Origin of the sequence: Bradyrhizobium sp. AZCC 1610, assembly GCF_036924515.1 — a bacterium.
Taxonomy (GTDB): Bacteria; Pseudomonadota; Alphaproteobacteria; order Rhizobiales; family Xanthobacteraceae; genus Bradyrhizobium.
The window spans coordinates 6084120-6197501 of record NZ_JAZHRR010000001.1 but is presented as its reverse complement, the minus strand read 5'-3'; the positions used below and the strand labels follow the sequence as shown (position 1 = coordinate 6197501).

General features: G+C 62.6%; 107 protein-coding genes and 2 pseudogenes (2 of these 109 running past the window's edge). 61 read left to right on the top strand and 48 right to left on the bottom strand.

Translation table 11 applies throughout. The annotated features are described in order from the left end of the window. Both V1279_RS30460 and V1279_RS30455 read left to right on the top strand, forming a co-directional pair. Positions 1-229: the end of a Bug family tripartite tricarboxylate transporter substrate binding protein gene (locus tag V1279_RS30460; protein WP_334443662.1), read on the top strand. Its footprint begins 752 nt before the window's first position; the window shows 229 of its 981 coding nt (coding positions 753-981); its start codon lies beyond the left edge, outside the window; it ends in the stop codon at positions 227-229. Between the two features lie 121 nt (positions 230-350). After that, complete coding sequence (locus tag V1279_RS30455) at positions 351-1526, top strand: hypothetical protein (protein WP_334443659.1); 1176 nt, start codon at positions 351-353, stop codon at positions 1524-1526. 178 nt (positions 1527-1704) lie between these two features. On the opposite strand, the gene V1279_RS30450 is transcribed toward V1279_RS30455, so the two are convergent. Continuing rightward, a complete protein-coding gene (locus tag V1279_RS30450; protein WP_334443657.1) occupies positions 1705-2010 on the bottom strand; it encodes a hypothetical protein in 306 nt (101 codons plus the stop codon). 196 nt (positions 2011-2206) lie between these two features. Here V1279_RS30450 and V1279_RS30445 point away from each other — a divergent pair, with 196 nt between their 5' ends. Then, positions 2207-2686 (top strand): hypothetical protein, encoded by a 480-nt coding sequence (locus V1279_RS30445; protein ID WP_334443654.1) that lies wholly within the window; start codon positions 2207-2209, stop codon positions 2684-2686. 7 nt (positions 2687-2693) lie between these two features. Here the strand turns inward: V1279_RS30445 and V1279_RS30440 are convergent, their stop codons facing one another. The 3 genes from V1279_RS30440 to V1279_RS30430 form a co-directional block, all read right to left on the bottom strand. Then, positions 2694-3911 (bottom strand): EAL domain-containing response regulator, encoded by a 1218-nt coding sequence (locus V1279_RS30440; RefSeq protein ID WP_334443651.1) that lies wholly within the window; start codon positions 3909-3911, stop codon positions 2694-2696. 457 nt (positions 3912-4368) lie between these two features. Then, positions 4369-5328 (bottom strand): TAXI family TRAP transporter solute-binding subunit, encoded by a 960-nt coding sequence (locus V1279_RS30435; protein ID WP_334443649.1) that lies wholly within the window; start codon positions 5326-5328, stop codon positions 4369-4371. Positions 5329-5353: 25 nt separating this feature from the next. Further along, positions 5354-7381, bottom strand: coding sequence for a TRAP transporter permease (locus V1279_RS30430; protein ID WP_334443647.1), 2028 nt, complete (start codon positions 7379-7381; stop codon positions 5354-5356). A 257-nt stretch (positions 7382-7638) separates the two neighbouring features. On the opposite strand from V1279_RS30430, the gene V1279_RS30425 reads away from it, so the two are divergent. Further along, positions 7639-8442 (top strand): SDR family NAD(P)-dependent oxidoreductase, encoded by an 804-nt coding sequence (locus V1279_RS30425; RefSeq protein ID WP_334443644.1) that lies wholly within the window; start codon positions 7639-7641, stop codon positions 8440-8442. A gap of 1 nt (position 8443) precedes the next feature. Here the strand turns inward: V1279_RS30425 and V1279_RS30420 are convergent, their stop codons facing one another. Further along, the gene (locus tag V1279_RS30420; RefSeq protein ID WP_334443641.1) at positions 8444-9214 is read right to left on the bottom strand and encodes a hypothetical protein; all 771 of its coding nucleotides are present in this window, start codon (positions 9212-9214) and stop codon (positions 8444-8446) included. 229 nt (positions 9215-9443) lie between these two features. Here V1279_RS30420 and V1279_RS30415 point away from each other — a divergent pair, with 229 nt between their 5' ends. From V1279_RS30415 to V1279_RS30405, 3 genes are all read left to right on the top strand, one after another. After that, a complete protein-coding gene (locus V1279_RS30415; protein WP_334443639.1) occupies positions 9444-10208 on the top strand; it encodes a tetratricopeptide repeat protein in 765 nt (254 codons plus the stop codon). A gap of 4 nt (positions 10209-10212) precedes the next feature. Continuing rightward, positions 10213-10467: a hypothetical protein gene (locus tag V1279_RS30410; RefSeq protein ID WP_334443636.1), complete on the top strand. Its 255-nt coding sequence runs from the start codon at positions 10213-10215 to the stop codon at positions 10465-10467. A gap of 198 nt (positions 10468-10665) precedes the next feature. After that, a complete protein-coding gene (locus V1279_RS30405; protein WP_334443634.1) occupies positions 10666-12576 on the top strand; it encodes a propionyl-CoA synthetase in 1911 nt (636 codons plus the stop codon). A 56-nt stretch (positions 12577-12632) separates the two neighbouring features. Here V1279_RS30405 and V1279_RS30400 read toward each other — a convergent pair whose 3' ends face one another. From V1279_RS30400 to V1279_RS30390, 3 genes are all read right to left on the bottom strand, one after another. Beyond that, on the bottom strand, positions 12633-14264 hold the full coding sequence (locus tag V1279_RS30400) for an ankyrin repeat domain-containing protein (protein ID WP_334443632.1): 1632 nt from the start codon (positions 14262-14264) through the stop codon (positions 12633-12635). A 244-nt stretch (positions 14265-14508) separates the two neighbouring features. Next, positions 14509-14760, bottom strand: coding sequence for a hypothetical protein (locus V1279_RS30395; protein ID WP_334443630.1), 252 nt, complete (start codon positions 14758-14760; stop codon positions 14509-14511). A 104-nt stretch (positions 14761-14864) separates the two neighbouring features. Continuing rightward, the gene (locus tag V1279_RS30390) at positions 14865-15893 is read right to left on the bottom strand and encodes a helix-turn-helix transcriptional regulator (protein WP_334443628.1); all 1029 of its coding nucleotides are present in this window, start codon (positions 15891-15893) and stop codon (positions 14865-14867) included. A gap of 87 nt (positions 15894-15980) precedes the next feature. Between V1279_RS30390 and V1279_RS30385 the strand changes: the two genes are divergently transcribed. Both V1279_RS30385 and V1279_RS30380 read left to right on the top strand, forming a co-directional pair. Then, positions 15981-16625, top strand: a complete 645-nt coding sequence (locus V1279_RS30385) for a glutathione S-transferase family protein (protein WP_334443626.1) — start codon at positions 15981-15983, stop codon at positions 16623-16625. A gap of 21 nt (positions 16626-16646) precedes the next feature. Then, positions 16647-17081 (top strand): DUF6157 family protein, encoded by a 435-nt coding sequence (locus V1279_RS30380; protein ID WP_334443624.1) that lies wholly within the window; start codon positions 16647-16649, stop codon positions 17079-17081. 31 nt (positions 17082-17112) lie between these two features. Here V1279_RS30380 and V1279_RS30375 read toward each other — a convergent pair whose 3' ends face one another. Both V1279_RS30375 and V1279_RS30370 read right to left on the bottom strand, forming a co-directional pair. Continuing rightward, a complete protein-coding gene (locus V1279_RS30375; RefSeq protein WP_334443621.1) occupies positions 17113-17898 on the bottom strand; it encodes an enoyl-CoA hydratase/isomerase family protein in 786 nt (261 codons plus the stop codon). Between the two features lie 30 nt (positions 17899-17928). Next, positions 17929-18051: pseudogene (locus V1279_RS30370) on the bottom strand (hypothetical protein); the annotation flags it as partial. 304 nt (positions 18052-18355) lie between these two features. On the opposite strand from V1279_RS30370, the gene V1279_RS30365 reads away from it, so the two are divergent. Both V1279_RS30365 and V1279_RS30360 read left to right on the top strand, forming a co-directional pair. Continuing rightward, a complete protein-coding gene (locus V1279_RS30365; RefSeq protein WP_334443619.1) occupies positions 18356-19021 on the top strand; it encodes a Crp/Fnr family transcriptional regulator in 666 nt (221 codons plus the stop codon). A 19-nt stretch (positions 19022-19040) separates the two neighbouring features. After that, on the top strand, positions 19041-19925 hold the full coding sequence (locus V1279_RS30360; protein WP_334443617.1) for a DUF6537 domain-containing protein: 885 nt from the start codon (positions 19041-19043) through the stop codon (positions 19923-19925). A 2-nt stretch (positions 19926-19927) separates the two neighbouring features. Here the strand turns inward: V1279_RS30360 and V1279_RS30355 are convergent, their stop codons facing one another. Further along, the gene (locus V1279_RS30355; protein ID WP_334443615.1) at positions 19928-21328 is read right to left on the bottom strand and encodes a TAXI family TRAP transporter solute-binding subunit; all 1401 of its coding nucleotides are present in this window, start codon (positions 21326-21328) and stop codon (positions 19928-19930) included. A 419-nt stretch (positions 21329-21747) separates the two neighbouring features. Between V1279_RS30355 and V1279_RS30350 the strand changes: the two genes are divergently transcribed. Continuing rightward, the gene (locus tag V1279_RS30350; protein WP_334443614.1) at positions 21748-22101 is read left to right on the top strand and encodes a DUF3307 domain-containing protein; all 354 of its coding nucleotides are present in this window, start codon (positions 21748-21750) and stop codon (positions 22099-22101) included. A gap of 195 nt (positions 22102-22296) precedes the next feature. Then, positions 22297-22701: a hypothetical protein gene (locus V1279_RS30345; protein ID WP_334443611.1), complete on the top strand. Its 405-nt coding sequence runs from the start codon at positions 22297-22299 to the stop codon at positions 22699-22701. 101 nt (positions 22702-22802) lie between these two features. Here V1279_RS30345 and V1279_RS30340 read toward each other — a convergent pair whose 3' ends face one another. Then, a complete protein-coding gene (locus tag V1279_RS30340; RefSeq protein ID WP_334443608.1) occupies positions 22803-23117 on the bottom strand; it encodes a YkgJ family cysteine cluster protein in 315 nt (104 codons plus the stop codon). 72 nt (positions 23118-23189) lie between these two features. Then, positions 23190-23888, bottom strand: coding sequence for a helix-turn-helix transcriptional regulator (locus V1279_RS30335; protein ID WP_334443605.1), 699 nt, complete (start codon positions 23886-23888; stop codon positions 23190-23192). Between the two features lie 101 nt (positions 23889-23989). Here V1279_RS30335 and V1279_RS30330 point away from each other — a divergent pair, with 101 nt between their 5' ends. Together V1279_RS30330 and V1279_RS30325 are read left to right on the top strand one after the other, a co-directional pair. Continuing rightward, positions 23990-24238 carry a hypothetical protein gene (locus V1279_RS30330; protein WP_334443602.1) on the top strand — a complete coding sequence of 83 codons (249 nt, stop codon included), beginning with the start codon at positions 23990-23992 and terminating at the stop codon, positions 24236-24238. Between the two features lie 63 nt (positions 24239-24301). After that, positions 24302-25030 (top strand): glutathione S-transferase family protein, encoded by a 729-nt coding sequence (locus V1279_RS30325; RefSeq protein ID WP_334443599.1) that lies wholly within the window; start codon positions 24302-24304, stop codon positions 25028-25030. On the opposite strand, the gene V1279_RS30320 is transcribed toward V1279_RS30325, so the two are convergent. Continuing rightward, positions 25031-25663, bottom strand: a complete 633-nt coding sequence (locus tag V1279_RS30320; protein WP_334443596.1) for a pyridoxamine 5'-phosphate oxidase family protein — start codon at positions 25661-25663, stop codon at positions 25031-25033. A 131-nt stretch (positions 25664-25794) separates the two neighbouring features. Between V1279_RS30320 and V1279_RS30315 the strand changes: the two genes are divergently transcribed. Beyond that, entirely contained in the window at positions 25795-26688 is an 894-nt protein-coding gene (locus tag V1279_RS30315) for a LysR family transcriptional regulator (protein WP_334443593.1), read from the top strand. A gap of 165 nt (positions 26689-26853) precedes the next feature. On the opposite strand, the gene V1279_RS30310 is transcribed toward V1279_RS30315, so the two are convergent. Both V1279_RS30310 and pobA read right to left on the bottom strand, forming a co-directional pair. Beyond that, complete coding sequence (locus V1279_RS30310) at positions 26854-27279, bottom strand: PaaI family thioesterase (RefSeq protein ID WP_334443591.1); 426 nt, start codon at positions 27277-27279, stop codon at positions 26854-26856. 242 nt (positions 27280-27521) lie between these two features. Continuing rightward, positions 27522-28691 carry a 4-hydroxybenzoate 3-monooxygenase gene (gene pobA, locus V1279_RS30305; RefSeq protein WP_334443589.1) on the bottom strand — a complete coding sequence of 390 codons (1170 nt, stop codon included), beginning with the start codon at positions 28689-28691 and terminating at the stop codon, positions 27522-27524. Positions 28692-28928: 237 nt separating this feature from the next. On the opposite strand from pobA, the gene V1279_RS30300 reads away from it, so the two are divergent. The 9 genes from V1279_RS30300 (at position 28929) to V1279_RS30260 (ending at position 37715) form a co-directional block, all read left to right on the top strand. After that, complete coding sequence (locus V1279_RS30300) at positions 28929-29945, top strand: TRAP transporter substrate-binding protein (RefSeq protein ID WP_334443586.1); 1017 nt, start codon at positions 28929-28931, stop codon at positions 29943-29945. A gap of 80 nt (positions 29946-30025) precedes the next feature. Continuing rightward, the gene (locus V1279_RS30295) at positions 30026-30535 is read left to right on the top strand and encodes a TRAP transporter small permease (protein WP_334443584.1); all 510 of its coding nucleotides are present in this window, start codon (positions 30026-30028) and stop codon (positions 30533-30535) included. Positions 30536-30540: 5 nt separating this feature from the next. Then, positions 30541-31857: a TRAP transporter large permease gene (locus V1279_RS30290; protein ID WP_334443582.1), complete on the top strand. Its 1317-nt coding sequence runs from the start codon at positions 30541-30543 to the stop codon at positions 31855-31857. Between the two features lie 8 nt (positions 31858-31865). Then, positions 31866-32327 carry a DUF3237 domain-containing protein gene (locus V1279_RS30285; protein ID WP_334443579.1) on the top strand — a complete coding sequence of 154 codons (462 nt, stop codon included), beginning with the start codon at positions 31866-31868 and terminating at the stop codon, positions 32325-32327. Between the two features lie 232 nt (positions 32328-32559). Continuing rightward, the gene (locus V1279_RS30280) at positions 32560-33360 is read left to right on the top strand and encodes a crotonase/enoyl-CoA hydratase family protein (protein ID WP_334443577.1); all 801 of its coding nucleotides are present in this window, start codon (positions 32560-32562) and stop codon (positions 33358-33360) included. A 1-nt stretch (position 33361) separates the two neighbouring features. Continuing rightward, the gene (locus V1279_RS30275) at positions 33362-35248 is read left to right on the top strand and encodes a feruloyl-CoA synthase (protein WP_334443575.1); all 1887 of its coding nucleotides are present in this window, start codon (positions 33362-33364) and stop codon (positions 35246-35248) included. A 35-nt stretch (positions 35249-35283) separates the two neighbouring features. After that, positions 35284-36045, top strand: a complete 762-nt coding sequence (locus V1279_RS30270) for an SDR family NAD(P)-dependent oxidoreductase (RefSeq protein WP_334443573.1) — start codon at positions 35284-35286, stop codon at positions 36043-36045. Between the two features lie 9 nt (positions 36046-36054). Next, positions 36055-36474 carry an acyl-CoA thioesterase gene (locus V1279_RS30265; protein WP_334443571.1) on the top strand — a complete coding sequence of 140 codons (420 nt, stop codon included), beginning with the start codon at positions 36055-36057 and terminating at the stop codon, positions 36472-36474. An 89-nt stretch (positions 36475-36563) separates the two neighbouring features. Further along, positions 36564-37715, top strand: coding sequence for an ABC transporter substrate-binding protein (locus V1279_RS30260; protein ID WP_334443568.1), 1152 nt, complete (start codon positions 36564-36566; stop codon positions 37713-37715). Positions 37716-37765: 50 nt separating this feature from the next. On the opposite strand, the gene V1279_RS30255 is transcribed toward V1279_RS30260, so the two are convergent. From V1279_RS30255 to V1279_RS30245, 3 genes are read right to left on the bottom strand one after another with little or no spacing between them, the layout of a single operon-like run. Next, on the bottom strand, positions 37766-38497 hold the full coding sequence (locus tag V1279_RS30255; protein WP_334443565.1) for an ABC transporter ATP-binding protein: 732 nt from the start codon (positions 38495-38497) through the stop codon (positions 37766-37768). After that, positions 38494-40263, bottom strand: a complete 1770-nt coding sequence (locus V1279_RS30250) for a branched-chain amino acid ABC transporter ATP-binding protein/permease (RefSeq protein ID WP_334443563.1) — start codon at positions 40261-40263, stop codon at positions 38494-38496. Before V1279_RS30250 ends, V1279_RS30255 begins: the two co-directional genes overlap by 4 nt. Before the next feature lie 5 nt (positions 40264-40268). Further along, entirely contained in the window at positions 40269-41309 is a 1041-nt protein-coding gene (locus tag V1279_RS30245) for a branched-chain amino acid ABC transporter permease (protein WP_334443561.1), read from the bottom strand. A 173-nt stretch (positions 41310-41482) separates the two neighbouring features. Here V1279_RS30245 and V1279_RS30240 point away from each other — a divergent pair, with 173 nt between their 5' ends. Further along, entirely contained in the window at positions 41483-42013 is a 531-nt protein-coding gene (locus tag V1279_RS30240; protein ID WP_334443558.1) for a MarR family winged helix-turn-helix transcriptional regulator, read from the top strand. A 9-nt stretch (positions 42014-42022) separates the two neighbouring features. Here V1279_RS30240 and V1279_RS30235 read toward each other — a convergent pair whose 3' ends face one another. The 9 genes from V1279_RS30235 to V1279_RS30195 form a co-directional block, all read right to left on the bottom strand. Further along, positions 42023-44170, bottom strand: a complete 2148-nt coding sequence (locus V1279_RS30235) for an EAL domain-containing protein (protein ID WP_334443555.1) — start codon at positions 44168-44170, stop codon at positions 42023-42025. A gap of 183 nt (positions 44171-44353) precedes the next feature. Further along, positions 44354-45643, bottom strand: a complete 1290-nt coding sequence (locus V1279_RS30230) for a glycerate kinase type-2 family protein (protein ID WP_334443552.1) — start codon at positions 45641-45643, stop codon at positions 44354-44356. A 123-nt stretch (positions 45644-45766) separates the two neighbouring features. Further along, complete coding sequence (locus V1279_RS30225) at positions 45767-46993, bottom strand: ABC transporter substrate-binding protein (protein ID WP_334443550.1); 1227 nt, start codon at positions 46991-46993, stop codon at positions 45767-45769. Positions 46994-47155: 162 nt separating this feature from the next. Beyond that, positions 47156-48385: an ABC transporter substrate-binding protein gene (locus tag V1279_RS30220; protein WP_334443548.1), complete on the bottom strand. Its 1230-nt coding sequence runs from the start codon at positions 48383-48385 to the stop codon at positions 47156-47158. 293 nt (positions 48386-48678) lie between these two features. Further along, complete coding sequence (locus V1279_RS30215; protein ID WP_334443546.1) at positions 48679-49692, bottom strand: branched-chain amino acid ABC transporter permease; 1014 nt, start codon at positions 49690-49692, stop codon at positions 48679-48681. 2 nt (positions 49693-49694) lie between these two features. Next, complete coding sequence (locus V1279_RS30210) at positions 49695-50573, bottom strand: branched-chain amino acid ABC transporter permease (protein WP_334443544.1); 879 nt, start codon at positions 50571-50573, stop codon at positions 49695-49697. 11 nt (positions 50574-50584) lie between these two features. Further along, on the bottom strand, positions 50585-51298 hold the full coding sequence (locus V1279_RS30205) for an ABC transporter ATP-binding protein (RefSeq protein WP_334443542.1): 714 nt from the start codon (positions 51296-51298) through the stop codon (positions 50585-50587). Further along, on the bottom strand, positions 51295-52092 hold the full coding sequence (locus V1279_RS30200; protein ID WP_334443540.1) for an ABC transporter ATP-binding protein: 798 nt from the start codon (positions 52090-52092) through the stop codon (positions 51295-51297). The genes V1279_RS30205 and V1279_RS30200 overlap by 4 nt, the downstream gene beginning before the upstream one ends. Positions 52093-52161: 69 nt before the next feature. Beyond that, positions 52162-53025 (bottom strand): IclR family transcriptional regulator, encoded by an 864-nt coding sequence (locus V1279_RS30195; protein ID WP_334443538.1) that lies wholly within the window; start codon positions 53023-53025, stop codon positions 52162-52164. Between the two features lie 181 nt (positions 53026-53206). Here V1279_RS30195 and V1279_RS30190 point away from each other — a divergent pair, with 181 nt between their 5' ends. From V1279_RS30190 to drt5, 8 genes are all read left to right on the top strand, one after another. Further along, complete coding sequence (locus V1279_RS30190) at positions 53207-55303, top strand: 3-hydroxyacyl-CoA dehydrogenase NAD-binding domain-containing protein (protein ID WP_334443536.1); 2097 nt, start codon at positions 53207-53209, stop codon at positions 55301-55303. Continuing rightward, positions 55303-56976, top strand: coding sequence for a dicarboxylate--CoA ligase PimA (gene pimA, locus V1279_RS30185; RefSeq protein ID WP_334443533.1), 1674 nt, complete (start codon positions 55303-55305; stop codon positions 56974-56976). Before V1279_RS30190 ends, pimA begins: the two co-directional genes overlap by 1 nt. 35 nt (positions 56977-57011) lie before the next feature. Further along, positions 57012-58202 carry a pimeloyl-CoA dehydrogenase large subunit gene (gene pimC, locus V1279_RS30180; RefSeq protein ID WP_334443531.1) on the top strand — a complete coding sequence of 397 codons (1191 nt, stop codon included), beginning with the start codon at positions 57012-57014 and terminating at the stop codon, positions 58200-58202. Between the two features lie 261 nt (positions 58203-58463). After that, complete coding sequence (gene pimD, locus V1279_RS30175) at positions 58464-59606, top strand: pimeloyl-CoA dehydrogenase small subunit (protein WP_334443528.1); 1143 nt, start codon at positions 58464-58466, stop codon at positions 59604-59606. A gap of 286 nt (positions 59607-59892) precedes the next feature. Beyond that, entirely contained in the window at positions 59893-60666 is a 774-nt protein-coding gene (locus tag V1279_RS30170; RefSeq protein WP_334443525.1) for an SDR family NAD(P)-dependent oxidoreductase, read from the top strand. A gap of 219 nt (positions 60667-60885) precedes the next feature. Then, positions 60886-62391, top strand: a complete 1506-nt coding sequence (glpK, locus tag V1279_RS30165; RefSeq protein WP_334443523.1) for a glycerol kinase GlpK — start codon at positions 60886-60888, stop codon at positions 62389-62391. A gap of 113 nt (positions 62392-62504) precedes the next feature. Then, positions 62505-63269, top strand: coding sequence for a DUF6602 domain-containing protein (locus tag V1279_RS30160; protein ID WP_334443520.1), 765 nt, complete (start codon positions 62505-62507; stop codon positions 63267-63269). Between the two features lie 33 nt (positions 63270-63302). After that, a complete protein-coding gene (gene drt5, locus V1279_RS30155) occupies positions 63303-64820 on the top strand; it encodes an antiviral reverse transcriptase Drt5 (protein ID WP_334443518.1) in 1518 nt (505 codons plus the stop codon). A gap of 3 nt (positions 64821-64823) precedes the next feature. On the opposite strand, the gene V1279_RS30150 is transcribed toward drt5, so the two are convergent. Then, positions 64824-65237 carry a DUF6636 domain-containing protein gene (locus tag V1279_RS30150; protein WP_334443516.1) on the bottom strand — a complete coding sequence of 138 codons (414 nt, stop codon included), beginning with the start codon at positions 65235-65237 and terminating at the stop codon, positions 64824-64826. 135 nt (positions 65238-65372) lie between these two features. On the opposite strand from V1279_RS30150, the gene V1279_RS30145 reads away from it, so the two are divergent. After that, positions 65373-66005, top strand: a complete 633-nt coding sequence (locus V1279_RS30145) for a glutathione S-transferase family protein (protein WP_334443513.1) — start codon at positions 65373-65375, stop codon at positions 66003-66005. Between the two features lie 124 nt (positions 66006-66129). On the opposite strand, the gene V1279_RS30140 is transcribed toward V1279_RS30145, so the two are convergent. From V1279_RS30140 to metF, 3 genes are all read right to left on the bottom strand, one after another. Then, on the bottom strand, positions 66130-66600 hold the full coding sequence (locus tag V1279_RS30140; RefSeq protein ID WP_334443510.1) for a glutathione S-transferase N-terminal domain-containing protein: 471 nt from the start codon (positions 66598-66600) through the stop codon (positions 66130-66132). A 93-nt stretch (positions 66601-66693) separates the two neighbouring features. Next, positions 66694-70605 (bottom strand): methionine synthase, encoded by a 3912-nt coding sequence (gene metH / locus V1279_RS30135; protein WP_442894838.1) that lies wholly within the window; start codon positions 70603-70605, stop codon positions 66694-66696. Next, positions 70583-71497 (bottom strand): methylenetetrahydrofolate reductase [NAD(P)H], encoded by a 915-nt coding sequence (gene metF / locus V1279_RS30130; protein ID WP_334443508.1) that lies wholly within the window; start codon positions 71495-71497, stop codon positions 70583-70585. Before metF ends, metH begins: the two co-directional genes overlap by 23 nt. 383 nt (positions 71498-71880) lie before the next feature. Here metF and V1279_RS30125 point away from each other — a divergent pair, with 383 nt between their 5' ends. Continuing rightward, positions 71881-72900, top strand: coding sequence for an LLM class flavin-dependent oxidoreductase (locus tag V1279_RS30125; RefSeq protein WP_334443505.1), 1020 nt, complete (start codon positions 71881-71883; stop codon positions 72898-72900). 172 nt (positions 72901-73072) lie between these two features. Next, positions 73073-73438, top strand: coding sequence for a hypothetical protein (locus V1279_RS30120; RefSeq protein ID WP_334443503.1), 366 nt, complete (start codon positions 73073-73075; stop codon positions 73436-73438). A gap of 208 nt (positions 73439-73646) precedes the next feature. On the opposite strand, the gene V1279_RS30115 is transcribed toward V1279_RS30120, so the two are convergent. Both V1279_RS30115 and V1279_RS30110 read right to left on the bottom strand, forming a co-directional pair. After that, complete coding sequence (locus V1279_RS30115; protein ID WP_334443501.1) at positions 73647-74507, bottom strand: prephenate dehydratase; 861 nt, start codon at positions 74505-74507, stop codon at positions 73647-73649. Positions 74508-74616: 109 nt separating this feature from the next. After that, the gene (locus V1279_RS30110) at positions 74617-75363 is read right to left on the bottom strand and encodes a 3-deoxy-manno-octulosonate cytidylyltransferase (protein ID WP_334443499.1); all 747 of its coding nucleotides are present in this window, start codon (positions 75361-75363) and stop codon (positions 74617-74619) included. Between the two features lie 210 nt (positions 75364-75573). On the opposite strand from V1279_RS30110, the gene V1279_RS30105 reads away from it, so the two are divergent. The 6 genes from V1279_RS30105 to V1279_RS30080 all read left to right on the top strand — a co-directional run bounded on the left by V1279_RS30105 (position 75574) and on the right by V1279_RS30080 (position 84141). Continuing rightward, positions 75574-76125: a c-type cytochrome gene (locus V1279_RS30105; protein WP_334443496.1), complete on the top strand. Its 552-nt coding sequence runs from the start codon at positions 75574-75576 to the stop codon at positions 76123-76125. Between the two features lie 299 nt (positions 76126-76424). After that, positions 76425-78326 (top strand): extracellular solute-binding protein, encoded by a 1902-nt coding sequence (locus tag V1279_RS30100; RefSeq protein WP_334443493.1) that lies wholly within the window; start codon positions 76425-76427, stop codon positions 78324-78326. A gap of 14 nt (positions 78327-78340) precedes the next feature. Beyond that, complete coding sequence (locus V1279_RS30095; RefSeq protein ID WP_334446626.1) at positions 78341-80212, top strand: extracellular solute-binding protein; 1872 nt, start codon at positions 78341-78343, stop codon at positions 80210-80212. A gap of 3 nt (positions 80213-80215) precedes the next feature. After that, positions 80216-81325 carry a microcin C ABC transporter permease YejB gene (locus V1279_RS30090; protein WP_334443490.1) on the top strand — a complete coding sequence of 370 codons (1110 nt, stop codon included), beginning with the start codon at positions 80216-80218 and terminating at the stop codon, positions 81323-81325. Next, a complete protein-coding gene (locus tag V1279_RS30085; RefSeq protein ID WP_334443488.1) occupies positions 81325-82503 on the top strand; it encodes an ABC transporter permease in 1179 nt (392 codons plus the stop codon). Before V1279_RS30090 ends, V1279_RS30085 begins: the two co-directional genes overlap by 1 nt. Before the next feature lie 9 nt (positions 82504-82512). Further along, a complete protein-coding gene (locus V1279_RS30080; RefSeq protein WP_334443485.1) occupies positions 82513-84141 on the top strand; it encodes an ABC transporter ATP-binding protein in 1629 nt (542 codons plus the stop codon). Between the two features lie 167 nt (positions 84142-84308). Here V1279_RS30080 and V1279_RS30075 read toward each other — a convergent pair whose 3' ends face one another. Together V1279_RS30075 and V1279_RS30070 are read right to left on the bottom strand one after the other, a co-directional pair. Continuing rightward, the gene (locus tag V1279_RS30075; protein WP_334443482.1) at positions 84309-85151 is read right to left on the bottom strand and encodes a C40 family peptidase; all 843 of its coding nucleotides are present in this window, start codon (positions 85149-85151) and stop codon (positions 84309-84311) included. Beyond that, the gene (locus V1279_RS30070) at positions 85144-86526 is read right to left on the bottom strand and encodes a leucyl aminopeptidase family protein (protein ID WP_334443480.1); all 1383 of its coding nucleotides are present in this window, start codon (positions 86524-86526) and stop codon (positions 85144-85146) included. The genes V1279_RS30075 and V1279_RS30070 overlap by 8 nt, the downstream gene beginning before the upstream one ends. Positions 86527-86663: 137 nt before the next feature. On the opposite strand from V1279_RS30070, the gene V1279_RS30065 reads away from it, so the two are divergent. Next, positions 86664-87488, top strand: coding sequence for a tetratricopeptide repeat protein (locus V1279_RS30065; protein WP_334443478.1), 825 nt, complete (start codon positions 86664-86666; stop codon positions 87486-87488). A gap of 76 nt (positions 87489-87564) precedes the next feature. On the opposite strand, the gene V1279_RS30060 is transcribed toward V1279_RS30065, so the two are convergent. From V1279_RS30060 to V1279_RS30020, 9 genes are all read right to left on the bottom strand, one after another. Beyond that, a complete protein-coding gene (locus V1279_RS30060; RefSeq protein WP_334443475.1) occupies positions 87565-88539 on the bottom strand; it encodes a type II secretion system F family protein in 975 nt (324 codons plus the stop codon). Between the two features lie 9 nt (positions 88540-88548). Continuing rightward, positions 88549-89520 (bottom strand): type II secretion system F family protein, encoded by a 972-nt coding sequence (locus V1279_RS30055; protein WP_334443473.1) that lies wholly within the window; start codon positions 89518-89520, stop codon positions 88549-88551. Positions 89521-89527: 7 nt separating this feature from the next. After that, positions 89528-90994, bottom strand: a complete 1467-nt coding sequence (locus V1279_RS30050) for a CpaF family protein (protein ID WP_334443471.1) — start codon at positions 90992-90994, stop codon at positions 89528-89530. A 22-nt stretch (positions 90995-91016) separates the two neighbouring features. Then, the gene (locus V1279_RS30045; RefSeq protein ID WP_334443469.1) at positions 91017-92288 is read right to left on the bottom strand and encodes an AAA family ATPase; all 1272 of its coding nucleotides are present in this window, start codon (positions 92286-92288) and stop codon (positions 91017-91019) included. Next, the gene (locus V1279_RS30040) at positions 92285-93025 is read right to left on the bottom strand and encodes a CpaD family pilus assembly protein (protein WP_334443466.1); all 741 of its coding nucleotides are present in this window, start codon (positions 93023-93025) and stop codon (positions 92285-92287) included. The genes V1279_RS30045 and V1279_RS30040 overlap by 4 nt, the downstream gene beginning before the upstream one ends. A 21-nt stretch (positions 93026-93046) precedes the next feature. Further along, positions 93047-94522 (bottom strand): type II and III secretion system protein family protein, encoded by a 1476-nt coding sequence (locus V1279_RS30035; protein WP_334443464.1) that lies wholly within the window; start codon positions 94520-94522, stop codon positions 93047-93049. A 17-nt stretch (positions 94523-94539) separates the two neighbouring features. After that, a complete protein-coding gene (cpaB, locus tag V1279_RS30030) occupies positions 94540-95328 on the bottom strand; it encodes a Flp pilus assembly protein CpaB (RefSeq protein ID WP_334443462.1) in 789 nt (262 codons plus the stop codon). Between the two features lie 127 nt (positions 95329-95455). After that, a complete protein-coding gene (locus V1279_RS30025) occupies positions 95456-95980 on the bottom strand; it encodes an A24 family peptidase (protein ID WP_334443459.1) in 525 nt (174 codons plus the stop codon). 167 nt (positions 95981-96147) lie between these two features. Next, complete coding sequence (locus V1279_RS30020; RefSeq protein WP_334443457.1) at positions 96148-96321, bottom strand: Flp family type IVb pilin; 174 nt, start codon at positions 96319-96321, stop codon at positions 96148-96150. Between the two features lie 540 nt (positions 96322-96861). Between V1279_RS30020 and V1279_RS30015 the strand changes: the two genes are divergently transcribed. The 4 genes from V1279_RS30015 (at position 96862) to V1279_RS30000 (ending at position 99674) form a co-directional block, all read left to right on the top strand. Then, complete coding sequence (locus tag V1279_RS30015) at positions 96862-97689, top strand: sterol desaturase family protein (protein ID WP_334443455.1); 828 nt, start codon at positions 96862-96864, stop codon at positions 97687-97689. 135 nt (positions 97690-97824) lie between these two features. After that, a complete protein-coding gene (locus tag V1279_RS30010) occupies positions 97825-98334 on the top strand; it encodes a pilus assembly protein N-terminal domain-containing protein (RefSeq protein ID WP_334443453.1) in 510 nt (169 codons plus the stop codon). A 191-nt stretch (positions 98335-98525) separates the two neighbouring features. Beyond that, positions 98526-99068: a TadE/TadG family type IV pilus assembly protein gene (locus V1279_RS30005; protein ID WP_334443451.1), complete on the top strand. Its 543-nt coding sequence runs from the start codon at positions 98526-98528 to the stop codon at positions 99066-99068. Positions 99069-99077: 9 nt separating this feature from the next. Continuing rightward, positions 99078-99674: a TadE/TadG family type IV pilus assembly protein gene (locus tag V1279_RS30000; protein WP_442894837.1), complete on the top strand. Its 597-nt coding sequence runs from the start codon at positions 99078-99080 to the stop codon at positions 99672-99674. Positions 99675-99792: 118 nt separating this feature from the next. Here V1279_RS30000 and V1279_RS29995 read toward each other — a convergent pair whose 3' ends face one another. The 3 genes from V1279_RS29995 to V1279_RS29985 form a co-directional block, all read right to left on the bottom strand. Beyond that, entirely contained in the window at positions 99793-100005 is a 213-nt protein-coding gene (locus V1279_RS29995) for a cold-shock protein (RefSeq protein ID WP_002714433.1), read from the bottom strand. A 269-nt stretch (positions 100006-100274) separates the two neighbouring features. After that, complete coding sequence (gene infA, locus V1279_RS29990) at positions 100275-100559, bottom strand: translation initiation factor IF-1 (RefSeq protein ID WP_074819689.1); 285 nt, start codon at positions 100557-100559, stop codon at positions 100275-100277. 24 nt (positions 100560-100583) lie between these two features. Next, complete coding sequence (locus tag V1279_RS29985; protein ID WP_334443437.1) at positions 100584-102104, bottom strand: DEAD/DEAH box helicase; 1521 nt, start codon at positions 102102-102104, stop codon at positions 100584-100586. Positions 102105-102167: 63 nt separating this feature from the next. On the opposite strand from V1279_RS29985, the gene V1279_RS29980 reads away from it, so the two are divergent. From V1279_RS29980 to V1279_RS29920, 13 genes and pseudogenes are all read left to right on the top strand, one after another. After that, the gene (locus V1279_RS29980) at positions 102168-102440 is read left to right on the top strand and encodes a hypothetical protein (RefSeq protein ID WP_334443435.1); all 273 of its coding nucleotides are present in this window, start codon (positions 102168-102170) and stop codon (positions 102438-102440) included. 208 nt (positions 102441-102648) lie between these two features. Then, positions 102649-103965 (top strand): urea ABC transporter substrate-binding protein, encoded by a 1317-nt coding sequence (gene urtA, locus V1279_RS29975; protein WP_334443432.1) that lies wholly within the window; start codon positions 102649-102651, stop codon positions 103963-103965. A 147-nt stretch (positions 103966-104112) separates the two neighbouring features. Continuing rightward, positions 104113-105681: an urea ABC transporter permease subunit UrtB gene (urtB, locus tag V1279_RS29970; RefSeq protein ID WP_442894923.1), complete on the top strand. Its 1569-nt coding sequence runs from the start codon at positions 104113-104115 to the stop codon at positions 105679-105681. Next, entirely contained in the window at positions 105678-106844 is a 1167-nt protein-coding gene (gene urtC / locus V1279_RS29965) for an urea ABC transporter permease subunit UrtC (protein WP_334443426.1), read from the top strand. Before urtB ends, urtC begins: the two co-directional genes overlap by 4 nt. Positions 106845-106848: 4 nt before the next feature. Beyond that, positions 106849-107610: an urea ABC transporter ATP-binding protein UrtD gene (urtD, locus tag V1279_RS29960; protein ID WP_334443424.1), complete on the top strand. Its 762-nt coding sequence runs from the start codon at positions 106849-106851 to the stop codon at positions 107608-107610. Positions 107611-107613: 3 nt separating this feature from the next. Continuing rightward, positions 107614-108309: an urea ABC transporter ATP-binding subunit UrtE gene (gene urtE, locus V1279_RS29955; RefSeq protein ID WP_334443421.1), complete on the top strand. Its 696-nt coding sequence runs from the start codon at positions 107614-107616 to the stop codon at positions 108307-108309. A 31-nt stretch (positions 108310-108340) separates the two neighbouring features. Next, entirely contained in the window at positions 108341-109177 is an 837-nt protein-coding gene (locus V1279_RS29950; protein ID WP_334443418.1) for an urease accessory protein UreD, read from the top strand. 60 nt (positions 109178-109237) lie between these two features. Continuing rightward, complete coding sequence (locus tag V1279_RS29945) at positions 109238-109540, top strand: urease subunit gamma (protein ID WP_025588283.1); 303 nt, start codon at positions 109238-109240, stop codon at positions 109538-109540. A 9-nt stretch (positions 109541-109549) separates the two neighbouring features. Next, positions 109550-109855, top strand: a complete 306-nt coding sequence (locus V1279_RS29940) for an urease subunit beta (RefSeq protein ID WP_334443415.1) — start codon at positions 109550-109552, stop codon at positions 109853-109855. 11 nt (positions 109856-109866) lie between these two features. Next, positions 109867-110994: a patatin-like phospholipase family protein gene (locus tag V1279_RS29935; protein ID WP_334443412.1), complete on the top strand. Its 1128-nt coding sequence runs from the start codon at positions 109867-109869 to the stop codon at positions 110992-110994. Between the two features lie 14 nt (positions 110995-111008). Then, positions 111009-112725: pseudogene (gene ureC, locus V1279_RS29930) on the top strand (urease subunit alpha). Between the two features lie 48 nt (positions 112726-112773). Then, positions 112774-113073 (top strand): putative quinol monooxygenase, encoded by a 300-nt coding sequence (locus tag V1279_RS29925; RefSeq protein ID WP_334443409.1) that lies wholly within the window; start codon positions 112774-112776, stop codon positions 113071-113073. A 24-nt stretch (positions 113074-113097) separates the two neighbouring features. Next, on the top strand, positions 113098-113382 hold the 5' portion of the coding sequence (locus tag V1279_RS29920; protein ID WP_212419428.1) for a putative quinol monooxygenase. The gene runs 15 nt beyond the window's last position; 285 of the gene's 300 nt are visible here — the first part of the coding sequence; its start codon is at positions 113098-113100; the stop codon falls past the right edge of the window.

The window sequence follows — 113382 nt, the reverse complement described above, 5'->3', positions numbered from 1 at the left end:
CTCGCTCTATTACGGCCTTGTCGCGCCCGCCGGCACGCCGCGGCCGATCATCGACAAGCTCAACAAGGCGCTGCGAGACGCGCTCGCCTCCGACGAGGTGAAGAAGCAATTGAGCAATGACGGCACCGAAATCACGCCCGGCACGCCGGAAGACTATGCCGACTTCATCGACAAGGATGAGAAGAAGTGGTCGCAGCTCGTGAAGACCAGCGGCGTCGAGCAGGAGTAGGGGCCTTTCCCTCCCCTTGTGGGAGAAGGTGCCTTCAGCGGCACCGAACTGCGACCTCTTTCGGGGCTGACTTCGTGGGCACGCTTGCTACAACAAGGCGATGTGCCTGCAATTGATTCGCATGGGTTCCGGATTTGTCACGCTCGCGCTGTTCGCGGGCGCGCCTGCAATGGCGATGGACGCGCGCACGCTTGCTCCCTCTGCCGCCGATGCGATGGCGCAAGGAGCCTCGCCGCAGGCGATCGCCGAATATCGCCGCAAGCTGAAGGAATATCAGGAAGCGCGCTCCGCGTTCGAGGAGGAGGCGGGGGCCTATTGGGCCTCGATCTCGGAGAAGCGAAAGGGCCGCAACGCCAAGCGCCGGGAACGCCAGGCCATTGCGCTGAACGATTACGTGCTGACGCAGCCGCCGGTCTATACCGGTCCGAAGCGCCCGGTTAGTCCGGAGCCGGAGGAAGAGAAGCCGCCGCGCGAGCGCAAGCCGCTGCCGGTGGTCGCCGATTTCCTCAAAGCGGCCGCCGAGCATTTCCAGTTCGTGCCGCAGCGGCCGGCCGCCGAAGTCGAATTCAAGCGCGCCTATGCCCGCTATGCACTCGCGGCGGGACTGACGCGCGAGCAAGCGATACGGGTCTATTCGTTCGAGACCGGCGGCAATGGCAATTACGACATGCAGTCAGGCTTGAGTGCCTCGCGGCCGGGCTCCCGCGCGATCTCGACCGCGATCGGCTACAACCAGTTGCTCACCACCAACAGCGTCGAATTGCTGGCCGAACAGGGCCACGAATTCATCAGGGAATTGACGGCAAGGGCGGCTGCGCTGTCGGGCGCGCCGCGCAAGGCGATGGACCACAAGCTTGCGGTGCTGAAAAAGATGGTGGCATTTGCGCGCACCGTGCCGGACACCTGGTCCGAGCATGAGAAGCTCGCCAATACCCCGCAGGGCTGGGCGGTGCATGCCATGGTGCTCGATATCGACGTCGGGCCGATGCTGCAGACCCACAAGCTGCTGACGTCGGTCCATTTCGTGCGCGCCAAGGGCTACAACCGCCCGCTCTCGGCCGCCGAACTCGAAATGATGAACCTGACCGGCGACGGCACCGGCCTCGACATGGTGACCATGCCGCAGGCGATGCGCGAGCAGGTGCCGACCTCGAATTTCTTCCAGCGCGGCGGCTATGAGCGCAACCCCGTCGCGATCCGCCACAACACGGTGGCGAAGCTACTCGCAGTCACCGACGAACGCATGGATTTCAACTCTGGCAAGCCCGGCGCGAAGGAATTGGCGGCGGCGTTTTAGGTCTATTGTCGTCCTGGCCAAGCGAAGCGCGAGCCGGGACCCATAACCACCGGCCGGAATCGATAGACCGAGACGTCTGCCAGATTGCCCCCAAGAGAGGCCGCGGCGTATGGGTCCCGGCTCAGCGTTCGCTACGCTCACTTGGCCGGGACGACACTGCAGTTAGTTTCTGCACCCCTCAATCCGACCCGAACATGAACTTGCCGTCGCCTTCCAGATAGGGCCCGGAGCGCATATAGAGCTGTCCGTTCTGGCCGATGAAGAACAACGTCCCCTTCGGCACCTTCTTGGCGCCTTTCAGCAGCGTGCCGGCATTGTTGGTGCCCATCTTGTAGGAAAGCGTCTTGCCGTCCTTGCCGTAGGCATAGGCCATATCCTGCTTCAACTCCCAGGGTGTCGGCGCCGCGCCTTGCGCAAATGCGCAAGTCGAAAACCCCGCCAGGACGGCCACCGCCAAAGTCGCCTTCGTTGAAATGCACGTCATCATTCATCCTCCCCACAGCCATTCGGCTTCTTGCCCCATGCTTTGAACAAATCACGAACGGCATCGTGCCGTCAATTGGCACCTTCGACGCATCACACCGCACTTGAGACTTTGTGATTTCCCGCGTTCGACTTCGCGACTATGTTCGCCTTCGGCTACAAGCACGCATTGCGAAAAACGTCATAGGATGGTCAGGATGAACCACGTCATGAAGATCGGTTTGGGTGTTGCGCTGTCGTTCATGACGCTGGCTTCCGCGGCACAGGCCGACAATTTCAAGCTCTCGAACAACCAGCGGATTGCATGCAGCCGCGGCCTGGCTCCGGGCAAGCTCAACACGGCGACGTGCAAATCCTACGCGTACGTGTTCAACGTCAAGACATCAGAATATTTCCGCTGCCAGGTCTCGCTGGCGCTGACGCGGGACAACAAGGAAGTCATCAACGTCCAGTCCGACGGTGGCTGCACCAAGAAACCGCGTATCTTCGATACCGACGGAAACTATTCGTTCGATGCCACCGAAACCGAGCCGCCGAACACCAATTCGTTCTTCGGTCCCGGCGGCTATGCGGTGTGGGCCAGCGACAACAATAATCCGAAGGTACGCGGTTGCATCATCATCTCGTCCGGCCTCGGCTCCGATATCTCGAAATGCATCGACATGAAGCTCGAATGAGCCTGGCTCAGGACGGCTTGTCGGAGTCGGATGCGAGCTGCGGGCGGGAGCGAGCAAATTTCCGCACCGCCACCGGCTTGCCGAACAGGTAGCCCTGAACCAGATCGAACCCCATCTCGTGAGCGGCGAGAAAATCGGCGCGGGTCTCGATACCTTGCGCGACGGCGCGGGCGCCGTTGTCCCGGGCCAGCTCGATAATGCGCCGGCATACCGTCTGCTTCAGCCGGTCGTCCGCGCAGCCGTTGATGTATTGCTGGTCGACCTTCAGTTCGGCGAACGGGAAACTCCGAAGCTCCAGAAGGGACGGCCATTCCGCGCCGACATTGTCGATTGCGATCGCGATATTGTGCAGCCGCAGACGTTTTGCAGCGTCCACTACCAGATCGGGGTTGTCGATCACCTCGCTGCTGTTGATTTCGATTAAAAGTCCTGCGAATGCCGGGTGGGTGGGCATGGCGCGGCACAGATCGCGCACCGCCGCGGCATTGCCGAAGAACGATACCGGCAGGTTGATCGAAAGGTCGACCGGGCCCTGGCTCTCCAGCAGATAGCGCCAGTCCTCGATGGCGCGGCCGACTACGAATTCGGACAGGCTGCGAAAATGCGGATCCTTATCGTCGGGAATGAAATAGGCCGGCGGGACTACGCCCCAGGCAGGATGGCGCATCCGGACCAGCGCCTCCGCGCCGCTCGGTGCCAGCGTGCGGGTGTTGATCTTCTGCTGATACCACAGTTCGAGCCAGCCGGCCTTCAAGGCCTCGGCGACATCGACGGCGGGGCTTGGCGCTGGCTCGGCCGGCAGCAGTGCCGCGACGCTGTCGCGCAGGCTCGCTGCGCCGAAAGGCGTCTGCAGCGAGGGCAGCATGGCAATGCCATATTCGCCGCCAATCTGCCTGACCGCCTTTACCATAATCGAGTCGGGTTGACCGATGACGAGGACTTTGCCAGCGAAATTCTTGCGGACAATGACCTCGAGAATTTCGCCGACATTGATCCCGTCGACACACACGCTGAGCACGATCAGGTCCGGCTGCTCCGCCTGCAGGACGCCTGCCAAATCGCCGGCCTGCCCGCATTCGCAGGTCACGAAGCCGAGATCCTCGAGAGCGTCGGAAAGGAACAATCGGAGGTGCTTTTTGCTGTCAACGACGCAGGCTCTGGGCGTTAGCTTCCGGTGCCCGAAGTGCGCTGCGCGTGTATGCTCGTTAAAGTCGATCTGCTCCATGGCCGCCCTCCAGACAGATACCCCAACGCCAGTGGTACATCCGCGTTGCGGTCGCAAAAATGGAATTTTGCGGGAGGTCACATGATTACTTCAGTAGGGTTAAAGCCGCCGACACGAATAAAATTTTAGGAAATCGCCGGGCTCGGCGGCTCGAGGCCGGAATCGGATGAGCTCATCCGTTGTTTCGTGCGCTTCGACGAGTTGATGCGTCGGCCTGAGCAATATTTGTCAGCCCCGCCTGTTAACGCCTGTGGTCGCTTGTCGGCGCGGCGATGTTCGTGGGTTTGAGAACACCTCTACTGCGGCTACTGTGGCGCGCCGCGCTCCTTCGCGGGAGCAGCAATGACGCGATGCACGCAATTTTGCTTTCGGCAAAAAAAAACCGCGGCCTTCGGCAGGCCGCGGTCACTGTAACCTGCTTCCGGACAGCGCTTCCGCGTCGTCCGGATGGCGAAGCCTAGCCGCCGATGCCCTTTTCCTTGAAGTATTTCAGCGCGCCGGGATGGAACGGGATCGGCGAACGTTCCTGCACCTGGTTGTCGAGCGTAAAACTCTCGGCTTCCTTGTGCACGGCGACGATGTCGGCCTTCTTCTCCACCAGCGTCTTGACGATGGTGTAGGCGTCCTCGTTGCTCATCTTGTCGCCGGTGACGATCAGGTTCCAGACGTCGGTGATGGAATTGTCCTTGTCGTAGCCCGGATACGAACCTGCCTTGATCTTGCTGGAAGAATAGAGCTTGCCGTATTTCGCGTTCATCTTCTCGGCCAGATCGCCATGGTCGATCAGCTTTATCTTCAGGCCGGGCGTCGCCGCGAGATCGGTTACCGCGGCAGTCGGGATGCCGCCGACCCAGAAGAACGCATCGATCTTTCGGTCCTTGACGGCGTTCACGGATTCGGCAACGCCGAGCCGCTCGCGCTTCATGTCCTTGTCCTTGTCGAGGCCGGCGGCCTCGATGACGCGGAACGCCATCACTTCGGTGGCGCTGCCGGGCGACCCGGTCGAAACGCGCTTGCCCTTCAGGTCGGCCATGGTCTGGATGCCCGTGCCTTCCACCGTCACCACATGCATGCGGTTCGGGTAGACCACGAGCAGCGCCTGCAACGGCACCTTGCCGCTCTTGAACTTGTCCTCGCCCTTCAGCGCATCGAGCGCAGCGTCGGCCATCGTGAAGGCCAGCTCGCTCTTGCCGGCGCCGATCAGCTTGAGATTGTCGACCGAGCCGCCGGTGACCTCGGCGGTGGCCTGCACGTTGGGAAGGTTCTTCGACAGCACGTTGGCAACCGCGCCGCCGAGCGGATAGTAGACGCCGCCGGTGCCGCCGGTGCCGATCGACATGGTTTTCTGCTGGGCGTGGGCTGCGCCCGCGAAGGCGAGCCCCAGAGTTATCGCTAGTATCGCTGTGGTCTTCTTCATTTCTGTCTCCTCAATCGTTTCTTCTCTATGTTGTTAGCGCAGGCCGCTCTGGCGACCGCGTTCTGGCCTGCCACAGCAATACGCCGAGACCGATGATCAGGCCGGGCACATAGGTGTAGCTGATATCGCGGCCGATGATCCATTCGACGATGGCCTCGATCAGGCTTGGAAACACCAGCAGCAACCCCGATAGCAGAAGCAGGCCGCGTTCCACCGGCGTATTTTGTCGCAGTGCCCAGTTCTGGGCAAATGCGGCCAGAGCCAGCAGCCCGAAACTGGTCTTGATCGCGATTTCGAGGATATCGACCCACGATCCGCCCTTCGGGATCGACATCAGCAGGCCGACGCCTTGCGGGTCGAGCACGAACACGAACGGCACCAGGAACGCCGGCAGCGTGTATTTCCACGACTGCAGCGTAGTCTTGTAGGGATCGCCGCCGGTGATGGCGGCCGCGGCGAATGGCGAAAGTGCCGTCGGCGGCGAGACCTCCGACAGCACGGCATAATAGAAGATGAACATGTGCGCGGCGTAATCGGGCACGCCGAGTTTGACGAGCGCCGGTGCAGCAATCACCGCGCAGATGATGTAGGAAGCCGTCACCGGTACCGCGAGGCCAATGATCCAGACGATCAGCGAGGTGTAGATCGCGGTCAGCAAGAGGCTGCCGCCGGCATAGGCGATGACGATCGACGAGAATTTGAGGCCGAGGCCCGTTAACGTCACGATGCCGACGACGATGCCGGCGCAGGCGCAGGTGGTCGCGGCATTCAGTGCGCCGATCGAGCCGTCGGCCAGCGCCTTCACCAGTTTGGTCGGCACCAGCGCGGTATCCCTGCGCAGGAAGCTCAGCGCGAAGGTCACCACAATGGCGTAGAACACCGACAGCGATGGCGAGTAGCCGATGACCATGAACACGACGACGGCGAGCAGCGAGATGAAGTGGAAGCCGTATCGCTTCGTCATCTGGCCGAGCGACATCTCCGTCGTGATGCTCACGTTCTTGGCGTGGAACTTCTTGGCGTCCAGTTCGACCATGAACAAGAGCGACATGTAATAAAGAAAGGTCGGAATGGTCGCCATCCAGATCACGTCGAGATAGCTGATCTTGAGAAACTCGGCGATCAGGAACGCGGCGGCGCCCAAGACCGGCGGCGACAGGATTGCGCCCAGCCCGCCCGCTGCCAGCAATCCACCCGCGGCGTTTTTCTCGAAGCCGGCCTTGGCCATCATCGGATAGGCCACGGTGCCGATCATCACGGTGGTGGCGACGCCCGATCCGGAGGGGCCGCCGAGCAGGAACGACGACAGCACGACCGTGCGGCCGGCGCTGTTGGGCTTTCCGCCCATCAAGGCCAGCGAGAAATCGATGAAGAACTTGCCGGCGCCGGAATGCTGCAGAAATGCGCCATAGATGGTGAACAGGATGATCAGTGTCGCCGACACGTCGACGGCAACGCCGAAGATGCCCTCCAGCGTAATGAAGAGGTGACCGACCAGCCGGGCCAGGTCGTAGCCGCGATGGGTCCACGGCGCCGGCAGATACGGGCCGAGCATCGCATAAGCGATGAACAAGAGCGACACCACGGGCATAATCGCGCCGGTGGTGCGCCGCGTCGCCTCCAGCAGCAGCACGATGAAGACGATGCCGACGACTATATCCCAGCGGTCGGGCGCGGTGGCGCGGTCGGTAAAATCCTCGCCGCCCCACAGCGCATAGACGATGGTGGCGACCGCGACTATTCCGGGGACGACGTCCCACCAGCGTACGCGGTTGCGAAAGCGTGTCGCCAGCGGAAACAGCAGAAAGCTCAGGACCAGCGTAAAGGCGACATGGGTGTAGCGCAACTCCTGGGTCGGAACGATGGCGTAGGCCGCGTAGAGGTGAAACAGGCTCATGGCCACGGCAATCGTGGTCGAGATACGGCCTGCCCATCCCATCAGGCGATTGGCTGCGCCTTCTTCTGCCTCGATGTAGGCTTCCGCCTTGTGCAAGGCTTCGTCCGAAACGGCGACGACCTCGTCATTGGGCGGCGTTGTCTTGTCTACGGCCATGCTTTCCCCGGGGACGCGTTAACTCCCAGACCCGGTGTCCTGCGGGTCTTTCGCGGGCGCATTCAGTCCAATTTGGGTAACCGTGGCAAGGGCCTTGTAGGCGTATGTCGGGGGCATCTCTTTTAGTCTATCGGACCGGTTGACCCGTAGCCCGGATGGAGCGAAGCGCAATCCGGGGAAACCGCCAAGATTCCCGGGTTGCGCTTCGCTTCACCCGGGCTACAAGAAAATGAGAAACTCATAGGGAGAAGAAGTCGATGGAACGGCTCAAGGGCAAGACGGCGATGGTGGTGGGCGCGGGCTCGATCGGTCCCGGCTGGGGCAACGGCAAGGCGACGGCCGTGACCTTCGCGCGCGAGGGCGCGCAGGTGTTTTGCGTCGATCGCAACGCGGCGGCCGCAAAGGAGACCGTCGACATCATCGCGGGCGAGGGCGGCAAGGCGACTGCCTTCACCGCCGATGTCTCGCGAGAAGCCGAGGTGGAGGCAATGGTTTCGGCGTGCCTCAAGGCCTATGGCCGCATCGACGTGCTCGACAACAATGTCGGCATTGCCGAGATGGGCAGCGTGGTCGAGGTGAACGAGGCGAGCTGGGACCACGTCTTCGCGGTCAATCTCAAGAGCGCCTATTTCGCCATGAAGCACGTCATTCCCGTCATGCAGAAGCAGGGCGGCGGCTCGATCATCAACATTTCGTCGATCGCCTCGATCCGCCATCTCGGCATTTCCTACGTCACTTACGGCGCCTCGAAGGCGGCGATGAACCAGATGACGAAGACGACCGCCGTGCAGTTCGCACGCGATCATGTCCGGGTGAATTGCATCCTGCCGGGCCTGATGAAGACGCCGATGGTCGAGCACTCCGCAGGACTTGCGGCCAGCTATTCGGCGGGCGACGTCGAGGCGATGTGGCGCGCGCGCGACGCCCAGGTGCCGATGGGGCACATGGGTGACGCCTGGGACGTCGCCAATGCCGCGCTGTTTCTCGCCTCCGATGAATCCCGCTACGTCACCGGCATCGAATTGGTGGTCGACGGCGGGATTACGGTGAAGGCGAGTTAACTTACTGCGCCATCGCCAATATGCCGCCGGCGAAGGAGTGCCAGAGCGGCGTGACACTGATCGGCCAGTTCAGCAGCTTGACGGCGATCAGCGCAATGCCGCCGTAGACATAGACGGGATGCGGCCGGCCGCGCGTGCGCCAATCATAGACGATGGCGGCGACCAGCAGGAGATAGGCGACGAAGGCGGGCGGAATGGTTACAGGCACCGGGGGCGGACCAAGCGGCCCGGGAGGCGCCAGGAAGGTGAGAAACCAGCGCGCGACCGCGGCGTCGAGCAGCGAGATGCTGGCCAGCAGCATCAGCCGCTTGTGCGTTTCCGGCTTGCGGATGGCCGAAATCGCCAGCGCAAAGACGACCGCAAAGAACAGAATTCCGCTCAGCGGAACAATCGCGAACGCGATTCCGTCGTCGGTCAGTCCGGCCGCCGCCGAGCGCTTCATCGCGTTGACCGCGACCAGGAAGCCGAAGATCGTCATCGCGGTGGCCAGCGAGACGCCGATCATGCCGATGGCGCGGTGCCGGGCGATCTTGCCCGACGCGGCCAACCAGCTCTGGAATGCGAAATAGAGCGACCATGCGAAAAACAGCAGCCCGTGAAAATGCACGACCGGGGAGGCCGAGAACGACCGCTTCGCCAGCGGCAGCCAGTAGGTCGGCGCGAAGCCGAGAAAAGCGACGGCCATGCAGGCCAGCGCCATGTAGTAGTAAAAGTAGCCGGTTTGGGATTGCGCGATGGCGCGCGGCGGATTGAAGTCGGTCAATGTGGTCATGGTTGTTGAGTCCGCGAGAACTGCAATAGGTTCACAGCAGATTTTCTCACGGATCGTGTTTTTCCGTCTGTGAAGAGGATTACGTTTCCCGCGCGCCACGTTTCGGCCAGAATCTGTCCCGTACGAAAACGGATACGCGCACGCGCCCGTTGTCGAAAAAGCGGATGGCTTGCTAAGATCGCGCGTTAATCCAACGCTTCCCGGATCACAAGGCTTCCCGGATCAATTGATGCGAGGCTATTCCGACATCCGCAGGCTGGTCGCGGCTTCCTTGCTATGGATCGCGTTTGCGCAGGGCGTATCGGCGACCGGTGTCGAACCGGTCAAGGATTTGCGCGTCGATCCCGCGCTCTGCCTGGCCGCCGCCCTCACGCGTGACGACGACAAGACGGTCGCGGCCTGCGGCGCGCTGATCGACAACGCAAAGACCGAAAAGGCCGATCGTTTAAAGGCGCTGATCGCGCGTGGCGCCGCCTATGAGCGCAAGGACATGGCCGACCGCGCCATTGCCGACTATGACGGCGTGCTGCGGCTCGATCCCTCACTCGCCGATATCCATAACCTCCGCGGCGAACTCTGGCGCAAGAAGGGCGACCTGCCGAAGGCGGTGGCCGATTTTGCTGCGGCGATCAAATTGAACCCGGACCACGTTGCGGCCAGAGCCAACCACCGGGCGCTGGCGCAGGAGCTGGAGCGGCAGGGCGCGCTGAAGGCGGTCGCCGGCAAGCCGAGTTTCAACTGCACCACCGCCCGCCGCAAGGTGGAGAAGGCGATCTGCGCCGATCCCGAACTCGCCGACCTCGATCGCGAGGTCCAAGGGTCATATGTCAAGGCGGCCGCTGTGAAGATGACCCCACAGCAGGCGCGCAAGCTGCGGCGAGAGCATGCGGAATACATCTCCCGCCGCAATGCGGAATACGGGCGGCCCGGCTACGATCTGAAAAAGGCGATGCGCGACCGCCTGCAACAGATCAACGGGATCGCCGGATACTAGACCGTTGTGGCCACGCCAGGTCAAAAAGGCGATCTGCGCCGACCCGGGCCTCGCCCAGCTCGACCGCAACATCAACGACGTGTTTCTGCGGGTGATTGCGAATGCGGAAGCCGACAGCCATCGCGCGGCGCTGGCGCTGACCCGGCAGCAGCGCGACTTCATCGAAAAGCGCAACAGCTCGTTCGGCCGCCGCGGCTACGACCTCCGCCATGCCATGGAGGATCGGCTGGAGAAGCTCAATACGATCGTCCGGCAGTGAGGTTTGCCGAATGGCCAAGCTATTCTCGGCTTGATCTGGCGCCGCTTCCCGTGACAATGCGGCAAACAAGTGCCGCCCAGCCGTCATGGCCGGGCTTGTCCCGGCCATCCACGTCTTGCATTTGTCGAAGCAAATTCGTGGATGCCCGGGACAAGCCCGGGCATGACGACGAGGATGGCGAACGACCGGGAGTGCGCCATGAACATCCAGGACAACAGCCGCTATCACGAGGTCCATGCCCGCTCGCTGGCCGACCCCGAGGGCTTTTGGGCCGAGGCCGCACGCGAGATCGACTGGATCGAGCCGGCCAAAAAGATCTTCGATCCCTCGATGGGGACTTACGGCCGCTGGTTCGCCGGCGCCGTGGTCAACACCTGCTACAACGCGCTCGACCGCCATGTCGCCAATGGCCGCGCCAACCAGGTGGCGCTGATCCACGATTCGCCACTGACCAACTCGATCTCGAAATTCACCTATGCCGAGATGCTCAAGGAAGTGCAGACGCTGGCTGCCGTGATGGCCGATTTCGGCGTCGCCAAGGGCGACCGCGTCATCCTCTATATGCCGCTGGTGCCGGAAGCCGTGTTTGCGATGCTGGCCTGCGCGCGGATCGGCGCGGTGCATTCGGTGGTGTTCGGCGGGTTCGCGGCGAAAGAGCTTGCAACCCGGATCGACGACGCCAAGCCGAAACTGATCTTCTCGGCAAGCTGCGGCATCGAGCCCGGCCGCATCGTGCAATACAAGCCGCTGCTTGACGAGGCGATCAAGCTTTCAAGCGCCAAGCCCGAGGGCTGCATCATCCTGCAGCGGCCGCAGCAGACTTGCGAACTCACGGCCGGCCGCGATCACGACTGGGCAGCGTTGCGCCGCGCCGCGCTCGCTGCCGGCAAGGCCGCGCCGTGCACGCCGGTGCTGGCGACCGATCCGCTCTACATTCTCTACACGTCAGGCACCACCGGAATCCCGAAGGGGGTCGTGCGCGACAATGGCGGGCATCTGGTCGCGCTGAAATGGTCGATGTTCAATCTCTACGGTGTCAAGCCCGGCGAGGTCTGGTGGTGCGGCTCCGACATCGGCTGGGTGGTCGGCCACAGCTACATCGTCTATGGGCCGCTGATTCATGGCGCCACCTCGATCATGTATGAGGGCAAGCCGGTCGGCACGCCGGACGCCGGCGCGTTCTGGCGCGTGATTTCAGAGCACAAGGCCGTCGCCTTGTTCACCGCGCCGACCGCGTTCCGCGCCATCCGCAAGGAAGATCCGGAGGGCGCGTTCATCCGGAAATACGATCTGTCGAAATTCCGCACGCTGTTCCTGGCCGGCGAGCGCGCCGATCCGCCGACGGTGGAATGGGCGGAAGCGCAGTTGAAGGTGCCTGTGATCGATCACTGGTGGCAGACCGAAACCGGCTGGTGCATCGCCGGCAATCCAGTGGGCTTGGGCATGCTGCCGGTCAAGCACGGCTCGCCGACGGTGCCGATGCCGGGCTATCAGGTCGACGTGGTCGACGAGGCATCCAGGCCGGTGCCCGCGGGCACCATGGGCTCGATCGTGATCAAGCTGCCAATGCCGCCGGCCTGCCTGCCGACCTTGTGGGAGCAGGATGCGCGCTTCAAGGAGGCCTACCTCACGGAGTTTCCCGGCTACTACAAGACCTCCGACGCCGGCTACAAGGATGACGACGGCTATGTCTGGGTCATGGGCCGCACCGACGACATCATCAATGTCGCCGGTCATAGGCTTTCCACCGGCGGCATGGAGGAAATCCTCGCCTCCCACCCCGACGTCGCCGAATGCGCGGTGCTCGGCATCAAGGACGCGATCAAGGGCGAAGTGCCCTGCGGCTTCCTGGTGGTGAAAGCCGGCGTGACCCGCGCGCCTGCCGAGATCGAAAAGGAGATCGTGGCGCTGGTGCGCGACAAGCTCGGCCCCGTTGCAGCGTTCAAGCTCGCGATCACGGTCGGGCGATTGCCGAAGACACGCTCGGGAAAAATCCTGCGCGGCACCATCAAGAAGATCGCCGACGGCGAGAGCTGGACCATGCCGGCCACCATCGAGGACCCGAAGGTGCTCGACGAGATCGGCGACGTGCTGAAGGGCAGGGTGTAGGGTTTCGGGGGCAGGCCAATCGCTTGACCCCGGTGATCAGCCTGGCGCACGTGCAGCTAGCCCAGCAGTTCTTCGGTGACTTCGTCGGAAAACTGCTTTCGCACGCCGGCAATCAGCACCCGCTCGGGATCGTCAGGGATGGTTGTCGCGCCGGGCATGCCATGATCAAGCAGGGCGCGCGCGCAGCCGGTCCAATCGCCTCCCTCGACCGGCTCGTTGCAGGACGCCCAGGACAGCGTGCCGCAGGCGTTGTCGCCATGGCCATGCTGTTCCTTCCAGCTGGCGCCGTGTTCGAGCAGAAAGCGCGTCAGGCCCGCATCGCCGCGGAACACCGCAAGATTGAGGGCGGACGCATCCCAGTCGCCGCCACGCACGGCGATCGGCCAGCCGAGGCGGACCATCAGCCTCACGGCGTCGTCGGCGCCTGCCGCGGCCATATCAGGCAACAGCCGCAATTGCGCCGGCGACAGCGACGCCGGCAGGTCGGGGCGGCGCGAAGCCATCGCGCGTGCCTCGGTTTCGTCAGCGCGCGCGCAGGTGGCGACGAAGCGTTCCTCTTCGGAAATATCAGGTGCGTCAGTCTGCTCGCGCAGCAAATCCGCAACGTCCGATAGCCCGAACTGCAGCGCCAGCCGGTACGGGCTGACGCCATCCGGGGTCGCCGCCGACGGATCGGCGCCCGCGTCCAGAAGGGCCTTCACATGACGGGGCCGTCGGCGGTAGATGGCCCATGAAAGCGGCGAGCCCCAGTTGGTCAGCGGCGCATTTCGCGCGGGCTCGTTCGGGTCGCCGCCATGTTGCAGCAACAGTTTCAGCGCGCTGTCGTCGTCGAGATCGATCGAACGATAGATCGCATTGCTTTCCGCAATGCGGGCGCCGTGCTCCAGCAGCAGGCGCGCGCATGCCGGGCTCTCCAGTGAATGGTAGAGCGACTCACCGTCATTGGGGTCCGCGCCGGCATCGAGCAGCAATTTGGTCAGGTCGGAAGCATGGTTGCTTCCGGCCGCGCCGTAGAGCGTCGAGAGCGAATAGCGCTGGTCGGGCTCGCTCAGCGACCCCGGTGGCCAGCGGCTATGGATGTGCTGGTTGACGTCGGCGCCATCAGCGATCAGCAACTCCGCGCTGCGATGCAGCCGCTCGCGAAATTCTTCCACGCGCAGCAGGCTCGAATGTGCGACGGCGAAAAGCGGCGGCAGTCGCAACGGGCCACCTGATAGGTTGAGCCATGCCGGGTCGGCCTGCGTAGCCTGCCGCAGCGCGCGTTCGTCGCCGATCGCGCAGGCAAGATAAGGGTCGCCGGCGACGAGGTCGGGATCATCGGCCAGAATGCGTAAAGCAACGCGCGGGTTCGCGCGGTTAACCGTGCCGCTGACGTCGCCGGAATAAAGCAGTTGAGCCCAGTGCAGGACGCGGGCCGTGCGCTCCTTCTGCGTGACCGCCTGCACCTCAATGTAACGCTTCAAGTCAGGCCAGGATACAAAACCGTGTTCGCGCGCCAGGCACGATTGCGCATCGTGCAGGCGCAGTCCCCGGGACGAAAGGTCCTCATTGCTGAGGCCCGCCGTTGCCGGTAGCGTGCTGCGAAACCGCGCCATCGCCGCCGCATCGCGGCTTCGATAGCGGCGGATCAATTCCTTGGCTTGCTTCTTCAGATGATCGAGATTCAATCGATCGGGGAGCGGGTTCATCAAACACCTCCGTGCATGACATCGCCGACGGCCCGCAATACCGGCTGCACAAAGGTCTAGATGTCGCTCGAAAGCTGCAAGTGGGTTCAACCCTTCCCGCGGGCCCGGGAGCGGCTTGCACCGCATCCGCTACAATATGGCCAGCGCAGGCGACGGTCAACGTGGCCGGACGAGGCACGATTCCAGCCGGAAAAATCCCGGCCGCGTGGCAAGCGGCCGGGATGTGTATTGCAGGGACGTTCGATCAGTAGGCGCAGACGTTCACGGTGCGCAGGCGCATGCCGCGGCGGGTTTCGACCCAGCGCTGCCGCAGGCAGCCGTTCAGACCGGTGTCGACGTAGACGCCGCCGAAGCCGACGCCGATGGCGGGACCCCAGCCATATCCATGTCCCCAGTGATGATGGCCGTGGTAGAAGCCGCCGGCGGAAGCAGGCGCTGCAGCGGCAATGGTAAGCGCGGCGGTGGCGATCAGTCCGAGGGTCATCTTGCGAAACATTGTAAATATTCTCCAATTAATTGGCGCGAGGCCGTTGTTGCGTCCCTGCCCATCAGTCGGGCCGACGACGTCCTGCGTTCACGCGCGAAGGGGAGAATCGTGTTTCAGGAATGTTTCGTGGGACGAGATCGGCGGAAATCCTTGTCATCCTGATAACCATCCTGCGCCGTCTGGTAGCGTGCGGCCATGGCCTGGGTGAGTTCGGCCATCCTGTCGCGCAGCTCGGCCGGCGCCAGCACCTCCGCCTCCGCGCCGAGACGCAGCAGCTCGGCCGCCGCATGCCACACCGTTTTTCCGATCGGCACCACAGCGACCCGCCAGCCGGCGGCATCCGAGGTCTCCTCGATACGGGTGCGCGTCCTCACATAAGGCTGGCTCAAGGCGTTGAGCAGTTTTACGCCGAACGGCGACAGCCGGACGGTGGCGTAGTTCGGATGCATCTCGGCTTCGAGCCTGATCGTTGCGGCTTGCCAGTAGGTCGCGAGATCGAAATCGGCGGGCCGGACGAAGGGCTCCTCCAGAACGTTGCAGTCGAGAACACGCGCCACGCGATAGGTGCGCACGCTGCCATCGACGTACCCTGCGAGATACCAGCTGCCGCCTTTCAGCACGAGACCGAGCGGCGCGACGCGGCGGCGTTTCTCGGCCCTCCAGCTTTGGTAGCGGACTTCGATCAGGCTCTCGCGCAGCAGCGCGCCGGCAATGGCGCGCAGATGCTTCGGCTGCTCGGCTTCGCCGAACCAGCTTGGGGCATCGAGATGAAAGCGTTCCTGCATCCGGCCGGCGTTCGGACGCAGATTGGCCGGCAATGCGGCCATCAGCTTGGTCTGCGCCGCCAGCATCGCAGCATCGAGGCCAAGCGCGGCTGCGGGGCCCGGCAGTCCCGTCATGAACAGCGCCTCGGCCTCCGGCTGTGACAGTCCGTTCAGCCGCACGCGATAGCCATCGAGCAGGCGATAGCCGCCTTCCGCGCCGCGCTCGGCATAGACTGGAATGCCGGCCGCCGCCAACGCATCGATGTCGCGATAGATGGTGCGCACCGAAACCTCGCAAGCATCAGCGAGTTCAGGCGCGGTGACCCGTCCCCGCGCCTGCAGAGTGGTGAGGACCGAAAGCAGCCGGCTCGCGCGCATGATCCCTTAAACCATACCTGACACAAGATGTCAGGTATGGTGGGGCATAGAAGGTCCGTTGCCCGAGAGGCCCAATGGAGACTGCCAATGACCAGCAAGGACCGCATCACGCTTTATTATTCGCCGCAGACCCGCGCGACGGGCACTCGGGTGCTGCTGGAGGAACTGGGAGCCCCCTATGATCTCCATGTCCTGAACATGAAGGCGGGCGAGCAGCGCCAGCCGGCCTATCTCGCCATCAACCCGCTGGGCAAGGTGCCGCTGATTCGCCACGGCGAGGCGCTGGTGAGCGAACAGGTGGCCATCTACATCTATCTTGCCGACCTGTTTCCGGGCGCCGGGCTGACGCCCGCGCTCGACGATCCCTGCCGAGGCCCGTATCTGCGCTGGATCGCCTATTACGGTTCGTCCTTCGAGCCTGCCTTGATCGATAAATTCATGAAGCACGAGCCAGCGCCGCAGACGCAATCGCCATATTCCGATTACGAGACCATGCTTGGTGTATTGGAGACGCAGCTTTCCAGGGGGCCTTATCTGCTCGGAGAACGCATGACGGCAGCCGACATCCTCTGGGGTGTGGCGTTCAGTTGGACGATGATGTTTGGCCTCGTGCCGCGAAAGGACGTATTCACGGCCTATGCCGAGCGCATCACGTCGCGGCCCGCCTTCCAGCGGATCACCGCTGCCGATGACGAAATGGCTGCGCAACACGCCGCAGCTTGCGGCGGGTGAGCGCTAGCGTCGGATTCCCTGATGACAAAGACCGTTCACACGACCAACTGCTTCAACACCTTCATCCAGGTCGCGGAGGATTGCCCCACGCGCGCCGGCGAGGTGCCGCCGGTCCGCACCGGAAATCCGACGGTAGCAGGCCTGCAATACAAGATGATTGCGGAAGCGCCCTACAAGTACACGTCGGACGACGTCATATTCGCGACCTCCGCCCGCGGCCGGCAGCTCGATGCGAAGGCGACCAAGAAGGAGCGAAGCCTCGCCCGCGACGAATTCTTCTCCAAGGGGCAGGCGTGTCTGCGAGCATCAGGGCTTGGCAAGCGCTTCGGCTGGGGCGTGCATGCCGATGCCGAGGGGCGCGTCGCGATCTATGCGGTCGACAGCAAGCGCTACCAGGCGCTTGCGCGGGATCCCGGTATCAAGCAGGTCCGGGCGATGCGGACGAAGCGAGCCTGAATTTTCCCTGGCCCCTCAGAGTTTTGCCTTCTCAGAATTTCGGCGGGCGCTTCTCGGCAAACGCTTTGATGCCTTCCTTGATCTCGGCGCTGCGCATGCTCTCGCGGTGGCGGAGGTCGGCGGCTTCTTCATCGAATTTTCCGCGGGCGAATTCGTTGATGGTGCGCTTCATGCCGCGCATCGCCAGCGGCGCGTTGCCGGCCAGTATTGTGGCGAGCCGGTCGACCTCCTCGTCGAGCGCTTCCACCGGCACCATGGCGGTGAGGTAGCCGATCCGCAGCATTTCCGGTGCGGTGATCCTCTCGGCGGTGAGAAACAGCATTTTTGCGTTGTCGACGCCGAGCCGCGACACATAGCGGGCGATGCCGCTCTTGTAATAGTGCAGGCCGAGCCGCGCCGCCGGCATGAACATTTCAGCCGTATCGACGCCGATGCGGAAGTCGCACGCCAGCGCCAGATCGGTCGAGCCGCCATAGACGCCGCCATTGAGCCGGCAGATCGTCGGCACGCCAAGATCCTCCAGGCGGTCGACCACCGCTTCGAACGCCGATCCCACGCTCGGTTGCGTCGTCGCGCTGGTGGCGCGGTCGGCCACCGAATTGAGATCGTAGCCGGCGCTGAAGGCGCGGCCGGTACCGGTCAGCACCAGCACGCGGATCGCGGGATCGGCCTCGATCCGGTCGAACAATTTCACGAGATCGCCGAGATCCTCGCTCTGCAGCCGGTTCAGGTGTTTCGGCCGGTTGAGGCGGATGGTGGCGCGCGGGCCATTGATTTCAAGTACCGGCGCGCTCGCCGCCTTGGCCGCATCGGGCATGCTCTTCTCCATTCTTCTTGCTTGTTTGAACTATCTGTTCTCTTGCGCGCGCCGCCTGGCTTCGGCGGCGATGGTCTCGGCCGGATGCCGCGCCATCAGCAGGCGAAAATCCACCAGGTCGGCCGGTGCCGAGAGAACGAGCCGCTTGGACATCGGGTGAGGAGAGGCCTGATGGGTGCAATAAAAGCTGGATAACGGTCAAGCCGCAGCGGGACCTACGCCCGCAAAGTGCCTGCCCGCGGGGAGGCCGTCAACGACGTCCGTGCGCCCATTGCGCCGGCCGGTTCGGGCCGCGCCGACGACGGGGGTGGCGATGAATTTTACCCGGAATAGTGAGAATCCCGACAAAACGTCGCTTTTTCCTCGTATACCAAAAGAGCCCTGCGGACATTACGATAGTGGGCATCGCAGCAGAATCGCGAAAAATTCACTCCCTGAAGAATTTGGTTGGTTTCCGATGGATACGTCTCATCTGGCACAACACGCAGGAACCGCGGGCGCGCTGTTCGCGACGATTTTCGTGGTCGCCACCACCACGATGAAGACCATGATCCCGTTGCGGGTCTTCGGCATTCTCGCCAACGTCATCCTGATCCTGACCGCGATCCCGGCTCGCAACTATCTGGTCATGGTGGTGCAGGTGCTCATGCTGCTCGTCAACTCCTATCGCCTGCACCAGATGCTGCAGCTGGTGCGCGACGTGAAGAAATCCGTCAACAGCGACCTCTCGATGGAATGGCTGAAGCCGTTCATGACCGAGCGTCAATGCGCAGCCGGCGAGATCCTGTTCTACAAGGACGAAAAGGCCGAGGACATGCTCTATATCGTCAGCGGCAAGTTCAAGCTGGTCGAGTCGGGCATCGTGCTGCCGGTCGGCGCCATCGTCGGCGAACTCGGCATGCTGTCGCCATCGAACATGCGAACCCAAACGCTGGAATGCGTGGAATCCGGTCTCGTCCTCAGCGTCAGCTACACCAAGGTCGAGGAGCTCTACGTGCAGAACCCGGCCTTCGGCTTCTATTTCCTTCGCCTTGCCAGCGCCCGGCTGTTTCAGAACCTCGAGACGCTGCAGCAGCAGTTGAATCAGCAAACGGCGTCCGCCGCGGCGCCGAAGCTCGCATAGAGGCCGGGAGCCCAGGGGAGTGTCAGACCGCGGTATCCTGTCGTCGTTGCGTTATCTGTTCGCGGATTTCATCGGCGAGGATGACGACACGCCGCCGTTCCTGCCCGAAGGGCTGCCGGCGCCGGTCATGGCGGCGGCGAGCGACGCCATCCACCTGCTGATCGAGTACCAGGGAGCCAGCTACGCCGAACTTTACGTCCACCGGCTGCGGCGGTTCGTCGGCAAACAAGGCGTCGACGACGTCATGCTTGCCGAAATTGCACGGCTGATGGCGGTGCGCATGGCCTATCAAGATCCGATCCGGATTGCGCAACTGAAGCTTGCCGAACTGGATCAGGCGTCCGGCAACCCTGCCAGGCCTGCCAAGCCTGCCGTCGATATCAGGAAGTTCACGCTCGAGGAATTGATCGGCGCGCTTCCCGCCGTTATCTCCGAGTATGTGCTCGATGCACTCGATTGGGCGGGTTGGTCGAACAAGCGGGTCTCCATCCGTTTCAGCACGGCAGGCCGGTTCGGCGTCCGCCGTCTCAAGATCGAGGCGGGACTGCGGCGATGGCGGCTGTTTTCGGTGCGTTATGCCAAGGAGCGGGTCTGGGTCGAACGCTGGCTGCATATGATCGACCGCAGCCTGACCAAGCAGCCCGCAGCCGCGCCCGCGATCGTGCAGACCGCGACCATGATCGAGGGATATGGCGACGTCTATCGTCAGGGCCTGGCGGACTGGAATGCGATCATCGACGGCCTGGTCAAGCCGACCTTCGATGGCGTGCTGACGCTGCCTGATCTGGGGAGCGCGGTGGCCGAGGCGCGCGCAACCGCGATGGCTGACCCGCGGCAGACAGCACTCAAGCGCAAGATCGCTGAAATCCGCGCGCGGGCTTCGGCCGGATCGAACACGGCCTGACCTTACGCACTCTGCGCGGTCTTCACGACCACCACTTTGTCATCCTGGGGCGGCGGGTGCCGCTTGAGATGTTCGCGGCGCAAGCCGATCTCGTCACGCACGAATTCATAGCCGAGCTTGAAGGTGTCCAGTCCGTCGCTGGAGATGGTTCCGTCGCGCAAGCCGATCACCACGCCGCGCAGGATCGTTTCCAGCTCGTCCTGAAGTTCGTCGAGGGCGTCCAGCGATTTGGCGTATTCCATGCGCTCGCCGATATCGAGAATGGCGGTTGCGAGCTGGCTGGCCTTCTCCGGCGCGATCCGTGTGACCTTGGTGTAGATGGCGGCAAAGATCGAGCCGATGATGCTGAGCGCCGCCAGGGCAACATACATCAAATCGCTGTAGCGCTCGATAAAGGACTTGATTTCGTCGTTGATGTATTCGGCAGCGCCCGGATGCGCCACGATGAAGGCATCCTTGTCGGTCGCTGCCGGCTCGATCTTGGAGGCGAAGCCGTCGGTGAGCGAGAGCTCGGCCTTGTTCTCGTAGATGATCCGCGCCAGGTCGCTCACGGTCGTGGTCGAGAGCTTGGATTGGGCGACCAGCAGCCATTCGAGCCCGATCGTGTCGACGTCTTCCGCAGGGACAGCGGGCGAGGCGGACAGCATTCCGGTCGCCACCGTTTCCTCCGATATCGCCGGGTATTTTCTGGCGATCGCTTTTGCTGAATCGATCGCATTCAGGGTAAAGCCGCCGCGCCTGGTATATTGCTCGTAGCTCTTGTCCTTCACGATCTGCGAGGCGTGCGCGATCTTGACCACGGCGCCGTAGCCCGCGGCGAACAGCTGGTCGAAGGTCGCGCCCGGCGGCGCTATCTGGACCCGCGCGCCCGCATCCGGGGTGTCCGAGAGGTCGAGAATATTGCGCACCAGCGCAGCTCCGCTCTCGCCGTCGGCTATAACCGCGATCTTCTTTTTCTTCAGCTCCGCGATGGATTTGATCTTCTTGCCGTTCGGGCTGATCAGCAGAAGCAGGTCGTGTTCGAGGATCGCAACGGCGCGGGCGCGGGGCGGGATCCTGGCGTCGGTGCGCAATACCGCAAGGTTGGCTTCCTTGCGGTCGAACTGCGACAGCGCCTTTGCATTGTCGCCGTTTGGCACGATCTTGAGCCGCAGCCGCGAGGAATTATTCTTCAGCACCGTCGCCAGCCGGGCGGCGAAGCGCGCCTCGGGGCCGTTGGCTTCGCCGACGGCAAACACCAGCGTCTCCGAATTGCGCACCCAGGTCCGGCCACCCCACACCACGGCGGCGGTCAGGATCAGGGTCAGGATGGAAAACAGCAGGATCTGGGTCCGGTTGCTCTTGACGGCCCGCATGCGGCGACGCGGCATTTTCGGATGCGGCGTTGGGGCTTCAGCGCTCATGGCTCGTACCCGGGGATCAGGGACGTGTCGCCGGCCAAGCTGGCGCCGCGGGCTGTCCGAATGAATTCGTAAATATATACAAAAGAATGATAATTTTGCCCGCCGGCCGATGATAGCCCTCTCCCATGGGATTGCAAACCGCGCCAGCCGGTAACCTTACCCCCGGGCCACGCTGCGCGACCTTGCCGCAGTATCGCAGTTCCGCCACACCGTGCGATTTTCAGACTACCCACAGGTGCATTCCGGCGCGGGAGGTGTCATAAATGCGGGCAACGTTCGATTATTCCGGGTTGAAAAGAACATTGCGCTGACAGCCTAGGCCCCGGTTTTCGCCACCCCGTCAGTCCCAGCAAAGGGCGTCAGCTTTGTTGTTTCCTTCGATGTCGTCCGCGATCCCGGTAGGTGCGCTGGTAGGATGGATGCTGCTTCTCACCGTGAAGCACGTCATTGCCGACTTCATGCTGCAAACTTCCTGGATGGCGATCGGCAAGGATCAAAAGACCGGCTGGGCGCTGCCGCTACTCGCGCATTGTCTCGTGCATCTCGGGGTATCGTTGGCGCTGATTCTGATCGTCGCGCCGCGATTCTGGTTCGTCGCCTTTGTCGACTTCGCCATTCACATCACCGTCGATCGCATCAAGGGGATCATTGCTTCCCGGTACGGGGTGACGCTGGAGAATGAGCACCCGTGGTTCTGGACGCTGATCGGCGTCGATCAGGCGCTGCACCATCTCACCGGTTTCGGCCTGGCGATCTTCATGGCGGCGAACTGATTCCGCGGCCGGCGGCATCGGCGCGCTTGTTTCAATCCTGCTTCGGTATCGGAAGGCGCGCGTCCGCTCTGGTGCGAATCATGTTCCGATTCCGATTCGGGTGTGGCTGACAAGCCACCCGGAACACTACTGATACGCGTGGTTAACCTTTCATTAGAGTATTGCACTGCATCTTCCGCAAAGGGAGAACCCGCAATGTTTTCAAGCCGCGACGCCTTCGAGAACGATTTCTGTCCGGTCCGGGACGAGCTGCTTGGCGAGATGTATCGCGCCAATGCCAACGGCCTGCCGCTCTTGGTCGACAGCGTTTCGTCCGAGGTCCGCGCCATGCTGGCGCTATTCTGCTACCGCCGCAGCCACCTCCACGCGCTGGCCGTTGCGATTGCAGCAAGCTGTATCGAACGCGAGCTGGTCCATTTCGGTGGCCGGGTCGGTTCCACGCTTTATGCGCTGTCGCGCGAACCAGCCGCGCGTTCCGCCTCGTCGTCATCCCACGGCGGCCGCAAGCCGATCACTCTCTCGACAAAACCGCTCTCGACCTTCAAGCCGATCGAGGACGAGATCGACGACGAAGATTTTGCCGAAGCAGTGACGGCGTAACGCAGCCATTGTAGCCCGGGTGAAGCGCAGCGTAACCCGGGACTCTCTCACAACCGGCTAAAGCGGCCAAGGATTGCGCTTCGCTTCATCCGGGCTACCGCTCACGCCAGTACCGGCAATCCGTGCCGCTTTCGTGCCATCGCGCATTCGGCATCGCCGGGCATGCAGGTGCGGCACACTTCGGGCCGTATCGCGTAGATCAGGCACGACGTCGCCTCGCCGACCTTGCCTGACAGCGCCGAACAGCGGTCGCCGTCGCAGCGCATTCCCGACAGTCTTTCGTTGACGAATCCTTCTGGGATCAGATCGAGCGCTGCATCGTCCTCGGTAGTAAAACGCGGCCAGTTTTGCGAGTAGCTGCAGCAGGCGCCGCAGGCCTGGCAGGGGCTTTGGTGATCGGCGGCGATTCGATGCATGCTCCGCGTTTAACCCCAAATCACGGCCGCGGCCAGCTACCTGGCGTCACGTAGCCATTCTAGGTGTCCTTGCTAGGTGTCCTTGGGCGCTTCCCAGACCAGGCTGCGTCGCCATTTTGCGCGCAGGATGTCACGGCGTTCCGGGTATTTTTCGTCGTGATAGACCGCTTCGACCACGCGGTCGGTGCGGAAACTGCGGAAATCCTTGCGCAGCTCGCACCACGCCGCGAGTATCCGCACCGCCTCGTGATAGCCGACCGCGATCGGCCAGATGGTGCGCTGGCTGTCGCGGCCATGCTCGTCGCGATAGTTCAGCGTTATTTTCTTGCCTTCGTGGATCTGCGTCCGCGTCCGCACCATGTCGATACGGTCGGGCTCCCGGTTCCATGCCCGCCGGGCGCGGCTGGCAGGCTCCAGCACGAATGGCCGCAGGCGCTCAGGCACGGTTTCGGCGACCTTGGCCATCAGGTCCTGCGCGGCGCGCGCCAGCGTGGGATCGGCATGGCCGACCACCCATTGCGCGCCAAGCACGCAGGCCTCGATTTCATCAGGGGTGAGCATCAAGGGCGGCAGGTCGAATCCCTTTTCCAGGATGTAGCCCACGCCGGCTTCGCCGCGGATCGGCACGCGCTGTTCGATCAGGGTCGTGATGTCGCGGTAGATGGTCCGCTTCGAGGTTTCCAGCTCGGCCGCAATCGCGTCCGCCGTCATCGGCTTCCGGGTGCGCCGAAGCACCTGAATGATCTGGAACAACCGGTCGGCCCGTCGCATGGCTCGTCTCTTTTCTGAAAGCACTTGCCCGATGCTGACAGCATGTTGGCAGCAGGGGGTGGGTATATCGGGACAACACCTCAAGTGAAGGGAATTTGTCCATGACGATTTTCAGCGAATTCGGCTTCCGGGGAAGCCGCGGACCTCTCGCGAATGCCCAGGGATTTGCATTGGAACAGCTTGTTTCAATCCACTGCGTCACGTCAGATCTGCGCTGGGCGATGGTTGAACTGGCGTGGCGTTCATTCACCGCAATGTTCGCCTTTGCGCAAGGGCAGCTTGTCTCGTGGGTGCGCAGGGCCCGCACGCCGCGGGCCGAGGAGGGCCGCGGCGGGCATTGTTGCTGCTGACACCATGGTGGCAGCAGGGGGGCGCTAGCCTCGGGCACGTTTTTAGGAGATCGGGAGACCAGCATGATTACCCTCTATGGCTTCGGCGCCGGTTTCGGCCTGCCGGAGATCAGCCCCTTTGTGACCAAAACCGAGGTCCAGCTGAAGATGGCCGGTCTTGCCTATCGCAAGGAGAAGGCCAAGCCGCCGGCCTCGCCGAAGGGGCAGTTGCCCTACATCGTCGATGAGGCCGAGACGATTGCTGATTCCACCTTCATTCGTGCGCATCTGGAAGCCAAATACGGTTTCGATTTCGACGCCCCGCTCAGCCTGCAGGCGCGGGCGCAGGCCTGGGCCTTCGAGCGGATGATCGAGCACCATGTCTATTGGGCGCTGGTCGGCGCGCGCTGGGTCGATGGCGACAATTTTGCCAAGGGCCCTGCGCATTTCTTCGACAGCGCGCCCGCCCATCTGCGTGAGAAGATGCGCGAGGACGCGCAATTTCGCGTCGCCGAGAATTACCTGCTCAGCGGCCTCGGCCGCCATGCCCCGGAGGAGGACGTCGATCTCGCCGTTCGATCGCTGTTTGCGCTGTCGGTGCAGCTTGGCGACAAGCCATTTCTGATGGGCGAAACGCCATGCGGCATGGACGCCACCGCCTTCGGCGCGCTCGCCGGAATCCTGACGCCGTTCTTCGAGTCGGAGCTGCGGCAGCGGACGGAGCAGTTCGCCAATCTCACCGCCTATGTCGACCGGATGATGCTGCTGTATTATCCGGAATTCGCCTGGACGACGGTGCAGCAAGCCGCCTGACTACGGCGTCGCCGGTGTCGACTGGCCCTGCAATGCGGCCAGTTCCGCTTCGAGTTCGGCGATGCGGGCGTCGCGCACTGCGAGGGCCTGGGCGACATCCGCGGCGTCGAATTTTTGCGGGATATGCTGCGGGCAATTGGTGTCCCACGCCGAAATCCGAAACAGGATGACCTGCTCGGGCCGCGCCTTGTAGCCTTGCGGCATCAGCGATTTCGTCAGAGCGGGATCGTCCTCCACGACACGCGCCTCGCCCCAGATTTTCACGCGGCGGCGATGCGCATAGTCCATCACGAAAATATGCGCTCTTGGATTCTCCGAGAGGTTGCCTTGGGTGATGTATTGCCGGTTGCCGCTGTAATCGGCAAACGCGATGGTGTTCTTGTCGAGAATTTTGACAAAGCCCTTCGGCCCGCCGCGGTGCTGGATATAGGGCTGGCCGTCCGCGGCAGCCGTCGCGAGATAGAAGCTGGTGGTTTCAGCGAGGAAGCCGGCGAGATTTTCATCGATCTCGACGCGCCAGCCGCCGCGCTCCTCGACATGGGCATAGGCCTCGCGCGAGCCCTTGCGCGCCTGGATCGCCTTCACCGCCGGGGTGAAGGCGACGTCGCTGGAATAGGTATGAACGTCAGACATCGGAGCCTCCCGGGACCCTTCCCATAATGGGCGCCAAAACGGTCGTCCTTCGGCTCCAAAGATGGACGTTTCCATAACTTAAACAATCTTTGGAATTGACACTTCACTATTGCTGGATATGCAATAGTTCGATGGACCGGATCGATGCCATGCAGGCCTTCGTCGCGGTGGCCGACCTGCGGGGCTTTGCCCCCGCGGCGCGCAAGCTTGGCCTGTCGCCTTCGGGCGTCACGCGGCTGATTGCGGCGCTGGAGGATCGTCTCGGCGCGCGATTGTTGCAGCGAACCACACGGCAGGTGACGCTGACCGACGCTGGCTCACGCTACCTGGAACGCGCGCGGCGGATTTTGGCCGATGTCGAGGAAGCCGAGGACGCCGTCGAGGGCGAGCGCACGCGGCCGGAGGGGCAACTCGTCATCTCGGCGCCGGTCGGGTTCGGCCGGCTGCACGTCAGTGGAATCGTGACCGCCTACCTGAAGCGCTATGGCGACGTCGGCGTCGACCTCCGTTTGTCCGACCGCATGATCAACCTCGTCGAAGATGGCGTCGATCTCGCGGTCCGGATCGGCCATCTGCCCGACTCGACGCTGGTGGCGCGCCATGTCGGCGAGATGCGGCGGATCGTGGTGGCCTCGCCTGGATATCTCAGGAAGCGCGGCGAGCCGGGGCGGCCACGGGAGATTCCCGCGCATGACACGATCCAGTTCGGCGCCATGACGGCGGCGCTCGACTGGCGATTCGTCGAGGATGGCCGCGAGATCCGCGTCGCGAGCACGCCGCGCTTCGCCACCAACAGCTCGGATGCGGCGATCCAATATGCGGAAGCAGATGGTGGGCTGACGCGGGTGATGGCCTATCAGGCCGCCGAATCGCTCAAAGCGGGGCGGCTCAGAATCGTATTGGCGTCGTTCGAACAGCCGGCGATGCCGATCCAGATCGTCTATCCGACGTCGCGGCTGCTGTCGGCCAAGGTGCGCACCTTCATCGATCTCGTGACCGAAATGGCCGACTGGCATTTCGGGTAGGTATCGTGCCCCGGACGCAGCGCAGCACCGTGAGCGCGTTTACGCGCGTCTTCGACGCGCTATGGTGGTGCGCTGCAGAGCCGGGGCCCATCTCGGCCCGTGGGTCCCGGCTCTGCGGTGCACCGTCAAGAGACGCTGCACCGCGTCCGGGACACGCAGCCGCTGCTACGTCGGCTCTTTCTTCGGCACCACGCGAAACGTCGCGTTGGCCCGCGCGATCACGACGCCGTCAGCCTTGATAAGACTTTGCGCGAAGCAGATCGTTCTGCCGGTTTTGACGACGTCGCTCTCGACCGCGAGCCATTGCCCGACTTCGGCGGTACCGACGAAATCGACCGCGAGCCCGATCGTCACCAGCGAGGACACCCCGCCCATGACGTGGGCGCAGCTATGGCCCATGGCGTTGTCGGCAAGCGCGGCGATCAATCCACCGTGAATCAGGCCGCGGCCGTTGGTGTGCGGTTTCGCAAGACGCAGCCCGATGATCACGGCCTTGTCGGTCCGCCTCGAGTAAAGCGGCTCCCAGGGATCGGTGAGTGGGCTCTTGCGGGTGTGGCGTTCGAAACCTGCGGGGATATCGGTGGCTGTCATGTGTAGCTCACGTGGTGACGGTGTCTTTCGTCATTGAACGCTATCCGCGTGTGCAGTGCACCGCCTACAAAGTTTTAAACGGGATTCGCGGGGGTGTTTGAAAGGCGCTGGCTCCTAATGGCGTAGCCCGGATGGAGCGAAGCGCAATCCGGGAAAACGGTATCAATCGGAGGAAAGGCCCCGGATTGCGCTCCGCTCCATCCGGGCTACGGTTCGTTGCCGCCGCAATGACGCGAAAGAACCTAAAACGGCAACCCCACATAGTTCTCCGACAGCGACGCCGAAGCTGCCTTCGAACTGACGAGATAATCCAGTTCCGCAAGCTGGATGCGGGCGCCGAATTCGCCTTCGTCGGGGAATTTGTGCAGCATCGAGGTCATCCACCAGGAGAAGCGCACCGCCTTCCAGACCCGCGCCAGCGCGCGTCCCGAATAGCCGTCGATGCCGGCGGAGGATTTCTCGTCGTAATATTCGCGGAACGCATGCGAGAGATAATGCACGTCGCTGGCCGCGAGGTTCAGCCCCTTGGCGCCGGTCGGCGGCACGATGTGGGAGGCGTCGCCGGCCAAAAACATCCGGCCGAAACGCATCGGCTCGGCGACGAAGCTGCGGAGCGGCGCGATGCTCTTTTCGATCGAAGGGCCGGTGACGAGTTCGTCCGCCGCCTTCTGGTCGATCCGGCGCTTCAGTTCGTCCCAGAAGCGCTCGTCCGGCCACTGCGCGATATCGTCGTCGAGCGGGCATTGCACATAATAGCGGCTGCGCCGCGTCGAGCGCATGGTGCAGAGCGCAAATCCCCGCGCGTGGTTGGAATAGATCAGTTCGGGGCTAACCGGCGGGGTTTCCGACAGGATGCCGAGCCAGCCGAACGGATAGATCCGCTCGTAGGTCTGGATCGCCGAGGGCTTTACGCTGGCGCGGCTGACGCCGTGGAAACCGTCGCAGCCGGCGATGAAGTCGCATTCGATCTCGTGAATGACCCCGTCCTTGACATAGCTGACGCGCGGGCGGTCGGTATCGAAATCGAGCGGTTTGACGTCGGCGGCCTGGTAGACCGTGGTGAGGCCGGCCGCCTTGCGGGCGTTCATCAGGTCGAGCGTCACTTCGGTCTGGCCGTAGATCATGACGGTCTTGCCGGTGGCGCCGTACATATCGATGCGGTGGCGAGCGCCGCCGAACGCGAGTTCGACGCCATGGTGGACCAGCCCCTCGCGATGGGCGCGCGCGCCGGCGCCGACCTCGTCGAGCAGCGCCACCGTGCCTTCCTCGAGCAGGCCGGCGCGGATGCGGCCGAGCACATATTCGCCCGTCTGGCGCTCGAGAATGATGTTTTCGATGCCGTAAAGGTGTAATAGTTGCCCAAGCAACAATCCTGCCGGACCTGCACCTATGATTGCTACTTTTGTCCTCAATCCTGGCTCCCCGATTGCTGTAGTCTGCAGGTCGGTAGCCCGCGGACTTGCCGTGATGATTATATCATATAACAGTCTTGGCAAAGCGCGTTGGCGCAAAAACCGCGAAGCGCCATTCGCCGCACCGCAAAACGATGCGGCCGGATGTCCGCCTTGAAAACGCGGTCAAGCTAGATAACATGTTAATTAATGGGGCCGCGCACTAAAAGGCCTGTCATGCCAGGGGAGAGAATGTCCATGAGAAAAGCGTTGTTGGCGCTGCTGCTTGCAGCCGGTGTGGCGCCTGCGTTGGCGCAGGAAAAAACCTTCGAGCTGAAACTGTCGCACTGGGTGCCGGCCTCGCACCCGCTGCAGAAGGCGCTGGAAGACTGGGGTGCCGCGGTGGAGAAGGAATCCGGCGGCACCATCAAATACAAGGTCTTTCCCGCCCAGCAGCTCGGCAAGGCATTCGACCATTACGACATGGCGCGCGACGGCATCGCCGACATCACCTATGTCAATCCGGGCTATCAGCCGGGACGTTTCCCGATCATCGGCGCTGGCGAATTGCCGTTCCTGATGTCGGACGCCAAGGGCGGCTCGATGGCGCTCGACGCCTGGTACCGGAAGTACGCTGAGAAGGAGATGAAGGACGTCAAGTTCTGCCTCGCCTTCATCCATTCGCCCTCGACGTTCCACTCCCGCACCAAGAAAATCGTCACGCCCGATGACGTCAAGGGCATGAAGATCCGTCCTGCCCACGCCACCATGGCCAATTTCGTCACCCAGCTTGGCGGCACCAACGTGCAATCGTCGGCGCCTGAGGTCCGTGACATCATCGAACGTGGTGTAGCTGACGCCGTCACCTTCCCATGGGGCTCGGTGGTGCTGTTCGGCATCGACAAGGTCACGAAGTATCACATCGAAGCGCCGATCTACGTCACGACCTTCGCCTTCGTGATGAACAAGGACAAATACAATCAGATGTCCGACAAGCAAAAGAAGGCGATCGACAACAACTGCAACACGGAAGCCGCGGGCCGCGTCGGCGAACCCTGGGGCAAGTACGAGGACGGCGGCGTCGAGAAGATAAAGGCGATGTCGGGTCACGAGGTCTACAAGCTCACACCCGAGCAGGCCGCGCAGTGGAAGAAGGCGGCCGAACCGCTGGTCAAGACCTGGGGCGAGGGCGTCAAGAAGAACGGCGGCGACGCGGACGCAGCGCTGGCTGAACTCAAGGCTTCGCTCACCAAGTACAACGCGCTCGCGCAGTAGAAACGCATACGCTTTTGCCGGCGGCAGGAGTTCTCCTGCCGCCGTCTTCCCCCTGCCATTGCCAGCCGTTCGGAGCGGACATGAATCGCGCGTGGATGGATCGTTTCATCGACACGATCGAGTGGATCGCCGCCGGCTTTGTCGGCATCGTGGCGCTCAACATCTTCATCGGCGTCCTGCTGCGCAACACGCTCAACTATGCGATCCCGGATTCCTTCGACATCGGGCGCATGCTGCTCGGCATCCTGATCTTCTGGGGCATCGCCGCCACCAGCTACCGCGGCGGCCACATCACGGTCGACCTGATCTGGGCCAATGTCGGTCCAAAGTACCAGCGCATGATCGACGTGTTCGCGACGCTGGTCTTGCTGTTCGTCGTGACGGCGCAGACCTATACTTTGTTCGACAAGGTGCGCGGTACCTACAACGACAACGTGCTCACCTTCGACATGCATATGCCGACCTGGCCGTTCTTCGCCATCGCCTGGGCCGGCGATGGCGCCGCGGTGCTCTTGATCGCGATCCGCACCTACCGGCTGATCTTCCATCCCGAAGATATCCATGATGCCAAAGTGAAGACGGTGGAGTAGGCAGCATGAGCACCGATGCCGTCGCCGTCCTCGGATTTGTCGCGCTGTTTGCGCTGATGCTGCTGCGCGTGCCCGTCGGCATGGCGATGGGCCTCGTCGGCGTCTGCGGCTTCGGTTATCTGGTCGGCTTCGCGCCGGCGCTGAAAATGGTCGGCCAGACCTCGATGCGTACGGTGACCGACTACACTTTCGGCGTGATTCCGATGTTCCTTTTGATGGGGGCGTTCGTCACCAATTCCGGCATGAGCCGTGAGCTGTTTCGCGCCGCCAACGGTTTTGTCGGCCATTTGCGCGGCGGGCTCGGCATTGCAACGGTCGGGGCCTGTGGCGGCTTTGCCGCGATCTGCGGCTCGTCGGTCGCCACCGCCGCGACGTTTTCGGCGGTGGCCTATCCGGAAATGCGGCGCTACGGCTATCCGCAATCCTTTGCCACCGGCGTGATCGCGGCCGGCGGCACGCTGGGCGCCATGCTGCCGCCGTCGACCGTGCTCGCCGTCTACGGCATCATCACCGAGCAGGACATCGGCAAGCTGTTCATCGCCGGCATCATTCCCGGCCTGCTCGCTATTGCGATGTACATGCTTACGATCGCAGTGATCGGCTGGTTTCGGCCGGACTTCCTGCCGACGGGTCCGCAGACCAAATGGCGCGAGCGCTTTGCCGGCCTGAAGAACATCTGGGCGCCGGTGCTGCTGTTTGTTTTCGTCATCGGCGGGCTCTACGGCCTGCCGTTCCTGCCGCGCTTCACGCCCACCGAGGCGGGCGGCGTCGGCGCCACCGGCGCGTTTCTGATCGGCGTGCTCACCGGGCGGCTCGACAAGGAAAAAATCCTGAACTCGCTGCTGCAGGCGACCCGCACCGCAGCTGCGGTGTTCACGGTGCTGATCGGTGCGCTGATCTTCGGCTATTTCCTGACGGTGACGCAGACCCCACAGAAGGTCACAGAACTTCTCACCGGCCTCGGGCTCGGTCCCTACGGCATCCTCGCCCTTATCATGGTGATGTATCTGGTACTCGGTTGCCTGATGGACGCCATGGCGATGATCATCCTCACGGTGCCGATCATCTTTCCGGTCATCATCCATCTCGGCTTCGATCCGATCTGGTTCGGCGTGATCATCGTGATGACGGTCGAACTCGGCCTCATCTCGCCGCCGATCGGCATGAATGTCTTTGTCATCAAGAGCGTCGTCAAGGACGTGTCGTTCTCCACGATCTTCCGCGGCGTGATGCCGTTCGTCGTGACGGACCTGATCCGGCTGGTGATCCTGATCGCATTTCCGATCCTGGCGCTGTGGTTGCCGCAACGCATGGCTGGATAGAGCACGAGATGACCCCGCAGCTTTCGACCAGGTACGTCTTCACCATCACCGCGCGGATCGGCGAGGTAACCTCGGCCGGCGAGATCGGCACCGGCGTGCGCCGGATCATTCCGATCATCGGTGGCGAGGTGCGGGGGGAGGGGATCAACGGCAAGGTCTGCCCCTTCGGCGCCGACTTCCAGATCATCCGGCCGAACGAACTGATCGAGCTTGAGGCGAAATACGCCTTCGAAACCGACGACGGCGCGGTGGTCTATGTCGAGAACAAGGGCCTGCGCTTCGGCCCGGTCGATCTGTTGCAGAAGCTCAAGCGCGGCGAGCCGGTCGACCCGAAACTGATCTATTGCCGCACCGTGCCGCGGTTCGAGACCGGGGCCGCGAAATACCGCTGGCTGATGGAAAACCTGTTCATCGGCTCCGTCGCCCGCCACGCCGACCGCGTCGTCATCGACGTGCATCAGGTGCTGTAGATAGCGACCATTGAGGCTGCGTGCTCCCCGGATGCAGTGCAGCGCGCTCGGGATCGCGCTTCGCGCGATTCCGGCGGTGCACTGCTGGTCCGGGGTCCATGCTGCATAGGTCCCGGCTCTGCGGAGCAGCGTAGATGCGCTGCACCGCGTCCGGGACACGAGCCAGCCTTGTTGACTCTCCTGCCAATGGTTATAGAATATAACTATTCTGCACAGGAAGTAATACAGACCCATGGGAAACGCCTCCTCCGCCGCTGCGGGTCAATCCGACCTGCTCACGATCGAGCAGAAGGGCGCGGTGCTGACCGTGGGCCTCAACCGCCCGGCCAAGCGCAATGCGCTGAACGACGGCATCATCCTGGCGATCCAGGATTGCTTCTCCCATCTTCCTGAAGGCATCGGCGCCGTGGTCATCCATGGCGTCGGCGACCATTTCTCCTCCGGCCTCGATCTGTCCGAACTGACCGAGCACGACGCCACCGAGGGCCTGCGGCACTCCCAGATGTGGCACCGGGTATTCGACCGCATCCAATATAGCCGCGTTCCCGTGATCGCGGCGCTGAAGGGCGCGGTGATCGGCGGGGGCCTGGAGCTGGCCTGCGCGGCGCATATCCGTGTCGCCGAACCATCAGCCTATTTCGCGCTGCCGGAGGGCCAGCGTGGTATCTTCGTCGGCGGCGGCGGGTCGGTGCGGCTGCCGCGGCTGATCGGCGTGGCGCGGATGATCGACATGATGCTCACCGGCCGGGTCTATTCGGCCACTGAAGGCTCGGCCTACGGTTTCTCGCAATACCTCACGGACGCCGGCGGCGCGCTGCCGAAGGCGCTGGAACTGGCTGAGCGAGTCGCTGCGAATGCGCCGCTGACCAATTTCGCCGTGCTGCAGGCGTTGCCGATGATCGCGGAGGCCAATCCGCAGACCGGCCTGCTGATGGAATCCCTGATGGCGACCGTGGCGCAGAGCGACAAAGAGGCAAAGCGCCGCATTCGCGCGTTTCTCGACCACAAGACCGCAAAGGTGAAGCCGACCTGACATGAGCGCCAAGCCCAGCATGTCCGCCTTGACCGATTCAGCCGCGCGCGCCGATCATCCGCTGCGCCCGATCTCGTTCGGCACCCCCGCGGTGCATATCGAGCGCCGCGACGATGGCACTATCTATCTGCGCCCAAAAGCGCAGTTGCGCGACTATCCGGTGCGCATCACCGACCGCCTGCATCATTGGGCCGCGGCCGCGCCCGATCGGATCTTCATGGCCGAGCGGAACGCCGCACGGGGCTGGCGGCAGATCACCTATGCAGAGCTGCTCGCGTCGTCGCGGCACATCGCATCCGCGCTGCTGGCGCGCGGCCTTTCGGCCGCGAAGCCGGTCGTCATTCTCTCCGGCAACTCGGTCGATCATGCATTGATCGCGTTCGGCGCGCTCTATGCCGGGATTCCCTTCTGTCCGGTATCGCCGGCCTATTCGCTGGTGTCGCGGGACTACGGCAAGCTCGGCTATCTGATGAAGCTGTTGACGCCGGGCCTCGTTTTCACCGACGACGCCACGAAATTCGCCGATGCGCTGGCCGCCAACGTGTCCTTCGGCACCGAAATCGCGGCGTCGCGCGGCGCCGTGCCCGGCCGCGACGTCACTGCGCTGGCTGATCTGATGGCTGCGCCGTTGCATCCGCGCCTCGATGCCGTGCACGAGGCCATCGGTCCGGAGACGATCGCAAAGTTCCTGCTGACATCGGGCTCGACGGGTAACCCGAAGGCCGTCATCAATACCCAGCGCATGATCTGCGCCAATCAGGTGATGCTGCGCGAGACCTTGGCGTTTTTGAAGGATGAGCCGCCCGTCATCGTCGACTGGCTGCCATGGAATCATACGTTCGGCGGCAATCACAATATCGGGCTGACGCTGTATAATGGCGGCTCGATGTATCTCGACGAGGGCAAGCCGATGCCCGGCGGCATCGAGGAGACCGTGCGCAATCTCCAGGAGATTTCGCCGACGGTCTATTTCAACGTGCCCAAGGGTTACGAATCGCTGCTGCCCTATCTGCGCGACGATGCAGGCTTGCGGAAGAAATTCTTTGCTCGCCTCCATGCGATGTTCTTCTCGGGCGCGGCGCTGTCCGCCTTTGTCTGGAATAGCCTCGATGAACTTTCGGTGCAGGAAACCGGCTATCGCGTGCCGATGCTGACCGGCCTTGGCGCCACCGAGACGGCGCCGTTCTTCATGTCGGTCAATCCGCTCACCAGCCGCTCCGGCCATGTCGGACTGCCGGTGCTGGGTAATGACGCAAAGCTCGTGCCCAACAACGGCAAGCTGGAGGTTCGCGCCAAAGGACCGAACGTCATGCCGGGCTACTGGCGTCAGCCGGATATGACCGCGAAGGCCTTCGACGAAGAAGGCTTCTACAAAATGGGCGATGCGCTCAAGCCGGCCGACCCTGATAATTTCGACGCCGGCTTCGATTTCGATGGCCGGATCGGCGAAGACTTCAAGCTCGCCAGCGGGACCTGGGTCAGCGTCGGCCCGTTGCGCGCGCGCTTCGTTACGGCCTGTGCGCCCTTGGTGCGTGACGTCGTCATTGCCGGCATCAACCGCGACGAAATATCGGCGCTGGTGGTGCTCGACCTCGATGGCTGCCGCCTGATCAATCCCACGCTTCCATCAGACGACCTGGCCGCCGCGGCTTCCGACCCGCTGATTGTTGCGGCCTTCCGCGAACGCTTCCAGAAGCTGGTGGCTGGCGCCACGGGCTCGTCGACCCGGATCACGCGCGCGGTGCTGCTCGATGCACCGCTGTCGATCGATCGCGGCGAGGTCACCGACAAGGGCTCGATCAACCAGCGCGCGGTGCTGGAAAATCGCAGCGCGCTGATCGAGGAGATTTATTCGCCCGCGCCGCCGGCGCAGGTGATTACGTTGTAGCCGAATTCGCACAAGAGCTTGTCAGGGAGAGCACCATGCAGTTGAAGGATCAGGCCGCCATCGTCACCGGCGGCGCATCGGGATTGGGCGCGGCGACCGCGCGCCGGCTCGCGGCGCAGGGCGCCAAGGTCGCGGTCTGCGATCTCAACGCCAACCTTGCTGAGGCCGTCGCTGCCGAGATCGGCGGCGTCGCCGTGACCTGCGACGTTTCCGACGCGGCCTCGGCGGAAGCCGCAATCGCCAAGGCTGCGGCGGCCCACGGCCCGGCGCGCGTGCTGGTGAACTGCGCCGGCATCGGCGTCGCCAAGCGCGTGATCGGCAAAGATGGTCCGATGGCACTCGGCGACTTCGAGAAGGTGATCAAGGTCAACCTGATCGGCTCCTTCAACATGCTGCGGCTGGCGACGGCAGGCATGTCGAAGCTGGAGCCGCTTGCAACGGGCGAGCGCGGCGTGGTGATCTCTACTGCCTCGGTCGCGGCCTATGACGGCCAGATCGGGCAATCAGCCTATTCGGCCTCGAAGGGCGGCATCGTCGCCATGACGTTGCCGATCGCGCGCGAACTGGCGCAATTCGGCATTCGCGTGCTGACGATCGCGCCGGGCCTATTCCTCACGCCGCTGCTCGCCAACCTGCCGCAGGAAGCGCAGGATTCGCTTGCCGCTTCGATCCCGTTCCCGCGCCGGCTCGGTCAGGCCGATGAGTTTGCCTCGCTGGCGCTGCACATGATCGACAATCCTTACCTGAACGGCGAAGTGGTGCGGCTCGATGCCGCGCTTCGCATGGCGCCGCGCTAGGGATATCCCATGTTCGTCAACCGGCGCGACGTGCAGATCCAGTGGGGCGACTGCGACCCCGCCAACATCGTCTACTACCCGCGTTATTTCGCGATGTTCGACGATTCGACGTCGATCATGTTCGAAGCGGCCGGTTATTCGAAGCAGGACCTCATCCACAAATATGGCCTGGTCGGCATCCCCATGGTGGACACGCGGGCGAAATTCCACATCCCCTCGACCCATGGCGACTGGATCAGAATCGAAAGCCGGATCGAGAGCTTCAAGCGATCCTCTTTCGAGGTGGTCCACAACGTGTTCAAGGGCGAGGCGTTGGCGATCGAGGCGTTCGAGACCCGCGTGCTGGTCGGCAAGCATCCGGACGATCCCGCGAAGCTCAAATCGGCCCCGATGCCGCAGGAGATCATCGAGCGGTTCATGCGGGGCTGACTTAGGCCTGCGCATGACCTAAAGAAGGGGCTGAATAGTCCACGAGACTTTGCTTAAAACGATAAATAGATAATCCAAGGGAGGAATGAATGAAGAAAACTTTTCTGTCCGCGGCGTCTGTTGTGGCGGCGCTGGCGCTAACTGGCTTGCCAGCCACGGCGCAGACCAACGAGATTGTCGTCGGCATTTCCATCACCACGACGGGTCCCGCCGCGGCGCTCGGCATTCCCGAGCGCAACTCGCTCGATTTCGTGCCGAAGGAAATCGGCGGTGTGCCGATCAAGATCATCACGCTCGACGACGGCGGCGATCCGACTACCGCTACCACCAACACGCGGCGGTTCGTCACCGAATCCAAGGCCGACATCATCATGGGCTCCTCGACGACGCCCTCGACGGTCGCGGTCTCTACCGTGGCGAACGAGGCCGGCATTCCCCATATCGGCCTCGCGCCGTTCCCGATCAACGAAGCGCGCATCAAGTGGTCGGTCGCCATGCCGCAGCCGATTCCGATCATGGGCAAGGTGCTCTACGAGCACATGAAGGCGCACGGCATCAAGTCCGTCGGCTATATCGGCTACTCCGATTCCTACGGTGACCTCTGGTTCAACGATTTCAAGAACCAGGCGATTCCGATGGGAATGACGCTCGCCACCGAAGAGCGCTTCGCGCGTCCGGATACGTCGGTGGCAGGCCAGGTGCTGAAGCTGGTCGCCGCCAATCCCGATGCGATCCTGGTCGGCGCCTCCGGCACCGCCGCGGCGCTGCCGCAGACCACGCTGCGCGAGCGCGGCTACAAGGGCCTGATCTACCAGACCCACGGCGCCGCCAGCATGGACTTCATCCGCATCGCAGGTGCGGCGGCTGAAGGCGTGATCATGGCCTCAGGTCCGGTGATGTCGCCGGAAACCCAGCCCGACAGCGCGCTGACCAAGAAGCCGGGGCTTGCGCTCAACACCGCCTATGAAGCCAAGTATGGCGCCAACAGCCGCAGCCAGTTCGCCGGCCATTCCTACGACGCGTTCGAAGTGCTCAAGCGCGTGGTGCCGGTGGCGCTGAAGAAGGCCAAGCCGGGAACGCCGGAATTCCGCGAGGCGATCCGCCAGGCGCTGCTCACGGAGAAGGAAATCGCGGCCAGCCAGGGCGTCTACAACTTCACCGAAAAAGATCGCTACGGCCTCGACGACCGCTCGCGCATCATTTTGACGGTAAAGGACGGCAAATACGTCCCGGCGAAGTGAGGGCGGGCGTCACGCGAGACTTCGAGAGTTCAGGAACGGGCGCGGTCAATCTAGACCGCGCTCGCGCCCTCGTGCTGGAAGCCGAGATAGCTCGCCGCGACCCGCTGGTTGCTGGCGATATCCTTTGCCGGTCCGGACAGGATGAATTCGCCGAGCTCCATGACGTAAGCGCGGTCGGCGATCTGCAGGGCGGCTTGCGCGTTCTGCTCGACCAGCAGCACCGAGACGCCGGCGGCGCGCAGTTCGCCGATGGTGCGGAAGATGTCGGCGACGATAATCGGGGCGAGGCCGAGGCTCGGTTCGTCCAGCATCAACAGCTTTGGCGCGCCCATCAGGGCGCGGCCCATCGCCAGCATCTGCTGCTCGCCGCCGGAAAGCGTGCCGGCCAATTGCTTGCGCCGCTCCTTCAGCCGCGGAAACAGCGTATAGACGCGCTCGAACGATCTTGCGGCCGTGGCCTTCGGAATCCGGAACGCGCCGAGTTGCAGATTGTCCTCGACATTCATGGTGCCGAACAATTCGCGGTGCTCGGGCACGAGACACAAGCCCGCCGCGACGCGATCCTCGATGTCGAGCGGAGCCATGTCGTCGCCCGCGAACGCTGCACCACCCCTGAGCGGCAGCACGCCCATGATGGCGTTCAGCAGCGTGGTCTTGCCGGCGCCGTTGGCGCCGATGATGGTGACGATTTCGTTGTCGGCGACGTCGAGCGAAACCGAACGCACGGCTTCGACCTTGCCGTAGGAAACATGGGCGTCGGAGACCGATAACAGCGCGCTCATGCGGTAGCTCCGAGATAGGCCTTGATCACATCGGGATTGGTCTTGATCGCGGCCGGCGTGCCCTCGGCGATCTTGGTGCCGAAATCCAGCACCACGATGCGGTCGGCGAGATCCATCACAAAACCCATGTCGTGCTCGACCAGCAGCACCGACATGCCGCCGTCGCGCAACTGCCGCAGGAGTGCGGCGAGCCGCTGCTTCTCCATGTGACGCAGTCCGGCGGCCGGCTCGTCGAGCAGCAGCAGCAATGGATCGACGCATAGCGCGCGGGCGATTTCGACGATGCGCTGCTGGCCGAGCGACAGGCTTCCCGCCAGCTGATCGATCTGGTCGCCGAGGCCGACGCGCTCGATCTGCCGCGCGGCTTCCGCGAGCAGTTTCGCCTCATCGGCGCGGTCCAGCCGGAACATGCTGGCGATCGCGCCGGAAGACCCGCGCAGGTGCGCGCCGATCGCGACGTTCTCCAGCACGGTCATGTCGGGCACCAGCTTGACGTGCTGGAAGGTGCGCGCAACGCCGAGTTTTACCACCTCCTGCGGCGGCGCGTTGTCGACCTTGCGGCCGAGTACCGAGATGGTGCCGCCGGTCGTGGTCAGCACGCCCGTGATCAGGTTGAAGGTCGTGCTCTTGCCGGCGCCGTTGGGCCCGATCAGGGCGACGATCTCGCGGGCCTGGACGTCGAAGGAAACGTCGTTGACGGCAATCACGCCGCCGAATTGCTTGCGCGCTTTCTCGATCTGCAGCAGCGCAGCAGCAGAGGCCGGTGCGCGCTCGCGCTTGGCAAGGAGAAGCGACGTATCGGGCATCTTGCGGGCCGGCTTGATCGGCAGACGCGCCATCAGCCAGGGCCAGACGCCGGTCGGGGCCAGTTGCAGCAGCACGACCAGCAGGATGCCGAACACGATGGTCTCGAGCTGGCTCTGACCGCCAAAGATATAGGGCAGGTAGCTCTGCAGGATCTCCTTGAGGACCACGACGATGCCGGCGCCGAGCACCGCGCCCCAGACATAGCCCGCGCCGCCGACCACGGCGATGAACAGATACTCGATGCCGGCCTGCGCGCCGAACGGCGTCGGGTTGGCGGCGCGCTGGAAATGCGCGTAGAGCCAGCCGGACAGGCCCGCGAGAACCGCCGCATAGATGAACACCAGAAGCTTGGCGCGCGGCGTCTGCACGCCGAACGCTTCGCCGGCGATGTGTCCGCGCCGCAATGCGCGGATGGCGCGGCCGGTGCGGGAGTCCAGAAGGTTCATGGTCAGCAAAGCCGAGATCAATACCGCGATCCAGATCGCGAAATAGATCGTGCCGGGATCGAGCATCCGGAAATTGCCGATCGAGAGTGGGGGAATGCCGGAGATGCCGTCATTGCGGCCGAGGAATTCCAGCTTGCTGAACAGATAGAACAGGCCGATACCCCAGGCGATGGTGCCGAGCGGCAGATAATGGCCCGATAAGCGCACCGTGACGATCCCGAGCAGGACCGCTGCAATGCCGCTGACCAGCAGCGAGAGCGGCAGCGTCAGCCACGGCGAGACGCCATAGGCCGTGGTCAGTACCGCCGTAGTATAGGCGCCGAAGCCGCAAAACGCGGCCTGGCCGAACGAGGTGAGGCCGCCGACGCCGGTGAGCAGCACCAGCCCCATCGCCACCAGGGCGGCGAGGCCAATATTGTTGAGCAGCACGATCCAGAACGGCGGGACGCCCGGAATGAACGGGATCGCCGCCATGACGAGAGCGAAGATGATGAGAGGGGTTCGCTGATTCATCGCCGTCAGTCCTTCTCTTCCTCGACCGCGGGCGCTGCGAGCGAACGCAGCACCAGCACGGGAAGGATCAGCGTAAAGACGATGACCTCCTTGAAGTTGCTGGCGTAGAATGAAGAGAACGCTTCGACGCTGCCGACGATCAAGGCCGCCACCGCGGTCAGCGGATAGCTGACGAGACCACCGATGATCGCGGCAATGAAACCTTTCAGGCCGATCAGGAAGCCGGTGTCGTAATAGAGCGTGGTGATCGGCACGATCAGGATGCCGGAAATCGCCCCGATCAGGGACGCCAGCAGGAAGGCGATCTGTCCCGACAGCGTGGTGCGGATGCCGACGAGGCGCGCGCCGAGCCGGTTGACGGCGGTGGCGCGCAGCGCCTTGCCCATCAGCGTGAAGCCGAAGAACAGCCATAGTGCTATGATGAAGGCGATCGTCAGCCCGTAGACCGCAAGGCTCTGGCCGGTGAAGCGCAACGGACCGATCGTGAGTGCCGCGTTGGACAGCGCTGGGCCGCGCAGGCCTTCGGCGCCGAAGAACACCAGGCCCAGGCCCTGCAGCGCGAGATGGCAGCCGACGGAGGCGATCAGCAGCACCAGCACCGAGGTGTGCGCGATCGGCTGGAACGCGATGCGATAGAGGAACAATCCGATCGCCGCGACGATCAAAAGCGACAGCGCGATGTTGACCGCGATCGGGGTCTTGGGGCCGGCAAGGCCGTAGGTCAGGGCCAGGATAGCGGCCGGCAGGACGATGTTGAAGGCAAAGGCGCGCAACACCCGCTTCAGCCGTAGCGATCGCCGTGCGTCAAACAGGTCGAGGCCGAAGGCGACCACGCCCATGGCGGCCGCCAGCTTCGCGGTGCCCGGCACCTGGCCGGTCGCCAGCATGGCGTAGCTCAGCGCGCCGTAGGTGACGAATTCGCCCTGCGGGATCAGGATGACGCGGGTGACGGCAAACACCAGCACCAGCGCAAGCCCGAGCAGCGCATAGATCGCGCCATTGGTGATGCCGTCCTGCAGCAGGAACAGCATGATCGTCGTGTTCAAGACTGGCGCTCCCCCTAAAAGCGTCGCCGGTCCTGACCTCCTGCGGTCCGCCGGCCGTCCCACATCTCGGCAGTTGAAAGGCGCCGATATTTGATATATTCAATAACAATTATCAAATATAACATCAAGGCCCCGGCCACCGGCCGAGCCTTTTTCGGGTGCGAGCCTCACGCATGACAGTTTCCAAGGCAGCGACCGATGCCGTCAAGCCGTCGCGCAGCAATGGCAAGGAAATTGCGGGCGGCGCTGCGGATGGCGCCGCTGACAATGCCGGGCTGCAACTGGGCGAGCTGGCCGAACTGCTCGGCTATTCGCTCAAGCGTGCACAGCTCAAGGTGTTCGAGGACTTCCTGCGCTGCGTCGCGCCGCTGCAACTGACGCCGGCGCAATTCTCGGTGCTGCTGCTGCTCGACCGGAACCCCGGACGCAACCAGACCGAAATCGCCAACACGCTCGGCATCCTCAGGCCGAACTTCGTCTCCATGCTGGATGCGCTGGAGAGCCGCGGGCTGTGCGCCCGGATGCGCTCGACCAACGACCGCCGCTCGCACATCCTGGTTCTGACCGACAAGGGAAGGGCAGTGCTGGCGCGCGCCAAAAAACTCGTTGCCAGCAAGCACGAGGCGCGGCTCAACGAATTGCTGGGTCCCGCCAACCGCGTCGCCCTGCTCGAAATGCTGTCGAAGATCGCGGCTGAGTTCTGAGCGGCGCGATCAGGCCGCGACGATGCGGCCTTGAATCTCTCGTGGCCCGCGTCCCGACAGGAATTGCCGCTCGATCTCGGCGGCGGGAAGCGGCCGGCTGAACAGGAAGCCCTGCATTTCCGTGCATCCTTCGGAAGCGATGCTGTGGAGCTGCTCGGCGGTTTCCACGCCCTCGGCGGTCGCCGTCATGCCCATTCCATTGGCGAGCGCGGCAACCGCACGCACGATGGTGAGCGAGCTCGAATCCTCGGTAATGTTCTTGACGAACGAGCGGTCGATCTTGATCTTGTCGAACGGAAAGCTCTGCAAGTACGTCAGCGACGAATATCCGGTGCCGAAATCGTCCATGGCGATCCGGATCCCGAGCTCCCGCAACTGATGCAACACCGCGAGCGTCGCTTCCTTGTTGTGAAGCAGGACGGACTCGGTGATTTCGATTTCCAGCCGCGTCGGCGCGAGGCCGGAGGCGGCGAGCGCGCTGACGATCACCTGCATCAGTCCGGGACTGCGAAACTGGATCGCTGAAATATTGACGGCAACGTGAAGGTTGTCGGGCCATTGTGCCGCGGTGGCACAGGCCTGCCGGACGACCCACTCGCCCAGCGGGACGATGAAGCCGATCTCTTCGGCCAGCGGGATGAAGTCGGCCGGCGAGATCATCCCCTTGCTCGGATGATTCCAGCGTATCAACGCTTCAAAGCCGCTGATTTCCTTGCTCGCCAGGTTAACGACCGGCTGGTAATGCAGCTCGAATTCGCCCGCCGGAAGCGCCTTGCGCAGGTCCTGCTCCATGACGCGGCGAGTCTGCATCTGCAGGTCCATCGCGGGCTCGAAGAAGCGGAACGTACCGCGGCCGTCGCTCTTGGCGCGGTAGAGCGCGAGGTCGGCGTTGCGCAACAATTTGTCGGGGGTAGATCCATCTCCGGGACCGACCGAAATACCGATGCTGACGCCGATCACGGCCTGCTGGCCGTCGATGTCATAGGGTTCGCTCAGCGCATCGATGACGACCTGCGCCAGCGCGGTGGCGTCGGCGGGGTCCGCGATCGTGGCCTGCACGATCACGAATTCATCGCCTCCCATCCGCGCGATCGTGTCGGCCTCGCCAACGAGGGAGCGCAACCGTTCGGCGACGATTCTGAGCAGCTTGTCGCCACAGGGATGGCCGAACGTATCGTTGACGGCCTTGAACTGATCGAGGTCGAGATGGTGGACGGCCACCATTTCCCCATGCTGAACCCGGCTGAGCGCAAGTTCGAGCCGATCGTTCAATAGCACCCGGTTGGCCAAATCAGTCAGCGCATCGTGATGCGCCATATATTCGATCTTGACCTCGGACTGGCGCTGCTCGGTGATGTCCTCGTGCGTCGCGACCCAGCCGCCGCCGGGCATCGGGCGGTGGCGGATCTTGAAGGTGCGCCCGTTCATCAATTCGACGATGCTGTCTTTCGCCTCGTTGGAAACCGCCACATCGGTGCGCCAGCGCAGATATTCGTCCCGCGTCATGGCGGGAAAGCTGCCGGCTTCGAACCTGAGGTCAACGATCTCGATCAGTGACATGCCGGGGCTGACGCGCTCGGGCGCGATATCGTACATCTCGACAAAGCGATCGTTGCAGACGATCAGGCGGTGGTCAGAATCGAAGAAGCACAGCCCCTGCGACATGTTGTTGATCGCGGTGTCGAACTGGAAGTTCCTGACGCGCAGCGCCTCTTCCTGCTCTCGGCCGAGTTCGTATTGCGTCTTCAGCCGGGCATTGAGCTCTTCACGCTCGGTGATGTCCTCGTGGGTCGCCATCCCGGCGCCGCCGGGCATCGGGTAGACGGTGTAGGCGATTATCCGGCCGTCCGTGAATTCCTGCACCGTGGTGTCGAGTGCGATGTCATGGCCGACGCGCTCACGGATGTAATCATCGGGCGCGACCGGCACCTTGAGGCCGAGTTTCAGCCGATGCTGGATCAGTTCACGGGTCGGCGTCCCCGGCTTCACCTGTTCAGGCGACAGCCCGTACATTTCCCTGTAACGCGCGTTGCAGAAAACGACTTCGCGTTTCTCGTCGAAAATGACGATCCCGAGCGATAAATGGTTGATCGCCTCTTCGAGCCGCGCACTCAAGGGCGCTGACCTCGGGGCGGTTATCTGGCCGTGATCCGTCATATAGCGTTTCCCCAGCCGCTATCGGCGGCTCTCCTCCCTCCAGGAGAGCGGCCATTAGAAGCCCAAGCTGGTGAATCGCACCTTCGAGATGGGCCGATGCGCGCGGGTTCTTCGCAACTTGCTCTACAACACGTTAACGCCGTTTTGGCACGTACAGGATGCTGGCGTAGCCGCCCGGAAAACCTAGGCGGGGTCCACCAAAACCACCCTGACGTCATTGACGTTGGTGAACGTCGGGCCCGTCAGCAGGAGATCGCCGGTGGCCGAAAAGAACGCGGTGGCATCGTTGTTGGCGAGATAGGCTGCGGGATCGAGGCCGAGCGACTTCATCTTCGCAAACGTCGTCTGATCGATCACGGCGCCGGCTGGATCGGTTGCGCTGCCGGCACCGCCGTCGGCGCCGTCGGTGTCCGCGGCCAGCGCCACGATGCCGGGCGTGTCCTTTAGAAGATCCGCCAGCGCCAGCGCATATTCCTGATTGGGACCGCCACGGCCATTGCCGCGCACGGTCACCGTGAGTTCGCCGCCGGAAAGGATCGCGATGCGCTTGCCCTCGCTGCGTGCTTTCAGCGCCAGGCGCGCATGATCGGCCGCAACATCGCGCGCCTCGCCTTCGAGATCCGCGCCGAGGCCTATGACCTCATAGCCGGCGTCCTTTGCGACCTTGATGGCCGCGTCGAGCGACGCCTTCGGTTTTGCAATCATCTCGAATTGCGCGCGGGCGAACGCGCGGTCGCCGGGCTTGCAGCTCTCATTCCCGGGATCTTCGAGGGCGCGCCTGACGGCATCGTCGATCGCGAGATTATACTTCGCCACCAGCGCGCGGGCGTCCGCCAGCGTGCTCGGATCCGGCACCGTCGGTCCCGATGCGATCGCAGACGGATCGTCATGCGGCACGTCGGAGATAGCCAGCGTCACGATCTCGGCGGCGCGCTGTCCGGCGCGGGCCAACCGGCCGCCCTTGATCCGCGACAGATGCTTGCGGACGATATTCATCTCGCCGATCGGCGCGCCCGAACGGAGCAGCGCGCGGTTCACCTGCTGCTTCTGTGCGAACGAAACGCCGTCGGCCGGCGCGATCCAGTTCGCCGAGCCGCCGCCGGAGAGCAGCACCAGCAGCAGATCATCCGCGGTCGCCTCGGCCGCGAGCCGCAGCGTGTCGTCGGCGGCTTTCAACCCGGCTTCGTCGGGCACGGGATGGCCGGCCTCGATTACCCTGATCCGCCGCGTCGGCACGCCATGGCCGTGGCGCGTGGTGGCGATGCCGGTCAGCCGAGCCGGGTCGAGCCCAAGCGCGTCAAGATAATGCCGTTCGGCAGCAGCCGCCATCGCAGCCGCGCCCTTGCCGGCAGCCAGACAAATCACCCGGCCTATCGGCGCCGGGCGCAGATGCGCCGACAGCACGACGTCGGGATGCGCGGCCGCGACGGCCGCATCAAATATCGCACGCAAAAGGGGACGCCGGTCGGTCATGTCTGCTCGGGGACGAAGAGGGACGGGAAGTCAGGTTATCCATCCAATCGCCGCAAAAGAAAACCCCCGCGGGATCTCCGCGGGGGCGTTGCTGGCTAACAATCGGTCGATAGCATTTTGCGATTAGCCGCCGACCTCGGCATCAATCACTTCGCCGAAGCGTTCCCAGGTCTCGCCTTTGAACTTCTGAAGCTGGACCGCCGAAATGGGGGCAAAGTCGGTAGCGCTGGTGTTGACCTTGATACCTGGCAGCAAGCTGCCGATCTCGAGATTCTTGATGCTGGCTGCCTGCTTCATGACGTTCTCGCGGGTGAGATTGTCGCCGCTGGCTTTGAGCACATGCACGAGGCCCTGCGCGACCGTGTACCCGTACATCACGAAGCTATCGATCCTGTTGGCCTCGGGGTAGTATTTGGCCAGAAATTCGTCGAAAGCTTTCATGCCGGGGTCGTTCTTCCACTCCGGATCAGACGTATCCTTAAGGTAATTGGACGAGATGATGTCCTGCGCATTCTCGAAGCCGGCCGGTTTCATCACGCTGCCGATCGAGGCCGAAACGTTGTTGAGGAAGTGCAGCGGCTTCCAGCCGATCTCGGCGTTCTTCTTGATCGCCTGCGCCGCGAACTTCGGCGTGGTGATGTTGATGAACACGTCGGCGCCGGTCGCCTTCAGCTTGACGATGTGGGAGTCGATGGTCGGCTCGGAGACTTCATAGCTTTCTTCCAGGACGATCATCGATGCGGCCTTGGCGCCAAGCCCGTCCTTGAAGCCCTTCAGATAGTCCTTACCGTAATCGTCGTTCTGATAGAGGATCCCGACCTTCGCGTTCGGCTTGTTCTTCAGAATGTACTTGGCGTAGATCTGCGTTTCGCTCTGGTAGTTGGGCTGCCAGCCCATGGTCCACGGGAAGCTCTTCGGATCGTTCCACTTGGTGGCGCCGGTGGCGACGAACAGTTGCGGCACCTTCTTGCTGTTGAGGTATTTCTGGATCGCCGTGTTCGGCGGGGTACCCAGCGGGTTGAAGACGATCAGCGCTTCGTCGCTTTCGACCAGCTTGCGCGCCTGCTCAACCGTCTTCGGCGGGCTGTAGGCGTCGTCATAGCTGATGAAGTTGATCTTGCGGCCGTTGATGCCACCCTCGGCGTTGATCTTCTTGAAATAGGCTTCCTCGGTCTTGGCAATTACGCCATAGGCGGAAGCCGGTCCGCTGTAGGGCATGATGTTGCCGATCTTGATCTCGGTATCGGTGGCGCCGGGATCGTATTTCTTCTGTGCAAGCGCGCCGCCTGACGTCGCGGCGAGCAGTCCAAACGCAGCTGAAAGAATAGCCAGTTTTTTTAATGCGGACATTTCTGTCTCTCCCTTTTCATTTAAAGAACGCTAACCGTCCGACTCCTTGAAGCGAAGCTCTTTTGAGCGCGCTGTGCTTACCATCTTGCCGGAAGCCTCACAAGAAAAAGCCCCCGCGGCAAAGCCGCAGGGGCTGCTTCATTGGTCGACGATGCCGGCGCGTTAGCCGCCGACGTCGCCGGAGAGAATCTCGCCGAAGCGTTCCCAGGTGTCGCCCTTGAACCTTATCAGTTGCACTTGCGAGATTGGAGCAAAATCGGTCGCCGACGTGTTGATCTTGATGCCTGGCAGCAGGCCTCCGAGTTCGAGATTCTTGATGCTCGCGGCCTGCTTCATGACGTTTTCCCGGGTCAGGTTGTCGCCGCTAGACTTCAGCACATGCTCTAGGGTTTGTGCCACCGTATAACCATACATCACGAATGAGTCGACACGATTGGCCTCGGGGTAATACTTATCGAGGAATTCATTCCAGGCTTTCATGCCCGCATCGTTCTTCCACTCCGCGTCGGCCGGATCCTTGAGGTACAGCGAGGAGATGATGCCTTGCGAATTCTCAAAGCCGGCCGGCTTCATGACGCTGCCGATCGAAGCGGAGACGCTGTTGAGGAAGTGCATCGGCTTCCAGCCGATCTCGTTCATCTTCTTGATCGACTGCGCCGCAAACTTCGGCGTGGTGACGTTGAAGAATACGTCGGCATCGAGCGATTTCAGTTTGACGATGTTGGAATCGATGGTTGGTTGAGTCACCTCGTAGCTTTCCTCAATGATGATCATCGAGGCGGCCTTGGCGCCGAGGCCGTCCTTCATGCCCTTTAGATAGTCCTTACCGTAGTCGTCGTTCTGGTACAGGACAGCGATCCTGGCGTTCGGCTTCTCCTTGAGAATGTACTGCGCGTAGACCCGCCCCTCGCTCTGGTAGTTGGGCTGCCAACCCATGGTCCAGGGGGATTCCTTCGGGTCGTTCCACTTGGTGGCGCCGGTGGCCACGAACAGTTGCGGTACCTTCTTCGTGTTCATGTATTTCTGGATCGCCGTGTTCGGCGGCGTACCAAGCGGATTGAAGATGAGCAGGACTTCATCGCTCTCGACCAGCTTGCGTGCCTGTTCGACTGTCTTCGGTGGGCTGTAGGCGTCGTCATAGCTGATGAAGTTGACTTTGCGGCCGTTGATGCCGCCTTCGGCGTTGACCTTCCTGAAGTAGGCCTCCGCGGTTTTGCCGATCACGCCATAGGCGGACGCCGGTCCGCTGTAGGGCATGATGTTGCCGATCTTGATTTCGGTATCGGACGCGCCGGTGTCGTATTTTTTCTGCGCAAGCGCGCCGCTGCTGGTTGCAGCAAGCAATGCGAGGGCCGCCGAAAAGGCTCCCAAGCGCAAGTTGATAACGGACATTTTTTGATCTCCCTGGGATCACGAATGAATGTGTCATCTTCTTTTTGATTGGAGCGCTTGGCGGCTCTTGAGGAGCATTGAATACCTTTCAGTAGCGTCCAGCAACAAAAAGCCCCCCGCGACGGCGTCGCGGGAGGCGATATTTAGTCTGATCCTCCGGGAAACTACCGTCCGGCGGAATATTGGTTAATGACTGAGTTCGCCATTGATGACTTCACCGAACATATCCCATCTCTCGCCCTTGAAGCGCATCATCTGAAGTTGCTCGATCGGCGCGAAGCCGGTGGCTGAGATTACTTCTTCAGTTTTCCGATCAGTTGCTGGGCAACGATCGCGACCTGCCTGGCGCCGTGCGGCACGAGGAAGATGACGAGGAACAGAAGCACGCCGAACACAGCGCCGGAGAGGCCCTTCGAAATGCTTTCGGCGATATTCGGCACGAAGATGATGAAGGCCGAGCCGACGATCGAGCCCGGCAGCCAGCCGACGCCGCCGACGACCATGCCGAGGAACAGCGAGATCGCGAGCGTGATGGTGTAGCCGTCCGGTGCCACGAACTGCACCGCGATGGCGCCGAGACCGCCGGCGACGCCGGTGATTCCGGCCGAGACGCCGAACGCCAGCGTCTTGTACAGCGCGACGTCGACGCCCATCGCGGAGGCCGCGATCTCGTTGTCGCGGATCGCCATGAAGGCGCGGCCCGAACGGGAACGCAGCAGGTTGACCGAAGCGATGTAGATCCCGATCGCGACCACGAGCGTGAAATAATACAGCCACCTGTCCTGGGATATCGGCAGGCCAAACGGCGCATCGGGCTTGGTCACGACCAGCCCCTGCACACCACCGGTCCAGTGCTCGAAGAAGCCGAGCTTCAGCAATTGCGGCATTGCCACCGCCAGCGCAAAGGTCGCCAGCGCCAGATAGATGCCGCTCAAGCGCAACGCCGGCTGACCGAACAAGAACCCGAAGCCAAAGCAGATAATGCCGGCAATGGGCAATGTCAGGGCGTAGTTCACGCCCATATGCTCCATCAGAATGGCGGAGGTGTAGGCGCCGACCGCGTAGAAGGCGCTTTGGCCCAACGAAAACTGGCCGCTGCCGCCGGTCAGGATGTTCAGCGCCAGAACCGCCAGCGCGTAGATCAGCAACATCGTCAGCTGGAAGACGAAGAAATTCTTCAAGAACATCGGTGCGATGATCAACAACCCCAGCACCACGAGCGAGGTGCCGTAGCCCAGCGTCATGGCTCTCTTGGGGACTGCCTCGACCGCCGATGCTTCGTTTGTGACTTCCTCAACTGCGCTCATGATCAAACTCGCTTCACGATGGGCCGGCCAAACAGGCCCGCCGGCTTGAGAACCAATACGGTGATGATGAGCGCCAGCGCGATCGGCAATTTCAATTCATTGCCGACGCCGGGGATATAGGTCCCGGCGAGATTCTCGAACACGCCGACCAGAAAGCCCCCAACCACCGCTCCGAGCGGGCTGGTCAGGCCGCCGAGGACGGCCGCGGCAAACCCGTAGATCAGCACGCCGCCCATCATGTTGGGCTCCAGGAACACGACAGGTGCGATCAGGATGCCGGCGATCGCGCCGATCGCGGACGCCATGCCCCAGCCAAGCGCGATCATCCAGCTGGTGTTGATGCCGACCAGCCGTGCCGATTCCGGCAACGATGCGGCCGCGCGCATCGCAAGGCCAATCCGGGTGAACTGAAAGAACAGATAGAGCAGGATCAGCAATCCCACCGTGACGCCGATCATGCCGGCCTGATGGGTCGAGATCAGCTGACTGCCGAGAAAGGGCGCGGATCCGAACGGTGTCGGAAACTGCTTGATCGTGAAGTCCCAGGTCAGCCCGGCGACGCTGTTGACGATCGCAAACAATGCGATGAAACCGGCGACATTGGTCAGGATCGGCGCCTTGGCAAGCGGCTTGAACAACATACGCTCGATGGCGATGCCGCCTGCGAACGAGAACGCCAGCGTGAGAAGGAAAGCCCACCAATACGGCACCCCCCATTGCATCAGCTGCCAGGCGATGAATGTCGAGAACATCGCCATTTCGCCCTGAGCGAAATTGAGATGGTCGATCGCCTGGTAGATCATCACAACGGCGAGCGCCATGCAGGCATAGATCGCACCTGTGGCAATGCCAGCCAGGACTTGGTTGATAAAAAGTTCCACGGCTGCGCTCCTCAATAACCGAGATAGGATTTACGGACATCTTCGTTATTCGCGATTTCGGCAGCGCTTCCCGACATCACGACACGTCCGGTTTCAATGACGTAGGCCTTGTCCGCGAGCTCCAGCGCAAGCTGCGCGTTCTGCTCCACCACCAGAATGGTGACCTTTTCCTCACGGTTGATCTTGCCGAGAATCTTGAACAGGTCGCGCACGATCAAGGGCGCCAGGCCGAACGACGGCTCGTCCAGCAGCATCAGCCGTGGGCGCAGCATCAGCGCGCGGGCGACCGCGAGCATCTGCTGCTCGCCGCCCGAGAGCGTGCCGGCCTGCTGAGTGTGCCGTTCCTTCAGCACCGGGAAGTGCTCGTACATACGCTCGATGTCGGCCACCACGCCCTTCTTGTCGTTGCGGGTGATGGCCCCCAACTGCAGGTTTTCCTCCACCGTCATGGTGGTGAAGGTGCCGCGGCCCTGCGGCACATGCGCAATGCCGAGACGGACGACGTTTTCGGTCGATTTGCCGGAGAGCGGCTTGCCCTCAAACTCGATCGCTCCGGTCGAACGCACCATGTTGCAGATCGCTCGCAAGGTGGTGGTCTTGCCGGCGCCGTTGGCGCCTAACAGCGTGGTCAGGCTACCCTCGTTGAGGGAGAAGCTTAAGCCATGAAGCGCCTGGACCTGGCCGTAATAGGCGCGGAGATCCTTGACGTTAAGCATCGCGGTCATTGGTCCTTGCTCCCCAGATAGGCTTTGATGACATCCGGGTCGGCCTGGACCTGGGCCGGTGTTCCCTCGGCGAGCTTGCGGCCGAAGTTGAGTGCGACGACGTGGTCGGCGATCGACATCACCAGACCCATGTGATGTTCGACCAGCAGCACCGTCATGTGACGCTCGTCGCGAATGCGCTTGATCAGGTCGCCAAGCACGTGGACTTCTTCGTGATTGAGACCGCCGGCAGGTTCGTCGAGCAGCAGGATCTTTGGATCGGCGGCCAGCGCGCGCGCCAGTTCGACGCGCTTCTGGGTGCCGAACGGCAGGCCGGACACGATGGTGTGGGCGACGTCATCGAGGCCGAGATAGCTAACGATCTCGTGGACGTGCCTGTTGAGTTCGGCCTCGCCACGGCGCACCCAGCCCAGTCGCAGGGAGTCGCTGATGATGTCGCTGTTGGAACGGGAATGGGTGCCGACGCGAACGTTGTCGAGCACCGAGAGATTGGGAAACAGCGCGACGTTCTGGAAGGTGCGGCCGATGCCGATCTCGGCGATCCGGTGCGGCGGCCGCGTCAGGATGCTCGCGCCTTCCATCAGGATATCGCCGGAGCTCGGCTGATAGAGCCTGGAGAGACAGTTGAACAACGTCGTCTTGCCGGCGCCGTTCGGGCCGATCAGTCCAAGGATATTTCCCTTGTGCATGTTAAACGACACGCCGTTCAGCGCGATGATGCCGCCGAACACGACGCTGACGTCGTGAACCGCGAGCAGGGGAGCATTTCCCTGCGCGAGCTGGGCCTGCGTCATCGCGTCTCGCCCGCGTGGATAACGGAGCGGGAATGACCACGCGAAGATTTTCGCCAGTCGTGATGAAAGCTATCTGATCCCCTCGGACAAACGTGCAACTTTTCCTCCTGCTTTCAACTTCTTGTTTTCTGTTTTTTTGGATTGCGGGGCCGCGCCGCCCAACGCTGCCTCGATGTTCCTTACCATCGTGACAAGGCGAGGTCCAATGTCGTTGATCAAGCTATCTTCCGTGAAGCGGAAAGCAGGCGCGCCGCAATTGAAGGCATACGGTCCGGTTCCGTCGTTGAGCTTCAGCGGCACACCTACGGCGTGCACATCCTCCTGCCATTCGCCTGCGGAGATGGTGAATCCGTAACGCGCGAGCATTTCGCCCGCGCGCTCGATGCCGTCGCGCATTTTGGGCCAGCGATTGCCGTAGTGATCGCGCAGTTCGCGCAACAAGGTGGCGCGCTCATCCTCGTGCAGCGCCCAGATATAGGCGCGCCCCATCGCGGTAGTCGCGATCGGTACGCGCGAACCGACGTCGAGCTGTACGCCGAGTAGCCCGGTACGGCTCTGCCCGAAATAGATCATGCTGTGACGATCGCGTCCGCCGACGGCGACGGCCCCGCCGGTCTCGCGCATCAGTTCTTCACGATAGGGTTCGGACAAATGCCGAACGCCGAGATTGGCCAGCGCGGCATACCCCAGCGCCATGGCTGACGGTGCGAGCTGATACTTTTCGAAACGCGGAACGGGTGTAAGATAGCCCAACTTGGTCAGGGTGTAGGTCAGCCGGGAAATGGTTGGCTTCGGCAAATTGGTACGGGCGGCGAGTTCTTGATTGCCGAGAAGCCCGTCGTTGGGATGAAATGCGCGCAACACATCAAGTCCGCGGGAAAGCGCGACGACGAAGCTGCGATCGGTCGCCACCTTTTTCCCTGGACGCTTCATTACCCGCTACTGCTGATGAGCTCGTTGACAACGGACGTGCTTCAAAATAACCCTCCGTGTCAAGGTGTGGAATTAAATTTCGCAGTGCGAAATTGGCAAAATCGACCGTAGCCACTCAACGCAAGTCGAGCGGCATCCAAGAACAAACGATCCAGAGAACAAACGATCCAGGGAGAGTCCCGTGAGCGAAGTGGTAAAACTCGAGCGTCATGACGTCATCGCCATCGTCACGGTCAACAGTCCTCCCGTCAACGCGCTGAGCGCCGCGGTGCGTGGCGGCATCTTCGAATGCATGAAGGCTGCGATCGCTGATCCGGAAGTGAAGGCGATCGTGCTGACCTGCGACGGCCGCACCTTCATCGCCGGCGCCGACATCACCGAATTCGGCAAGCCGCCGAAACCGCCCGGTCTCGCCGAAGTGCTTGTCCTGATGGAGAACTCGCCGAAGCCGATCATTGCCGCCATCCACGGAACCGCGCTCGGCGGCGGCCTCGAAGTCGCTCTGGCATGCCACTATCGCGTCGCGACCAAGGAAGCGAAGCTCGGCCTGCCCGAAGTGAAGCTCGGCCTTCTGCCCGGCGCCGGCGGCACGCAGCGCCTGCCACGCGCGGTCGGCCCCGAACTCGCAGTCAAGATGATCGTCAGCGGCGATCCGATCGGCGCGGCGGAAGCGCTCAAGAATGGCCTGATCGAGGAGATCGTCGAAGGTCCGGCGACAGGCGGCGAAGCCTTCGCGCTCAAGGTGCTGGCGGAGAAGCGTCCGCTGCGCAAGTTGCGCGATGACGATTCCAAGCTCGCGGCCGCCAAGGCAGACATTTCGATCTTCACCAACGCGGTCGCAGCCCTGACCAAGAAGGCGCGCGGGCTGGAAGCGCCGTTCGCGGCCGCAGATGCCGTCCGCGCCGCGATCGAGCTGCCGTTCGATGAAGGCTTGAAGAAGGAGCGCGAAGGTTTTCTCAAGCTCGTCGCCAGCGACCAGTCCAAGGCGCAGCGCTACGCCTTCTTCTCCGAGCGCGAAGCCGCCAAGATCGCCGGCGTGCCCGAGGGAACCAAGCCGCGTCCCGTGGAACGTGTCGCCATCATCGGCGCCGGCACCATGGGCGGCGGTATCGCGATGTCGTTCGCCAATGCCGGTATCCCGGTCACGCTGATCGAGACCGGCGAAGAGCAGCTCAAGCGCGGCATGGGCGTGATGCAGAAGAACTACGAGGCGACCGCCGCGCGCGGCGGCATCCCCGCCGATGCCCCGGCCAAGCGCATGGGCCTGATCACGGGCGTGGTCGGCCTGGAGAACGTTAGGGATGCTGACCTTGTGATCGAAGCCGTGTTCGAAACCATGGCGGTCAAGAAGGAGGTGTTCGAGGCGCTCGACAAGCACGCCAAGCCCGGCGCCGTGCTGGCTTCCAACACCTCGTACCTCAACATCGACGAGATCGCGAAAGTGACAAAGCGTCCGCAGGACGTGCTCGGCATGCACTTCTTCTCGCCGGCCAACGTGATGAAGCTGTGCGAGATCGTGCGCGCCGACAAGACCGCGCCGGACGCGCTGACGACCGCCGTTTCGATCGCGCGCAAGATCGCAAAGGTGCCGGCCGTGGTCGGCGTCTGCGATGGCTTCGTCGGCAACCGCATGCTGGCCCAGCGCGGCAAGCAGTCGGAAAAGCTGCTGTTCGAAGGTGCGTTGCCGCAGCAGGTCGATGCCGTGGTGACCAAGTTCGGCATGCCGATGGGGCCGTTCGCGATGAGCGACCTCGCCGGCCTCGATATCGGCTGGCGTTCGCGCAAGGACCGCGGCATCAAGTCGGAAATCGCCGACGCGTTGTGCGAGGCCGGACGTTTCGGCCAGAAGACCGGCAAGGGCTACTATAAATATGAAGCAGGGTCGCGCGCGGCGCTGCCGGATCCGGAAGTCGAAAAACTGATCGACGAGACGCTGCAGCGCCTGGGGCGCAAGAAGCGCGTCGTTAGCGATGACGAAATTTTAGAGCGCATGATGTACCCGATGATCAACGAGGGTGCGCGCATACTCGAAGAAGGCATCGCGGCGCGTCCGAGCGACATCGACGTGATCTGGCTCTATGGCTATGGCTGGCCGATCTATCGCGGCGGCCCGATGTTCTATGCCGACCAGGTAGGCCTCAAGCACATCGCCGATCGCCTGTCCTATTACGCCAAGGAGACCAACGATCCCTCGCTCGAACCGGCGCCGCTGCTCAAGCGCCTCGCCGCCGAAGGCAAGACCTTTGCGTCGCTGGCCGCGCAGTCGAAAGCGGCTTGATGGGGCGTCCCGGAGAGCAGTTCTATCCGGAAGGCGTCCGCTGGGACGATCCGATCGCGCGCGGCACGCTGCCCGACCTGTTGTCGGCAGCGGCCGCCGAGTTCGGGTCGCGGCCGGCGATTGAATTTCGCGACCGGCCGATCAGCTATAGCGAACTCGAAGCGGTGGTCGAGAAAGCAGCCAGCGCCTTCCTTCGCGCCGGCTACGGCAAGAACAGTTCGGTCGCGCTGTTCCTCGGCAACTCGCCGGATCACCCGATCAATTTCTTCGGCGCGCTGAAGGCAGGCGCCCGAATCGTGCATCTGTCGCCGCTCGACGGCGAGATCGCGCTGTCGCACAAGCTCACCGATTCCGGCGCACGCGTGCTGGTCACCAGCAATCTGTCGGCGTTGTTGCCGACCGCGCTGAAATTCCTGGACAAGGGTTTGCTCGATCGCCTGATCGTCTGCGAGGACGATCACTGGGGCAAGGCCGGCACACCGCAGACGGCGCTGCCCGATAATCCCGCCATCATCACCCACAAGCAGTTCACCGACGGCGCGACCAAACCGGCGCAATGGCCTGCCATCAGTGCCGATGACGTCGCGCTGCTGCAATATACCGGCGGCACCACCGGATTGCCCAAGGGCGCGATGCTGAGCCACGGCAATCTGACCTCGGCGGTGTCGGTCTACGATGTCTGGGGCAGGCCGGCGCGCCTCGAGCGCAACGCGATCGAGCGCGTGATCTGCGTGCTGCCGCTGTTCCACATCTACGCGTTGACCGTGGTGCTGCTCTCCGCTATCCGGCGCGGCCATCTGATCTCGCTACACCAGCGTTTTGATGTCGAAGCGGTCATGCGCGACGTCGAAGTCAAGCGCGCCACCGTGTTTCCCGGCGTGCCGACGATGTGGATTGCGATCGCAGCACTTCCCGATCTCGACAAGCGCGACCTGTCCTCGCTGGTGTCCTGCGGCTCCGGCGGCGCGCCGCTGCCGGTCGAGGTCGCAAAAATTTTCGAGCGCAGGGTCGGCATGAAGCTGAAGAGCGGCTGGGGCATGACCGAGACCTGCTCGCCCGGCACCGGTCACCCCAAGGAAGGGCCGGACAAACCCGGCTCGATCGGCCTGATGCTGCCCGGCATCGAGATGGACGTGGTGTCGCTGGAAGACCCGACCAAATTGATGCCGGTGGGCGAGGTCGGCGAAATCCGCATCCGCGGTCCGAACGTCACCAAGGGCTATTGGAACCGGCCGAAGGAAACCGCGGAAGCCTTCGTCGGCGACCGCTTCCTCACCGGCGATATCGGCTACATGGATTCCGACGGCTATTTCTATCTGGTCGACCGCAAGAAGGACATGATCATCTCCGGCGGCTTCAACGTCTATCCGCAGATGATCGAGCAGGCGATCTACACCCATCCCGCCGTGCAGGAAGTGATCGTGATCGGCATTCCCGACGACTACCGCGGCGAGGCGGCGAAGGCCTTCATCAAGCTGCGCGACAGCGCCAAGCCCTTCACGCTCGATGAATTGCGCGCCTTCCTCACCGGCAAGCTCGGCAAGCACGAGATTCCGGCGGCGGTCGAGTTCGTCGACGAACTGCCGCGCACGCCGGTCGGAAAACTGTCGCGCCACGAGTTGCGCATGCAGCAATCTCCGCGGCAGGCAAACATCAAGAAAGACGTCGCTTAGTCAGAGTGTAATTCATTCGCTCACAGGAGGATCCGATGGATCTCGCTTTCAGCAAGGAAGAAATGGCGTTTCGTGAGGAAGTGCGCAGCTTCTTCAGGGACAACGTGCCGCCGGAAACGCGGCGCAAGATGGTCGAGGGCCGTCACCTCTCCAAGGACGAGATGGTCGCCTGGTGGCGCATCCTGAACAAGAAGGGTTGGGGCGTCACGCACTGGCCGAAGGAATATGGCGGAACGGGCTGGACCTCCGTGCAGCAATACATCTTCAACGAAGAGCTGCAGATGCATCCAGCTCCCGCGCCGCTCGCCTTCGGCGTCAGCATGGTCGGCCCCGTCATCTACACCTTCGGCAACGAGAAGCAGAAACAGCAGTATTTGCCGCGCATCGCCAATGTCGACGACTGGTGGTGCCAGGGCTTTTCGGAGCCCGGCTCGGGTTCCGATCTTGCCTCGCTGAAAACCAAGGCCGAGCGCAAGGGCGACAGGTACATCATCAACGGCCAGAAGACCTGGACCACGCTGGCCCAGCACGCCGACATGATCTTCTGCCTGTGCCGCACCGACACCAATGCGAAGAAGCAGATGGGTATCTCCTTCATTGTGTTCGACATGAAGTCGAAGGGCGTCACCGTGCGTCCGATCGAGACCATCGACGGCGGCCATGAGGTCAACGAAGTGTTCTTCGACGACGTCGAGGTGCCGGTCGAGAATCTGATCGGCGAGGAGAACAAGGGTTGGGACTACGCAAAGTTCCTGCTCGGCAACGAGCGCACCGGTATCGCCCGCGTCGGCGTCTCCAAGGAGCGGCTGCGCCGCATCAAGGATCTCGCCTCCAAGGTTGAATCGAACGGCAAGCCCGTGATCGAGGACCAGGGCTTTCGCGAGAAGCTGGCGGCCTGCGAGATCGAGCTGAAGGCGCTCGAGCTCACGCAGCTCCGCGTCGTCGCCGACGAGGGCAAGCACGGCAAGGGCAAGCCCAACCCGGCGTCCTCGGTGCTGAAGATCAAGGGTTCGGAAATCCAGCAGACCACCACCGAACTGTTGATGGAAGTGATCGGCCCGTTCGCAGCACCCTACGACGTGCATGGCGATGACGGCTCCAACGAGACCATGGACTGGACCGCCCAGATCGCGCCGAGCTACTTCAACAACCGCAAGGTCTCGATCTACGGCGGCTCCAACGAGATCCAGCGCAACATCATCACCAAGGCGGTGCTGGGGCTGTAGTGCTGCACCAATAGTGTCGTCCCCCGCGCAGGCGGGGGACCCAGTACGCCGCGGCGGCTATGGCCTACGACGCGCCGGTGATTACTGGATCCCCGCCTCCGCGGGGATGACGATCGAGAGTCACTTCGTAGGATGGGTGGAGCGAAGCGATACCCATCACAACAAGTCCGAACAGTGCGATGGGTTTCGCTTCGCTCTACCCATCCTACGGGTTCGTTCGATTTTCCATGCCTCAGGCATGATTTGAGAGAGCAAAAGAACATGGATTTTGATTTGTCCGAGGAGCAGCGCCTTCTCAAGGAAAGCATCGACGGTCTGTTGACCGACTCCTACGATTTCGATGCGCGCAAGAAGTACCAGAAGGAGAAGGGCGGCTGGAGCAAGGCCGTGTGGGGCAGGCTTGCCGAGCAGGGCTTGCTGGGCCTGCCCTTCGCCGAAGCCGACGGCGGCTTTGGCGCCGGTGCGGTCGAAACCATGATCGTGATGGAGGCGCTCGGCAAGGCGCTGGTGCTGGAGCCGTATCTCGCAACCGTGGTGATCGGCGGCGGCTTCCTGCGCCATGGCGGTTCGGCCGAGCAGAAAGCCCAGCACATCCCCGGCATCATCGACGGCAGCAAGACGTTTGCTTTCGCGCAGCTCGAGAAGAACTCGCGCTACGATCTCGGCGATGTCGCGACATCAGCCAAGAAGAAGGGTTCGGGCTGGGTCATCGACGGCGAAAAATTTGTGGTGCTCAACGGCGAGAACGCCGACACCCTGATCGTGACCGCGCGCACCAAGGGCGCGCAGCGTGATCGCAGCGGCATCGGCATGTTCATCGTGCCGGCGAGCGCCAAGGGCGTTACCCGCAAGGGCTATCCGACCCAGGACGGCCTGCATGCCGCCGACATCACCTTCACCGGCGTCGAGGTCGGCGCAGACGCCGCAATCGGCGATCCCGAGAACGGCCTACCGCTGATCGAGCGCGTGGTTGATGAGGCCCGCACCGCGATGTGCGCGGAAGCGGTCGGCGCGATGGATGAATCGCTGAAGAGCACGGTCGAATATCTCAAGACCCGCAAGCAGTTCGGCGTGCCGATCGGCAGCTTCCAGACCCTGCAGCATCGTGCCGCCGACATGTTCGTGGCGCTCGAACAGGCCCGCAGCATGTCGATGTTCGCGACCATGGCCGCCGATTTCGACAATGCCAAGGAGCGCGCGACCGCGGTCGCCGCCGCCAAGGTGCAGATCGGCAAGTCCGGAAAATTCATCGGCCAGCAGTCGATCCAGCTTCACGGCGGCATCGGCATGACCCAGGAAGCCAAGATCGGCCACTACTTCAAGCGACTGACCATGATTGAAAACACCTTTGGCGACACCGACTACCACCTCCGCCGCGTCACCGACGCGGGCGGACTGGTGTAAGTCTTTCGCCGTAGCCCGGATGGAGCGAAGCGAAATCCGGGACCACTCTAACACTGCCCCGGATTGCGCTTCGCTCCATCCGGGCTACACGCTGATCGCCGTAAGTCACGCGACTGCAGCTACACGAAAGTCGTCATGCCCGGGCAAAAGCGCGAAGCGCGTCTTCGCGCTAGATGTCCCGGGCATCCACGTCTTGGCGGCGAAGAAAGTCGTGGATGGCCGGGTCAAGCCCGGCCATGACGGATAGAGAACGGCAAGCGAAAACAACAAAGAGGGAGCACATCTAGTGAAAAACACCCCGTTCGATCTCACCGGCAAGGTCGCAATCATCACCGGCTCCAGCCGCGGCATCGGACGCTCTTCGGCCGAACTGCTCGCAAAACTCGGCGCAAAAGTCGTGATCTCCAGCCGCAAGGCGGACGCCTGCAACGAGGTCGCCGACGGCATCAAAAAGGCCGGCGGCGACGCCCATGTCATTGCCTGCAACATCTCGCGCCGCGAGGAAGTCGAGGCGCTGATATCGGGCACCACGAAGCACTACGGCAAGGTCGACATCCTCGTCTGCAACGCCGCGGTGAACCCGTATTACGGCCCGCTGCTCGACATCAAGGACGAGGCCTTCGACAAGATCATGGGCTCTAACGTCAAGAGCAACATCTGGCTCTGCGCGCTCGCGATCCCGCAAATGGCGGAGCGCGGCAACGGCTCGGTGGTGATCATCTCCTCCATCGGGGGCTTGCGCGGTTCCACCGTGATCGGCGCCTACGGCATCTCAAAGGCCGCAGATTTCGCGCTGTGCCGCAGCCTTGCCGGCGAATGGGGCCCGAAGGGCGTCCGCATCAATTGCGTGGCACCTGGCCTGGTCAAGACCGATTTCGCCCGCGCACTGTGGGAAGACCCCGATAACCTCAAGCGCCGCACCGCCACGACTCCGCTGCGCCGCATCGGCGAACCAGACGAAATCGCAGGCGCGGTAGCCTATTTGGCCTCCGATGCGTCGACCTTCATGACCGGCCAGACCATCGTGGTCGATGGCGGCGTGACGACAGCATCGGTGTAGCTCCTGTCGTCCCTGCGAACGCAGGGACCCATACCGCGTTGCGCCCTCGATTGAAACGAGATGGCAGACACTCTTCGCAAAATGATCGCCGGTGGTTGTGGGCCCCTGCTTTCGCAGGGGCGACGACGGAGATGGCCGGGACGACGACGGAGATATTGACCTCCGCCTCCCAATCCGCTTGCCTCTTGCGCAACCAAAACTTCCCGGGGAAGCAACGTCATGTCCTTTGTGCTGGCCATCGATCAGGGCACCACCTCCTCGCGCGCCATGGTGTTCCGCAGCGACATCTCCATCGCCGCGACCGCGCAGCAGGAATTCCCGCAGCATTTCCCGGCATCCGGCTGGGTCGAGCACGAGCCGGAGGACATCTGGACCTCGACGGTGACGGTCTGCCGCGAGGCGCTGGAAAAGGCCGGCCTGACGGCAAAGGACATCGCCGCGATCGGCATCACCAACCAGCGCGAGACCACAGTGGTGTGGGACCGCGCCACGGGGCAGGCCGTGCATCGCGCCATCGTCTGGCAGGACCGCCGCACCGCCGACATCTGCGCCAAGCTGAAGGCCGAAGGCCACGAGCCGGCAATTTCGGCCAGGACCGGCCTGATCATCGATCCCTATTTCTCCGGCACCAAAGTCGCCTGGATCCTGGACCACGTCCCGGGCGCGCGCGAACGCGCTGGCCGTGGCGAGCTGATGTTCGGCACCGTCGATTGCTACCTGCTCTGGCGGCTGACCGGCGGCAAGGTGCACGCGACCGACGCCACCAATGCTTGCCGCACGCTGCTGTTCAACATCCATACCGGCGAGTGGGACGACGAACTCCTGAAGATCCTGTGCGTGCCCCGCTCGATGCTGCCCGAGGTCAAGGACTCCTCCGCCAAGTTCGGTGAATCCGTGCCTGACTTGTTCGGCGGCCCGATCGCAATATCCGGCATCGCTGGCGACCAGCAGGCCGCGACCATTGGCCAGGCCTGTTTCACGCCCGGCATGATCAAGTCGACCTACGGCACCGGCTGTTTTGCTTTGCTCAACACCGGCGCCACGCCGGTCGCCTCGAAGAGCAAGCTGCTCACGACCATTGCCTATCAGTTGAACGGCAAGCGCACCTACGCGCTGGAAGGTTCGATCTTCGTCGCAGGAAGCGCTGTGCAATGGCTGCGCGATGGGCTGGGCATCATCAAGCAGGCGTCCGAAACCGGCCCGCTCGCCGACAAATCCGATTCCATGCAGAGCGTCTATCTGGTGCCGGCCTTCGTTGGCTTAGGCGCACCCTACTGGAATCCGCGGGTGCGGGGCGCGCTGTTCGGCCTCACCCGCAACACCGGCCCCGCCGAACTCGCGCACGCCGCGCTGGAAAGCGTCTGCTACCAGACCTTCGACCTCTGGGCCGCAATGCGCGCCGACTGGCCGGATGCGACCGCCGCCAACATCGTGCTCCGCGTCGACGGCGGTATGACGGCGTCGGACTGGACCATGCAGCGCCTTGCGGACTTGCTCGACGCTCCCGTCGATCGCCCGATGATCCAGGAAACCACGGCGTTAGGGGCCGCCTATCTCGCGGGGTTGAATGCAGGCGTCTATCCCGAGCCGGCAAAATTCGCCGACAACTGGCGGCTCGAGCATCGCTTCAAGCCGGCGATGAGCAAGGCGACGCGGGAGCGAAAGCTGGCGGGCTGGGCGAGGGCAGTGAAGGGCGTGCTCGCGAGCGATGAGGGGGAGGGGTGAAGAGAACTCGAAAACGCCGCAACACCTGGGATCTATAATCCTACATACCCGCTTGACCCACGTAAGTAGTGCGTAATACAGCTAATAGTTGAAGTAAACGTGGGAGGGGAAACGTGGGAAGACCATTGCCAAGATCGCCGTTCTTGAATTCTCGGTTCGGCGCGGCCGTGGAGGAGTTCGGAATAGCCCTCAAGAAAAGCAGTTCTATCGTTCATCGGGGAAATAAAGGAACCAGCCGAGAAGAATCGTTGCGCCAATTCTTTAGAGAGCGGATTCCAAAAGCTTTCGCGGTCGTCGAGGGCGAGGTCGTCGATCTGGTGGGCTCCGTCAGCCCGCAACTCGATCTAATGTTCTACAATCAAAGCATCAATTTTGCGCTGAACGCCGATCAGTCGAGCATTTTGCCGGCAGAGGCCTTGTTGGCCAGCGTTGAGGTAAAAACAACGCTTAGCAAGAATGAAATCGAGAAGTCTGTGATTGCTGCAAAGAAGCTTCGGCAGCTCAGGCCATTTGATCGGACTTTGGGGGGCGTCGACGTTGGCGACGCACCGCAGAAGGTGAATATCGCTCGTTACTATCATTGTCTCTTTGCTTACGGATCCGATTTATCGGAAAAGGATTGGATGAAGCGCGAGGCGGAACGAATTCGCTCCATTTGCGGAAGCGAGCATTTGATCGATTCGGTGTATGTACTCAACAGAGGCCTTCTGAATATCTCCGCGAACGTTGGTCGATTGGAGGATGATCACGGGGGCGCCATAAGCAACTTCTATTTCTCAATTTTGAATTTCATCCAACGAGAAAATGGCAGGCGGGCGGAGACTCCATTCTATCGTTACATGGCGCATGCAAGTAGAGCTTGGTCGAAGCTCAATTAATATTGCTGCGATAGATTTCAGCGAGGGTGGCCAATGGCCAAGATGACTAAATTGGCCATTAAGAAACCGACCTATTCATCGGCAAGTTTCTTTCTTGAAGACTATCAGCGAACGCTTTTCCCCCTGAGGACCAACAAGATCTTGGCGGAAGCCGGCTTCAAGAGAATCTTGGAATTCGGACACAAGGGTGACGCCACTTCGGTCAGCACTTCATCTGGGCCGTCTTTTCTTCCTCAGAAGCGAGTTTTTGCAATGAAGGCAGGTTGGCACCTGCGAAGAACGTTCAAGCTCGACCCAATTGCAGAAATTTTTTTATATGACCTTGTTTTTAGGAACCGGGCGCTATTCCGAAAGTCACACTCTTCAGAAAGGGAGTGCTACGGTTATCGGTTCGAGAAGGGCATACCTCTGGACGCGACATCATCGTACAGAGCATTCCGCGGAGCCATAAATGAGTATAGCACGATATATAAGTTTGGGATCAGTTTTGACGTCGCCTCATATTTCAACTCTATATATCATCATGACTTAGTAAGTTGGTTTGATGAAAGAGGTGCATCCGGCGATGATGCCGCGCTGCTTGGAAAATTTCTGCGAGAGATAAATTCAGGACGGAGTGTGGATTGTCTCCCACAAGGAATCTATCCAAGCAAAATGATAGGCAACGATTTTCTCAAATTCATTGATAACTCAAATCGGCTCAAATCGTCCCGTCTAGTCAGGTTCATGGATGATATTGCCCTTTTTAGTGATTCCCGAGAGGATCTTCTGGCCGATTTTTACATGATCCAAGACCTGTTGGGTCAAAAAGGGCTTTCGGTAAATCCAGCCAAAACAATCAATATTGAGAAAGCGAGTGTTGACGTTGAGGAAAAGGTGTCTGCCGTCAGAAAGGGTCTCCTGAAAAAGCGACGGCGGCTAATAGTTAGAGGTTACGACGCCGAAATCGAAGAGACGGAAATCATTCGAGCGCTTACGCCGAAGGAAATCTCCTTGCTGAAAGAAATGTTGGCTCAGCCTCACTTAGAAGAGGAAGATGCTGAACTTGTCCTTGCATTGATGGGAGCGCATTCATCAGATGTTCTCGCCAGATTTGGTGACCTTCTAAAGGAATTCCCAAACTTAGCAAAAAACGTCTACGTATTCTCTCGAAACATCTCCGATAGCGAGAGTCTTGCCAAGCTGGTTTTGGATTACCTCAAGGGAACGTCGATTGTTCCTGAATATCAGCTCTTTTGGCTGGGTATGATGCTGGAAGATTACCTGCTTAATACGAGTTCAGCTGGCGATTTGTTGATCCAGCTCTACACCCACTCTTGGGCAACACCCATAACAAAAGCCAAAATTCTGGAAATTCCAGAAATGAGGTTTGGCTTACCCGAATTGAGGGAAGAGCAGCTCAAGGAAGGAAAATCGGATTGGCTCGCCTGGTCGGCGGCGGTGGGTTCTCGGGCGAAGAAGAAGGCGTCACGAAACTATGTGCTAAACTATTTCAAGAACGCATCGAGCGTGAATGGTGTAATCGCCGAAATTGTCTCGAGTCTTCCTTGACCCTCAAAACATCTCCTGCCTCGCCTTTGCCAACGAGAACCCGCGACGATCCGTATTGAAGCACGTCACGCCCGTCGGCTCCGATTTGCACGTAAACCCGCCGCGCTGCCACGCCTCGCCGTAACCGAGCACCGGCAGCGATTTGTCCATCACGGTGTCGCCGTGGCAGAGGCGCATGGCGGGGCCCTTGGCGTTCACCTCGAAGGCGCCGCCGTAATCGAGCTCGCAATCGGCGGACCGTCGCGGCTTGGTTTCCATTGCGGCGATGTCGCAGCGGAGGATGTTCTGCTTGTCGTAGTCGAAATACTGGCAGGCGATGTTCTTGGACGGCGACTGGAAGCCAATGGGGCCGGATTGGGCGTGGGCTGTGGCGCTGAGGATCACGAAGGCGAGAGCGAAGAGGAGAGGGCGACACATATCGGTGCTCACGATTTGCTAAGAACGTCATGCCCGGACTTGATCCGGGCATCCATCCGCCTTCAATATGATCACTTCAAAGTAGATGGATGGCCGGGTCAAGCCCGGCCATGACGAGTGGAAAGTGAATTCCCCATGATCCTGATCGGCCAATACGACTCCCCCTTCGTCCGCCGCGTCGCCATCGCCATGCGGCTGTATGGTCTCGCCTTCGAGCACAAGCCGTGGTCGACCTTCGGCGACGCCGACAAGATCGCACCATATAATCCGCTGCGGCGGGTGCCGACGCTGGTGCTTGATAGCGGCGAGGCACTGATCGAGAGCGCGATGATCCTGGATTATCTCGACGATCGCGTCGGCCTCGACAAGGCGATGATCGCGCGGAGCGGCGAAGCGCGACGGCGGCACCAGCGGATTTGCGCGCTGGCGATGGGGCTCGGCGACAAGGGCGTGAGCCTGCTGTACGAGCGCGTGCTGCGGAAGGAGAAGCAACTCGATCTCTGGGTCGAGCGCTGCAAGTCGCAGATCGCGGGCGTGCTGGAGGTGCTGGAAAAGGAGCGCGCGGCAGTCAAGACGCCGTATTGGTCCGGCGAGCGCATCGGCCATGCCGATATCGCGGTTGGTTGCGTGTTGCGCTTCACCGGCGAGGCGCATCCGGCGCTGTTCGACGCGCGCTATCCCGCGCTGAAGGCGCATTCGGCCGCTTGCGAGGCGCTGCCGCCGTTCCAGGAAATCGTGCAGCCGCTGGCGCCGCCGAGCGGCGATTGAGCTCGGCGGGGTCGGGCCGGGCCACGACCGCGGAGCCTTTCGTCTTGCCGCGGCGGCTGCGCTCGCGCGAGCGTGAGCCGCAGGCACAATCCTACTTTGCATGGGGTTGTTTTCGCGTTTTTTTTCAGGCCGGGTGCGGCGCGTCCGGGGATTCGCGCCGCCGGGCGGCCAGCCTCGCTTTCAGGCCTTCGGCCGCATCGCCTCCGGCGTGTCCGGCTGCGCCAGCGGATGCGCTCTTGCAAATGCCGGCAGCGCCATCGCGGTTTCGAAAATGCGCATCACCGTCGGCCATGCCGCAAGGTCGATCTGCTGGTTCAGCGCGGCGGTGACGTGGCCGACCATGCAGATGCAGCGGCGGGGCGGGGTATTTCTCGTCGAGATATTCGAGGATGGCGAGCGACTGGAACAGCGTGGTGCCGTCATCCTCGACCAGCGCCGGCAGCGCCATCTGCGGATTGATGCGGCGATATTCGAGATCGCGATGCGCGTTGGCGTCGAGGTCGACGAACACGACATCAACAGGGACGTTTTTCAGATTGAGCGCGATGCGCACGCGAAAACTCGCCAGCGATCGCCAGAAGGAGAAGAATTTCATGCGGGCTCCACGCACTCGTCATGCGTGGGCTTGACCCGCGCATCCATCCATCTTCGTGAGATGGATCACCGGGTCAAGCCCGGTGCTGACAAGTCAGGCCCCCACGGCCTTCTTCCGCCAGGCCAGATGCACGGCGCAGGCGCAGCCGGGCGGATGCGAGGCCAAATCCTTGGAGGTAACGTCGTTGGCGGGGACGGTCGCGATCGGCGCGGGCGTCGGCTCCTTCGCCGCAGCCTGCACCTGCGAGGGAATGTAATTCAACACCGGTGCCAGCCAGCGTTCGGTCTCGGCGACGCTCATGCCCTTGCGCGCGGCGTAGTCCTCGACCTGGTCGCGCTCGATCTTGCCAACGCCGAAATAGAAGCTCTCGGGATGAGAGAAATAAAGCCCCGACACCGACGAGCCCGGCCACATCGCAAAGCTCTCGGTCAGCTTCACGCCGGCGGTGTTCTCCGCATCGAGCAGGCGGAACAGCGTTGCCTTCTCGGTGTGATCGGGTTGCGCGGGATAGCCGGGTGCCGGGCGGATGCCGGCATATTGCTCCAGGATGAGCTGGTCGGGCGAAGCCGCCTCGTCCGGCGCGTAACCCCAGAATTCCTTGCGGACGCGCTGGTGCATCCGCTCGGCGAACGCTTCCGCGAGACGATCGGCCAAGGCCTTGCACAGGATCGAGGAGTAATCGTCATTGGCGTTCTTGAAGCGGTCGGCGACGGCGTCCTCGCCGATCCCGGCGGTGACGACGAAGGCGCCGACATAGTCCGGCACGCCGGAGGTTACAGGCGCAATGAAGTCCGACAGCGCGGCGTTGAAGCGGCCTTCGCGCTTCTCCAGTTGCTGGCGCAGCGTGTGGAAGGTCGCGATTTTTTGCTTGCGGCTGTCGTCGGCATAGACGGCGATATCGTCGCCGTCGGCGTTGGCGGGCCAGAAGCCGATGGTGGCGCTCGCCTTGAACCACTTTTCTTTGACGATGAGGTCGAGCATCTTGCGCGCGTCGTCATAGAGCGAACGCGCCACTTCGCCGATCTTGGGATCGTCGAGGATGGCGGGGAAACGCCCGGTCAATTCCCAGGTCTGGAAGAACGGCGTCCAGTCGATGTATTCGGCGAGTTCGGCGAGATCGTAGGCGTCAAAACTCTTGATGCCGAGGAAGGCCGGCTTCTTCGGCGGCGTTTTTGCGAAGTCGGCCTTAACCGCGTTGGCGCGCGCATCCGCGAGCTTCAGCCGCTTCTTGTCCGCCTGCGCGCGGAAATGCGCCGCGGAGATCTTGGCGTATTCGGCGCGGATGTCGGCGGCATAGGCCTCGCGCCGGTCGGGCGAGAGCAGCGACGACGCCACGCCGACCGCGCGGCTGGCGTCGTTGACGTGCACCACCGGGCCACCCCTGTAGTTCGGGTCGATCTTCACGGCGGTGTGGACGCGGCTGGTGGTGGCGCCGCCGATCAACAGCGGCATCTTCATGCCCTGCCGCTCCATTTCGCCGGCCAGGAAACTCATCTCGTCGAGCGAGGGCGTGATCAGGCCGGACAGACCGATGATATCGGCGCCTTCCGCCTTGGCGGTTTCGATGATCTTGTTGGCCGGCACCATGACGCCGAGGTCGATCACCTCGAAATTGTTACATTGCAGCACGATGCCGACGATGTTCTTGCCGATGTCGTGGACGTCGCCCTTGACCGTGGCGAGCACGATCTTGCCGGCGGCGTTGCGGCCGTCACCCACGACGCCATTGGCGAGGTTGCGCGCCTTCTCCTCTTCCATGAACGGCATCAGATAGGCGACCGCCTGCTTCATCACGCGGGCCGACTTCACCACCTGCGGCAGGAACATTTTTCCGTCGCCGAAGAGATCGCCGACGATGTTCATGCCGGCCATCAGCGGGCCTTCGATCACGTTCAGCGGCCGCTCGACCGTCAGCCGCACGGCTTCGGTGTCCGCTTCGATGAATTCGGTGATGCCGTGCACCAGGGCGTGGCTCAGCCGTTTCTCGACCGGCCATTCGCGCCAGGCGAGGTCCTGCTCCCTGGTCTGCTTCTCCTTGCCGCGGAATTTTTCGGCGAGCGCCAAAAGCCGCTCGGACGCGCCGGGGTCGCGGTTGAGGATGACGTCCTCGCACACCTGGCGGAGTTCGGGGTCGATGTCGTCATAGACGATCATCTGCCCGGCATTGACGATGCCCATGTCCATGCCGGCATGAATGGCATGATAGAGAAACACCGAATGCATGGCCTCGCGCACCGGCTCGTTGCCGCGGAACGAGAACGACAGGTTCGAGACGCCGCCGGAAATATGCGCATGCGGCAGGTTCTGGCGGATCCAGCGCGTCGCCTCGATGAAGTCGACGCCGTAATTGTTGTGCTCTTCCAGCCCGGTCGCGATCGCAAAGATATTCGGATCGAAGATGATGTCCTCAGGCGGAAAGCCGACCTCGTCGACCAGGATGTCATAGGCGCGCTTGCAGATTTCGGTCTTGCGCGCGAATGTATCGGCCTGTCCTACCTCGTCGAACGCCATCACCACCACGGCGGCGCCATGACGGCGCGCGATGCGGGCCTCGTGGACGAATTTCTCCACGCCTTCCTTCATCGAGATCGAGTTCACGACCGGCTTGCCCTGAACGCATTTCAGGCCGGCCTCGATCACGTTGAATTTCGAGGAATCGACCATCACGGGCACGCGCGCAATGTCGGGCTCGGCGGCGACGAGGTTGAGGAAGGTCACCATCGCGGCTTCGGAATCGAGCAGGCCCTCGTCCATGTTGACGTCGATGATCTGGGCGCCGTTCTCGACCTGGTCGCGCGCCACTTGCAACGCCGCGGTGTAATCGCCCGCGGTGACCAGCTTGCGGAACCGCGCCGAGCCGGTGACGTTGGTGCGCTCGCCGACGTTCACAAAGGGAATCGCCGGCGTCAGCTCGAATGGCTCCAGCCCCGAAAGCCGCAGCCTTGGCTCGATCGTGGGGACAACGCGCGGCTTGTGCGGCGCGACCGCGGCGGCAATCGCCGCGATATGGTCCGGCGTGGTGCCGCAGCAGCCGCCGACGATATTGACGAGGCCGCTCTCGGCAAACTCGCCGATCAGCCGCGCCATATATTCCGGTGTCTCGTCATACTGGCCGAACTCGTTGGGCAGGCCCGCATTCGGGTAGGCGCACACCAGCGTGTCGGCGACGCGGCCGATGTCGGCGATATGCGCGCGCAGGTCCTCGGCGCCGAGCGCGCAGTTGAATCCGATCGTGATCGGTTTTGCGTGCCGCACCGAGTTCCAGAACGCTTCCGGCAATTGCCCCGAGAGCAGCCGGCCCGACTTGTCGGTGATGGTGCCGGAGATCATCACGGGCACGTCGATGCCGCGTTCTTCGGCGATTTCCGAAATTGCGTACAGCGCCGCCTTGGCGTTCAGCGTATCGAAAATGGTTTCGACCAGCAGCAGATCGGCGCCGCCGTCGAGCAGACCGTTGATCTGCTCGCCATAGGCCTTGCGCAAATCGTCGAAGGTGACGGCGCGGTAGCCGGGGTTGGAAACGTCGGGCGAGATCGAAGCGGTGCGGTTGGTCGGGCCCAGCGCGCCTGCGACGAAACGCTGTTTGCCGTCCTCGGCGCTGACGCGTTCGGCGGCCGCGCGCGCAAGCCTCGCGCCGTCGCGGTTGAGTTCGTAGGCGAGGTCCGACATGTCGTAGTCGGCCTGTGCGATCGAGGTCGAGGAGAACGTGTTGGTTGCGACGATGTCGGCGCCGGCGCGCAGATAGTCGGCGTGGATGTCCTCGATCGCCTTCGGCTGCGTCAGGATCAACAGGTCGTTGTTGCCGCGGACGTCGCGATGGAAGTCGGCAAAGCGTGCGCCGCGAAACGCGGCCTCGTCATATTGCAGGCCCTGGATCATGGTGCCCATGGCACCGTCGAGCACCAGGATGCGTTCGCGGGCGGCGGCGAGCAGGGCGGTTCGCTTGGGCGAAATCTTGGACGAGATCTTGGCGGTCATCGGATCAGGCAGCTTTCTGTGCGCCATTGGGACGGATGCCCAATAGATGGCTGATCGCAAACACGAGGTCCGCGCGGTTCATGGTGTAGAAATGAAAGGTATCGACGCCGTGTTTGGCGAGCTTTTGCACCTGGCCGGCCGCAACGGTGGCGGCAACCAGCTTGCGGGTCTCGGCATCGTCGTCGAGCCCTTCGAACTTGTCCGCCAGCCAACCCGGCACCGTCGTGCCCGCGCGCGTCACGAAGCTGCGCGCCTGCTTGAAATTGTGCATCGGCATGATGCCGGGGACGACCGGAATATCGATGCCGCGGGCGCGGACGCGATCGAGATAACGGAAGTAGAGGTCGTTATCGAAGAACACCTGCGTGATGGCACGCGTCGCGCCGGCGTCGACTTTGGCCTTGAGCGTGTCGATGTCGGCATCGATGGTCGGGCTCTCCGGATGCTTCTCGGGATAGGCCGAAACCGAAATCTCGATATCGGGATAGCGCTTCTTGATGCCTTCGATCAGGTCGGGCGAACTCTGATAGCCGTCCGGGTGGGCATGGTAGGCGGTCCCGATGCCGGTGGTCGGATCGCCGCGCAGCGCCACGATGTGGCGGACGCCGATCTCGTGGTAGCGCGCCACCACGTCGTCGATTTCGCCCTTCGGCGCCCCGACGCAGGTCAGATGTGCCGCCGGTATCAGGCGGGTCTCTTTCAGGATGCGGGCGATGGTCGAATGGGTGCGCTCGCGGGTCGAACCCCCGGCGCCATAGGTCACGGACACGAAATTCGGCGTCAGCGGCGCCAGCCGGTTGATGGTCTCCCACAGGCTGCGCTCCATCTCTTCCGTCTTGGGCGGAAAGAACTCGAAGGAGATCTTGGGCGAATGCAGCGCGCGATGGCCGTCGAAAGCGGGAGGCGAAACTTCGGTCATGACACTTACAAAAGCTCCACAGAAATGGACAGGCACAGGCCTAGCGGCCGTCAGCTAAAATAAGCCAAGCAGGGCCGGTCAAACAGCCCATCAGCGATGGGAAATGGCCCAATAAGAACAGAAATATACGAAATATTGACCGACTAAGAAGTGTGTTGGGCAACGGTCAATGAAATAATTATATAGCAAAACCAGTTAATTAAGGATGGGTTGGGATCTGGTCGAGCGTGAAAGATGGTGGGCAAACGCGTATATTCTTGAATATATCACAAATCGTCCCACTCACGGTCTGCGATGCGACACTCCCTATTCCCCACAAGCGCGGGCCTGACCTGCGCCAGCCAGGCCTTTGTCGGCTTCGCTCGCCGCACTAGTTTAGCGCCATGATCCCGCTTTCAGTCCTCGACCTTTCCGTCGTCACCACAGGCACAAGACCCGCCGCGGCGTTGCAGAACAGCATCGATCTGGCGCGCCATGTCGATGAACTCGGCTATGTCCGCTACTGGCTCGCCGAGCACCACAACCTGGCCTCGGTGGCCAGTCCCGCGCCCGATTTGATGATCGGGCAGATCGCGGCGGTGACGAAGAACATTCGCGTCGGCTCCGGCGGCGTGATGCTGCCCAACCACGCGCCGCTGGTGGTGGCCGAGCGCTTCAAGATGCTGGAGGCGTTGTTTCCCGGCCGTATCGATCTCGGCCTCGGCCGCGCGCCCGGCACCGATGGCGCCACCGCGCACGCACTGCGCAGCCGGCTCGATCGCCGCGAGGGCGATGATTTCCTCGAGCGGCTGAGTGAGCTGGTGTTGTGGGAGACCCGCGATTTCCCACCCGGTCATCCCTATAACAATGTGGTGGCGATGCCGGACGACACGCCGCTGCCGCCGATCTGGCTGCTCGGCTCGAGCGATTACAGTTCGGAGCTGGCCGCACAGGTCGGCATGGGCTTCGCGTTCGCGCATCATTTCGCGTCCTATGACGCGATCGCGGCGATGACCAACTACCGCGACCATTTCAAGTCGTCCGGTTGGCGTACCACGCCACATGGCATCCTCGCGATCGCAGCCGTTGCCGCCGAAACCGATGCGGAAGCCGAACAACTCGCGACCTCGATGGACCTCAACCGCCTGCGACGCGACCGCGGCCAGTATCTGCCACTGCCCAGTGTCGAGGAAGCGCAGGCCTACAGTTATACGGATTCCGAACGCGCTTCCGTTGCGCGCAACCGCTCGCGGCTGTTCGTCGGCAGTCCGGCGACGATCCTGGCGAAGCTGCAGCCGATGATTACGGCAAGTCAGCCGGATGAATTGATGATCATCACTGCCGTCTACGATCACGATGCGCGGAAGAAGTCGTACAGCCTGCTCGCGGAAGCGTTCGGGCCGAGCAAGAAAGCCGCCGCCTAGATCGTGATAACTTTTCTGCGAATCTGTATCTCATTCTCTTGAGCATTCCTGCTCTTGAGCATTCCTGCTTTTTCAGCATTCCTGATCTGCATGCCTGCGTTTGTTCGAGCCTCAGAAGCAACCAAGCGTTGTCAAAGGAGTTGTTGAAGTCTCCCAGCCAAGGAGAAAAACCATGGAACTGAAATCTGCAGTTGTTGGGTTGGCCGCCCTCGGCGGCGTTATGCTTGCCGCCGGCTCAGCTTCCGCCGCGATGCCGAACGGGCTTCCGCAGGCCGACCAGATCTCACGCCAGGCCGCTGATGTCGAGCAGGTCCGCTGGGTCTGCAACGCCTGGGGTCGCTGCGTGTGGCGTCCGGGTCCGAGATGGGGCGCCTATGGCGGTTGGGGCCCGCGCCCCGTGCGTCCGGGATGGCGCGGCGCCTATGCTTGGGGCGGGCCAGTTTGGCGCCCGCGGCCCGTGTGGGGTCCGCGTCCCGTGTGGGGTCCGCGTCCAGGATGGGGTCCGCGTCCAGGGTGGGGCTGGCACGGCCGGTGGTGATCGGAGAGGGGGCGTACGCCGGCTGATAACGCCGCGAGTACCGCTTTCATAATATCCGTATCATATCCGTATCCGCTGCACCATTAATGCCGCGCAACTCGCAGCTCGCTGGTAAGGGTCCGGCTGTTGCACGTCACGAATCTGCGCTCTCCGCGCCCACGGCAGCAGTCGTGCGCCGGGAGACGGAGGACAGATGCGTGTGCGTCCCTTAATCCAGCTTCTCGCTGAACGTCGCCCGGAACGGATGCGCCGGGTAGACGCCGACGATGCGGAATTCGCGCGAGAAGAATTTCAGTTCCTCCAGCGCAAAGGCGAGGCCCTTGTCCTCGGGATGGCCGTCGACGTCGGCATAGAATTGGGTCGCAAAGAAATTGCCGTCGACCATGTAGCTTTCCAGCTTCGTCATGTTGACGCCGTTGGTGGCAAAGCCGCCCATCGCCTTGTAGAGCGCGGCGGGAAGGTTGCGCACCCGGAAAACAAAAGTTGTGACCAGCGGCCCTGATCCCGGTTTGGCCCAATCCGCCTCGCGCGCCAGCACCACGAAGCGCGTGGTGTTGTGGGTTTCGTCCTCGACATCCTCGGCCAGGATGTCGAGGCCGTAGATTTGCGCTGCCAGCCGCGACGCGATCGCGGCGACGCGCTTGTCCTTGCGTTCGGAAACGTCGCGCGCGCTGCCGGCGGTATCGGCCGCGACGATCGGCTTGATGCCGAGTTTGCGGATGATGCGCCGGCATTGGCCGAGCGCGTGGACGTGGCTCTCCACCGTCTTGATATCGGTCAGCTTGGCGCCGCGGACCGCCATCAGTTGATGCTGGATCGGCAGAAACCATTCGCCGACGATGAACAGGCCGGAGGCCGGCAGCAAATGATGGATATCGGCAACCCGGCCCGCGACCGAATTCTCGATCGGGATCATGCCGAGGTCGGCCTCGCCGGAGGCGATCGCGGACAGCGCGTCCTCGAAGGTCGCGCACGGCAACGGCTCGGCGTCGGGATAGGCTTCGACGATGGCGATATGGGAATTGGCGCCAGGCTCGCCCTGGAATGCGATTTTGAGCTTCTTGGTCATGCGGGGCCTTTTAGCAGCGGCTCAGGCTTTGGCTATAGCGTTTTCGAGCGAAGTGGAGGCCGGTTCGCGTGAAGAAAACGCGTCAAAAAACAAAGGGGTAGAGCCTCGTTCAACCTGAACGAGGTTCTAATATGCGGCGGGCGGTTTCGAGGTCGGCTGGGGTGTCGACGCCGCGGGGGACGCTGTCGACGATGGCGATGTCGATCCGCATCCCGGCCTCCAGCGCGCGGAGTTGCTCGAGCTTCTCCTGTTGCTCCAGCGCAGACGGGGGCAGCGCCACGAACCGTTCCAGCGCGGCGCGGCGGTAGGCGTAGAGGCCGATGTGGTGGTAGCGGGGGCCGTCGCCATGAGGCGCCGTGGCGCGGGTGAAATAGAGCGCACGGAGCCGGTTCGGCCCGATCGGCGAGCCGACCGCCTTCACCACGCTGGGGGCCTGGTCCTCTTCCTCGGTATGGATCTGCGAGGCCAGCGTCGCAATGTCGACGGCGGGGTCGTCGAGCGGCGGCAGCGCAGCACGGATGGTGCTCGGCGTGATCGTGGGAAAGTCGCCCTGCAGGTTGACCACGATCTCGGCCTGGCCACCGGGATCGATCGTTCGCATGGCCTCATGGATCCGGTCGGAGCCGGAGGGATGATCGGCACGGGTCATCACCACCTCGCCGCCATGGGCCTTCACGGCGGCCGCGATTTCGGGCGTGTCGGTGGCGACCGCCACCCGGCCGATCTTGGCCTCCTCGGCCCGCCGCAGCACGTGGACGATCATCGGCAGGCCGCCGATATCCAGCAGCGGCTTGCCGGGCAGGCGGGTCGCCGCCATGCGGGCAGGAATCAGCACCAGGATGCGGGTTTCGGTCATCGGGCACGCGGTCTGGGGGCCAACAAAAACAGGCCTGAAATGATGGGGATTGGCGGAAAGTCGGCGCGTTTATACGGGTTGCCAGAGCCCGGGCAAACCGATATCTCAACCCTGCTGAGGGTGCGGCGCGAAAGCCTGATTCCTGATGCGCACCCGCGGCCGTTTTGCCGGCCTTCAGTCGACCTTTCCGGCCTGGAGCCTGATCCAACTATGGACTCCTTCGAACTCAACAAGATTCTCGGTGCCATCCTCGGTACCTGCCTCGTTCTCCTGGTGACGAGCTTTGCGGCCCAGGCGATTTTCGCGCCCGTGAAACCGGAAAAGCCGGGCTTCGAGATCGCCGTGAAGGAAGACGCTTCGCACGGCGGAGCCAAGGAAGCCGCCGCGCCGTCCGAGCCGATCGAGAAGCTGCTGCAGACTGCCTCCGTCGAGAAGGGCACCGCCGCCGCCAAGAAGTGCGCCGCCTGCCATACTTTCGAGAAGGGCGGCCCCAACCGAGTCGGCCCGAACCTCTACGGCGTCTTGAACGAGCCGAAGGGCCAGGGTCGCGGCGGGTTCAATTTCTCGGTTGCGCTGAAGGCCAAGGGCGGCACCTGGACCTATGACGATCTCAACAAGTTTCTCGCCAGTCCCAAGGGCTTTGTTCCGGGCACGGCGATGGGATTTGCCGGCATTTCGAAGGACAGCGAACGCGCCGACGTGATCGCCTATCTGCGCAGCCTTTCGGAAAGCCCGGCTCCGCTGCCGACAGCGGCAAAGTAAAATTTCGACAGTCCGGCATGGACCTCGCGACCACTTGACGGCCAGGCATTGCCTGGCCGTTTGCGTTTGAGGGATCGCATTACCGTTGCCGGAGTTGTTACCGGGGCTTTTCGCCGCAGCGACGAGGTTCCCAAGCTGCTATCATGAGGAAAAAGCAACGTAATCTGTCGAACCCTTGCCTTATATTGGGTCCTCACTAACTCGGGGCCTCATTGTTTGCGTAGTCCGTGTCATCGGGCCGGCGCGGATCGCGGACTTCGAAAGCACGGATACTGGCGTCAGCAACAGGAATTCTGCATTTGGCGATTACCCGACGACATCTCCTGCAAACCGGTGCCGCGGCCACGTTGGCTCCGGCGCTCGGGCTCACTGCGAACGTCTCCGCGATTGAAGCGGCCCACGCCCAGCCCGCATCGGGCGAATTGCCGTGGCGGCACGCGCTCTCGCTGTTCGGCGAGGTCAAATACCCAGCCGACTTCAAGCGCTTCGACTACGTCAATCCGGAGGCCCCGAAGGGCGGCACCGTACGTCAGATCCAGATCGGGACGTTTGATAACTTCAATCTTGTGGTTGCCGGCGTCAAAGGCTCGCTCGCAGGCGGCCTTCAGTTGATCTACGAATCTCTTATGACGCAGTCGCTGGATGAGGTTTCGACCGAATACGGCGAATTGGCCGAAGCCGTCAGCCATCCCGAGGATTTCTCCTGGGTCACCTACCGTCTCAGACGGGAAGCGAAATGGCATGACGGAAAGCCCGTCACGCCTGACGACGTGATCTTCTCGCTCAATGCGTTCAAGCAAAATCATCCGCAGTACTCGGCTTACTATCGGCATGTGGTGAAAGCTGAAAAAGTCGGTGAACGAGACATCAAGTTCAGCTTCGATGCGCCAGGCAATCGCGAGCTTCCGCAGATTGTCGGCCAACTCACGATCTTGCCGAAGCATTGGTGGGAGGGCGCTGACAGCGAGGGTCGCAAGCGAGACATCTCCGCGACGACGCTGGAGAAGCCGCTGGGTTCGGGTGCCTACCGCATCAAGGAGTTTGTCCCGGGAAGGACGCTGACGCTGGAGCGTGTGAAGGACCATTGGGGGCGCGATTCCAGCACGAATGTCGGACGTAACAATTTCGACGAACTGCGCCTGGAATATTTCCGGGACTCGACGGTCGCACTCGAGGCGTTCAAGGGCGACCAGGTCGATTGGCGCACCGAAAACAGTGCCAAGAACTGGGCAACGGCCTACGACTTCCCGGCCGTCAATGACAAGCGCGTGCTGCTCGAGGAGTTTCCAAACCGCAGTTCCGGAATCATGCAGGCATTCGCGCTGAATATCCGGCGTGAACAGTTTAGGGATCCGCGGGTGCGTCGCGCGCTGAATTTTGCGTTCGATTTCGAGGAAACGAACAAGCAGATGTTCTTCGGTCAGTACAAGCGCATCAGCAGCTACTTCGATGGCACTGAACTGGCATCAAGCGGGGTGCCGGAAGGCAGGGAATTGGAAATACTCGAAGCTGTACGCGCGGAAGTGCCTCCCGAGGTATTCACGAAGCCCTATGCCAATCCGATCGGCGGTAGTCCCGAAGCGGTTCGCGAAAATCTACGTGAGGCGCTGCGGTTGCTGAAGGAAGCTGGGTACGAGGTGCGCGAGCGCAAGCTTGTCGATAGCAAGACGGGAGCACAATTTGCGCTCGAATTGCTCGGTGCAGACCCGACCTTCGAACGGGTGATGCTGTTCTTCAAGCCGTCGCTGGAGCGGCTTGGCATCGCCGTCAGCGTGCGCACAATCGATCCGATACAGTATGAAAACCGGCTTCGCAGCTGGGATTTCGACGTGGTCGTCTCGTCATGGGCGGAATCGTTGTCACCCGGAAATGAACAGCGCGAGTATTGGGGTTCGCAGGCGGCGGACATGGCGGGTTCGCGCAATATCATCGGCATCAAGAATCCGGCGATCGACAAATTGATCGAGCGCCTGATCTACGCCAAGGGCCGAGATGATTTGGTTGCGGCGACCAAAGCGCTCGACCGGGTGCTGCTGTGGAACCACTATGTCGTTCCGCAGTGGAATTATCCCAAGGTCCGTACCGCGCGCTGGGATCGCTTTGGCCGGCCGTCTGAATTGCCCAAATACGGCCTGTCGGGCTTCCCGTCGTTGTGGTGGTACGACGCCGACAAGGCGGCGAAGATCGGAAAACGGTCTTGAACGATATCTTGCGCATGGCGCCATTCAATCGCCGGCACATGCTGGGTCTCGGCGTCGGTGCGCTGAGCGCTGTCGCCCTCAGGTCGGCTGCCGCCGCTTCCGAGGCGGGCACTGAAACGCACGGCATGTCGGTGTTCGGCGACCTGAAATACCCGGCCGACTTCAAGCATTTCGACTATGTCAATCCGGCGGCGCCGAAGGGCGGGTTGTTCTCGACGATCCCGTCGACCCGTGCCTACAATCAATCCTTCCAGACATTCAATTCGTTCAACGCCTTCATCCTCAAGGGCGAAGGCGCGAAAGGCATGGAGCTCACCTTTGCGTCACTGATGGCGCGTGCCAACGACGAGCCCGACGCGATGTACGGCCTTGCGGCAAAGTCGGTATCGATTTCGCCTGACAAGCTCACCTACCGCTTTACGATGCGCCCCGAGGCGCGTTTTCATGACGGCTCGAAACTGACCGCGCATGATGTTGCTTTCTCACTCAACACGCTGAAGGAAAAGGGTCACCCGCTGATCCTGGTTCAGCTGCGCGACTTCGTGAAGGCCGAGGCGCTCGACGATGAGAAGGTGACCGTTGTCTTTGCGCCTAACCGCGCGCGCGACGTCCCGCTCTACGTTGCTGGCCTGCCGATCTTCTCCAAAGCCTATTACGCGAAGCGCCCGTTCGAGGAATCGACCATCGAAATCCCGCTCGGCTCGGGGCCATACAAGGTGGGCCGATACGAGATCAACCGCTACGTCGAGTATGATCGGGTCAAGGACTGGTGGGCGGCCGATCTTCCCGTCAATCGCGGCAGCTACAATTTCGATACCGTACGCTATGAATTCTATCGCGACCGCGACGTGGCCTTCGAGGGCTTTACCGGCAAGAGCTATCTCTATCGCGAAGAATTCACGGCGCGGATCTGGGCCACCCGTTACGATTTTCCGGCGATCAAGGACGGCCGGGTCAAGCGCGAGACCTTGCCGGATGAACTGCCGTCGGGTGGACAGGGCTGGTTCTTCAACACCCGCCGCGACAAGTTCAAAGACCCCAAAGTGCGCGAAGCGGTCATCAATGCGTTCGACTTCGAATGGACCAACAAGACCGTGATGTACGGCGCCTATGCGCGCACGGTTTCGCCGTTCCAGAATTCGGACATGGTGGCGACCGGGCTGCCCTCGCCCGAAGAGCTGAAGCTGCTCGAGCCGTTCCGCGGGCGGGTGCCGGACGAGGTGTTCGGCGAGCCGTTCGTTCCGCCGGTATCGGATGGATCGGGCCAGGACCGGCAATTGCTGCGCAAGGCGCAGCAATTGCTGCAGGATGCGAAACTCCCCATCAAGGACGGCAAGCGGCTAATGCCGAATGGCGAGATCTTTACGATCGAATTCCTGCTCGACGAGCCGTCGTTCCAGCCGCATCACGCGACCTTCATCAAGAATCTCGGACAGCTCGGCATCGAAGCCAGCATCCGATTGATTGACGCCGTGCAGTACCGCGCGCGGGTGGAGTCCTTCGATTTCGACGTCGCGATTATGCGCCTGAGCATGTCGCCGACGCCGGGTGACAGCCTGCGGCCGTACTTTACCTCGCATGCGGCCGCCACCAAGGGATCGTACAATCTGGCGGGCGTAGCCAGTCCCGCGATCGACGCGCTGGTCGACAAGGCCATCGGCGCCGAAACGCGCGCTGATTTGACGATCGCATGCCGCGCGCTCGATCGCGTGTTCCGAGCCGGCCGCTACTGGGTGCCGCAATGGTTCCGCACCAACCACCCGATCGCCTATTGGGATGTGTTCGCGCATCCGCCCAAGCCGGCACGCTACACGCAAGGCACCGGGGCGCCGGATAACTGGTGGTATGACGCCGCCAAGTCCGCGAAGCTCGAGCAGGCGAAGTAATTCATGACCGCCTATATTGCCCGCCGCATTCTCCTGATGGTGCCGACGCTGCTCGGAATCCTGCTCGTGTCCTTCGCGGTCGTGCAGTTCGCGCCCGGCGGCCCTGTAGAACGCGTCATTGCGCAAATCTCCGGCGCCGACACCGGCGGCAGCTCCAGGGTATCGGGAAGTAGTGGCGGTGATTTCGGCGCACGCGGCCAGGTCGGCGCTTCGGCGGACGCGGTCAGCTCGAAATACCGCGGCGCGCAAGGCCTCGATCCTGACTTCATCAAGAAGCTCGAAGTCCAGTTCGGCTTCGACAAGCCGGCGCCGGAGCGTTTTGCGCTGATGCTGTGGAATTTCGCGCGCTTCGATTTCGGCAAGAGCTATTTCCGCGACGTCAGCGTGATCCAGTTGATCAAGGAGAAGCTGCCTGTCTCGATGTCGCTCGGCATCTGGATGACGCTGTTGACCTATCTGATCTCGATTCCGCTCGGCATTCGTAAGGCTGTACAGGACGGGTCAAAGTTCGACACCTGGACCTCGGCGGTGATCATCGTCGGGTTTGCCATCCCGGGCTTCCTGTTTGCGATCCTGCTGATCGTCCTGTTCGCCGGCGGCTCCTTCTTCAACATCTTCCCGTTGCGCGGCCTGACCTCGGATGGCTGGGCGCAATTTCCCTGGTACTGGAAGATCATCGACTATTTCTGGCACATCACGCTGCCGCTGATCTCGATGGCGCTCGGTGCCTTCGCCACCATGTCGCTGCTCACCAAGAACTCGTTCCTCGATGAGATCCGCAAGCAATATGTCATGACCGCGCGCGCCAAGGGCTGCAGCGAGCGGCAGGTGCTTTACAATCACATATTCCGCAATGCGATGCTGATCGTGATCGCCGGCTTCCCGAGCGCGTTCATCCACGCCTTTTTCTCCGGCTCGCTCCTGATCGAAACCATCTTCTCGCTTGACGGCCTCGGCCTGCTCGGATTCGAGAGCGTGCTGAACCGCGACTACCCCGTGGTGTTCGGCACGCTGTTCATCTTTTCGCTGGTCGGTCTCGTGGTCAACCTGATCTCCGACCTCGCTTATATGTGGATCGATCCGAGGATTGACTTCGAGGCGAGGGAAGTCTGATGGCGATGCTCGCGCCCCAGCCGGTCGAAACCACCACGCAGTCGCCGCTCGGCGAAGTCGTGCCGCCGGTGCGCCACGTCTTCCAGCCTTCGCCGCTCAATCGTCGCCGCTGGCATAATTTCAAGGCAAACCGCCGCGGCTACTGGTCGTTCTGGATATTTGCGATCCTGTTCGTGATCTCGCTGCTTGCCGAGTTGATCGCCAACGACCGGCCGTTCCTGATCAAATATGACGGGCATCTCTACTGGCCGGCCTTCGTCACCTATTCCGAAACCACTTTCGGCGGCGACTTCGAGACCGCTGCCGACTATCGCGATCCCTACTTGCAGAAGCAGATCGCGGAAAAGGGCGGCACCGTCATCTGGCCGCTGATTCGCTTTTCCTACCACACCCACAATCTCGACCTGCCGACGCCGGCGCCGTCACCGCCGACCTGGATGCTCACCGAAGCGCAGTGCAAGGAGGTGGTGCAGAAAAAGGGCCTCAAGGGGTGCAGCGACCTCGAATACAACTGGCTCGGCACCGACGATCAGGGCCGCGATGTGGTCGCGCGCCTGATCTACGGCTTTCGCATCTCGGTTCTATTCGGCCTGACGCTCACGATTATCTCCTCGATCATCGGCATCGCGGCCGGCGGCGTGCAGGGCTATTTCGGTGGTTGGATCGATCTGACCTTTCAGCGGCTGATCGAGGTCTGGACTGCCATTCCCTCTCTGTATCTGCTGCTGATCCTGTCCTCGGTGCTGGTGCCGGGCTTCTTTGTGCTGCTCGGCATCCTGCTGTTGTTCTCCTGGGTGTCGCTGGTCGGCCTGGTGCGCGCCGAATTCCTGCGCGGACGAAATTTTGAATATATCCAGGCGGCGCGGGCGCTCGGCGTTTCAAATCCTGTGATCATGTTCCGTCACCTGCTGCCGAACGCGATGGTGGCGACGATGACGTTCCTGCCCTTCATCGTGTCGTCCTCGGTGATGACGCTGACGGCGCTGGATTTCCTCGGCTTTGGCCTGCCGCCCGGTTCACCGTCGCTCGGCGAATTACTATCGCAGGCCAAAGCCAACGTGCAGGCGCCGTGGCTCGGCTTCACCGGCTTCTTCTCGGTCGCGATCATGCTGTCGCTTTTGATCTTCATCGGCGAAGCCGCGCGCGACGCCTTCGATCCGCGCAAGACGTTCAGGTAGGGCCAGCGCATGGACGCCGTCAACCAGCCCTTGCTCGATGTGCGCGATCTCTCGGTGGCGTTTCACCAGCCGAGCGGCGCCACGATTGCGGTCGACCGCGTCTCGTTTTCCATCAAGCGCGGCGAGTGTGTGGCGCTGGTCGGCGAGTCCGGTTCCGGCAAATCGGTCAGCGCGCTGTCGGTGCTAAGACTGCTGCCCTATCCGACCGCGTCGCATCCCTCCGGCACCATCCATTTCAAGGGCCGCGAGTTGCTCAATGCCTCGGAACGCGAGATGCGCGAGATCCGCGGCAACGACATCTCGATCATCTTCCAGGAGCCGATGACCTCGCTCAATCCGCTGCACACGATCGAGGCGCAGATCGGCGAGATCCTTTCGCTGCACAGCGGCATCGGCGGGCAGATGGCGCGGGCGCGCACGCTGGAGCTGCTGACGCAGGTCGGCATTCCCGACGCCGAAACCCGGCTGAAGAGCTATCCCCATCAATTGTCCGGCGGCCAGCGCCAGCGCGTCATGATCGCGATGGCGCTCGCCAACGAGCCGGACCTCTTGATCGCGGACGAGCCGACTACCGCGCTCGATGTCACCGTGCAGGCCCAGATCCTGGCGTTGCTCGCCGAGATCAGGTCCCGGCTCGGCATGAGCATGCTGTTCATCACCCATGACCTCGGCATCGTCCGCCGCATCGCCGACGTCGTCTGCGTGATGAATTCAGGCAAGATCGTCGAGCAGGGGCCGGTCGAAGAGGTCTTTACAGCGCCGAAGCACGCCTACACGCGCGCGTTGCTCGCGGCCGAGCCCAAGCCCGATCCTGCGCCGCCGCGGCCCAACGAGCCGGTGGTGATGTCGGCCGACAATCTCAAGGTTTGGTTCCCGATCAAGCGCGGACTGCTGCGCTCTACCGTCGGCCATATCAAGGCCGTGGATGGCGTCAGCATCGCGGTTCGCAAGGGCGAGACGCTCGGTGTCGTCGGCGAGTCCGGCTCCGGCAAGACCACGTTGGGCCTCGCATTGCTGCGGCTGATTTCCTCGGATGGCCCGATCGTGTTCCTCGGCAGCAACATCCAGGGCCTGCGCTTCAAGGCCATGTTGCCGTTCCGCCGCGACATGCAGATCGTGTTTCAGGATCCGTTCGGTGCGCTGAGCCCGCGCATGTCGGTCGGCGATATCGTCGCCGAAGGCTTGAGCGTGCATCAGAAGTCGCTGTCGTATGAAGAGCGCGAGGCGCGCGTCGTCAAGGCCCTCCAGGATGTCGGCCTCGATCCGCAGACGCGATTCCGCTATCCGCATGAATTCTCCGGCGGCCAGCGCCAGCGCATTTCGATTGCGCGCGCGGTGGTGCTGGAGCCGAACTTCGTCGTGCTGGACGAGCCGACGAGCGCGCTCGACATGCTGTTCCAGGCCCAGATGGTCGATTTGTTGCGCGAGCTGCAGCGCAAGCGCGACCTGACCTACATGTTCATCTCGCACGATCTGCGCGTGGTGGCCTCGCTGGCGAGCCATTTGATCGTGATGCGCCACGGCAAGGTGGTGGAGGAGGGGCCGGCAGCGGAGCTCTTCAAGAATCCGAAGAGCGACTACACCCGCGCCCTGTTCGCGGCCGCGTTCCGGATCGAGGCCGTGCCCGAGCCGCAGTAACAACCGTCAAGGGAAGCCGACGTCACCTTATGGGCCCCGGCTCTGCAGCGCACCGCTTCGCGCTGCGCAGCGTCCGGGGAACGGGGAGCGGTTTCGTGCCCCGGACGCGCCGCAGCACGTAGTGATGCGACGCCGAGCCGGGACCCACGACTTGGCGAAGACTGCGGCTATAGCCGCTTAATCGCCGTCACCTCGCTGCCGGCTGCCTTGATCCGCGCAATCGCTTCGTGTGTGTTCTCCACCACCGTTGCCATGTCATGCGCATTGGCGTGCACGATGGTGTCGGCGTCTCGCACGATCGCGACGTGGCCCTTCCAGAAGATCAGATCGCCGCGCTGCAGCCTCTTCATCTCGGCAGGATTCAATGCCCGGCCCAGGCCGTCCTGCTGCATGTCGCTGTCGCGCGGGCAGCCGGTGCCGGCGGCGTTCAGCGACACTTGTACGAGGCCGGAGCAATCGATGCCGAGGCTGCTCTTGCCGCCCCACAGATAGGGCGTGCCGACAAAGCGTTCGGCGACCGCGACGAAATCCTTTTCCATCGCGTCGAGGCTGGCGACATGCCGGCGCGGCAGATACCAGCCTTCGTCGGTCACGGCAAACCCGCCGTCTTCGTGCACGACCGTCACCCTTGCGCCCATCGGCAGCGTCTCGGCCGGAGGCAGCTTGATCGACGGCCCCGGGAACGCGAACATCCGCAACGCCGTGACCTTGTGCGTCGGAGCCGCGGCGGGCTTGACCAGCGCGGCGTCCGGAATCCAGCCGACATAGCCATCGCTGTTCAATTGGCCCCAGGCAAAGCCTTCGCCATCGCGGTCGTAGATCGTGACGCGTTCGCCCTTCAGCGCCTGCGTCGACAGCATGGCATCTGCCGATGGCGCCTCGCGCAGCGGCGCGATGGCGTCGCGCACGCAAAATTCCTCGCCGGTGACAAAGCGCGCGGCCTTCACCTTGCCTTCGAGATATTTCGCGGCGACTTCAGGCCGTGCCGGCGTCAGGCGCGGATCATCCATAGCGTTCGCTCAACAGTTTGTAGATCGCGCGCGCGGCCTGGCATTCACCCCCCTCGGGGCGCGCAGGTTTTGCCGAAGGCGTCCAGCCGTAGATATCGACATGCAGCCAGCTCTTTGCATCCGTGACGAAGCGCTGCAGGAACAGCGCGCAGGTGATCGAGCCGGCAAAGCCGCCCGACGGCGCGTTATTGATGTCGGCTGTCTTCGAATCCAGCCACGAATCATAGGGCGGCCACAGCGGCATTCGCCACAACGGATCGTTCTCCCGTTTCGCATGAGCTGCGACGCTTTCGGCGAGCGTCTCATCATGGGTGTAAAAGGGCGGTAAATCCGGTCCCAGCGCCACCCGCGCCGCACCCGTCAGGGTGCCGAGGTCGATCAACAGGTCCGGCTTCTCTTCATCCGCCAGCGCCAAGGCATCCGCCAGCACCAGCCGCCCCTCGGCGTCGGTGTTGCCGATTTCGACAGTCGGTCCCTTGCGCGACTTGAAGATGTCGAGCGGGCGGAAGGCGTTGCCGGCCACCGCGTTCTCGACCGCGGGGATCAGCACGCGCAGCCGCACCTTCAGCTTGGCATCCATCACCATCTGCGCCAGCGCCAGCACATTGGCGGCGCCGCCCATGTCCTTTTTCATGATCAGCATGCCGCTGGACGGCTTCAGATCGAGGCCGCCGGTGTCGAAGCAGACGCCCTTGCCGACCAGCGTCACCCTGGGATGGGCGGGATCGCCCCAGCTCAGATCGATCAGGCGCGGGGCGCGCGTCGAGGCCATGCCAACGGCGTGGATCAGCGGAAAGTTCTGCTTCACGAGCGCGTCGCCGACGATGCAGTTGAACTGGGCGCCGAAGCGCGTCGCCAACGCTTGCGCAGCCTGCGCCAGTTCTTCCGGGCCCATATCGTTCGACGGCGTATTGATCAGGTCGCGCGCCAGCGCGGCGGCCTCCGCCATCCGCGCGACATCGGCGACATCGATGCCGTCGGGCGGCACCAGCCGGACATCGGGCTTGTCAGCCTTGCGGTAGCGGCCGAAGCGGTAGCTCCCCAGCGCAAAAGCGAGTGTTGCCAGCCGCACGTCATGCGGCGCATTGGCAAAGCGATAGACGCCGGGCGGCAGCAGGCCGGGCAGCGCGCCCGGCCGGAACAGATCGCGTGACTTGGCGGTCTCGTCCTCCAGCCCGAAAACGACCTGCGCGATCTTGCCGTCCGGCCCGGGCAACGTCAGGCATTTGCCGGGCTTGCCGGTGAAATCGTTGGCGGACGCAAATTGCCGGGCCTGTTCGGGGAGTTCTCTGGCGATCGCGCTCCAGGTCGTCTTGGTGGCGAAAATGATCGGAATGGCGGCGGCGTCGGGCGCGGTCTCGAACGGGGATTGCATGCTGGTCTCGCGGAAGGGGACGGGCGTGGGTGGTGCCGATGGCATAGCACGGCCAATTAACCGGCCGTTAGGGTTAACAGTCTATTGCTGGCGCGTTCGGCTTCATTCGTCAGCCTTTCCCCGTGAGTTGAAGTGCCATGCGTCGACAGTCCAGCCATGCCGGGTCTCTCGCCCGGTTCCTCTCCTCCGCGGCCCTGACAGCGGTTCTCGCCGCAGGCCTTGGCGGCTGCCAGACCATGTCCGACATAACGGGGTCGCTGACTTCATCGTCCCCCAAGGCGCAAGCCGCTCCCGAAGATCCGCGCCGCGCGGTCGAGGTTTACGGCGAACGACATCGGGCCAATCCCAAGGATGCCGAGGCGGCATTGGGATACGGCCAGGCGCTCCGCGCCACCGGCCAGCGCGCGCAGGCCGTCGCCGTGCTTGAACAGGCCACCATCGCCCATTCCGGCAACAAGGCGCTGCTTGCCGCTTACGGCCGCGCGCTCGCCGACAACGGCAATTCGCAGGCGGCCTTCGACGTGCTCAGCCGCGCCCATTCGCCCGCTAATCCCGACTGGCGCATTCTTTCGGTGCAGGGCACCACTCTCGACAAGATGGGCAAGCACGAGGAGGCCCGCCGCTATTACGCGACCGCGCTGAAGATCGTGCCGGAAGAGCCGTCGGTGCTGTCCAATCTCGGTCTCTCCTACATGCTGACGCGGGAATTGCCGCAGGCCGAGGAAACGCTGCGGCGCGCCTATTCCAATCCCCGCGCCGACGCAAGGGTGCGGCAGAACCTGGCGCTCGTAGTCGGTCTGCAGGGCCGCTTCGCGGAAGCCGAAACCATCGCCAAGGGCGATCTGCCCGCCGACGAGGCGACCGCCAATGTGGCTTACTTGCGGGAAATGCTGAGCCGCAAGGACAGCCCGCGCAATGGCGGCAAGACCGTGCCGGTCGCAGCCCTCAATCGGCCCGACTGATCCGTCTCAAATCAGGCAAAAGTGAAAGAGGCCCGGCGCAGCGCTGCTGCGCGCGGCGCCGGCCCGCATCGCGGCCTTAGGGTAACATCTGGAGCTTGATGTAGCTCGGTCCGAGAATGACGATGAACAGGCATGGCAGGAAGAACAGGATCATCGGCACGGTGAGCTTCGGCGGCAGCGCGGCCGCTTTCTTCTCGGCCTCGTTCATCCGCATGTCGCGGTTTTCCTGCGCCATCACGCGCAGGCTCTGGCCGAGCGGCGTGCCGTAGCGTTCCGACTGCATCAGCGCCAGGCAGACCGATTTCACGCCCTCGAGGCCGGTGCGCTTGGCGAGGTTCTCGTAAGCCACCTTGCGATCCTGCAGGTAGGACAATTCGGCCGTGGTCAGCGAGAATTCCTCCGACAGCGCGATCGACTGCCCCGCGATCTCGACGGAGACCTTGCGGAAGGCGACTTCGACCGACATGCCGGACTCGATGCAGATCAACAGCAGGTCGAGCGCGTCCGGAAAGGCGCGCTTGATGGAGAGCTGGCGCTTGCTGATGGCGTTCTTCAGGAACAGCATCGGCGCCTGCAGTCCGAGATAGGCCGCGGCGATGCAAATGCCGAGCTTGATCGACAGCGACTTGTCCATGTGCGTGATCACGAACACGTAGAGGGCCGCGCCGAGAAACAGCACGATCGGCGTCACCGCGCGGGCGAACAGGAACGTGACATAGGGCGCGTGGCCGCGGTAGCCGGCCATGATTAGCTTGTCGCGGGCGGCTTCCTGCGCCAGCCACTTGGTCAGGTTGAAGTCTTCCACCACCTTGGAAACGAGTTGCTTCGGGGTTTGCCGCAGCGACACCTTTTCCGATTTGGCGAGGCGGTCGCGCTCGCGCTGCCGGAGCCGTTCGCGCTCGCTGGCGACCGCCTTCATGCGCTTGGCGAGGCCTTCGCCGGCAAACAGCGGCATGATCAGCGTGTAAGCAGTCGCGCTCGCCGCGACGGCGGCGAGCAGCATGGTCATGAACCGCGCGTCGTGGAGTTTGGCGATGAGAAACTCAATCATGCTGCACCGTCAGAAGTCGAAGTTGATCATTTTCTTCATCACCAGCACACCGATCGTCATCCAGGCGACGCAGCACACAAGCATGAACTGGCCGAGATGATGGGTCCAAAGCAGCGAGATGTAGGCGGGCGTCGAAATCCACACCAGCAGCATCACGATCGGCGGCAACGAGCCAATGATGCCCGCGGAAGCCTTGGCTTCCATCGACATCGCCTGAATCTTCTCCGCCATCTTCTTGCGATCGCGCAGCACCTTGGACAGGTTGCCGAGTGCTTCCGACAGGTTGCCGCCTGACTTCTGCTGGATCGCGACGACGATGCCGAAGAAGTTCGCCTCCGGCAGCGGCATCCGCTCGTACAGCCGTGCGCAGGCGTCGCCCAGCGGCATGCCGATGGTCTGGGTTTCGATGATGGCCAGAAACTCGCTCTTCAGCGGTTCCGGCGCGTCGGCGGCGACGACCTTGATCGATTCGAACAGCGGCAGGCCGGCCTTGATGCCGCGCACGATAACGTCGACGGCGTCGGGCAGTGCCTTCAGAAACGCCTTCTCCCGGCGCTTCTTGAGATAGCCCAGCAGCCAGCGCGGCAAGCCGAGGCCGGTGGCGAAAGCCATCACAGCGGCGCCTAGCAGTCCGCCACCGACCACGAAGGCGACTACGAATCCTGCTGCGGCCGAAACGCCGGACACGATCCAGAATTTCTGCGTCGTCCAGGACCCCAAGCCGGCCTGGGCGAGGCGGGTGCTGAGGGGAACGGACTTCTTGCGGCGGGCGTCAGTTTCCTTGAGCGATCCCTCGACCTGCTCGCGGCGCGAACGTTGGCTCTTCTCGGCCGTACGCGCGGTGGGTTCGGGACGTGCGATCGAGGCGCGACGGGACTCGGCCTTCTTCTCGCCCGACAGCAACGGGTAGAGAAAGACCCATGCCAGGCCGCCGATGGCGGTGGCGGCCATAAAGGCCAGTGCGAGCGTCTGCATGCTCATCGCCCTCTCAAGTCGTCTCGGCGACTTCGGCAGCATCGAGCGCGGCCGCGAGTCGCTTCTCTTCGCCGAAATATCGCGCGCGCTCCCAGAACCGAGGACGTCCGATCCCGGTCGAGCGGTGCCGCCCGATGATCTTGCCGTTCGCGTCTTCGCCGATCATGTCGTAGAGAAATACGTCCTGGGTGATGATGGTATCGCCTTCCATGCCCATCACCTCGGTGATGTGGGTGATGCGGCGCGAACCGTCGCGCAAACGCGCGGCCTGCACGATGACGTCGATCGAGGCGCAGATCATCTCGCGGATGGTGCGTGAGGGCAGCGAGAAGCCGCCCATCGTGATCATGGATTCGCAGCGGGACAGGGCTTCGCGCGGGTTGTTGGCGTGTAGCGTTCCCATCGAGCCGTCGTGGCCGGTGTTCATGGCCTGCAGCAGGTCGAACGCCTCGGGTCCGCGGACTTCGCCGACGATGATGCGTTCAGGGCGCATACGCAGGCAGTTGCGAACCAGTTCGCGCATCGTGATCTGGCCTTCGCCTTCGATGTTGGGTGGGCGGGTTTCCAGCCGCACCACGTGAGGCTGCTGCAATTGAAGTTCGGCGGCGTCTTCGCAGGTGATGATGCGCTCGTCATGCTCGATGAACTGGGTCAGGCAGTTCAACAGCGTGGTTTTGCCGGAGCCGGTACCGCCTGAAATCAGCACGTTGCAGCGGACGCGGCCGATGATCTGCAGGATCTGCGCGCCTTCCGGCGAGATCGCGCCGAACTTGACCAGTTGGTCGAGCGTCAGCTTGTCTTTCCTGAACTTACGAATGGTGAGCGCAGGCCCGTCGATCGCCAGCGGCGGAACGATGGCGTTGACGCGGGAGCCGTCGGCGAGGCGGGCGTCGCAGATCGGCGAGGATTCGTCGACGCGCCGGCCAACCTGGCTGACGATACGCTGGCAGATGTTGAGAAGCTGCTGGTTGTCGCGGAAGCGGATGCCGGTCTTCTGGATCTTGCCGGCGACTTCGATGAATACCGTGCCGGCGCCGTTGACCATGATGTCGGCGATGTCGTCGCGCGACAATAACGGCTCCAGCGGACCGTAGCCGAGTACGTCGTTGCAGATGTCGTCGAGCAGCTCTTCCTGCTCGGCAATCGACATCACGATGTTCTTGATCGCGATGATCTCGTTGACGATGTCGCGGATTTCCTCGCGCGCGGACTCGCCGTCGAGCTTGGCGAGCTGGGCAAGGTCGATCGCCTCGATCAGGGCGCCGAAGATGGTCGCCTTGACCTGGTAGTAATTGTCGGATCGCCGCGCCTCCATGGCCGGGGCGGGCGGTGGCGCCTTCATGGGCGCGATTGGAGGCGAAGCGACGGCCGGCGCGGCCATCTCGCGCGCGACGGCCGGCGCTGAAGCCGGCTCCGGCGCCTGAATGGCGGGCTTCAATACCCGCGTATCGCTATCATTTCCACTACGCTTACCGAACACGATGGCACTCCACGCGGGCGACCTACTTCTTGGCCCGCAACTTCTCGATCAAGGGCAACAGCAACGAACTCTTCGGCTTCTTGGTCTCGCCGCGGCCGGTGAGCCGCTGCGCAATCTGCAGGAACATCTCGGTGGTGCGATGCGTGGCGGAGATTTCCGCGATCATCTGGCCGTTGTTGGCGGCCGAACCGAAGAGTTGCGGCTCGAACGGAATCGTGGCGATCGGGTGGTTCTCGATCGCCTTGGCGAACTCGGCGGCGGGGATCTCCGGACGCTTCGGGATGCCGACCTGGTTGAGACAATAGAGCGGCGCGCGATCGTTCGGCCGTGATGTCTTCAAGAGGTCGTAGATGTTCTTGGTGTTGCGCAGATTGGCGAGATCGGGCGCCGCGACGATCAGGATGTCGTCGGCCGCGATCAAGGCGCGCCTGGTCCATCCCGACCATTGATGGGGGACGTCGAGCACGATGCAGGGCATCGTGGTGCGAAGCGTATCGAAGATCGAATCGAACGCCTCCACGCCAAAATCGTAGACCCGGTCGAGCGTGGCCGGCGCCGCCAGCAGGCTGAGGTGATCGGTGCATTTCGACAGCAGGCGGTCGAGGAACGCGGTATCGACCCGGTCGGGCGAGAACACCGCATCCGCGATGCCCTGCGGCGGGTCCTGATTGTAGTCGAGGCCGGCGGTGCCGAAAGCGAGGTCGAGATCGGCGACCACGGAATCCAACGCCAGATCACGCGCGATCGCCCAGGCGACGTTGTGGGCGACAGTGGATGCGCCGACGCCGCCCTTGGCGCCGACGATGGCAATGATGCGGCCGACGGCCTTGGCGTCCGGCGACGAGAACAGGTTGCAGACCGAGCGCACGACGTCGATGGCGTTGACCGGGGTGATGACGTAGTCGCTGACGCCACGGCGCACCAGTTCGCGATAGAGCATGACGTCGTTGATGCGCCCGATCACGATCACGCGGGTTCCGGCGTCGCAGACGGTGGCGAGCTGGTCGAGGCCGAGGAGAATGTCGTTGCGGCCTTCGGTCTCCAGGATGATGACGTTCGGCGTCGGGGCCGAGCGGTAGGCCTCGATGGCAGCGGCCATACCGCCCATCTGGATCTTGAGATGAGCCTTGCCGAGTCGGCGGTCTTCGCCCGCCGACTGCACAGCGGCCGCGGTTTCCACCGTCTCGCAGAAAGCCTGCACGGACACCCGCGGCGCCGGCGCGATGTGATCCTCGGTAGACGGCGCCGTGTTGTCCGGCTGCTGTTCTGTATTCTGACGCGAGTATGTGATCATTTGCCGGTATCGCTGAGTTTGGCCCTGTCGGCCTCGGGATAGCTGGTTGTTGTGGTGGTGCCCTTGCGATACTTCTCGAAGGCCATGCTACGCCGCGGTGTGTAGGCCGGGGTTTCGGGGCGCGGTTGCACGAGGTCCGACGGGTTGTCGACCATCGCCGCCAGATTGCGCTGGTTGGAACAGCCGAAATTGTAATACGGCTTGTTGTCGAAATAGCCTTTGTTGTTGATCGAGGGTCCGAGATCCTCGGGCCACAGGCCGCACGGGCCGGCCACTGCCGAAATCTTCGGATAGTTCAGTCGGATCGCCGCCATGTGCCTGGGGTCTTCGGGGCGATACTGGTGGACATTGACCGCGCGCGGCGGCACGCCGGCGGCGGCAAGTGTCGCCTGGATTTCGCGCAATGAATCCTCGGCCGCCCGCGCGTTCGGCGTATTGACGGGCACGTCGACGCTGATGATGCCGGTGCCTTCCCGCATCCAGGTCTGGCCCAGGTACATCACGTCGGCGCGCTGAGAGGCGGAAAGGCCGCCGCGACCGCGGCCGACGAAAACGACGATCGAGCGGTCGGCTTCCTGGACCGCGATCGGATGGCGCAGGCGATAGTCGTCCGGGACGCCCGCCGTCGTCGCCACATCGGTATTGTGCTTGCAGGCGCCAAGCGCCACGGCAAGACCGATCAGCGCTCCCGCCAGGCAGAGGGCGCGCCTGGGATCGGCGGGCTTCTTTGATTTCATCTTCGGTGTCATCGTCCCGCCTCAGTCCGTAATAAAGCCGTAGGTGCCGCGATAATTCCGTGCCTTCTCGACGCGGCCCGGAACGCCGTAGATGCGATTGATGCTGCCGAGCAGATCGGACTGCGGATCCGAAGCGCTGGCAAAGCCGTCATCCGGGCGCGACAGATCCTTCTGCGCCACCGCGCGGACCACATAGGGCGTGACCAGAACCATCAGCTCGGTCTGGTTGTTGACGAAGTCGCGGCTGCGAAACAGCGTGCCGAGAACAGGCAATTGGGCCAGTCCTGGAAAGCCGTTGATGGCCTGCTTGGTCTGTTCCGCGATCAAGCCCGCCATCGCCATCGCGCCGCCCGAGGGAATTTCCAGGGTGGTTTCGGCGCGGCGGGTCTTGATCGAAGGAATGGTCAGCGAGTTCGTCGACGTCGAACTGAGTGCCTGCGTCAGCGTGATCGAATTGTCGTTCGACAGTTCGGACACTTCGGTCATCACGCGGAGGCTGATTCGTCCTTCAGTCAGCACGACCGGGGTAAAGTTGAGCGAAATGCCGAACTTCTTGAACTGGATCTGGGTCGTGCAAACACGGGTGACCGGGTCGCAGGAATAGCCTGAGGGAACCGGAAACTCGCCGCCGGCAATGAAGGTCGCGGATTCACCTGAGATCGCGGTCAGATTGGGTTCGGCCAGCGTGCGCACCACGCCGGCACTTTCCATGGCGCGGAGGGTGGCCGTTACCGATGGAACGCTTCCGAACGTTCCACTCGCCGAGTTGCCAGAGACCAGCGGACGGCCATAGGCGGTAAACGGGTTGGAGTTGCTGAAATTCACCACCGCGGTGCCGTAGGTCATGCTGGCCGTGAGATCGATGCCCATCTGTTTGACGATATTGCGCGCCACTTCGGCGACGGTCACCTTCAGCATCACCTGGTCGCGGCCGCGAACGGCGATCGAATTGACGACCTTTTCCACACCGCCCACGAGGCGCGCGGCCATCTCGGCGGCCTGCTGCGCCTCGATCGGGGACGCTGCCATGCCGCTCAGCACCACGCCGTCGCCGACACCTTCGATCTGGATGTCCGAATTCGGCAGCGACTGCTTCAGCGCAGCGCGCACGCCGTTGAGGTCGCGCTTGACCGCGATGTCATAGGCCGCGATCTGCGCACCTGCGGAATCGAAGAAGATGATGTTGGTCTGGCCGACCGCGGCGCCGATGATATAAGCGCGCTGGGTGGACCGCACGACGGCATTGGCGATCTTCGGATCGGCGACCAGCACGTCCTTGATCTCCCGCGGCAGGTCGATCACGATGGATTTGCCGATGCCGAGCGAAACGAAGCGCGCGTTCATCTGCCCGTCGGCGGCGATGGGCACGGCGGCGCGATAGTCGCTCGCCACCACCGGCGTCAGCGCCGGATTGAGCGTGAGCGCTGCCACGGCCGAAAACGACAGGGCGCGGACGATGAATGTTCTCATCATCGGCTGGTTTTCCCTGCACTTCATATCGGGCGTCCTTTCGGTCACTTCTGCATCGTTTGCTGGGCAGCAACGCCGTAACGAATGACGTTGAGGCTTTCGCCGCGCTTGTTGCGTAGTTCGTCCGGATTCTCGGCCACGTTGACGTCGGCGATGCTGCGCAGCGCCAGCGTCAGCGTGCCGCTCTGGCGCGCGCGGGCGAGCGTCTCGGCCTGCTCCGGCTTTAGCTCGAGCGTGACGGTCTTGCCGACCAGCGCGTTGGTGCCTTCTTTTTCCTTCGGCGCCTGATCGATCGCGAGAACGCGAATATTGGTCAGGATGATTTCCGAGGTGGAGACGTCGGGGCCGTTGCTGTCCGGGCTTTTTTCGCGCTTGGAAAGAATCACGTCGACGCGATCGTTCGGCAGGATGAAGCCACCCGCGCCGGTTTCCGGCGAAATTTCGGTGGAAATGGCTCGAAAGCCGCTGGGCAGGATCGCCGCCATGAAGCCGGAGCCGTTGGCCTTCACCAGCTTCTGCTCCCGGATCGGCTCACCCGCGATGAATGGCGCGCGCGCGATCGAGCCCGTGATCTCCTTGACGGCGTCTGCCCTGGCGGCGCGGCTGATGAAATTGCTGCCGGCGGTCGCGGCCGGCCAGGTCTGCCATTGCAGATCCTCTGATTTGACCGACTGGCCGAGGCCGATATCCGACTTCGCGACCAGAATATCCACGGTTGGTAGCTGCGCGACCGGCACGGCCGGCGCGGGCTTGTCGGACCCACTGGCGAGATATGCGGCAATGCCGCCAGCGCCGATTGCGATGGTCAGGACGACAATGCGTGCGGTATTCATTACGCTTCACTTTCCACATTACGCCGCGACGCTTCCGCCGCCGTGATGGGAGTTGACCAGCTATTCGTCAAAGCATGGTTAATGAGGCGTGTGTAAATTGCCTTAACCGGAGGTTACTGGCTTTGGATCAGCGCATGGCGAGGTGGGTCAGGTCGATCGCCTTGATCCATTCGGTCTCCGGATAGATCATCAGCGCGCCGAGCGCGAGCGCGATGGCGTAGGGGATTCCACTCTGCCTGTCGTGCAGCCGGTTCAGCCAGGCTTGCCCCGCAAGCGGGTAGGGCAGCGGCCACTGCCGGAACTGGATCAGCAACAGCGTCAACGCCCCGCCGAACAGCGAGGCGTAGACCAGGTAGCTGAGGAGATGGTCGAAACCGAACCAGAGCGCTACGCAGGCGGCGACCTTGGCGTCGCCGCCGCCGACCCAGCCCATCGCGAAGCAGGCAAAGGCAACCACGAGGACGGCTGCGCCGGCGCCGATGTGCAGGAGCATGTCGTGCAGGCCCATGCCACCCAGCAGCGCAAGAACCAGGAAGCCGGCGATCAGCGCCAGCGACACGCGGTTCGAAATCGTCATGGTGAGCAGATCGCTGGCGGCTGCGAACGCCACGAGGGCTGGGAACAGCAGAAGGCGCGCCAGGTCGATCATCATGTGAGTGAGGGCCGCAGTGGAAGAGGCTTATGGATCGGAGCGTCGCCACAATCTAGTCGTGACTGGTGAAGAATCTGAGAACGGCGCGATCGAAGCAGGCCATTCGAACTGCTGCGCGCCGTAAGCAACAAGGGCCCCGGATAGCCCGGGGCCCTTGGCGCAAGTCTTTACGGAGCCGGCGTCAGCTTCGTCTTGATCGTCTCGAAGTTGGTGTTGAGCTGGGTGCCCACGGTGCCGACGGCGGTAACGATCGCGATCGAGATGCCGGCGGCAATCAGGCCGTATTCGATGGCGGTGGCGCCGGACTCGTCCTTCATGAAACGCGAAACGAGATTCTTCATTAGGTAACTCCTGTGTACACGTGGCTGGTCAAACTAGTATTTGGTCTTGCCGGCGTTCTCAGCACCGTGACCATGCGTCACCTTAGGGTGCGACAATTGCGGCGCAGTTAATTCGATCGCGCAAAAACGCCTGGAACTCGCCGTTCTTGAGCAGAGTAAACACGGCATTAAGGCATTCGGTAGAATGCAGGCGCCGCTTCGAGAACGCTCGCGCCCGAGGTGCCGGTGTGTTTCGATCGGCGGGGCGAATTGTACGGCGAACAATTCGTATGAAATATTTCGGCGCGCTGCAGCTCAAGGACGTCAATCTGCTGCTCGATATTCTCAGAGACTACGGCATCGATGCCGTGCTGCTGATGCCCGGGACGCCGGCGGTCACGTTCCTCGATTCTCGCGGCAGTTGGCAGCGTGTCCATTCGGACGAAAAGGCCGTGGTGAACGTTCGCAAGACAATTGACTGCTCAATCCGATCACGACACGTTGCGCGTCTGAGCCTGCCGAAATTGAACGCGTCGCGCCGGCTGATCACAAGAGGCGGCAATGTCCTTGGGCCTGGAAGTCGTCGAGATGCTCGGCCAGACCTTGACCAAGGTGGTGCCGGTCACGATCGCGCTGGCGCTGGTGTTCTCGGTGCTGGCGCATTTCTGGGCCTGCAATCCCGGCAGGCCCTGGTGGCGCAAGCGCGAGCTCGTCACCGACGTCTGCTACTGGTTCCTGGTGCCGCTGTTCGCACGCGTGTTCCGCATCGGGCTGTTGGTACTCGGCGCCGCCCTGGTGTTTGGAATTCATGACGCCGACGCGCTGATCGCCTTCTACGACAACGGCCATGGCCCGCTGTCGAGGCTGCCACTATGGCTGCAGGCGATCCTGTTCCTGATCGCAGCCGATTTCATGATGTACTGGCTGCACCGCATGTTTCATGGCGGCGGGTTGTGGAAATACCACGCTATCCACCATTCGTCGGAAGATGTGGACTGGATCTCGGCGGCGCGCTTTCACCCCGTCAACCTGCTGCTAGGCACCATCGGGGTCGATGTCGTGCTGCTGATAGCCGGCATTTCGCCGGGTGTGATGCTCTGGCTCGGGCCGTTCAACATCTTCCATTCGGCGTTCGTTCACGCCAACCTCAACTGGACGCTCGGCCCGTTCAAATACGTCGTGGCGACGCCGGTGTTTCACCGCTGGCACCACACCTTGCGCGAGGCGGGCGGCGACACCAATTTCGCGGGCACCTTTCCGCTCTGGGACATTCTGTTCGGGACCTTCCGGATGCCCGAAGGCACGCTGCCGGACCAATATGGCGTGGACGATCAGTCCTCGTTTCCCCGCGAAATCATCGGACAACTGGCCTATCCGTTCCGCAAATAGGCGGGTCCCAGATTTCTTGCCCCATTTCGGGGCCCATTTGCCCTTTGTTCATGAATTGTCGTCAGATTCACCGTGTCGGGCGCCGGTTCCGCTGCGTATCGCCATTGCCGGCTTGTTGATGCCCCGGGGTAAAGTATGTCGTTCAAGTTCCAGCGTATTCGCGCACGCGCGCGTTTTGGATTATCTCTCGCTGCAGGCCTCCTGCTGTGGCCGGCCGTCTGCCTGGCCACGCCCGATCCCGACCGAATCGCCGTCTATGTCGATCAGGCAAAGCTCGTGAAGCTTCCTGCCAAGGTCTCCACCATCGTGGTCGGAAACCCGCTGATCGCGGACGTGACCCTGCAGAGCGGCGGCATCGTCGTCGTCACCGGCAAGGGCTACGGCGCAACCAATTTCATCGCCATGGACCGCAACGGCGAGGTGCTGGTCGACCGCCAGATCCAGGTCGAAGGCCCTACCGATCAGCTCGTCACCGTCTATCGCGGCGTCGAACGGGAATCCTATAGCTGCATGCCGATCTGCCAGCGCCGGGTCACGCTTGGCGACGGCACCAACTATTTCAGGACGGCGATCGATCAGGCCGGCTCGCTCTCAAGCCAGGCCAGCGGTGCGGCTGCCGCCGCCACCGCGGTCAAACCCAACTAAGCTTGCTGCATCTGACCGGCCGATCGCACCGGGTGGCGGGATCGGCTGCCGATCCCAAGGATGGTTATTGAAGGATGGTTATTGTTCGCCTAACAGAGCGGGCCGTTCTGTCAGGATCGGGCGAAACACTTCAACAATCAGTTTCGGGTAATTCTTGGCGGCAATTCCTCTCGCGTCCTGGGGTTTCTTCGATGCCGTCGCCCGTCGCTCCCAAAACAAACATTTTGCGCCGATTTCGCCGCAACCGGCAAGGCTCGGCCGCCGTCGAGTTCGCGCTGGTCGCGCCGCTTTTTTTTGGAGTTCTGTTTGCGATCATCGAACTGGCGATGGTGTTCTTTGCCAGCCAGGTGCTCGAGACCGTGACGCAGGATTCCGCGCGCGTGATCATGACTGGTCAGGCGCAGAACGCAAAATTTAGCCAGGCACAGTTCAAGAACCTGGTTTGCAGCAATATCGTCGCGCTGTTCGATTGCGTGAACGGAATCTCGATCGACGTGCAGAGCTATAAGGCCTTCGCCGCCGTCGACATTGCCCCCCCGATCGATGCCGACACCAAGAATTTCGTGCCCCCGAACAATTATCTCCCCGGTGACCCCGGCGATATCGTCGTGGTGCGGCTGTTCTACAAATGGCCGCTGTTCGTCACCGGGCTCGGCTTCAACATCGCGAACGTGGGCAGCAGCGAGCGGCTGTTGACCGCGACCGCGGCATTTCAGAACGAACCTTACAAATAGAGCAGGGCAATGAACCCGATGACGACAATCTGGCTTCGCATGCGCCGCAGGGCGTTCGAACTGCTCGGCGATCGCAGCGGCGTCGCGGCAGTCGAATTTGCCATGATCATACCGGTGATGGCGGTGCTGCTCCTTGGAACCTTCGAGCTCTCGTCCGCTGTGGCCGTCAACCGCAAGGTGGTGCTGATGGCGCGAACGCTGTCTGACCTGACATCCCAGAACACCGAGGTCACCACTGCCCAACTGGACAACTTCTTCAATGCCAGCAAGGCCATCATGACGCCCTATCCGTGGACGCCGGTCAAGGCCACGATCACCGAGCTGTATGTCGATCCTGACACGAAGCAGGCGCGGGTGCAGTGGAGCAAGGGCGTGGCGCCGCATGAGGAAAAGAAAATTATCCCTATACCGGCCGCGCTCCAGACCGGCGGCACCTATCTGATCTTCAGCGAGGTCAGCTATAATTTCATCCCGGGCACCACCTGGTTCATCTTCGAGAAGGACGGAATCAAGCTGAGCGACTTCAGCTACACCCGTCCGCGCTACTCCAAATGCGTAGACTATCCGCCTCCGGCTTCGCCGGGTGCAGCTTGCACGCCCAAATAAGTATCGGGGCAACGTCGCTCTGAAGTCGGCGCTTGGTCAACAAAAAGGCCGCGCCATGGGCACGGCCTTTCGCTTGTTCAGGAGCAATTTCCAGGACGCGCGCGCCCCGAAAAATCCCTTATCCGGCGGCGCGCAGATTGTCGGCCGAAGATTTGCCAGAGCGACGATCTGCCACGATTTCGTAGGAGATCTTCTGGCCTTCACGCAGCGTTCCAAGACCGGCACGCTCGACAGCGCTGATGTGCACGAACACGTCATTGCCGCCATCATCCGGCTGGATGAAGCCATAGCCCTTGGTTGCGTTAAACCACTTCACGGTTCCCATGCTCACGGGGGTAGTCCCTTCTCGGATATACAAGTCGTAGCCCACCCTTCGGTGGGCTGGTGAGATCGAATTTTTGGAAGGGTCGTCAGCGTCTAAACCGGCTGTACCGGTGGATAGCTAATGTCGTCCGGCCGAAAATCGATGCCCAATATTATTCGATAGTAGGGTCCAAAACAATCCTGACGTGCACGATTTTTTGATTCGGCCGGCCAGCCGACCGCGCTCGCGCGCGATGGGAGTGTCGGGCGCGATTTTGCAGGCGGTTTACGGGCCGTTTACCGGCGGCGGAACTGGCCGCCGCGCGGCGGTCCCCCACGCGGGGCACCGGTACTAGGCCGCTCGTCCTTGTGACGGAAGATCAGGCGGCCCTTCTCCAGATCATAGGGCGACATTTCGATCGTGACCCGATCGCCTGCCAGCGTCTTGATCCGGTTCTTCTTCATCTTGCCGGCGGTGTAGGCAACAATCTCGTGTCCGGCGTCGAGTTGCACGCGGTAGCGCGCGTCGGGGAGGATTTCGGTCACCAGTCCTTCGAACTGGATCAGCTCTTCTTTAGCCATGATAGTCTCCAGGTCGATCGAGGCTTAGCGCTGCGGTCGGTGGGTACGGTTGGGTTGAGTATTCGGACGGCTCTCGCGATGCAAGAAGGCGACGCCCTGAATGCCCTCGCTTTTCCCGCCTTGGCTCTTGCCGGCCTGCTGCGCCGGCCGCGGCTGCTCGTGCCGGTTCGGCTGCGGCGCGGCATTATTACCACCACCGCGGCGGGGACGGCGAGGGCCTTTTGATCCCGGTGCCGATTCATGTCCCCGGGATTCGTGACCTCTGGATTCATGTCCTCTGGAGTCATGTCCCCTGGAATCCTGGGCCCTGGCGGTGTGGGCGCGCGGTGCGGACCGTCCGCCCCGGTGCTGTGCCGGGCGCTGTGAGGCGGCCGGCGCGGCGTCGCGGCTGCCGGGTGTGCGACGGTCTTCCCGCGGCAGCGTGATGCGGATCAGCCGCTCGATATCGCGCAGATAACCCATTTCCTCGGCGCCGGCGATCAGCGAGATCGCAACGCCTTCGGCGCCGGCGCGCGCGGTGCGGCCGATGCGGTGGACATAGGTTTCCGGGATGTTGGGCAGATCGAAATTCACCACATGGCTGATGCCGTCGACGTCGATGCCGCGGGCGGCAATGTCGGTGGCGACCAGGGTGCGGATCTCGCCGGTGCGGAACGCCGCCAGCACGCGCTCCCGGTGGTTCTGCGACTTGTTGCCGTGAATGGCGTTGGCGTCGATGCCGGCCTTGGCCAGCGTCTTCACGACCTTGTCGGCACCGTGCTTGGTGCGGGTAAAGATCAGCGCGCGGTCAACCGGTTCCTGCTTCAGAAGCTGCGCCAGTACGCCCGATTTGGCCGAGAAATCGACCTGGATGATGCGCTGGGTGATGCGCTCGACGGTCGAGGCCACCGGCGTCACCGCCACGCGGGCGGGGTCGCGCAGCATGGCTTCGGCGAGTTCCGCTATGTCCTTGGGCATGGTGGCCGAGAAGAACAGGGTCTGGCGCTTGATCGGCAGCTTGGCGACGACTTTGCGGATGTCGTTGATGAAGCCCATGTCGAGCATGCGGTCGGCTTCGTCGAGCACGAGGAACTCGACCTGGCCGAGCTTCAGCCCGTTGCTCTGGACGAGATCGAGCAGGCGGCCGGGGGTCGCCACCATGACTTCGACGCCCTGCATCGCCGAGCGGACCTGACGGCCCATCGGCACGCCGCCGATCGCCAGCGCCGAGCTCAGGCGGATGTGGCGGCCATAGGCGTTGAAACTGTCGAGGATCTGGCCCGACAATTCGCGGGTGGGCGAGAGCACCAGCACGCGGCAGGTCTTGGGTTGCGGCCGGATGCGATTTTCCAGAATGCGGTGCAGGATCGGAAGCGCAAAGGCTGCGGTCTTGCCGGTGCCGGTCTGGGCGATACCGACGACGTCGCGGCCGGTCATTGCGAGAGGGATGGTCTGGGCCTGGATGGGCGTGGGCGTGAGGTAATTTTCTTCCTTGAGTGCACGCGAAATGGGTTCGGCGAGGCCGAAATCCTGAAAGGAGGAGGTCAAAAGATGGGTTCTTTCCATTAACAAAGGCAGGCGCCCAGCCGTACCGGCCGGGGGCGCGCGAGGGGTGTCAGAGACACCCGCGTGTTTGGGGCGTCGGTTTTGCTAGCTGAAGGGGCAAGCCAGAAACCGCAAAACGGGATCAGAACACGCGGCTCGCAAGGACCTGATGATTCTCAAGGTCACGTGGATCATATGGAGCACTTGGGCGGCACTTTCAAGGTGAATTCCGCGCGCATCGTCCGTGCGGTTAAGGAACCGGTCAGCCAAACCGCGCCGCGACGCTTATCAGAAGCCAAAACGATCAAAATTCGTGCAAGAAATTTAGCCAAATTACGGCATTTGCACAAAAAATAGGTAGTTTGCCGCTGAAGCATACATTTCCGCAGTCTAAAAAATAAGCAGATTTGCCATCCTTGGTTTCCGCATCCTCAAGATTCCAAAGCGATTATATTGGCTTACCTCGTTTTCGAACCGTGGCATGGTTCTTGCGATTCCGTTAACGCAGGCGGCCGTGGGGCCGTTCGCAGCGTTTAACGCGTCTGCGTCAGGGAGATGACACCTCATGCTTACTCAATTGACTCACGATATAACGACGATGAGCCGCCGTCGCTGGCTGGCGGCGACCGCCGGCCTGGTTTTGGGCCTGGCCGCATTTTCAAACGCAAAGGCGCAGGAGACCATCAAGGTCGGCGTCCTGCACTCGCTTTCCGGGACCATGGCCATCAGCGAAACCACGCTGAAGGATACCGTCCTCTTCCTGATCGACGAGCAGAACAAGAAGGGCGGCGTGCTCGGCAAGAAGCTCGAGGCTGTCGTCGTCGACCCGGCGTCGAACTGGCCGCTGTTTGCGGAAAAGGCGCGCGAACTGATCACCAAGGACAAGGTCTCGGTCGTGTTCGGCTGCTGGACCTCGGTGTCGCGCAAGTCCGTGCTCCCGGTATTCAAGGAGCTGAACTCGATCCTGTTCTACCCCGTGCAGTACGAAGGCGAGGAGAGCGAGCGCAACGTGTTCTACACCGGTGCTGCGCCGAACCAGCAGGCGATTCCCGCCGTCGACTACCTGATGAAGGACGAGAAGGTGAAGCGCTGGGTGCTGGCCGGCACCGACTACGTCTATCCGCGCACTACCAACAAGATCCTCGAAGCCTACTTGAAGTCGAAGGGCGTCAAGCAGGAAGACATCATGATCAACTACACGCCGTTCGGTCATAGTGACTGGCAGACGATCGTCGCCGACATCAAGAAGTTCGGCTCGGCCGGCAAGAAGACGGCTGTCGTCTCCACCATCAACGGCGACGCCAACGTTCCCTTCTACAAGGAACTGGGTAACCAGGGCATCAAGGCGACCGACATTCCGGTTGTCGCGTTCTCGGTCGGTGAAGAAGAACTCGCCGGCATCGACACCAAGCCGCTGCTCGGCCATCTCGCCGCCTGGAACTACTTCCAGTCGATCAAGGACCCGGCCAACGAGAAGTTCATCAAGGCCTGGCAGGCCTACACCAAGAATTCGAAGCGCGTGACCAACGATCCGATGGAAGCACACGTCATCGGCTTCGAAATGTGGGTCAAGGCGGTCGAGAAGGTGAAGTCGACCGACGCCGACAAGGTGATCGACGCGCTGCCCGGCATCGAAGCCAAGAACCTGACCGGCGGCACCTCCAAGATGCTGCCGAACCATCACATCACCAAGCCGGTGTTCATTGGCGAAATCAAAGCCAACGGCCAGTTCGACGTGGTGTGGAAGACCCCGGGTCTTGTCGCTGGCGACGCCTGGTCGAAGGAGCTCGACGGCTCCAAGGACCTGATCGGCGACTGGGTCGGCAAGAAGTGCGGCAACTACAACACCAAGACCAACAAGTGCGGCGGTCAGGGATCTTGATCCCCACCTGACCTACAACGATAACTTCCAAGAGAACTATCGAAGACCGGAGAAGGCGGCGGTGCCGCCGCCTTCTCCCCACACTCCTGCCGGGGTCGTATTGTGTCTGCCAATTTCCTTGACCGTATTCGTGCGGTTTTGCTCGCAATCCTTTTGACTGCAGCTTTCGCCGTGCCGGCGCTGGCGGGGCCGTTCGAGGATGCGGTCGCCAAATTCGCCAATGATGATTTTTCCGACACCGACGAGGCGATCGGCGCGGTCGCTGTCTCGGGCAATCCGCTGGCCTTTCCCATCATCAGCGCGCTGCAGGAAGGCCGGCTGTCGGCCGATCCTGATACCAAGAAGGTTTTCGTCACCCAAGACGACGGCAAGATCATCGATGCCGCCACCGGCGCTGCCGTCGACAAGCTGCCCGACAACGCCGCCGCCGTCCGTCTCAACAACCGCCTGCGCCGCGCCGTGGAGGCAGCCCTCGGTGGCCTGACCCTGGCGTCGCCCGATCCCGCCAAGCGCATTGCGGCTGCGCAGTCGGTGTTCAAGAGCCATGAGGAGAGCGCACTGGCCGTCATCGACGGCGCGCTCGCCAAGGAAACCAACAAGGGCGCCAAGGCGGCCTTCACCGAGGCCCGCGCGGCGATCCTGCTCTACAAGGGCGACGCGACCGAGGTGGAAAAGCTCGAAGCCGTCGCCATCGTCAAGGCGAAGGGCGACCAGGAAGCGATGGCGCTACTGACCGGATTGGGCAGTGACGTGCCGCCCAACGTCGCGCGCGCCGCGGCCAGCGCGATCGCCTCGATCCAGAGCAATCTGGCGATGTGGTCGATGGTGCAGAATGCCTGGTACGGCCTCTCGCTGGGCTCGGTGCTGCTGCTCGCCGCGATCGGGCTAGCGATCACCTTCGGCGTCATGGGCGTCATCAACATGGCCCATGGCGAGATGGTGATGTTAGGGGCCTACACCACCTTCGTGGTGCAGGAAGTGATCCGCACCCGCTATCCCGACCTGTTCGACTATTCGCTCTTGATCGCGGTGCCGCTGGCTTTTCTGGTGGCAGGGGCCATCGGCGTCCTGATCGAGCGCGGCATCATCCGCTTTCTCTATGGCCGCCCGCTGGAAACGCTGCTCGCGACCTGGGGCCTCTCGCTGGTGCTGCAGCAGGCCGTGCGCACGATGTTCGGCCCGACTAACCGCGAGGTCGGCAATCCCTCCTGGATGAGCGGCGCGTTCGAACTCGGGCAGATCACCATCACCTATAACCGGCTCTGGATCCTCTGCTTCACGCTGGCCGTCTTCGTCATCCTGCTCGCGATGCTGCGCTACACCGCGCTCGGGCTCGAGATGCGCGCGGTCACTCAAAATCGCCGCATGGCGGCTTCGATGGGCATTGCCACCTCGCGCGTCGATGCGCTCACCTTCGGCCTCGGCTCGGGGATCGCCGGCATCGCCGGCGTGGCGCTGTCGCAGATCGACAATGTCAGCCCCAACCTCGGGCAGAGCTACATCATCGATTCCTTCATGGTGGTGGTGTTCGGCGGTGTCGGTAATCTCTGGGGCACGCTGGTCGGCGCCTTCACGCTCGGCATCGCCAACAAGTTCCTGGAGCCGGTGGCAGGCGCCGTCCTCGGCAAGATCGCCATTCTGGTGCTGATCATCCTGTTCATCCAGAAGCGGCCGCGCGGCCTGTTCGCGCTCAAGGGCCGGGCGGTGGAAGCATGACGCCGCACGTGCTGACGCGTTCGCTCGATCGCAGCGCCACTATCTTCCTCGTCGTCGTCGCCGCGCTCGGCGTGCTGATCCCGCTGTCGAACCTGCTGTTGCCGGCGAGCTCGATGTTCCAGGTGCCGACCTATCTGGTCGCGCTGTTCGGCAAATACGCCTGCTACGCCATTCTCGCGCTCTCGATCGATCTGATCTGGGGCTATTGCGGCATTCTCTCGCTCGGCCACGGCGCCTTCTTCGCGCTCGGCGGCTACGCGATGGGCATGTACCTGATGCGCCAGATCGGCAGCCGCGGCGTCTATGGCAATCCGGTCCTGCCCGATTTCATGGTGTTCCTGAATTATCCAGAGCTGCCGTGGTACTGGTACGGTTTTGATATGTTCTGGCTCGCAGCGCTGATGGTGCTGGTCGTCCCGGGCCTGTTGGCGTTCTGCTTCGGCTGGCTGGCGTTCCGCTCCCGTGTCACCGGCGTCTATCTCTCGATCATCACGCAGGCGATGACCTATGCGCTGCTGCTGGCGTTCTTCCGCAACGACTTCGGCTTCGGCGGCAATAACGGCCTCACCGACTTCAAGGACATCCTCGGCTTCAATGTGCAGGCCGACGGCACCCGCGCCGCTCTGTTCGCGCTGAGCTGCCTGGCGCTGATCCTGGCCTTCCTGATCTGCCGTGCGGTGGTGACCTCGAAACTCGGCAAGGTCTTGATCGCGATCCGCGACGCCGAATCCCGCACACGCTTCCTCGGTTACCGCGTCGAATCCTACAAGCTGTTCGTGTTCACCCTGTCGGCCTGCATGGCCGGCGTTGCCGGCGCGCTCTATGTTCCGCAGGTCGGCATCATCAATCCGAGCGAGTTCGCGCCAGGCAATTCCATCGAGGCGGTGATCTGGGTCGCCGTCGGTGGCCGTGGCACGCTGGTCGGCGCTGCGCTTGGCGCCGTCGTCGTCAACTATGCAAAGACCTACTTCACGTCGGGCCCGCTGGCGCCGTACTGGCTGTTCATGCTGGGCGCGCTGTTCATCCTGGTGACGCTGCTGCTGCCGAAGGGCATCGTCGGCACCTTCACCGCCTGGCGCGAGTCACGCAAGGCAACGCAAGCGGCCAATGCCGAAAGCGCCGCGCGCGAAGACGGCGTCGGCGAACCGAACCCGGCGGAGTGAGCGCATGAGCGTCATGGAGGGAAGGACCACTTCCGCGCTGCTCTATCTCGACGGCGTGCACGTCTCGTTCGACGGCTTTCACGCCATCAACAATCTGTCGCTGACGCTCGAGCCCGGCGAGATGCGCGCCATCATCGGCCCCAACGGCGCCGGCAAGACCACGATGATGGACATCATCACCGGCAAGACCAAGCCGGACGAGGGCACGGTGCTGTTCGACGGCATCACTGACCTGACGCGGCTCGACGAAACCCGCATCGCCGAACTCGGCATTGGCCGCAAGTTCCAGAAGCCGACGGTGTTCGAGAGCCAGACCATCGAGGACAATCTCCTGTTGGCGCTCAATGTCGATCACAGCGTCAAGGGCACGCTGTTCTGGCGCGGCAGCAGGGACGAAGCCGAGCGGATCGACCGCGTGCTGGAAACCATCCGCCTGACCGATGCACGCAATAGATTGGCAGGGAGCCTGTCGCACGGCCAGAAGCAATGGTTGGAGATCGGCATGCTGCTGGCGCAGGATCCAAAACTGCTTCTGGTCGACGAGCCGGTCGCCGGGATGACTGACGTCGAGACCCATCAGACCGCGGAGCTCTTGAAGGAAATCAACAAGGAAAAGACGGTCATGGTCGTCGAGCATGACATGACCTTCGTCCGCGAACTCGGCGTCAAGGTCACCTGCCTGCATGAAGGCACGGTGCTGGCGGAAGGGACCATCGATCAGGTCTCGGCGAACGAGCGGGTGATTGAAGTGTATTTGGGGCGCTGATCCATGCTGAAGGTCGACAATATCAGCCTTTACTACGGCGCAGCCCAGGCGCTGCGCGGCGTCTCGCTATCCGCCGAGCCGGGCAAGGTGACCTGCGTGCTTGGCCGCAACGGCGTCGGCAAGACCTCGCTGCTGCGCGCGATGGTCGGGCAGTACCCGATCGCCAGCGGCTCGATCGCGCTGGAGGGTAACGACATCACCGGTCTTAAGCCTTACGAGCGCGCACGGCGCGGCATCGGCTTCGTGCCGCAGGGGCGCGAGATCTTTCCGTTGCTGACGGTGGAGGAAAATCTGAGGACCGGCTTCGGGCCGCTCAAGCGTGAAGACCGCCATATCCCTGACGACGTGTTCTCACTGTTTCCGGTGCTGAACACGATGCTGGGCCGGCGCGGCGGCGACCTTTCCGGCGGCCAGCAGCAGCAGCTTGCGATCGGCCGGGCGCTGGTGATGCGGCCAAAGCTGTTGCTATTGGACGAGCCGACCGAGGGCATTCAGCCCTCGATCATCAAGGACATCGGCCGCGCCATCACCTATCTGCGCAGCCTCGGCAACATGGCGATCGTGCTGGTCGAACAATATCTCGACTTTGCCTGCGAGCTCGGCGACAATTTTGCGGTCATGGACCGCGGCGCGGTGAAATATGCCTGCGACCGCGCCAACCTCGATCCTGCCGAGATCAGCCGCCAGATGGCGCTGTAAGGTCGTATCGGGCGTTGCGTTTGGGGGACGGATGCGGACCGATAGCACGCGCGCGAGTTCAGCGACGTTCGCAGCCAACCGGGCCCAGGGCGCGGTGCGGTTCGGCGTGCATCTTCAGGACGGCGTCACCCGCCGCGGCGATCTGCATGAATCCGGCTCGCTGCGCGTGCGCTTTCCTTCCCCTGAGCAGGAGGGGCTGTCCGGCGTGTTCGTCAACACGGCCGGCGGCATTGCCGGTGGCGATCGTTTCGATATCGATATCGCGGCAGGCGAGGGAGCGCGGCTGACGCTGACGACAGCGGCGGCCGAAAAGGTCTATCGCGCGGCCGGGCCCGCCGCGCAGCTCAATATCGCGTTGAAGGCGGCAGCAGGCGCTCATCTCTCATGGCTCCCCCAGGAGACCATCCTGTTCGACCGGGCGCGGATTATCAGGCGCATCGACATCGACATGGCGGCGGACGCCTCGCTTCTGCTCTGCGAAATCGTGGTGTTCGGCCGCGCGGCGATGGGCGAAAAGATGCTGCACGGCGAGTTCGTCGATCGCTGGCGCCTGCGTCGCGGCGGTCGCTTCGTGTTTGCGGAAACCATCCGGCTCGACGGCGACATCGGCGAAAAACTGGCGCGCCCGGCCATCGCCAAGGGTGGCGTTGCCATCGGCACCGCGCTGATCGTGCCGGGTGACCAGGCGCTGGTGGAGCGGATCCGCGAGGCATCGGAAACGTTCGGCGGCGAGGTCGGTATCTCCTGCTGGAATGGATTTGCAATGGCCCGTTTCTGTGCCCAAGATGCGGCCCGGCTTCGCGCCGATATGATGGCAGTGCTCGGCCGCGCCAGCGGCGTGGCGCTGCCAAGGCTTTGGCTCAATTAGAGGCTCTGGCTTAACTAGAGGCTTTGGCTCAACTAGATCTTCAATCACCCGAGTGCTCGCATGAATCTCTCCCCCCGCGAAAAGGACAAGCTCTTGATTTCGATGGCGGCCATGGTGGCACGCCGCAGGCTGGAGCGCGGCGTCAAGCTCAACCACCCCGAGGCGATCGCGATCATCTCCGACTTCATCGTCGAAGGCGCACGCGACGGCCGCACGGTGGCCGAGTTGATGCAATCCGGCGCGCAGGTCATCACCCGCGCGCAATGCATGGACGGCATCCCGGAGATGATCCACGACATCCAGGTCGAGGCAACATTTCCGGATGGGACGAAGCTTGTCACCGTGCATGAGCCGATCAGGTAGGAGCACCAGATGATCCCCGGCGAACTCTTCATCAAGGACGGCGAGATCGAACTCAACGCGGGCCGCAAGACGGTGACCCTCTCCGTGGCCAATACCGGCGACCGTCCGATCCAGGTCGGCTCGCACTACCACTTCTTCGAAACCAACCCGGCACTGAAATTCGACCGCAGGAAAGCCCGCGGCATGCGGCTCGATATCGCTGCCGGCACCGCGGTGCGGTTCGAGCCGGGCCAGACCCGCGACGTCCAACTGGTGGCGCTCGCCGGCAAACGCGTGATCTACGGCTTTCGCGGCGAGGTGCAGGGGAAACTCTGAGCAAGGCTGCCATGGGACAGGTCGCAAAGGACAACGTCGAAATCGGAGTGGTGCTGCAGGGCGGAGGCGCGCTCGGCGCCTACGAGTTCGGCGCGATGATTGCGTTGCTTGAACTGATGGACGAAATCGACGTTCCGGGCAGGACCGTGCGATTGACTGCGGTAACCGGGGTTTCGATTGGCGCGATCAATGCGGCTTGCGTCGTCGGCGCCAAGGACCGGGCCGACGCGCGGGATCGCTTGCGGTCGCTGTGGTCCGATCTGTCGCTCGACGCGCCGAGTTATTGGTGGGCAGCCGCAAGCCGCAATCTCGCATTGTTCGGAGTGCCCGGCTTTTATATGCCACGCCGCGATATCTGGAATTTCTTCAACTGGACTAATTTCTACGACACCGATCCAATGCTCGGAACGCTGAAAAAGCATGTCGATTTCGCTTCGTTGAATGCCAGCAAGACCCGTTTTGTCGTCACCGCGGTCGATGTGTCCTCCGGCGAGTTGATCCGTTTCCGCAACCATCCGCGCGAGAATGAAACAAAGATGGAGATCGGGCCGCGCCATGTACTGGCGAGCGGCAGTCTGCCGCCCGGGTTTCCGGCCATCGCGTTCCCCGATGCGAGCTTCTGGGATGGCGGTGTCATCGACAACACGCCGCTCGGCGACGCCATCGATGCATTTTCCGGATCCAATGATGTCGATCGCATTCTGGTCGTGATGAATCTGTTTCGCAAGAAGCGCGCACCGCCGACAAGCATGATCGAAGTGAACGATCGCCTGAGCGAGCTGCGCTACGGCAATCGGCTCCGTCAGGATAGTGCGAATGCGAATACCATCAACCAGCTATTGGAGACAATCGACGCTCTCGCGGTTGTCGTCCCTGCGGGCTCGCTCGATCCGTCGCTCGAGAAGCGGGTTCATGATGCCGCGCGCTTCAAGACACTCAACGCGATCACCGACATTGATCTGACCGATCCCGACCTCATGGAGAAAGCCGGTCTCTCGCTGTCCTCCGACGAGTCCGGATCCTTTCGCGATTTCTCCGCCGCAGGCGTCAAGCGGCGTCATGATATCGGATATCGGCTTGCCCAACTGAAGTTGCAAGAATTGTTCGAAACACACGGCCTGCTGCCGGCGCGCCACTGATCGGGAAATTCCTCATGTCGACCAAAATCAAGCGTTCCGTCTATGCCGACATGTTCGGGCCGACCACCGGCGACAAGGTGCGGCTCGCCGACACCGATCTCATCATCGAGGTCGAGAAGGATTTCACCACCTATGGCGAGGAGGTGAAGTTCGGCGGCGGCAAGGTGATCCGCGACGGCATGGGGCAATCCCAAGTCACCAACAGGCAGGGCGCGGCCGATACCGTCATCACCAATGCGCTGATCGTCGATCACTGGGGCATCGTGAAGGCCGACGTCGCGATCAAGGAAGGCATGATCGCCGCGATCGGCAAGGCCGGCAACCCGGATATCCAGCCCGGCGTCACCATCGTGATCGGCCCCGGCACCGACGTGATCGCGGGCGAAGGCAAGATCCTCACCGCCGGCGGCTTCGACAGCCACATCCATTTCATCTGTCCGCAGCAGATCGAGCACGCGCTGATGAGTGGCGTCACCTCGATGCTGGGCGGCGGCACCGGCCCATCGCACGGCACGTTTGCGACCACCTGCACGCCCGGACCGTGGCACATGGGCCGGATGATCCAGTCGTTCGACGCGTTCCCGGTCAATCTCGGCATCTCCGGCAAGGGCAACGCCTCGCGGCCGGCCGCGCTGGTCGAGATGATCAAGGCCGGCGCCTGCGCGCTGAAGCTGCACGAGGATTGGGGCACCACGCCGGCCGCGATCGACAATTGCCTCAGCGTTGCCGACGATTACGACGTCCAGGTGATGCTGCACTCCGACACATTGAACGAATCCGGTTTCGTCGAGGACACCGTAAAAGCCTTCAAGGGCCGCACCATCCACGCCTTCCACACCGAGGGCGCCGGCGGCGGACATGCGCCTGACATCATCAAGATCGCCGGGTTGAAGAACGTGCTGCCGTCCTCGACCAATCCGACGCGCCCTTTCACCCGCAACACCATCGACGAGCATCTCGACATGCTGATGGTGTGCCACCATCTCGATCCCTCGATCGCGGAGGATCTGGCGTTTGCCGAAAGCCGCATCCGCAAAGAAACCATCGCCGCGGAAGACATCCTGCACGATCTCGGCGCGCTCTCGATGATGTCGTCGGACTCGCAGGCGATGGGCCGGCTCGGCGAAGTCATCATCCGCACCTGGCAAACCGCCGACAAGATGAAAAAGCAGCGCGGCGCGTTGCCCGAGGACAAGGGTAACGACAGCGACAATTTCCGCGTCAAGCGCTACATCGCCAAATACACCATCAACCCCGCGATCGCGCATGGCGTCTCGAAACTGATCGGCTCGGTCGAGAAAGGCAAGCTCGCCGATCTCGTGCTGTGGTCGCCGGCCTTTTTTGGCGTGAAGCCCGATTGCATCATCAAGGGCGGTTCGATCGTGGCGGCGCCGATGGGCGATCCCAATGCCTCGATTCCGACGCCGCAGCCCGTGCATTACCAGCCGATGTTCGGCGCCTACGGCAAGTCGCTGACGGCGTCCTCGGTGGGTGTTCACCTCGAAGGTTGCCATCACAGGCGGGCTGGCGCGCAAGCTCGGCATAGAAAAAAAGCTTTATCCGGTGAAAAACACCCGCGGTGGCATCTCCAAGAAGAGCATGATCCATAACGGCGCCACGCCCACGATCGAGGTCGACGCCGAAACCTATGAGGTGCGCGCAGACGGCGAGCTTCTGACATGCGCGCCGGCCGAGGTTCTGCCCATGGCGCAGCGCTATTTCATGTTCTAAGGTCGTTCCCGGAACTTTCGTCCAGAACAAGAAGTCCGGGAGGATCCAGTGATTTACGTCGTTGCCACGCTGACCGTGAAGCCCGAAACACGCGCCGAATTCATCGCGGCCGCCACCGCCTGCATCAAGGAAACCCGGAAAGAGCCGGGCAACATCGCTTATGACCTGCACGAAAGCGTCACCGATCCCACGAAAATGGTGTTCGTCGAGCAGTGGGAAAATGCCGAGGCGCTGGTGCCGCATCGCGGTGCCGAGCACATGAAGACCTTCGGCCGCGTCGCCGTGAAATGCATGTCGGCGCCGCCGAAGATCGAAGTGATCACACCGGAAAAGGTCGACGTTCGCTAATCAAGAAAAGCAAGGGATAAACTCATGATCTACGTCATCGCCACCACGCCGATGAAGCCGGAAAACAAGGACGACTTCATCAAGGGGCACAAGGCCTGTACCGCCGAAACGCTCAAGGAGAAGGGCTGTATCTCCTATGACGGCCATGTCAGCGTGAACGATCCCAATCTGTATGTGGTGGTGGAGCGTTGGGAAACCCGCGACGACCTCAATGCGCATGGCCGCGCGCCCCATATGAAGGTGTGGCGGGAGTATTCCTCGCAGATGAAAACGGCACCGACGGTGATCGAGATCATCAGCGACGGCAAG

What these genes read in the sequence shown, in the direction of transcription:
- V1279_RS30455 (WP_334443659.1), top strand. Translation starts at nt 351, where the DNA reads ATGGGTTCCGGATTTGTCACGCTCGCGCTGTTCGCGGGCGCGCCTGCA.
- V1279_RS30450 (WP_334443657.1), bottom strand. Translation starts at nt 2,010, where the DNA reads ATGACGTGCATTTCAACGAAGGCGACTTTGGCGGTGGCCGTCCTGGCG.
- V1279_RS30445 (WP_334443654.1), top strand. Translation starts at nt 2,207, where the DNA reads ATGAACCACGTCATGAAGATCGGTTTGGGTGTTGCGCTGTCGTTCATG.
- V1279_RS30440 (WP_334443651.1), bottom strand. Translation starts at nt 3,911, where the DNA reads ATGGAGCAGATCGACTTTAACGAGCATACACGCGCAGCGCACTTCGGG.
- V1279_RS30435 (WP_334443649.1), bottom strand. Translation starts at nt 5,328, where the DNA reads ATGAAGAAGACCACAGCGATACTAGCGATAACTCTGGGGCTCGCCTTC.
- V1279_RS30430 (WP_334443647.1), bottom strand. Translation starts at nt 7,381, where the DNA reads ATGGCCGTAGACAAGACAACGCCGCCCAATGACGAGGTCGTCGCCGTT.
- V1279_RS30425 (WP_334443644.1), top strand. Translation starts at nt 7,639, where the DNA reads ATGGAACGGCTCAAGGGCAAGACGGCGATGGTGGTGGGCGCGGGCTCG.
- V1279_RS30420 (WP_334443641.1), bottom strand. Translation starts at nt 9,214, where the DNA reads ATGACCACATTGACCGACTTCAATCCGCCGCGCGCCATCGCGCAATCC.
- V1279_RS30415 (WP_334443639.1), top strand. Translation starts at nt 9,444, where the DNA reads ATGCGAGGCTATTCCGACATCCGCAGGCTGGTCGCGGCTTCCTTGCTA.
- V1279_RS30405 (WP_334443634.1), top strand. Translation starts at nt 10,666, where the DNA reads ATGAACATCCAGGACAACAGCCGCTATCACGAGGTCCATGCCCGCTCG.
- V1279_RS30400 (WP_334443632.1), bottom strand. Translation starts at nt 14,264, where the DNA reads ATGAACCCGCTCCCCGATCGATTGAATCTCGATCATCTGAAGAAGCAA.
- V1279_RS30395 (WP_334443630.1), bottom strand. Translation starts at nt 14,760, where the DNA reads ATGTTTCGCAAGATGACCCTCGGACTGATCGCCACCGCCGCGCTTACC.
- V1279_RS30390 (WP_334443628.1), bottom strand. Translation starts at nt 15,893, where the DNA reads ATGCGCGCGAGCCGGCTGCTTTCGGTCCTCACCACTCTGCAGGCGCGG.
- V1279_RS30385 (WP_334443626.1), top strand. Translation starts at nt 15,981, where the DNA reads ATGACCAGCAAGGACCGCATCACGCTTTATTATTCGCCGCAGACCCGC.
- V1279_RS30380 (WP_334443624.1), top strand. Translation starts at nt 16,647, where the DNA reads ATGACAAAGACCGTTCACACGACCAACTGCTTCAACACCTTCATCCAG.
- V1279_RS30375 (WP_334443621.1), bottom strand. Translation starts at nt 17,898, where the DNA reads ATGCCCGATGCGGCCAAGGCGGCGAGCGCGCCGGTACTTGAAATCAAT.
- V1279_RS30365 (WP_334443619.1), top strand. Translation starts at nt 18,356, where the DNA reads ATGGATACGTCTCATCTGGCACAACACGCAGGAACCGCGGGCGCGCTG.
- V1279_RS30355 (WP_334443615.1), bottom strand. Translation starts at nt 21,328, where the DNA reads ATGAGCGCTGAAGCCCCAACGCCGCATCCGAAAATGCCGCGTCGCCGC.
- V1279_RS30350 (WP_334443614.1), top strand. Translation starts at nt 21,748, where the DNA reads ATGCTGCTTCTCACCGTGAAGCACGTCATTGCCGACTTCATGCTGCAA.
- V1279_RS30345 (WP_334443611.1), top strand. Translation starts at nt 22,297, where the DNA reads ATGTTTTCAAGCCGCGACGCCTTCGAGAACGATTTCTGTCCGGTCCGG.
- V1279_RS30340 (WP_334443608.1), bottom strand. Translation starts at nt 23,117, where the DNA reads ATGCATCGAATCGCCGCCGATCACCAAAGCCCCTGCCAGGCCTGCGGC.
- V1279_RS30335 (WP_334443605.1), bottom strand. Translation starts at nt 23,888, where the DNA reads ATGCGACGGGCCGACCGGTTGTTCCAGATCATTCAGGTGCTTCGGCGC.
- V1279_RS30330 (WP_334443602.1), top strand. Translation starts at nt 23,990, where the DNA reads ATGACGATTTTCAGCGAATTCGGCTTCCGGGGAAGCCGCGGACCTCTC.
- V1279_RS30325 (WP_334443599.1), top strand. Translation starts at nt 24,302, where the DNA reads ATGATTACCCTCTATGGCTTCGGCGCCGGTTTCGGCCTGCCGGAGATC.
- V1279_RS30320 (WP_334443596.1), bottom strand. Translation starts at nt 25,663, where the DNA reads ATGTCTGACGTTCATACCTATTCCAGCGACGTCGCCTTCACCCCGGCG.
- V1279_RS30315 (WP_334443593.1), top strand. Translation starts at nt 25,795, where the DNA reads ATGGACCGGATCGATGCCATGCAGGCCTTCGTCGCGGTGGCCGACCTG.
- V1279_RS30310 (WP_334443591.1), bottom strand. Translation starts at nt 27,279, where the DNA reads ATGACAGCCACCGATATCCCCGCAGGTTTCGAACGCCACACCCGCAAG.
- V1279_RS30300 (WP_334443586.1), top strand. Translation starts at nt 28,929, where the DNA reads ATGAGAAAAGCGTTGTTGGCGCTGCTGCTTGCAGCCGGTGTGGCGCCT.
- V1279_RS30295 (WP_334443584.1), top strand. Translation starts at nt 30,026, where the DNA reads ATGAATCGCGCGTGGATGGATCGTTTCATCGACACGATCGAGTGGATC.
- V1279_RS30290 (WP_334443582.1), top strand. Translation starts at nt 30,541, where the DNA reads ATGAGCACCGATGCCGTCGCCGTCCTCGGATTTGTCGCGCTGTTTGCG.
- V1279_RS30285 (WP_334443579.1), top strand. Translation starts at nt 31,866, where the DNA reads ATGACCCCGCAGCTTTCGACCAGGTACGTCTTCACCATCACCGCGCGG.
- V1279_RS30280 (WP_334443577.1), top strand. Translation starts at nt 32,560, where the DNA reads ATGGGAAACGCCTCCTCCGCCGCTGCGGGTCAATCCGACCTGCTCACG.
- V1279_RS30275 (WP_334443575.1), top strand. Translation starts at nt 33,362, where the DNA reads ATGAGCGCCAAGCCCAGCATGTCCGCCTTGACCGATTCAGCCGCGCGC.
- V1279_RS30270 (WP_334443573.1), top strand. Translation starts at nt 35,284, where the DNA reads ATGCAGTTGAAGGATCAGGCCGCCATCGTCACCGGCGGCGCATCGGGA.
- V1279_RS30265 (WP_334443571.1), top strand. Translation starts at nt 36,055, where the DNA reads ATGTTCGTCAACCGGCGCGACGTGCAGATCCAGTGGGGCGACTGCGAC.
- V1279_RS30260 (WP_334443568.1), top strand. Translation starts at nt 36,564, where the DNA reads ATGAAGAAAACTTTTCTGTCCGCGGCGTCTGTTGTGGCGGCGCTGGCG.
- V1279_RS30255 (WP_334443565.1), bottom strand. Translation starts at nt 38,497, where the DNA reads ATGAGCGCGCTGTTATCGGTCTCCGACGCCCATGTTTCCTACGGCAAG.
- V1279_RS30250 (WP_334443563.1), bottom strand. Translation starts at nt 40,263, where the DNA reads ATGAATCAGCGAACCCCTCTCATCATCTTCGCTCTCGTCATGGCGGCG.
- V1279_RS30240 (WP_334443558.1), top strand. Translation starts at nt 41,483, where the DNA reads ATGACAGTTTCCAAGGCAGCGACCGATGCCGTCAAGCCGTCGCGCAGC.
- V1279_RS30235 (WP_334443555.1), bottom strand. Translation starts at nt 44,170, where the DNA reads ATGACGGATCACGGCCAGATAACCGCCCCGAGGTCAGCGCCCTTGAGT.
- V1279_RS30230 (WP_334443552.1), bottom strand. Translation starts at nt 45,643, where the DNA reads ATGACCGACCGGCGTCCCCTTTTGCGTGCGATATTTGATGCGGCCGTC.
- V1279_RS30225 (WP_334443550.1), bottom strand. Translation starts at nt 46,993, where the DNA reads ATGTCCGCATTAAAAAAACTGGCTATTCTTTCAGCTGCGTTTGGACTG.
- V1279_RS30220 (WP_334443548.1), bottom strand. Translation starts at nt 48,385, where the DNA reads ATGTCCGTTATCAACTTGCGCTTGGGAGCCTTTTCGGCGGCCCTCGCA.
- V1279_RS30215 (WP_334443546.1), bottom strand. Translation starts at nt 49,692, where the DNA reads ATGAGCGCAGTTGAGGAAGTCACAAACGAAGCATCGGCGGTCGAGGCA.
- V1279_RS30205 (WP_334443542.1), bottom strand. Translation starts at nt 51,298, where the DNA reads ATGACCGCGATGCTTAACGTCAAGGATCTCCGCGCCTATTACGGCCAG.
- V1279_RS30200 (WP_334443540.1), bottom strand. Translation starts at nt 52,092, where the DNA reads ATGACGCAGGCCCAGCTCGCGCAGGGAAATGCTCCCCTGCTCGCGGTT.
- V1279_RS30195 (WP_334443538.1), bottom strand. Translation starts at nt 53,025, where the DNA reads ATGAAGCGTCCAGGGAAAAAGGTGGCGACCGATCGCAGCTTCGTCGTC.
- pimA (WP_334443533.1), top strand. Translation starts at nt 55,303, where the DNA reads ATGGGGCGTCCCGGAGAGCAGTTCTATCCGGAAGGCGTCCGCTGGGAC.
- pimC (WP_334443531.1), top strand. Translation starts at nt 57,012, where the DNA reads ATGGATCTCGCTTTCAGCAAGGAAGAAATGGCGTTTCGTGAGGAAGTG.
- pimD (WP_334443528.1), top strand. Translation starts at nt 58,464, where the DNA reads ATGGATTTTGATTTGTCCGAGGAGCAGCGCCTTCTCAAGGAAAGCATC.
- glpK (WP_334443523.1), top strand. Translation starts at nt 60,886, where the DNA reads ATGTCCTTTGTGCTGGCCATCGATCAGGGCACCACCTCCTCGCGCGCC.
- drt5 (WP_334443518.1), top strand. Translation starts at nt 63,303, where the DNA reads ATGGCCAAGATGACTAAATTGGCCATTAAGAAACCGACCTATTCATCG.
- V1279_RS30150 (WP_334443516.1), bottom strand. Translation starts at nt 65,237, where the DNA reads ATGTGTCGCCCTCTCCTCTTCGCTCTCGCCTTCGTGATCCTCAGCGCC.
- V1279_RS30145 (WP_334443513.1), top strand. Translation starts at nt 65,373, where the DNA reads ATGATCCTGATCGGCCAATACGACTCCCCCTTCGTCCGCCGCGTCGCC.
- V1279_RS30140 (WP_334443510.1), bottom strand. Translation starts at nt 66,600, where the DNA reads ATGAAATTCTTCTCCTTCTGGCGATCGCTGGCGAGTTTTCGCGTGCGC.
- metH (WP_442894838.1), bottom strand. Translation starts at nt 70,605, where the DNA reads ATGGCGCACAGAAAGCTGCCTGATCCGATGACCGCCAAGATCTCGTCC.
- metF (WP_334443508.1), bottom strand. Translation starts at nt 71,497, where the DNA reads ATGACCGAAGTTTCGCCTCCCGCTTTCGACGGCCATCGCGCGCTGCAT.
- V1279_RS30125 (WP_334443505.1), top strand. Translation starts at nt 71,881, where the DNA reads ATGATCCCGCTTTCAGTCCTCGACCTTTCCGTCGTCACCACAGGCACA.
- V1279_RS30120 (WP_334443503.1), top strand. Translation starts at nt 73,073, where the DNA reads ATGGAACTGAAATCTGCAGTTGTTGGGTTGGCCGCCCTCGGCGGCGTT.
- V1279_RS30115 (WP_334443501.1), bottom strand. Translation starts at nt 74,507, where the DNA reads ATGACCAAGAAGCTCAAAATCGCATTCCAGGGCGAGCCTGGCGCCAAT.
- V1279_RS30110 (WP_334443499.1), bottom strand. Translation starts at nt 75,363, where the DNA reads ATGACCGAAACCCGCATCCTGGTGCTGATTCCTGCCCGCATGGCGGCG.
- V1279_RS30105 (WP_334443496.1), top strand. Translation starts at nt 75,574, where the DNA reads ATGGACTCCTTCGAACTCAACAAGATTCTCGGTGCCATCCTCGGTACC.
- V1279_RS30095 (WP_334446626.1), top strand. Translation starts at nt 78,341, where the DNA reads ATGGCGCCATTCAATCGCCGGCACATGCTGGGTCTCGGCGTCGGTGCG.
- V1279_RS30090 (WP_334443490.1), top strand. Translation starts at nt 80,216, where the DNA reads ATGACCGCCTATATTGCCCGCCGCATTCTCCTGATGGTGCCGACGCTG.
- V1279_RS30085 (WP_334443488.1), top strand. Translation starts at nt 81,325, where the DNA reads ATGGCGATGCTCGCGCCCCAGCCGGTCGAAACCACCACGCAGTCGCCG.
- V1279_RS30080 (WP_334443485.1), top strand. Translation starts at nt 82,513, where the DNA reads ATGGACGCCGTCAACCAGCCCTTGCTCGATGTGCGCGATCTCTCGGTG.
- V1279_RS30075 (WP_334443482.1), bottom strand. Translation starts at nt 85,151, where the DNA reads ATGGATGATCCGCGCCTGACGCCGGCACGGCCTGAAGTCGCCGCGAAA.
- V1279_RS30070 (WP_334443480.1), bottom strand. Translation starts at nt 86,526, where the DNA reads ATGCAATCCCCGTTCGAGACCGCGCCCGACGCCGCCGCCATTCCGATC.
- V1279_RS30065 (WP_334443478.1), top strand. Translation starts at nt 86,664, where the DNA reads ATGCGTCGACAGTCCAGCCATGCCGGGTCTCTCGCCCGGTTCCTCTCC.
- V1279_RS30060 (WP_334443475.1), bottom strand. Translation starts at nt 88,539, where the DNA reads ATGATTGAGTTTCTCATCGCCAAACTCCACGACGCGCGGTTCATGACC.
- V1279_RS30055 (WP_334443473.1), bottom strand. Translation starts at nt 89,520, where the DNA reads ATGAGCATGCAGACGCTCGCACTGGCCTTTATGGCCGCCACCGCCATC.
- V1279_RS30045 (WP_334443469.1), bottom strand. Translation starts at nt 92,288, where the DNA reads ATGATCACATACTCGCGTCAGAATACAGAACAGCAGCCGGACAACACG.
- V1279_RS30040 (WP_334443466.1), bottom strand. Translation starts at nt 93,025, where the DNA reads ATGAAATCAAAGAAGCCCGCCGATCCCAGGCGCGCCCTCTGCCTGGCG.
- V1279_RS30035 (WP_334443464.1), bottom strand. Translation starts at nt 94,522, where the DNA reads ATGAAGTGCAGGGAAAACCAGCCGATGATGAGAACATTCATCGTCCGC.
- cpaB (WP_334443462.1), bottom strand. Translation starts at nt 95,328, where the DNA reads ATGAATACCGCACGCATTGTCGTCCTGACCATCGCAATCGGCGCTGGC.
- V1279_RS30025 (WP_334443459.1), bottom strand. Translation starts at nt 95,980, where the DNA reads ATGATGATCGACCTGGCGCGCCTTCTGCTGTTCCCAGCCCTCGTGGCG.
- V1279_RS30020 (WP_334443457.1), bottom strand. Translation starts at nt 96,321, where the DNA reads ATGAAGAATCTCGTTTCGCGTTTCATGAAGGACGAGTCCGGCGCCACC.
- V1279_RS30015 (WP_334443455.1), top strand. Translation starts at nt 96,862, where the DNA reads ATGTCCTTGGGCCTGGAAGTCGTCGAGATGCTCGGCCAGACCTTGACC.
- V1279_RS30010 (WP_334443453.1), top strand. Translation starts at nt 97,825, where the DNA reads ATGTCGTTCAAGTTCCAGCGTATTCGCGCACGCGCGCGTTTTGGATTA.
- V1279_RS30005 (WP_334443451.1), top strand. Translation starts at nt 98,526, where the DNA reads ATGCCGTCGCCCGTCGCTCCCAAAACAAACATTTTGCGCCGATTTCGC.
- V1279_RS30000 (WP_442894837.1), top strand. Translation starts at nt 99,078, where the DNA reads ATGAACCCGATGACGACAATCTGGCTTCGCATGCGCCGCAGGGCGTTC.
- infA (WP_074819689.1), bottom strand. Translation starts at nt 100,559, where the DNA reads ATGGCTAAAGAAGAGCTGATCCAGTTCGAAGGACTGGTGACCGAAATC.
- V1279_RS29985 (WP_334443437.1), bottom strand. Translation starts at nt 102,104, where the DNA reads ATGGAAAGAACCCATCTTTTGACCTCCTCCTTTCAGGATTTCGGCCTC.
- urtA (WP_334443432.1), top strand. Translation starts at nt 102,649, where the DNA reads ATGCTTACTCAATTGACTCACGATATAACGACGATGAGCCGCCGTCGC.
- urtC (WP_334443426.1), top strand. Translation starts at nt 105,678, where the DNA reads ATGACGCCGCACGTGCTGACGCGTTCGCTCGATCGCAGCGCCACTATC.
- urtD (WP_334443424.1), top strand. Translation starts at nt 106,849, where the DNA reads ATGAGCGTCATGGAGGGAAGGACCACTTCCGCGCTGCTCTATCTCGAC.
- urtE (WP_334443421.1), top strand. Translation starts at nt 107,614, where the DNA reads ATGCTGAAGGTCGACAATATCAGCCTTTACTACGGCGCAGCCCAGGCG.
- V1279_RS29950 (WP_334443418.1), top strand. Translation starts at nt 108,341, where the DNA reads ATGCGGACCGATAGCACGCGCGCGAGTTCAGCGACGTTCGCAGCCAAC.
- V1279_RS29945 (WP_025588283.1), top strand. Translation starts at nt 109,238, where the DNA reads ATGAATCTCTCCCCCCGCGAAAAGGACAAGCTCTTGATTTCGATGGCG.
- V1279_RS29940 (WP_334443415.1), top strand. Translation starts at nt 109,550, where the DNA reads ATGATCCCCGGCGAACTCTTCATCAAGGACGGCGAGATCGAACTCAAC.
- V1279_RS29935 (WP_334443412.1), top strand. Translation starts at nt 109,867, where the DNA reads ATGGGACAGGTCGCAAAGGACAACGTCGAAATCGGAGTGGTGCTGCAG.